The organism is Brachybacterium sp. SW0106-09 (genome assembly GCF_001293905.1).
Lineage (GTDB): Bacteria > Actinomycetota > Actinomycetes > Actinomycetales > Dermabacteraceae > Brachybacterium > Brachybacterium conglomeratum.
Genome location: NZ_BCAK01000004.1, coordinates 56,432 through 171,774, shown reverse-complemented (window position 1 = coordinate 171,774; position 115,343 = coordinate 56,432). Strand labels below are relative to the sequence as shown.

91 protein-coding genes and 1 pseudogene (2 of these 92 running past the window's edge) are annotated in these 115,343 nt (G+C 71.4%); 72 read left to right on the top strand and 20 right to left on the bottom strand.

Translation table 11 applies throughout. The annotated features are described in order from the left end of the window. From infB to truB, 4 genes are all read left to right on the top strand, one after another. Positions 1-1,857 carry part of the coding region annotated (gene infB, locus Y09_RS03495) for a translation initiation factor IF-2 (RefSeq protein WP_053916259.1) on the top strand (this coding region is incomplete at its 5' end). 150 nt of the annotated region lie to the left of the window's left edge, so 1,857 of the 2,007 annotated nt are shown. Positions 1,858-1,922: 65 nt separating this feature from the next. After that, a complete protein-coding gene (locus Y09_RS03490; RefSeq protein ID WP_053916258.1) occupies positions 1,923-3,032 on the top strand; it encodes a TRM11 family methyltransferase in 1,110 nt (369 codons plus the stop codon). Continuing rightward, positions 3,029-3,553 (top strand): 30S ribosome-binding factor RbfA, encoded by a 525-nt coding sequence (gene rbfA, locus Y09_RS03485; RefSeq protein ID WP_053916257.1) that lies wholly within the window; start codon positions 3,029-3,031, stop codon positions 3,551-3,553. Before Y09_RS03490 ends, rbfA begins: the two co-directional genes overlap by 4 nt. After that, positions 3,550-4,497 carry a tRNA pseudouridine(55) synthase TruB gene (gene truB, locus Y09_RS03480; protein WP_053916256.1) on the top strand — a complete coding sequence of 316 codons (948 nt, stop codon included), beginning with the start codon at positions 3,550-3,552 and terminating at the stop codon, positions 4,495-4,497. Before rbfA ends, truB begins: the two co-directional genes overlap by 4 nt. A gap of 115 nt (positions 4,498-4,612) precedes the next feature. Here truB and Y09_RS03475 read toward each other — a convergent pair whose 3' ends face one another. Continuing rightward, positions 4,613-6,148 carry a L,D-transpeptidase family protein gene (locus tag Y09_RS03475; RefSeq protein ID WP_053916255.1) on the bottom strand — a complete coding sequence of 512 codons (1,536 nt, stop codon included), beginning with the start codon at positions 6,146-6,148 and terminating at the stop codon, positions 4,613-4,615. Between the two features lie 352 nt (positions 6,149-6,500). Here Y09_RS03475 and Y09_RS03470 point away from each other — a divergent pair, with 352 nt between their 5' ends. The 6 genes from Y09_RS03470 to Y09_RS03445 all read left to right on the top strand — a co-directional run bounded on the left by Y09_RS03470 (position 6,501) and on the right by Y09_RS03445 (position 13,165). Beyond that, entirely contained in the window at positions 6,501-7,517 is a 1,017-nt protein-coding gene (locus Y09_RS03470; protein WP_053916254.1) for a bifunctional riboflavin kinase/FAD synthetase, read from the top strand. Positions 7,518-7,671: 154 nt separating this feature from the next. Further along, positions 7,672-7,941 (top strand): 30S ribosomal protein S15, encoded by a 270-nt coding sequence (gene rpsO, locus Y09_RS03465; protein ID WP_053916253.1) that lies wholly within the window; start codon positions 7,672-7,674, stop codon positions 7,939-7,941. 184 nt (positions 7,942-8,125) lie between these two features. Continuing rightward, the gene (locus tag Y09_RS03460; protein ID WP_053916264.1) at positions 8,126-10,411 is read left to right on the top strand and encodes a polyribonucleotide nucleotidyltransferase; all 2,286 of its coding nucleotides are present in this window, start codon (positions 8,126-8,128) and stop codon (positions 10,409-10,411) included. A 150-nt stretch (positions 10,412-10,561) separates the two neighbouring features. After that, the gene (locus Y09_RS03455) at positions 10,562-11,893 is read left to right on the top strand and encodes a pitrilysin family protein (protein ID WP_053916252.1); all 1,332 of its coding nucleotides are present in this window, start codon (positions 10,562-10,564) and stop codon (positions 11,891-11,893) included. Between the two features lie 64 nt (positions 11,894-11,957). Further along, on the top strand, positions 11,958-12,743 hold the full coding sequence (dapB, locus tag Y09_RS03450; RefSeq protein WP_053916251.1) for a 4-hydroxy-tetrahydrodipicolinate reductase: 786 nt from the start codon (positions 11,958-11,960) through the stop codon (positions 12,741-12,743). 20 nt (positions 12,744-12,763) lie between these two features. Then, entirely contained in the window at positions 12,764-13,165 is a 402-nt protein-coding gene (locus Y09_RS03445) for a hypothetical protein (RefSeq protein ID WP_053916250.1), read from the top strand. A gap of 85 nt (positions 13,166-13,250) precedes the next feature. Here the strand turns inward: Y09_RS03445 and Y09_RS03440 are convergent, their stop codons facing one another. Together Y09_RS03440 and Y09_RS03435 are read right to left on the bottom strand one after the other, a co-directional pair. After that, positions 13,251-13,565, bottom strand: coding sequence for an AzlD domain-containing protein (locus tag Y09_RS03440; RefSeq protein WP_010551385.1), 315 nt, complete (start codon positions 13,563-13,565; stop codon positions 13,251-13,253). After that, complete coding sequence (locus tag Y09_RS03435) at positions 13,562-14,344, bottom strand: AzlC family ABC transporter permease (protein ID WP_082358607.1); 783 nt, start codon at positions 14,342-14,344, stop codon at positions 13,562-13,564. The genes Y09_RS03440 and Y09_RS03435 overlap by 4 nt, the downstream gene beginning before the upstream one ends. A gap of 74 nt (positions 14,345-14,418) precedes the next feature. Between Y09_RS03435 and Y09_RS03430 the strand changes: the two genes are divergently transcribed. The 11 genes from Y09_RS03430 to Y09_RS03380 all read left to right on the top strand — a co-directional run bounded on the left by Y09_RS03430 (position 14,419) and on the right by Y09_RS03380 (position 28,057). Continuing rightward, complete coding sequence (locus Y09_RS03430; RefSeq protein ID WP_053916248.1) at positions 14,419-15,135, top strand: HAD-IA family hydrolase; 717 nt, start codon at positions 14,419-14,421, stop codon at positions 15,133-15,135. Between the two features lie 164 nt (positions 15,136-15,299). After that, complete coding sequence (gene asnB / locus Y09_RS03425; protein WP_053916247.1) at positions 15,300-18,059, top strand: asparagine synthase (glutamine-hydrolyzing); 2,760 nt, start codon at positions 15,300-15,302, stop codon at positions 18,057-18,059. A gap of 160 nt (positions 18,060-18,219) precedes the next feature. Further along, positions 18,220-19,128: a 4-hydroxy-tetrahydrodipicolinate synthase gene (gene dapA, locus Y09_RS03420; RefSeq protein ID WP_053916246.1), complete on the top strand. Its 909-nt coding sequence runs from the start codon at positions 18,220-18,222 to the stop codon at positions 19,126-19,128. Positions 19,129-19,159: 31 nt separating this feature from the next. Next, positions 19,160-20,854 carry a ribonuclease J gene (locus Y09_RS03415; protein WP_053916245.1) on the top strand — a complete coding sequence of 565 codons (1,695 nt, stop codon included), beginning with the start codon at positions 19,160-19,162 and terminating at the stop codon, positions 20,852-20,854. 268 nt (positions 20,855-21,122) lie between these two features. Beyond that, positions 21,123-23,939, top strand: a complete 2,817-nt coding sequence (locus Y09_RS03410) for a DNA translocase FtsK (RefSeq protein ID WP_053916244.1) — start codon at positions 21,123-21,125, stop codon at positions 23,937-23,939. A 56-nt stretch (positions 23,940-23,995) separates the two neighbouring features. After that, positions 23,996-24,595, top strand: coding sequence for a CDP-diacylglycerol--glycerol-3-phosphate 3-phosphatidyltransferase (pgsA, locus tag Y09_RS03405; protein WP_053916243.1), 600 nt, complete (start codon positions 23,996-23,998; stop codon positions 24,593-24,595). Continuing rightward, positions 24,592-25,098 carry a CinA family protein gene (locus Y09_RS03400; RefSeq protein WP_053916242.1) on the top strand — a complete coding sequence of 169 codons (507 nt, stop codon included), beginning with the start codon at positions 24,592-24,594 and terminating at the stop codon, positions 25,096-25,098. Before pgsA ends, Y09_RS03400 begins: the two co-directional genes overlap by 4 nt. 198 nt (positions 25,099-25,296) lie before the next feature. Then, positions 25,297-25,602: a helix-turn-helix domain-containing protein gene (locus tag Y09_RS03395; RefSeq protein WP_010551394.1), complete on the top strand. Its 306-nt coding sequence runs from the start codon at positions 25,297-25,299 to the stop codon at positions 25,600-25,602. 1 nt (position 25,603) lies between these two features. Next, positions 25,604-25,828, top strand: coding sequence for a DUF3046 domain-containing protein (locus Y09_RS03390; protein WP_053916241.1), 225 nt, complete (start codon positions 25,604-25,606; stop codon positions 25,826-25,828). Positions 25,829-26,170: 342 nt separating this feature from the next. Then, on the top strand, positions 26,171-27,289 hold the full coding sequence (recA, locus tag Y09_RS03385) for a recombinase RecA (RefSeq protein WP_053916240.1): 1,119 nt from the start codon (positions 26,171-26,173) through the stop codon (positions 27,287-27,289). Positions 27,290-27,292: 3 nt separating this feature from the next. Further along, positions 27,293-28,057 carry a regulatory protein RecX gene (locus Y09_RS03380; RefSeq protein ID WP_082358606.1) on the top strand — a complete coding sequence of 255 codons (765 nt, stop codon included), beginning with the start codon at positions 27,293-27,295 and terminating at the stop codon, positions 28,055-28,057. 56 nt (positions 28,058-28,113) lie between these two features. Here the strand turns inward: Y09_RS03380 and Y09_RS03375 are convergent, their stop codons facing one another. The 4 genes from Y09_RS03375 to Y09_RS03360 form a co-directional block, all read right to left on the bottom strand. Next, positions 28,114-28,983, bottom strand: a complete 870-nt coding sequence (locus tag Y09_RS03375) for an amino acid ABC transporter permease (RefSeq protein ID WP_053916239.1) — start codon at positions 28,981-28,983, stop codon at positions 28,114-28,116. Further along, positions 28,980-29,627 carry an amino acid ABC transporter permease gene (locus Y09_RS03370; RefSeq protein ID WP_053916238.1) on the bottom strand — a complete coding sequence of 216 codons (648 nt, stop codon included), beginning with the start codon at positions 29,625-29,627 and terminating at the stop codon, positions 28,980-28,982. The genes Y09_RS03375 and Y09_RS03370 overlap by 4 nt, the downstream gene beginning before the upstream one ends. Positions 29,628-29,812: 185 nt before the next feature. Beyond that, a complete protein-coding gene (locus Y09_RS03365) occupies positions 29,813-30,700 on the bottom strand; it encodes a glutamate ABC transporter substrate-binding protein (RefSeq protein WP_053916237.1) in 888 nt (295 codons plus the stop codon). 118 nt (positions 30,701-30,818) lie between these two features. Next, positions 30,819-31,601 (bottom strand): amino acid ABC transporter ATP-binding protein, encoded by a 783-nt coding sequence (locus Y09_RS03360; RefSeq protein ID WP_053916236.1) that lies wholly within the window; start codon positions 31,599-31,601, stop codon positions 30,819-30,821. Between the two features lie 160 nt (positions 31,602-31,761). On the opposite strand from Y09_RS03360, the gene miaB reads away from it, so the two are divergent. Continuing rightward, positions 31,762-33,327 (top strand): tRNA (N6-isopentenyl adenosine(37)-C2)-methylthiotransferase MiaB, encoded by a 1,566-nt coding sequence (gene miaB / locus Y09_RS03355; protein ID WP_053916235.1) that lies wholly within the window; start codon positions 31,762-31,764, stop codon positions 33,325-33,327. Positions 33,328-33,465: 138 nt separating this feature from the next. Here the strand turns inward: miaB and Y09_RS03350 are convergent, their stop codons facing one another. Beyond that, positions 33,466-33,888 carry a YbjN domain-containing protein gene (locus Y09_RS03350; RefSeq protein ID WP_082358605.1) on the bottom strand — a complete coding sequence of 141 codons (423 nt, stop codon included), beginning with the start codon at positions 33,886-33,888 and terminating at the stop codon, positions 33,466-33,468. Between the two features lie 209 nt (positions 33,889-34,097). Between Y09_RS03350 and miaA the strand changes: the two genes are divergently transcribed. Both miaA and dapF read left to right on the top strand, forming a co-directional pair. Continuing rightward, entirely contained in the window at positions 34,098-35,081 is a 984-nt protein-coding gene (gene miaA / locus Y09_RS03345; protein ID WP_053916234.1) for a tRNA (adenosine(37)-N6)-dimethylallyltransferase MiaA, read from the top strand. A 9-nt stretch (positions 35,082-35,090) separates the two neighbouring features. After that, positions 35,091-35,945: a diaminopimelate epimerase gene (dapF, locus tag Y09_RS03340; protein WP_053916233.1), complete on the top strand. Its 855-nt coding sequence runs from the start codon at positions 35,091-35,093 to the stop codon at positions 35,943-35,945. A 90-nt stretch (positions 35,946-36,035) separates the two neighbouring features. Here dapF and Y09_RS03335 read toward each other — a convergent pair whose 3' ends face one another. Continuing rightward, the gene (locus tag Y09_RS03335; protein ID WP_053916232.1) at positions 36,036-36,650 is read right to left on the bottom strand and encodes a class I SAM-dependent methyltransferase; all 615 of its coding nucleotides are present in this window, start codon (positions 36,648-36,650) and stop codon (positions 36,036-36,038) included. Positions 36,651-36,846: 196 nt separating this feature from the next. Here Y09_RS03335 and hflX point away from each other — a divergent pair, with 196 nt between their 5' ends. Together hflX and Y09_RS03325 are read left to right on the top strand one after the other, a co-directional pair. Beyond that, a complete protein-coding gene (gene hflX, locus Y09_RS03330; protein WP_053916231.1) occupies positions 36,847-38,406 on the top strand; it encodes a GTPase HflX in 1,560 nt (519 codons plus the stop codon). Positions 38,407-38,502: 96 nt separating this feature from the next. Then, the gene (locus Y09_RS03325) at positions 38,503-40,527 is read left to right on the top strand and encodes an ATP-dependent DNA helicase (protein WP_053916230.1); all 2,025 of its coding nucleotides are present in this window, start codon (positions 38,503-38,505) and stop codon (positions 40,525-40,527) included. A 39-nt stretch (positions 40,528-40,566) separates the two neighbouring features. On the opposite strand, the gene lexA is transcribed toward Y09_RS03325, so the two are convergent. Further along, complete coding sequence (gene lexA, locus Y09_RS03320; RefSeq protein WP_053916229.1) at positions 40,567-41,262, bottom strand: transcriptional repressor LexA; 696 nt, start codon at positions 41,260-41,262, stop codon at positions 40,567-40,569. A gap of 170 nt (positions 41,263-41,432) precedes the next feature. Between lexA and Y09_RS03315 the strand changes: the two genes are divergently transcribed. Beyond that, on the top strand, positions 41,433-41,828 hold the full coding sequence (locus Y09_RS03315) for a LysM peptidoglycan-binding domain-containing protein (RefSeq protein ID WP_010551410.1): 396 nt from the start codon (positions 41,433-41,435) through the stop codon (positions 41,826-41,828). Between the two features lie 28 nt (positions 41,829-41,856). After that, on the top strand, positions 41,857-42,345 hold the full coding sequence (gene nrdR / locus Y09_RS03310) for a transcriptional regulator NrdR (protein WP_053916228.1): 489 nt from the start codon (positions 41,857-41,859) through the stop codon (positions 42,343-42,345). Positions 42,346-42,531: 186 nt separating this feature from the next. On the opposite strand, the gene Y09_RS03305 is transcribed toward nrdR, so the two are convergent. Beyond that, positions 42,532-44,799, bottom strand: coding sequence for an ATP-binding domain-containing protein (locus Y09_RS03305; protein ID WP_053916227.1), 2,268 nt, complete (start codon positions 44,797-44,799; stop codon positions 42,532-42,534). 153 nt (positions 44,800-44,952) lie between these two features. Between Y09_RS03305 and Y09_RS03300 the strand changes: the two genes are divergently transcribed. Further along, positions 44,953-45,930 (top strand): proteasome assembly chaperone family protein, encoded by a 978-nt coding sequence (locus Y09_RS03300; RefSeq protein ID WP_010551413.1) that lies wholly within the window; start codon positions 44,953-44,955, stop codon positions 45,928-45,930. A gap of 271 nt (positions 45,931-46,201) precedes the next feature. Further along, positions 46,202-46,405 (top strand): cold-shock protein, encoded by a 204-nt coding sequence (locus Y09_RS03295; RefSeq protein ID WP_010551414.1) that lies wholly within the window; start codon positions 46,202-46,204, stop codon positions 46,403-46,405. A 177-nt stretch (positions 46,406-46,582) separates the two neighbouring features. Here the strand turns inward: Y09_RS03295 and Y09_RS03290 are convergent, their stop codons facing one another. Beyond that, positions 46,583-47,416 (bottom strand): spermidine synthase, encoded by an 834-nt coding sequence (locus Y09_RS03290; RefSeq protein WP_053916226.1) that lies wholly within the window; start codon positions 47,414-47,416, stop codon positions 46,583-46,585. A gap of 212 nt (positions 47,417-47,628) precedes the next feature. Here Y09_RS03290 and Y09_RS03285 point away from each other — a divergent pair, with 212 nt between their 5' ends. The 27 genes from Y09_RS03285 to Y09_RS03155 all read left to right on the top strand — a co-directional run bounded on the left by Y09_RS03285 (position 47,629) and on the right by Y09_RS03155 (position 84,404). Then, positions 47,629-48,120, top strand: a complete 492-nt coding sequence (locus Y09_RS03285; RefSeq protein ID WP_010551416.1) for an SAV_6107 family HEPN domain-containing protein — start codon at positions 47,629-47,631, stop codon at positions 48,118-48,120. 46 nt (positions 48,121-48,166) lie between these two features. Next, positions 48,167-49,432 carry a DNA polymerase IV gene (dinB, locus tag Y09_RS03280; protein WP_053916225.1) on the top strand — a complete coding sequence of 422 codons (1,266 nt, stop codon included), beginning with the start codon at positions 48,167-48,169 and terminating at the stop codon, positions 49,430-49,432. A 139-nt stretch (positions 49,433-49,571) separates the two neighbouring features. Next, on the top strand, positions 49,572-49,979 hold the full coding sequence (locus Y09_RS03275; protein ID WP_010551418.1) for a DUF3040 domain-containing protein: 408 nt from the start codon (positions 49,572-49,574) through the stop codon (positions 49,977-49,979). Between the two features lie 666 nt (positions 49,980-50,645). Further along, a complete protein-coding gene (mraZ, locus tag Y09_RS03270; RefSeq protein ID WP_010551419.1) occupies positions 50,646-51,077 on the top strand; it encodes a division/cell wall cluster transcriptional repressor MraZ in 432 nt (143 codons plus the stop codon). Between the two features lie 186 nt (positions 51,078-51,263). Continuing rightward, entirely contained in the window at positions 51,264-52,262 is a 999-nt protein-coding gene (rsmH, locus tag Y09_RS03265; protein WP_053916224.1) for a 16S rRNA (cytosine(1402)-N(4))-methyltransferase RsmH, read from the top strand. 1 nt (position 52,263) lies between these two features. After that, positions 52,264-52,782, top strand: a complete 519-nt coding sequence (locus Y09_RS03260) for a hypothetical protein (protein ID WP_053916223.1) — start codon at positions 52,264-52,266, stop codon at positions 52,780-52,782. Positions 52,783-52,890: 108 nt separating this feature from the next. Next, the gene (locus Y09_RS03255) at positions 52,891-54,609 is read left to right on the top strand and encodes a penicillin-binding protein 2 (protein ID WP_053916222.1); all 1,719 of its coding nucleotides are present in this window, start codon (positions 52,891-52,893) and stop codon (positions 54,607-54,609) included. A gap of 8 nt (positions 54,610-54,617) precedes the next feature. Then, complete coding sequence (locus tag Y09_RS03250) at positions 54,618-56,210, top strand: UDP-N-acetylmuramoyl-L-alanyl-D-glutamate--2,6-diaminopimelate ligase (protein ID WP_053916221.1); 1,593 nt, start codon at positions 54,618-54,620, stop codon at positions 56,208-56,210. 2 nt (positions 56,211-56,212) lie between these two features. Next, positions 56,213-57,676, top strand: coding sequence for a UDP-N-acetylmuramoyl-tripeptide--D-alanyl-D-alanine ligase (gene murF / locus Y09_RS03245; protein WP_053916220.1), 1,464 nt, complete (start codon positions 56,213-56,215; stop codon positions 57,674-57,676). Continuing rightward, positions 57,673-58,773 (top strand): phospho-N-acetylmuramoyl-pentapeptide-transferase, encoded by a 1,101-nt coding sequence (mraY, locus tag Y09_RS03240; protein WP_053916219.1) that lies wholly within the window; start codon positions 57,673-57,675, stop codon positions 58,771-58,773. Before murF ends, mraY begins: the two co-directional genes overlap by 4 nt. After that, positions 58,770-60,287, top strand: coding sequence for a UDP-N-acetylmuramoyl-L-alanine--D-glutamate ligase (murD, locus tag Y09_RS03235; protein ID WP_053916218.1), 1,518 nt, complete (start codon positions 58,770-58,772; stop codon positions 60,285-60,287). Before mraY ends, murD begins: the two co-directional genes overlap by 4 nt. Beyond that, positions 60,284-61,756 carry a putative lipid II flippase FtsW gene (gene ftsW, locus Y09_RS03230; RefSeq protein WP_053916217.1) on the top strand — a complete coding sequence of 491 codons (1,473 nt, stop codon included), beginning with the start codon at positions 60,284-60,286 and terminating at the stop codon, positions 61,754-61,756. The genes murD and ftsW overlap by 4 nt, the downstream gene beginning before the upstream one ends. Next, complete coding sequence (gene murG, locus Y09_RS03225) at positions 61,753-62,841, top strand: undecaprenyldiphospho-muramoylpentapeptide beta-N-acetylglucosaminyltransferase (RefSeq protein WP_053916216.1); 1,089 nt, start codon at positions 61,753-61,755, stop codon at positions 62,839-62,841. Before ftsW ends, murG begins: the two co-directional genes overlap by 4 nt. Positions 62,842-62,876: 35 nt before the next feature. Beyond that, complete coding sequence (gene murC, locus Y09_RS03220) at positions 62,877-64,385, top strand: UDP-N-acetylmuramate--L-alanine ligase (protein ID WP_053916215.1); 1,509 nt, start codon at positions 62,877-62,879, stop codon at positions 64,383-64,385. A gap of 518 nt (positions 64,386-64,903) precedes the next feature. Continuing rightward, on the top strand, positions 64,904-65,554 hold the full coding sequence (locus tag Y09_RS17755; RefSeq protein WP_234695610.1) for a cell division protein FtsQ/DivIB: 651 nt from the start codon (positions 64,904-64,906) through the stop codon (positions 65,552-65,554). Between the two features lie 297 nt (positions 65,555-65,851). Further along, positions 65,852-67,183 carry a cell division protein FtsZ gene (ftsZ, locus tag Y09_RS03210; protein ID WP_053916213.1) on the top strand — a complete coding sequence of 444 codons (1,332 nt, stop codon included), beginning with the start codon at positions 65,852-65,854 and terminating at the stop codon, positions 67,181-67,183. Next, a complete protein-coding gene (pgeF, locus tag Y09_RS03205) occupies positions 67,180-67,950 on the top strand; it encodes a peptidoglycan editing factor PgeF (protein WP_053916212.1) in 771 nt (256 codons plus the stop codon). The genes ftsZ and pgeF overlap by 4 nt, the downstream gene beginning before the upstream one ends. Before the next feature lie 222 nt (positions 67,951-68,172). Further along, on the top strand, positions 68,173-68,658 hold the full coding sequence (locus Y09_RS03200) for a cell division protein SepF (RefSeq protein ID WP_010551432.1): 486 nt from the start codon (positions 68,173-68,175) through the stop codon (positions 68,656-68,658). 7 nt (positions 68,659-68,665) lie between these two features. Beyond that, positions 68,666-68,956: a YggT family protein gene (locus Y09_RS03195; RefSeq protein WP_053916211.1), complete on the top strand. Its 291-nt coding sequence runs from the start codon at positions 68,666-68,668 to the stop codon at positions 68,954-68,956. A 128-nt stretch (positions 68,957-69,084) separates the two neighbouring features. Beyond that, positions 69,085-69,774, top strand: coding sequence for a DivIVA domain-containing protein (locus Y09_RS03190; protein ID WP_053916210.1), 690 nt, complete (start codon positions 69,085-69,087; stop codon positions 69,772-69,774). After that, complete coding sequence (lspA, locus tag Y09_RS03185) at positions 69,771-70,457, top strand: signal peptidase II (RefSeq protein ID WP_053916209.1); 687 nt, start codon at positions 69,771-69,773, stop codon at positions 70,455-70,457. Before Y09_RS03190 ends, lspA begins: the two co-directional genes overlap by 4 nt. After that, entirely contained in the window at positions 70,454-71,380 is a 927-nt protein-coding gene (locus tag Y09_RS03180) for an RluA family pseudouridine synthase (protein WP_053916208.1), read from the top strand. Before lspA ends, Y09_RS03180 begins: the two co-directional genes overlap by 4 nt. A gap of 97 nt (positions 71,381-71,477) precedes the next feature. After that, positions 71,478-72,212, top strand: a complete 735-nt coding sequence (locus tag Y09_RS03175; protein ID WP_053916207.1) for a hypothetical protein — start codon at positions 71,478-71,480, stop codon at positions 72,210-72,212. A 268-nt stretch (positions 72,213-72,480) separates the two neighbouring features. Then, positions 72,481-76,059, top strand: coding sequence for a DNA polymerase III subunit alpha (gene dnaE / locus Y09_RS03170; protein ID WP_053916206.1), 3,579 nt, complete (start codon positions 72,481-72,483; stop codon positions 76,057-76,059). Positions 76,060-76,083: 24 nt separating this feature from the next. Beyond that, complete coding sequence (locus tag Y09_RS03165) at positions 76,084-76,983, top strand: endonuclease/exonuclease/phosphatase family protein (protein ID WP_053916205.1); 900 nt, start codon at positions 76,084-76,086, stop codon at positions 76,981-76,983. Positions 76,984-76,992: 9 nt separating this feature from the next. Continuing rightward, entirely contained in the window at positions 76,993-78,183 is a 1,191-nt protein-coding gene (locus tag Y09_RS03160) for an acyl-CoA dehydrogenase family protein (RefSeq protein ID WP_053916204.1), read from the top strand. Between the two features lie 86 nt (positions 78,184-78,269). Continuing rightward, positions 78,270-84,404, top strand: a complete 6,135-nt coding sequence (locus tag Y09_RS03155; protein WP_053916203.1) for an Ig-like domain-containing protein — start codon at positions 78,270-78,272, stop codon at positions 84,402-84,404. Positions 84,405-84,497: 93 nt separating this feature from the next. Here Y09_RS03155 and Y09_RS03150 read toward each other — a convergent pair whose 3' ends face one another. The 5 genes from Y09_RS03150 to Y09_RS03130 all read right to left on the bottom strand — a co-directional run bounded on the left by Y09_RS03150 (position 84,498) and on the right by Y09_RS03130 (position 90,534). Next, positions 84,498-85,526, bottom strand: coding sequence for an ATP-dependent 6-phosphofructokinase (locus tag Y09_RS03150; protein ID WP_053916202.1), 1,029 nt, complete (start codon positions 85,524-85,526; stop codon positions 84,498-84,500). A 217-nt stretch (positions 85,527-85,743) separates the two neighbouring features. Beyond that, on the bottom strand, positions 85,744-87,303 hold the full coding sequence (locus Y09_RS03145; RefSeq protein WP_053916201.1) for a flotillin family protein: 1,560 nt from the start codon (positions 87,301-87,303) through the stop codon (positions 85,744-85,746). Positions 87,304-87,411: 108 nt separating this feature from the next. After that, positions 87,412-88,278, bottom strand: a complete 867-nt coding sequence (locus Y09_RS03140) for a carbohydrate ABC transporter permease (RefSeq protein WP_053916200.1) — start codon at positions 88,276-88,278, stop codon at positions 87,412-87,414. Between the two features lie 4 nt (positions 88,279-88,282). After that, positions 88,283-89,197, bottom strand: coding sequence for a carbohydrate ABC transporter permease (locus Y09_RS03135; RefSeq protein ID WP_053916199.1), 915 nt, complete (start codon positions 89,195-89,197; stop codon positions 88,283-88,285). Beyond that, positions 89,197-90,534: an ABC transporter substrate-binding protein gene (locus Y09_RS03130; RefSeq protein ID WP_053916198.1), complete on the bottom strand. Its 1,338-nt coding sequence runs from the start codon at positions 90,532-90,534 to the stop codon at positions 89,197-89,199. Before Y09_RS03130 ends, Y09_RS03135 begins: the two co-directional genes overlap by 1 nt. A 297-nt stretch (positions 90,535-90,831) precedes the next feature. On the opposite strand from Y09_RS03130, the gene Y09_RS03125 reads away from it, so the two are divergent. Beyond that, positions 90,832-92,235 (top strand): MFS transporter, encoded by a 1,404-nt coding sequence (locus tag Y09_RS03125; protein ID WP_053916197.1) that lies wholly within the window; start codon positions 90,832-90,834, stop codon positions 92,233-92,235. 167 nt (positions 92,236-92,402) lie between these two features. On the opposite strand, the gene pgi is transcribed toward Y09_RS03125, so the two are convergent. Beyond that, positions 92,403-94,097: a glucose-6-phosphate isomerase gene (gene pgi / locus Y09_RS03120; RefSeq protein WP_053916196.1), complete on the bottom strand. Its 1,695-nt coding sequence runs from the start codon at positions 94,095-94,097 to the stop codon at positions 92,403-92,405. Between the two features lie 210 nt (positions 94,098-94,307). Between pgi and Y09_RS03115 the strand changes: the two genes are divergently transcribed. From Y09_RS03115 to Y09_RS03085, 7 genes are all read left to right on the top strand, one after another. Continuing rightward, positions 94,308-95,963: an ABC transporter substrate-binding protein gene (locus Y09_RS03115; RefSeq protein ID WP_082358603.1), complete on the top strand. Its 1,656-nt coding sequence runs from the start codon at positions 94,308-94,310 to the stop codon at positions 95,961-95,963. Between the two features lie 122 nt (positions 95,964-96,085). Beyond that, positions 96,086-97,015 (top strand): ABC transporter permease, encoded by a 930-nt coding sequence (locus Y09_RS03110; RefSeq protein ID WP_053916195.1) that lies wholly within the window; start codon positions 96,086-96,088, stop codon positions 97,013-97,015. Next, positions 97,005-97,961 (top strand): ABC transporter permease, encoded by a 957-nt coding sequence (locus Y09_RS03105; RefSeq protein ID WP_053916194.1) that lies wholly within the window; start codon positions 97,005-97,007, stop codon positions 97,959-97,961. Before Y09_RS03110 ends, Y09_RS03105 begins: the two co-directional genes overlap by 11 nt. Further along, on the top strand, positions 97,958-99,853 hold the full coding sequence (locus tag Y09_RS03100; RefSeq protein ID WP_053916193.1) for an ABC transporter ATP-binding protein: 1,896 nt from the start codon (positions 97,958-97,960) through the stop codon (positions 99,851-99,853). Before Y09_RS03105 ends, Y09_RS03100 begins: the two co-directional genes overlap by 4 nt. 289 nt (positions 99,854-100,142) lie before the next feature. Further along, entirely contained in the window at positions 100,143-102,065 is a 1,923-nt protein-coding gene (gene typA / locus Y09_RS03095; RefSeq protein ID WP_053916192.1) for a translational GTPase TypA, read from the top strand. 4 nt (positions 102,066-102,069) lie between these two features. Beyond that, positions 102,070-102,510, top strand: coding sequence for a hypothetical protein (locus Y09_RS03090; RefSeq protein WP_053916191.1), 441 nt, complete (start codon positions 102,070-102,072; stop codon positions 102,508-102,510). 4 nt (positions 102,511-102,514) lie between these two features. Beyond that, complete coding sequence (locus Y09_RS03085) at positions 102,515-103,096, top strand: CDP-alcohol phosphatidyltransferase family protein (RefSeq protein ID WP_010551452.1); 582 nt, start codon at positions 102,515-102,517, stop codon at positions 103,094-103,096. Here the strand turns inward: Y09_RS03085 and Y09_RS03080 are convergent. After that, positions 103,035-103,307 (bottom strand): hypothetical protein, encoded by a 273-nt coding sequence (locus tag Y09_RS03080; protein ID WP_053916190.1) that lies wholly within the window; start codon positions 103,305-103,307, stop codon positions 103,035-103,037. The two genes, Y09_RS03085 and Y09_RS03080, sit on opposite strands and share 62 nt — an antisense overlap. 157 nt (positions 103,308-103,464) lie before the next feature. On the opposite strand from Y09_RS03080, the gene fdxA reads away from it, so the two are divergent. From fdxA to Y09_RS03060, 4 genes and pseudogenes are all read left to right on the top strand, one after another. Next, on the top strand, positions 103,465-103,794 hold the full coding sequence (gene fdxA / locus Y09_RS03075; protein WP_010551454.1) for a ferredoxin: 330 nt from the start codon (positions 103,465-103,467) through the stop codon (positions 103,792-103,794). A 3-nt stretch (positions 103,795-103,797) separates the two neighbouring features. Continuing rightward, positions 103,798-104,973 (top strand): succinyldiaminopimelate transaminase, encoded by a 1,176-nt coding sequence (dapC, locus tag Y09_RS03070; RefSeq protein WP_053916189.1) that lies wholly within the window; start codon positions 103,798-103,800, stop codon positions 104,971-104,973. A 51-nt stretch (positions 104,974-105,024) separates the two neighbouring features. Then, positions 105,025-106,380, top strand: a complete 1,356-nt coding sequence (locus tag Y09_RS03065) for a citrate synthase (RefSeq protein WP_082358602.1) — start codon at positions 105,025-105,027, stop codon at positions 106,378-106,380. Positions 106,381-106,905: 525 nt separating this feature from the next. Further along, positions 106,906-108,254 (top strand): annotated as a pseudogene (locus tag Y09_RS03060) (IS256 family transposase). Positions 108,255-108,784: 530 nt separating this feature from the next. Here the strand turns inward: Y09_RS03060 and Y09_RS16755 are convergent. Beyond that, on the bottom strand, positions 108,785-111,730 hold the full coding sequence (locus Y09_RS16755; protein WP_148639500.1) for an NACHT domain-containing NTPase: 2,946 nt from the start codon (positions 111,728-111,730) through the stop codon (positions 108,785-108,787). Between the two features lie 940 nt (positions 111,731-112,670). Between Y09_RS16755 and Y09_RS03055 the strand changes: the two genes are divergently transcribed. The 3 genes from Y09_RS03055 to pflA all read left to right on the top strand — a co-directional run. Further along, positions 112,671-114,785, top strand: coding sequence for a pyruvate formate lyase family protein (locus Y09_RS03055; protein ID WP_053916188.1), 2,115 nt, complete (start codon positions 112,671-112,673; stop codon positions 114,783-114,785). 110 nt (positions 114,786-114,895) lie between these two features. After that, entirely contained in the window at positions 114,896-115,147 is a 252-nt protein-coding gene (gene grcA2, locus Y09_RS03050; RefSeq protein ID WP_010551458.1) for an autonomous glycyl radical cofactor GrcA2, read from the top strand. A 76-nt stretch (positions 115,148-115,223) separates the two neighbouring features. Next, a protein-coding gene (gene pflA / locus Y09_RS03045) for a pyruvate formate-lyase-activating protein (protein ID WP_053916187.1) crosses the window boundary here: on the top strand, positions 115,224-115,343 show its start. 732 nt of this gene lie beyond the right edge of the window; the window shows 120 of its 852 coding nt (coding positions 1-120); it begins with the start codon at positions 115,224-115,226; the stop codon falls past the right edge of the window.

The following is a 115,343-nucleotide window of genomic DNA, read 5'->3' as shown; positions in this document are numbered from 1 at the left end:
TGGGAGCAGCAGCAGGCTCCCGCACCGGGCGGCGTCTCGCTGCCCCGCGGCAACGGCGCGACCATCCGCATGCGCCGCGGCGCCTCGCTGTCCGATTTCGCCGATCGCATCGACGTCAACCCCGCGTCGCTGATCACGGTGCTCTTCGCGATGGGCGAGATGGCCACGGCCACCCAGTCGCTGGACGAGGACACCTTCGAGCTGCTCGGCAACGAGCTCGGCTACAAGATCGAGATCGTCTCCCCGGAGGACGAGGAGCGCGAGCTGCTCGAGCAGTTCGACATCGACCTCGACGCGGAGCTCGCCGAGGAGGACGAGGCGGACCGCATGCCGCGGCCCCCGGTCGTCACCGTCATGGGTCACGTCGACCACGGCAAGACCCGCCTGCTGGACACCATCCGCAAGGCGAAGGTCGGTGCGGGCGAGGCCGGCGGCATCACCCAGCACATCGGTGCGTACCAGGTGGACGTCGAGCACGAGGGCGCCGAGCGTCAGCTCACCTTCATCGACACCCCGGGCCACGAGGCGTTCACCGCCATGCGTGCACGTGGTGCGGACGTCACCGACATCGCGATCCTCGTGGTCGCGGCGGACGACGGCGTGATGCCCCAGACGATCGAGGCGCTGAACCACGCCCAGGCGGCGAACGTGCCGATCGTGGTCGCGGTCAACAAGATCGACAAGCCCGAGGCGAACCCGGAGAAGATCCGGCAGCAGCTGACCGAGTACAACCTGATCGCCGAGGAGTACGGCGGCGAGACGATGTTCGTCGACGTCTCCGCTCGCGAGAATCTGCACATCGACGACCTGCTGGAGGCGGTGCTGCTCACCGCGGACGCCTCCCTCGAGCTCTCGGCGAACCCCGACAAGGACGCGCGCGGCGTGGCCATCGAGGCGAACCTGGACAAGGGACGCGGCCCGGTCGCCACCGTGCTGGTCCAGCAGGGCACCCTGCGGGTCGGCGACGCGATCGTGTGCGGCATCGGCCACGGCCGAGTGCGCGCCATGCTCGACGAGAACGGCGAGAACGTCACCGAGGCGGGTCCGTCCCGCCCGGTGCAGGTCCTCGGCCTCACCTCGGTGCCCGGCGCCGGTGACTCCTTCCTGGTGGCCCAGGACGAGCGCACCGCCCGTCAGATCGCCGAGAAGCGGGAGGCCGCCAAGCGCGCCGCCTCGCTCTCCAAGGCCCGCAAGCGCATCTCGCTCGAGGACCTCAACAAGCACGTCGCCGACGGCAAGATCGAGACCCTCAACCTCATCCTCAAGGGCGACGCGGCCGGTGCCGTCGAGGCTCTGGAGGAGTCGCTGCTGGGCATCGATGTCGGCGAGGGCGTGGACCTGCGGATCATCGACCGCGGCGTCGGCGCGATCACGATGAACAACATCAACCTCGCCGTCGCCTCGGACGCGGTCATCATCGGCTACAACGTCCGGGCCGAGGGCCTGAACGCGGAGTACGCCGACCGCGAGGGCGTGGAGATCAAGTACTACTCGGTCATCTACAACGCCATCGATGAGGTCGAGCAGGCCCTCAAGGGCATGCTCAAGCCGGAGTACGAGGAGGTCGAGCTCGGCTCGGCGGAGATCCGCGAGATCTTCCGCTCCTCCAAGTTCGGCAACATCGCCGGCTCGATCGTGCGCGGCGGCCTCATCAAGCGCGGTGCCAAGGCCCGCATCACCCGTGGCGGCAAGGTCATCGCGGAGAACATCGAGATCGCCGGTCTGCGACGCTACAAGGACGATGTCACCGAGGTCCGCGAGGGCTACGAGTGCGGCATCAACCTGGGGTCCTTCAACGACCTCCAGCTCGAGGACCTCATCACCACCTACGAGATGCAGGAGAAGCCCCGCAGCTGATCCTGCGACGGTCGGGCACCCCTTCGCCGGGGTGCCCGGCCGCGCCGGCGGGGGAGGAGACCACGATGAGCGAGGTGTCCCTCCTGCTCCGCGCCCCCTCGGCCAATCGCGTCTACGCGCAGGCCGCGGGGGCGCTCTCGCGCGCCGAGGCGCACTGGGTGCTCGGCGCTCATCTCGGCGCGGTGCCCGCCCTGCGGGACCGGGAGGTCGGCGGGATGGCGGGGCTCGAGGTGCGAGGCATGACGGGCGAGCCGCGCTCCGAGGCGCTGCTGGCGATGCTCTCGGGCACCCTCGGCGTGCTCGACGTCCAGCAGGAGGACCCCCAGGACCCGGACCGGCCGCTGCTGCGCCCTCGGCCCCTGCCCGCCGTGCTGCGCCACCCCTCCGACCTCGAGACCACCCTGCGCTACACCGGGAAGACCAACGAGCAGTTCACCGCCCTGCTGGTGAACCTCGCCGCGGCCCTGTCCACCCGTAGCGCCGGGATCCTCGACGGGACCCTCGACCTGCTCGATCCTCTGTGCGGACGCGGCACCACGCTGAACCGGGCGCTGCGCCTCGGGCTCAGCCCCGTCGGCGCGGAGATCGACCGCAAGGACGTGGAGGCCTACCGGACGTTCCTCGGCGCCTGGCTGCGCACCCACCGCTACAAGCACACCCTGGAGACCACCCGCCTCACCGTGCACGGCGAGCAGCTGGGCAGCCGGACCGAGGCGGAGCTCGCCCCCGACAAGCAGACCCTGCGCGCCGACGGAGGGCAGCGCCTGACCCTGCTCGGCTGCGACACCACCCGCCTGGGTGAGGTGCTGCCCGGCGGCTCCGTCGACGCGCTCGTCGGGGACCTGCCCTACGGCGTCCAGCACGGCTCCCGCGCGGGCGGCGCCTGGCAGCGCTCCCCGCTCGAGGTGCTGCGCGAGGCGGCGCCCGGCTGGCGCTCGCTGCTGCGCGACGGCGCCGGGGTCGCGCTCGCGGTCAACCGCCGCACCCTCGACCACGCCGAGGCGAGCGCGGTGCTCGCGGACGCCGGGCTGCGCGTGCTCAGCGCCGACGACGCCTTCCGCCACCGCGTCGACCAGTCCATCGACCGTGACATCCTGCTCGCGGTCCCCTTCGACCATCCCCGCGCCGAGGAGCTCGCCGCTCTCGGCGCCGACCAGGAGGATCCCATCCCATGAACGACAATCCCCGCGCTCTCAAGCTCGCCGACCGCATCAAGGTCATCGTCGCCACCATGCTCGACACCCGGGTCAAGGACCCGCGGCTCGGCTTCGTGACGATCACCGACGTGCGCGTCAGCGGCGACCTCCAGCACGCCACCGTCTTCTACACCGTCTTCGGCACCGACGAGGAGCGCGAGGGCACCGCCGCCGCGCTGCACAGCGCCACCGGCATGCTCCGCCGCGAGGTCGGCCGACAGACCGGCGTGCGCCTGACCCCCACCCTCGAGTTCATCGCCGATGCGGTGCCCGAGAACGCGCGCGTCATCGAGGACCTCCTCAGCGAGGCCCGCGGCCGCGACGCGGAGCTCGCCCGCGCCAAGGAGGGCGCCGCCTACGCCGGCGAGGCCGATCCCTACCGCAAGCCCCGCGACGAGGAGGACGAGGACCTCGAGGACGAGGACCTCGAGGGCGAGGATCTCGACGTCGAGGACCTCGACGACGACGAGGGCACCGCCCCGGGGCACGAGCGGGCGTGACCTCCGCACCCCACGGCATCCTGCTCGTCGACAAGGCCGAGGACCGCACCAGCCACGACGTGGTCGCCCGCGTGCGCTGGCTGCTGGGGACCAAGAAGGTCGGCCACGCCGGCACCCTCGATCCGATGGCCACCGGCCTGCTCGTGCTGGGTGTCGGGCAGGGCACCCGGCTGCTCACCCATCTCGTCGGCCTGGACAAGACCTACCTCGCCACGATCCGGCTGGGCAGCGCCACCACGACCGACGACCGCGAGGGCGAGCCGCTGGGCGAGCGGGTCGATGCCACCGGGATCGAGGATGTCCGTCTCGAGGAGGCCCTCGACGGGCTCCGCGGCGACATCCAGCAGGTCCCCTCGACGGTCAGTGCGATCAAGGTCGACGGGAAGCGCGCCTACGCCCGCGCCCGCGCGGGGGAGGACGTCCAGCTCGCCGCCCGGCCCGTGCGCGTGCCGCGCTTCGAGATCCTCTCCCGCACCGAGCGGGACGGGCATCTCGACCTCGAGGCCGTGGTCGACTGCTCCTCGGGCACCTACGTCCGCGCCCTCGCCCGCGACCTCGGCGCCGCCCTCGGCGTCGGCGGGCACCTGACCGCGCTGCGCCGCACCGCCGTCGGCCCCTTCGCGGTCGAGGACGGGGTGCACGTCCCCGCCCGCGGCGAGGGCGACGACGTGGACCTGCCCCTGCACGGGCTCGGCGAGATCGCCGCGCGCGTGCTGCCGGTCCTGGACGTCGCGGAGGACGAGGCCGCGGCGCTCGGGACGGGGAAGCGGATCCGCTCCGCGCAGGAGCTGCGAGCGCCCTCCCGGCCCCATCCCGCGCACGCCGGCCCGGAGGACGCCCCGGTCGCGGCCCTCGATACGGCTGGCCGCCTGGTGGCCGTCCTGCAGCGCGAGGGACGGGACTGGCACCCCCGGCTCGTCGTGCCCGAGGACACCCGCCGCTGAGCCGCCCGAGGTCGCCGCGGGCGGGACCGCCGCACCGGGGCTCGCAGTGAGAGAGGGCCCCTCCCGTCATCGGGAGGGGCCCTCTCTCACTGCCGTGCGGGGGAGCGGGGACCGCTCAGCGGTGCACCACCGTCTTGGTGCCCATGCTGGCCCAGTCGTACAGCCACTTCGCATCGGAGACCGGCAGGTTGATGCAGCCGTGCGAGCCGGAGTACCCGAAGGAGGAGCGCCACGGCGCGCCGTGGAACCCGTACCCGTGGTGGAAGTACTGCACCCAGGGGACGTCCCGGATGTAGTAGTACTTCGGATGGCCCTCGTCGTAGTACGCCGCGTTGGTCATGTCCTGGCGGTCGTAGCGCAGGTAGATCTCGTAGGTGCCGGTGGGGGTCTCGTTGCCCTCCTTGCCATCGACCATCGAGCGCGGGCCCCAGACGGGGGTGTCGCCGACGTAGGCGGTGACCGTCTTGTTGGTGAGGTCGACGTCGATCCACTTCTCGCCGGTCGGCTCGGCGGCGGGCTCCTCGTCCGTCGACTCCTCGTCCTTCTTCTCGTCGTCCGAGGACTTCTCCTCGTCCTTCTCCTCCTCGTCCTTCGGAGCGTCGACCTTGTCGACCTTCGCCTCGAGCTTCTTGGTCTCGAAGGCGGCCTCCAGGGGAGTGGTGCCCTTCAGCGCGGTGATCAGCTCGTCGGCGACGGCGTCGGTGTTGGTGATCTCCAGGCCGTCCTTCTTCTCGGAGACGACCTTGACGACCTCACCGGCCTCGTCGACCTGCTCGATGCCGTTCTCCGGCTCGACGGCGTCCTTGTCGGCGCGGGTGGCGACCCACTCGCGCACCGCGTCCTCGTCCACCGCGATGGCGAGGTTCTCGCCGGACTCGTCCGGGGTCACGGAGATCCAGTCGCTGCGGCGCTCGGCGGAGACCTCGTGGGTCTCGCCGTCGGCGCCGGAGATCGACATGGGCTGCTCGAGCAGCGAGGAGATCGTGCCGACGACCTCCTCGGCCTCCTCGGTGGTGATCGCGGGGGCGATCTCCTCGATGGGCTGCTCCACGGAGAAGCCCTCGAGGGCGGGGGCCTTGGTCTTCACGGCCTCGACCAGGGTCTGCGGGTCCACGCCCTGGCCGTTGCGGCCGGGCTCGACGTTCCAGGCCTGCGCCTCCTCGTCGAAGACGACCTGCGCATCGACCGGGGTGGTCATGTCCTCGGGGACCAGGCCCTTCGCGAACTCGGCCACGGCGGCCTCGTCCACCTCGACGACGGGCTCGACGCTGTGCTCGCCGGACCAGGTCGAGGAGATGATCGCGGGCAGGGAGTCGTCGCGCTCGAGCGCCGCGGCGGCGGTCGCGGCGGAGTCGACGCTCACGCCGAGGTCCGCCAGCGGCACCTCGAGCTGCTGATCCCCGGCGGTCACCGAGACCTTCACGGACTCGCCGTGCTCGGTCACCAGGGCGGCGATCTCCTCGGGGCTCTTCCCGGAGACGTCCTGGCCGAGCACCATGGTGCCCGGCAGCGCGCGGCCCTCGAACTGCTTGGCGTAGGCCAGTGCCCCGCCGGTGAGGATCACGGCGAGGACGGCGACGATCGCCACGAGGATCAGCGCGACCCGGCGACGGCTGCGGCCCGCCGGGGCCGTATCGGTCACGTTCGTCATGGATCCAGATCCGTTCTCGGCGGCCGTCGTGCCCGCCCTCGGCTCGCGCCGCAGGGCACAGGGGTCCCTCCCCGGCGCCGCCTTCCGTCCGAGAGTAGCGGAGCGTCCCGCGTACTACCACGATGTCCGGTCCGAGGTTCGTCACAGCTCTGCAACAGCCGAGGTCCAGGTCGCGCTCGGGCAGGTAGCCCGGAGTACGCCCCGGGGAGTCGGTGCGGTGGCGACGTCGGATGGCCCCGGCCTGCGAGCGCTACAGTGTCCTCCGGCGAACCCGCCGTCGCAGCCCGCCCGCCGGGGCGGCGGAGCACGGGTGCGCGGACCGCACCCGGCATCGGAAGGACCTGAGCGCGTCGTGACCCGCCTCCCCATCTGGCACTCCGCCCTGGAGGTGCCCGCCGAGCTCGGCGAGACCGCGGTCTCGATCGGGAACTACGACGGCGTCCACCGGGGGCACCGCTTCGTGCTGGACCAGCTGCGCCGCCACGCCGAGGCGCGCTCCCTGAGCCCCGTCGCCCTCACCTTCTGGCCGCATCCGCGCCACGTCATGGGCTCGCCCGAGGCGACGCCGCTGCTGACCGGGCACGAGGACCGCGACCGCCTGCTCCTGCTCGCCGGCCTGCACGGCGTGCTCGACCTCGAGTTCACGCTCGACTTCGCCCAGCACTCCCCGGAGGAGTTCGTGCGGATCTTCCTGGTCGAGGGGCTGCGTGCGAAGTGCGTGGTGCTGGGCGAGGACGCCCTGTTCGGCCGGGCGAACGCTGGGAACATCGACACCATGCGCGAGCTGGGGGAGAAGTACGGCTTCGAGGTCGTCACCGCCCCGGACCTCGGGCCCGAGGGCGCGGGCACCGGCCGGATCTCCTCCTCGGGGATCCGTCGCGACCTCCTCGCCGGCGACGTGCGCGCCGCGAACGAGGCGCTGGGCAGGCTGCACACCGTCACCGACGAGATCCACCACGGCTTCCGCCGCGGGCGCGAGCTCGGCTTCCCCACCGCGAACCTGGGCCCGCGGCCGCAGGGCCTGATCCCCGCCGACGGCGTCTACGCCGGCTATGCGACGGTCACCGCCCAGGACCCCTCGCACGCGGGCGACGAGCCGCTGGCCGGCGCCCCGGCGACGATCTCCATCGGCACCAACCCCACCTTCGAGGCCGACGGCGCGCCCCGCCGCACCGTCGAGGCGTACGTGCTGGGCGACCACGACCTCCATCTCTATGGCGACACCGTGCGCCTGGAGTTCGTCGAGTTCCAGCGCCCCACGCTGAAGTTCGACTCGATCGACGCGCTCGTGGAACAGATGGCCGAGGACGTCGAGGTGACCCGCCGCACTCTCGAGGCGGAGCGCTCCCGGAGCGACCTGGGCTCCTGATATCCTTCCCGAGCCGTCATATCGGCCGCGGAGAGCGATCCCGCCCCCAGCCAATGCCCACCCGCAAGGGTGAGGTGCGCTCGGGGGCCGCTCGTCGGAAGAGCCCGGGGCAGAAGGCCCCGGCGCGCCGCGCAACGACCTGAGGAGAACCAGTATGGCCTTCGATTCCGCCACCAAGCAGGCGATCATCTCGGAGTACGCGACCGGCGAGGGCGACACCGGTTCGCCCGAGGTCCAGACCGCGCTGCTCACCCACCGCATCACCTACCTGACCGAGCACCTCAAGACCCACAAGCACGATCACCACACGCGCCGTGGTCTGCTGCTGCTGGTCGGTCAGCGCAAGCGCCTCCTGAAGTACCTCCAGGAGAACGACATCGAGCGTTACCGTGCGCTGATCAAGCGCCTCGGCATCCGCCGTTGATCCCCTCCGCCGCTCGCCCCCAGGGCGGGCGGCGGTGTCGTATGTCCGCCCCCGACCAGGTTCGGTCCTCGGCAGTGGCCTGCGGATCGGGCGACCGGAGACCCCGGTCGCCCGGACGCCGCGGGCGACTGACGAAGGCCGCACCGGCAGGGGCACCCCTCAACCAAGGAGATCCCCCATGGCCATGGAAGGCCCTGAAATCACCGCCACCACCGCCGTCATCGACAACGGCGCCTACGGTCGTCGCGAGGTCCGCTTCGAGACCGGCCGCCTCGCCCAGCAGGCCGCCGGCGCCGTGTCCGTCTACCTCGACGACGACACCATGGTGTTCTCGGCGACCGCCGTGTCGAACAAGCCGAAGGAGCACTTCGACTTCTTCCCCCTCACCATCGACGTCGAGGAGCGGATGTACGCCGCGGGCCGCATCCCCGGCTCGTTCTTCCGTCGCGAGGGCCGCCCGGGCACCGATGCGATCCTCGCCGCCCGCCTCACCGACCGCCCGCTGCGTCCCGCCTTCGTCAAGGGCCTGCGCAACGAGGTCCAGGTCGTGCTGACCGTCATGGCCTGCAACCCCGAGGACGCCTACGACGTCGTCGGCATCAACGGCGCCTCCGCCTCCACCCAGATCTCCGGTCTGCCCTTCTCGGGCCCGATCGGCGGCGTGCGCATCGCGCTCATGCCCGACGCGCAGGGCGGCGGCCAGTGGGTCGCCTTCCCGACCTTCGCCCAGCTGGACGAGGCCGTCTTCTCGATGGTCGTGGCCGGTCGCATCGTCGATGACGAGGAGGGACAGGGTGATGTGGCGATCATGATGGTCGAGGCCGAGGCCACCGACAACTCCTGGACGCTCATCAAGGAGCAGGGCGCGATCGCCCCGACGGAGTCCGTCGTCGCCGAGGGCCTCGAGGCCGCCAAGGTCTTCATCCGCAGCCTGTGCGTGGCGCAGCAGGAGCTCGCCGCGAAGGCCGCGAAGCCCGTGCGTGAGTTCCCGCTCTTCCTGGACTACCAGGAGGACGCCTACGGCATCGTCGAGGCCGCCGCGACCGAGCGCCTGGCCGAGGTCATGTCCATCGCCGCGAAGACCGAGCGCGAGGAGCGCACCGAGCAGCTGCTCGGTGAGGTCATCGCCGAGCTGTCCGCCGAGGGTGCGCCGCTCGAGGGTCGCGAGTCCGAGGTCTCCGGCGCCTTCCGCGCGCTGACCAAGCAGGTCGTGCGCAAGAAGGTCCTCACCGAGGGCGTCCGCATCGACGGCCGCGGCCTGCGCGACATCCGCGCTCTCTCCGCCGAGGTCGAGGTGCTCCCGCGCGTGCACGGCTCGGCACTGTTCCAGCGCGGCGAGACCCAGATCCTGGGCGTCTCCACGCTGAACATGCTCAAGATGGAGCAGCAGATCGACTCCCTCGGGCCCGTCGACCGCAAGCGCTACATCCACCACTACAACTTCCCGCCGTACTCCACCGGCGAGACCGGCCGCGTCGGCTCCCCGAAGCGCCGCGAGGTGGGCCACGGCATGCTCGCCGAGCGCGCCATCGTCCCGGTGCTGCCCAGCCGCGAGGAGTTCCCCTACGCGATCCGTCAGGTGTCCGAGGCCCTCGGCTCCAACGGCTCGACCTCGATGGGCTCCGTCTGCGCCTCGACCCTCTCGCTGCTGAACGCCGGCGTGCCGCTGCGCGCCCCGGTCGCCGGCATCGCGATGGGCCTGATCTCCGACACGGTGGACGGAGAGACCCGCTACGCGGCCCTCACCGACATCCTCGGGGCCGAGGACGCCTTCGGCGACATGGACTTCAAGGTCGCCGGCACCTCCGAGTTCGTCACCGCCATCCAGCTGGACACCAAGCTCGACGGCCTGCCCGCCTCGGTGCTCACCGGCGCCCTCTCGCAGGCCCACGAGGCGCGTCTGGCGATCCTCTCCGTGCTGGGCGAGGCGATCGACGCGCCCGACGAGATGAGCCCGCACGCCCCGCGCGTGCTCGCGGTGACCATCCCCGTCGACAAGATCGGCGCGGTCATCGGCCCGAAGGGCCAGATGATCAACCAGATCCAGGACGACACCGGCGCCGACATCACCATCGAGGACGACGGCACCGTCTACATCGGCGCGACCGACGGCCCCTCGGCCGAGGCGGCCCGCTCCGCGGTCAACGCCATCGCCAACCCGATGGTCCCCGAGGTCGGCGAGCGCTACCTCGGCACCGTCGTGCGCGTGGTCGACTTCGGCGCCTTCGTCTCGCTCACCCCGGGCAAGGACGGCCTGCTCCACGTCACCCAGCTGCGCAAGCTCAACGGCGGCAAGCGGGTCGAGAACGTCGAGGACGTCGCCAAGGTCGGTCAGAAGATCGAGGTGGAGATCCGCGAGATCGACGCCCGCGGCAAGATCTCCCTCGCCACGATCGAGGACGAGGCCGAGTCCGCCGAGGCTGTCGAGTCGCAGGCATCGGTCGCCGCCGAGGAGACCACCGCCGAGTGATCCTCGTGCAGTGATCCGTCCGCCCGCCCGCAGGGGCCGGCGACAGCAGGAGGGGAGGCGCCCGAGCTCGGGCGCCTCCCCTCCGTGCACTCCGGTTGCCGTGACGAACGGCTCGGCGACCTCCCACCCGCCCCGTGGAACAATCGAGCGATGCCTTCCGACCTCCTGTACGACGATCCTGCCTCCGACGTCATCCTCGACGCCGCGACCGGCGTGCGCCGCAGCATCCTGCCCGGCGGGGTGCGGCTGCTCACCCAGACCGACCGCAGCGTGCGCAGCGCGAGCATCGGGCTGTGGCTGCCCGTCGGCTCCCGCGACGAGGCGCCCGCCCATGCGGGATCGACCCATGTGCTCGAGCACCTGCTGTTCAAGGGCACCCGGCGCCGCAGCGCGATGGACATCGCCACCGCCTTCGACGAGGTGGGCGGCGACTCCAACGCCGTCACCGCCAAGGAGCACACCCTCTACTACGGACGGGTGCGCTCGGCCGACGTGCCGATGGCCGTGGACGTCCTCACCGACATGATCACCGCCTCCGTCCTCGAGCAGGACGCCCTGGCCACCGAGCGCGAGGTCATCCTCGAGGAGCTCGCGATGGCGGAGGACGACCCGAACGACGTCGGCTACGAGACCTTCCTCGCCCAGGTGCTCGGCCCGGACACGGCGCTCGGCCGTCCCGTCGGCGGCACCGCCGCGAGCGTCGAGGCGCTCACCATCGAGGACGTCCGCGCCCACTACCGCGAGCACTACCGGCCGTACAACCTCGTGGTCACCGCCGTCGGCGACATCGACCACGACGAGCTGGCCGGCCTCCTGGCCGCGGGCCTGCGCCGCGGCGGCTGGAGCCTGGTGGAGGGGGCGCTGCCCTCCCGCGGGCGGCGCGCCGCGACCGCCGTGCCGAGCGAGGGGATCGCCGCCGACGTCGCCGCGCTCGCCCCGCACCGTCTCGCCCGCCCCACCGAGCAGAACCACATCTACCTCGGCGGGCAGGGCCTCACCGCGCTCAGCGAGGACCGCCACACCCTCTCGGTGCTCATGTCCGTGCTCGGCGGCGGCATGTCCTCGCGCCTGTTCCAGTCCGTCCGCGAGGAGCGGGGGCTGGCCTACACCGTCTACTCCTTCAGCGCCGGCTACCGCGATGCGGGACTGTTCGGCATGTACGCCGCCTGCCGTCCCGGCCGCACGGGCCAGGTCGTCGAGCTGCTGGCCGAGGAGCTGGGCCGCATGGGCGAAGCGGGCATCGACGAGCTCGAGCTGACCCGGGCGAAGGGTCAGATCACCGGCTCCTTCGCGCTCGGCCTCGAGGACACCAGCTCCCGGATGGGCCGTCTCGGCACGATCGAGCTGGTCCACGGCCGCTACACCAGCGTCGACGAGACCCTCGCCCGCATCGGGAATGTCGACGTCGCCGACGTGCGGGACCTCGCCGCGCGCATGTCCCGCTCGTACAGCACCCGGGTCGAGGTCGGCCCCGAGCGCTGACCCCGCCTCGCGGACCCTCCCCGTTCCCGTCCCTCTCTGCACCGCCACGACCCAAGGAGCCGCCATGACCCCCGCTTCCGCCCGGACCCCGTCCGCCGCACGCCCCACCCGCGTCGCCGTGCTCGGCGCCGCCGGCCGTATGGGCGCCGCCGCCTGCCGCGCCGTCGAGGACGCCGGCGACCTCGAGCTCGTCGCCCGGATCGGCCGCGGCGACGACCTGACCGCCGTGGCCGAGGCCGGGGCCGAGGTCGCGATCGACCTCACCGTCCCCTCCGCGACGGCCGACAACGTCGCCTGGCTGATCGACCACGGCATCCACGCCGTGGTCGGCACCACCGGCTGGAGCGAGGAGTCGCTCGAGGCGCTGCGGGAGCGGCTCGCGGGCGCCGAGGGCGTGGGCGTGCTGATCGCCCCGAACTTCGCGATCGGCGCCGTGCTCGCCATGCGCTTCGCCGAGGTCGCCGCGCGCTACTACGACAGCGCCGAGATCATCGAGATGCACCACGAGAACAAGCTCGACGCTCCCTCCGGCACCGCCCGCCACACCGCCGCCGCGATCGCCCGCGGCAGGGCCGCGGCAGGTCTTGGACCGGTCCCGGACGCCACCGAGAAGGACCCCGACGGCGCCCGCGGCGCGGTCGTCGACGGCATCCACGTCCACGCGGTGCGCCAGCGGGGCCTCGTCGCCCACGAGGTCGTGCAGTTCGGCGGGGTGGGGGAGCAGTTCGTGCTGCGCCACGACTCCTTCGACCGCATCAGCTTCATGCCCGGCGTGCTGCTGGGCGTGCGCGAGGTCGCCTCGCACCCGGGCCTCACCGTGGGCCTGGACGGCTTTATGGACCTCGGCTGAGGCCCGGGACGGGGACCGGGATGCGACAGAAGCTGATGGTCGCAGGGCTCCTTCTGGTCACCGCGGCCTATGCGTGGGGCCTGGGCTGGATCGCCTGGGGCTTCGTGCGCGCCGGCGGAGGGCTCGGGTACGGGCTGGCCATCGGCATCGTGGTGCTGCTGGTGCTGACCGTGTGGGTGACCTGGCGCGAGGTGCTCTTCGGCATGGCCGCCGGCGACCTCTCCGCTCGGTACGAGCCCCCGGCCGACGCCTGGGCGGAGGACCCCCGGGCTGAGTTCGAGGCCGCGCGCACCGCGGTCCAGGACGGCCGCGAGGGGGAGTGGAGCGCCTGGTTCCGGCTCGCCCTGGCCTACGACGCGCTGCGCGACCGCAAGGGGGCGCGCATGGCGACCCGTCGCGCGATCGAGGCCGCGCGCCGCTGACCCGTCGGGCGTCGACGCACCGGGAGCCAGGGCGAGCGCAGTGCCGAGCGGTGTGCCGAGCGGCGCGACGAGCAGGACCCCGGGCTCAGGCCCAGCCGAGCGCCCGCAGCGCGGCCGCGGCCGCGGCGGCGCCGACCACGACCACCAGGAACGGCGCCCGCACCAGGAGCAGCACCACCGCGACGCCCAGCCCGGCGAGCCTCGCGTCCAGCACGACCTCCGTCCCGTCGGCCGCGGTCTGGGTCGCCACCAGCGCCCCCAGCAGCGCGATCGGCAGCAGGCGCGTGATCCGCGCGATCCGGGGGCGCTCGAGCACGTCCTGCGGCGCCTGGTAGCCGATCCATTTCTGCACGAAGGACAGCACCGACGCGGCGATCACCGCGATCCACAGCAGGCTCATCGCCGCTCCTCCTCGTCCGTCGCGGGCTCGTCGTCCGACGCATCGCCCTCGGGCGCGGCGTGCCCCGTCGCCCCGCGACGGGACGGCAGCAGACCGGCCACCACCGCGACCAGCGCCGCGGCGAGCACCGGCAGCCCGGCGGGCAGCACCGGCGTGGTCAGCAGCGCCACGAACGCCGCGGCCACCGCGATCGCGACCGCGTCCCCGCTGCGCAGCCGCGGCCACAGCAGCGCGATGAACGCCCCGGCCGCGGCGGCGTCGAGCCCCCAGGCCGCGGGATCGGCGATGTGCTGACCGGCCAGCGCGCCCGCGAGGGTGAACAGGTTCCAGAAGACGTACACCCACACCCCGGCGGACCAGAACCCCGCCCGACGCTCCGCCTCGGTCGCGCCCGTCGCCGCCAGCGCCGCGGACTCGTCGATCGTCAGCTGCGCGCGGGCCGCCCCCTTCGCCCCGCCGCGCGGCAGGGAGGGGGCGAGGATCAGCCCGTACAGCGTGTTGCGGATCCCCAGCAGCAGCGAGGCGAGCGCCGCGCCGAGGGCGGAGCCGCCCCCGCCGACCACGCCCACGAAGGCGAACTGGCTGCCGCCGGTGAACATCACCGCGGAGAGCACCATCGCCTGCCACACGTCGAGCCCGGAGGCCGTCGCGAGCGCGCCGAAGCTGATCCCGTACAGCCCCGTCGCCAGCCCGATCGAGAAGCCGGTGCGACGGATCGTGCGCAGGGACGCACCAGGGGCGTCGGGGCGCGGCGACGGAGCGGGGGCGGCGGCGGTCATGATGCTCGACACTCTACGATCACCTGCACGGACATCCTCCGCGCGTCCGCCAGGGGATATGAGATTCTGACGGCATGACGGACTCCCAGGATCCCGCTCCCGACACCGCCCTGCCGCTGCGCACCGGCGCCCTCCTGCTGGACATGGACGGGACCCTGATCGACTCGGGCCCCGCCGTCGAGCGGTCCTGGAACACGCTCCTGCGCGAGCTGGGCACCGATCTCCGGTTCGGCCACGCCCATCACGGCATGCCCGCCCGCCGCATCCTCGCCCAGATCCTGCCCGAGGCGAGCGAGGCCGAGCTCGACGCGGCCCACCGCCGCATCGAGGAGCTCGAGATGCAGGACGTGGAGGGGATCGTCGTCCTGCCCGGCACCGAGCGGCTGCTCGCCGAGCTCGACGCCGCCGCCGAGACCCTGGGCCGCGCGAGCTGGACCATCGTCACCTCCTGCACCCGGCCCCTGTTCGAGGCCCGCTGGTCCCGCACCGGGCTGCCCGTGCCCGACGGGCTGGTCACCGCGGACCAGGTCACCCACGGCAAGCCCGATCCGGAGCCGTACCTCCTGGGCGCCGAGCGGGTCGGGGTCGAGCCCTCCCGCACCGTCGTCCTCGAGGACTCCGTCGGCGGGCTCCGCGCCGGGATCGCCGCCGGCGCCCGCACCGTCGCCGTGACGACGACCACCCCCGCCGGGGAGCTGTCCCCGCTCGCGGACGCCCTGGTCACCTCGCTGGACGACCTCGAGGTCCGCGTCGAGGGCGAGGACCTCGTCCTCGCCCGCCGCGGAAGCTGACCGTCGCGCCGCGCCTGCTCCGTCGGCCGCGGCCCCGTTGATACCCTTGGGCGGCCCGACCGGTCCGTCCCGCGCCCTGCGGACGACGTCCCCGACGTCGTCGCCCCACGGCGGCGAGCGCCCGGACCGAGGGCGCAGCCGTCCCCCTCGAAAGGACTCGCCCCATGTGCGGAATCGCCGGCACCTACGGATACGGCGCTGACACCGAGCGGATCGCCCGCCGGATGAGCGGCGCCCTGGCCCACCGCGGTCCCGACGGCGAGGGCCTCTTCGTCGACGGCGAGGCCGGGCTCGCCCACCGGCGCCTGGCCATCATCGACCGCGAGCACGGCGCCCAGCCGATGACCACCGCCGACGGCCGCTACACCATCGTCTACAACGGCGAGACCTACAACTACCTCGAGCTGCGCGCCGAGCTCGAGCAGCTCGGGCACACCTTCCGCACCGACTCGGACACCGAGGTGCTGCTGGAGGCGCACGCCGAGTGGGGCACCGACGCCTACGACCGCTTCAACGGCATGTTCGCCTTCGCGATCCACGACGCGACCACCGGCACCGTCACCCTCGCCCGCGACCACTTCGGCATCAAGCCGCTCTACTACCGCGTGGACCCCGCCTCCGAGGCCGGTGGGGCGCCGAAGGTCGTCTTCGGCTCGGAGATCCGCTCGCTGCTCGCCTCCGGCACCTTCGAGGCCGCGCCGGACGACCGCGCCGTCTACCGCTACCTGAAGTTCCGCGTGCAGGACGACGACTCCCGCACCTTCTTCGCCGGCGTGAACCGCCTGATGTCCGGCGAGGTGCTCGAGATCCGCCCCGACGGCACCGAGGTGCGCTCCTTCACCCGGCTGAAGGAGGAGCTGCGCGAGATCGCCGCGCGCCCCAGCCGTCCCTACGACCAGTCGGTCGTGGACGAGTACCGCGAGCGCTTCCAGGACTCCGTGCGGATGCGCCTGCAATCCGAGGTCCCCGTCGGCACCTCCCTCTCCGGCGGGCTGGACTCCTCCGCCGTCGCCGCCGTGATCGCGCGCCAGCTGCGCGAGCGGCCCGAGGACGAGGGCTACGAGGCGGTCGGCTCCCGCCAGAACACCTTCTCCGCCGTATTCCCGAACTCCTCCAACGACGAGGAGCGCTACGTCGACGCGCTGCTGGACGAGAACCGCGGCCAGATTACGGCCCACAAGATCCACCCGCAGCCCGCGGCGTTCCTCGAGGACCTCCACGACTTCGTGCGCACCCAGGAGGAGCCGATCATCTCGACCGGCCCCTACGCGCAGTACGCCGTGATGCGCGAGGCCAGCCAGCACATCACCGTGCTCCTGGACGGGCAGGGCGCCGACGAGATGATGGCCGGATACAACCCGTACTTCTACGTCTACCTGCGCCAGCTGCGCCGCCAGAAGCGGTTCAAGGAGCTCGCCTCCGAGGTGGTCGGCTCCCGCGACATCCTCCGCAAGCTCGCCCGCACCAAGTTCTCCGGCCGCACCTCCGTGCCGATGGAGGCGCTGCTGAACTCCGGTTTCGTCGCCGAGCACAGCGGCGAGAAGGTCACCTCCGTCCAGGACGACCTCAAGGAGCGCCTGCTCGAGGACACCTTCCGCTCCTCCCTGCCCTCGCTGCTGCGCTACGAGGACAAGAACACGATGCGCTTCAGCATCGAGGGGCGCGTCCCCTTCGTCGACAAGGAGCTGCTGAAGTTCCTGTTCTCCCTCGACGAGTCCGCGATCATCCACGACGGCTGGAACAAGCGGATCCTGCGCGAGGCGATGGACGGGATCCTCCCCGACATGATCTCCAAGCGCCGCAACAAGATCGGCTTCACCACCCCCGAGGGGGAGTGGTTCCGCTCGATCGCGCCGCAGCTGCGGGACGTCTTCGCCTCCGCGTCCTTCGCCTCCCGGCCCTACTTCGACGCGCCGAGCGTGCTCGCGCTGTTCGACGACTACATCGCCCATCCGGAGAACCACGGCACGCTGATGTTCTGGCGCCTGCTGAACGTCGAGCTGTGGATGCGCACCTTCTTCGACGACGCCGAGGGCGCCACCCGCGCGCTCGGCGGCTCGGCCGACGAGGCCGCGCTCGCCGCCGCGCCGGCCCCCGCCGCCGTCGCCGCGGAGCCCGCGGCCGAGGAGGAGGTCGTGCCCAAGAGCGACTACGTCGCCAACGAGGGCAAGCAGCTCGACCTCGTCTCCGAGGTCGACGGCCGCACCTGGCGCCGCCTGCCGCTGCAGACCGCGCTGGTCGCCCGCGGCGACGACGCCGAGCGGATCGCCCGCGAGCGGGTCGAGGCCTTCGCCTCGGCCCTGCCGGGCGGCGTCGTCCCCGACGGCGCGCCCTGGTACTTCGTGATCAGCGAGAAGATCATCGCGATCACGCAGGGCCGCTCCTGGTTCACCTGGGAGATCAGGCCCCGCCGCTCCGCCAAGGTGCTCAGCCGCTTCGTCTCCCGCACCCCGGCCGGCATCGGCCTGGGCGACCCGACCACGATGGAGCTCGCGATCCGCGAGGTGGGGCTCCCGCGCGTCGTGGCCGCCTCCGCCGTCGGCGCCGCGGGCAAGGTCGTCGGCAGGCGCGGCCTGTTCTACGAGGTCGTCGGCGCGAACGTGCGCGCGATCGACGGGCCCACCCCGTACTCCGCCTTCCCCTCGAACGTCTCCGCGAAGCTCCCGCCCAAGGACCCGGACGCGGTCGCCGCGCGGATCTCCGCCGCGATCCGCGGCGCGGACATCCCCGCCGCGCTGCGCGACGGCTTCGTCGGCACGGTCGTGATGGACGCCAATGACATCGGCCGCAACGTGCTGGGCTCGGACGTGCCCACCACGAACGAGGTGCTCGAGGCGACCTTCGCCGACAACCCCCTCGGCCAGGGCCGCCAGCGCACGCCGCTGGCGATCCTCGTCGACCTCGGCGGCGCGGACCGGCGCTGAGGAGGTCGCGGCGGCGGGCCCTCGCCCCGCCGCCGCCCGCCGCGCCGCCGGAGCCCGCCGCGGCACGATGCCGACGGACCCGCCGCGTGCCGGCACGGCACGGGGCACGGCCAGCCCCTGCACTAGGATCCGGGCAGCAGCACTTCCCCTGGAGGAGACCATGAGCAGCACCGACCAGCGCCCTGCGCGACCGTTCGGCGCGGTGGGGACCGCGATGGTCACCCCGCTGAGCGAGGACGGCCACCGCGTCGACCTCGACGCGGCCCAGTCGCTCGCCGCCCACGTCGTCGAGCACGGCCACGACCTCGTCGTCGTCTCCGGCACGACGGGGGAGGCGCCCACCCTCACCGACGTCGAGAAGATCGACCTGGCCCGCGCCGTGGTCGAGGCCGTCGGCGACGAGGCGACCGTGGTCGCCGGTGTCGGCACCTACGACACCGCCCACTCGATCGACCTCGCCCGCGCGCACGCCGAGGTCGGCGTCGACGGGCTGCTCGTGGTCACTCCCTACTACTCCAAGCCCTCCCAGGCCGGGGTCGTCTCGCACACCACCGCGATCGCGGACTCCACCGACCTGCCGGTGATGCTCTACGACATCCCCGGCCGCGCCGGGATCCCGCTGGCGCTGGAGACCCTGCTGCGCCTGGCGGAGAACCCGCGCATCGTCGCGGTGAAGGACGCCAAGGCCGACCTCCAGCAGGCCTCCCTCGTCATGGCGCAGACCGACCTCGTCTACTACTCCGGCGAGGACGCGCTGAACCTGCCCTGGCTGACGCTCGGCGCGGCCGGCATGGTCTCCGTGGTCAGCCAGATCGCCGGCGACATCGAGCGGGAGATGGTCGAGGCGGTGGACCGCTCCGACCTGCCCGCCGCCCTCGAGGCCCATCGCCGGCTCGTGCCCGTGGTCGAGGCGATCATGAACCGCATGCCCGGCGCGGTCGCCGCGAAGGCCGCGCTGCACCTGCAGGGCGTGCTGCCGCACGCCGCGATGCGCGGGCCGCACCTGCCCGCCGACGCCACCCAGCTGCGCGAGCTCTCCGCCGCGCTGGACGCCGCCGGCCTGCTCTGACCCGATCCGCCCGAGTGCCGAGGAGACCCAGATGACCGCCGCCTTCACCGACCGTCTCCCCGCACCGCCCGAGCTCGCCCCGGGCACGCTGCGGATCACGCCGCTGGGCGGCCTCGGCGACGTGGGCCGCAACATGAGCGTCCTCGAGTACGAGGGCCGCCTGCTGATCGTCGACTGCGGGGTGCTCTTCCCCGAGGAGTCCCAGCCCGGGGTGGACCTGATCCTGCCGGACTTCGACATGCTCGAGGACCGGCTCGACGACGTCGCCGCGATCGTGCTCACCCACGGGCACGAGGACCACATCGGCGCCGTGCCCTACCTGCTGCGGCGCAAGCCCGACATCCCGCTGGTGGGCAGCCAGCTGACCCTCGCCTTCATCGAGGCGAAGCTGCGCGAGCACCGCATCCGTCCCTTCACCCTCGCCGTCGCGGAGGGGCAGAGCGAGAGCTTCGGCCCCTTCGACTGCGAGTTCGTGGCCGTGAACCACTCGATTCCCGACGCGCTCGCGGTGCACGTGACCACCCCCGCCGGGACCGTGCTGCACACCGGCGACTTCAAGATGGACCAGCTCCCGCTCGACGGGCGGATCACCGACCTGCGCGCATTCGCCCGCCTCGGCGAGGCCGGGGTGGACCTGTTCATGACCGACTCCACCAACGCCGAGGTCCCCGGCTTCACCGTCGGCGAGCAGGAGATCGGCCCGGTGCTGAAGGGGATCTTCGCCCGCGCGCGGCAGAAGATCGTCGTGGCCTCTTTCTCCAGTCACGTCCACCGCGTCCAGCAGGTGCTCGACGCCGCCGCGGCGCACGGGCGGAAGGTGGCCTTCGTGGGCCGCTCGATGGTGCGGAACATGGGCATCGCCGCCGAGATGGGCTATCTCCGCGTCCCCGAGGACACGCTCGTCGACGCCAGGCGCATCGACTCCCTGCCCGATGAGCAGGTGGTGCTGATGTGCACCGGCAGCCAGGGCGAGCCGATGGCGGCGCTGGGCCGGATCGCGAACCGCGACCACCGCGTCTCCGTCGGCCCCGGCGACGTGGTCATCCTCGCCTCCTCCCTCATCCCCGGCAACGAGAACGCGGTCTTCCGCGTGGTCAACGGGCTGATGGCGCTCGGCGCCGAGGTGGTCCACAAGGGCAGCGCCAAGGTCCACACCTCCGGGCACGCCAGCGAGGGCGAGCTGCTGTACTGCTACAACATCGTGCGGCCGAGGAACGTCATGCCGATCCACGGCGAGGTCCGCCACCTCATCGCCAACGGCCGCATCGCCGAGGCCACCGGCGTGCCGCGCGAGCGCGTGGTCCTCGCCCGCGACGGCCAGGTCGTGGACCTGAAGGACGGGATCGCCCAGGTGGTCGGGGAGATCCCCAACGGCTACGTGTACGTGGACGGCTCGAGCGTCGGCGAGATCTCCGAGGCGGACCTCAAGGACCGCCGCATCCTCGGCGACGAGGGGTTCATCTCCCTGTTCGCGGTCGTGAACTCCGAGACCGGGGCGCTGATCGCGGGACCCGAGATCCACGCCCGCGGCGTCGCCGAGGACGACGCGGTCTTCGACCGGCTCCGGCCCGACATCGTCAAGGCCCTCGAGCAGGCGGTCGCCGACCAGGCCGACCGCCGCGACACCTACCAGCTGCAGCAGGTCATGCGGCGGGTCGTCGGCCGCTACGTCGGCCAGCGGCTGCGCAGGCGTCCCATGATCATCCCGGTGGTCGTCGAGGCCTGAGCCTCCCGCGTCCCGCCGAGCCGGACACGTGCCCGCGGCGTGCGCCGGGGGCGGAACCCCTGTCGGCGGCGTGATCCGCACCCCGCGGGACCGGATCGCGCGGGTCGCCTCCCGGGCCGGGCGGGGGCCGGAATGTACCATCGGGACCATGGCGACACGTACGTCTTCCCCCGCACGTGCGTCGAAAGGCTCGTCCCGCTCCTCGGCCCCCGGCAGCTCCCGGACCCGCGGAGCCGCGGCGAACGACCCCTCGACGCTCCCTCTGCCGGTGCGCGCAGTGCGCTCCGGCTATCTGGCGATCGCCCGCATGGTCGGCGGCATGGTCCGCGGCATCGGGGTGCAGCGCTGGGAGGTCGAGCCCGAGCAGCGTCGCGACGGCTACGCGCTGTTCCTGATGCTCATCGCGGTGCTCGTCGCCGTGGTCGAGTGGTGGCAGTCCAGCGGCCCCGTGCTCGGCGCCGTGCACACCGTGGTCGCCGGCACCTTCGGGATCTCCTCCATGGTGATCCCGCTGCTGGCCGCCGGCTGGTCGCTGCGCATGTTCCGCCGCCCCGACCAGGTGCGCGCCAACACCCGCATCTCGATCGGGATCGCCGTGCTGCTCACCGCGATCTCCGCCATCGCCTCGGTCTCGGCGCGCCTGCCCGCCCCGGCCGACGGCATCGACGCCCTCGCCCGCGGCGGCGGCGTGCTCGGCTATCTCGCGGCCGCGCCGCTCGAGGCGCTGCTGCCGCCGCTGGCCGTCGTGATCATCCACTCCGCCCTGATCGCCTTCGGCATCCTCGTGCTCACCGCGACGCCGGTCGAGTCGATCCCCTCCCGCCTGCGCGGCGTGTACGACGTGATGGTCGGCCGCAGCGAGGAGGAGGACGAGGAGCGCATCGCCTTCGGCCTGCGCCCGCGCCGCGTCGACCCGGCCGTGCACGAGCAGGAGACCGCGGCCCAGCCCGCCGCCCGCACCCGTCGCCGCACCCGCAAGGAGAAGGCGGAGGCCGCGGAGGCCGAGCGGGACCACGAGGCGTTCGGCTACGCCGGCGACGAGGCCTTCGAGCAGGGCGTGGCCGAGGAGGGCCGACCCGGCGGGAAGAAGCCGGGTCGCGCCGGCAAGGGCGCGAAGTCCGCGAAGACCGGTCCCGCGGGCCCCCGACGCGGCGCCCCGGAGGACGCGACCGAGGTCTTCGACGTGGTCGAGGACGAGAACCAGCGCGCCAAGACCTTCCCCACCGGCGACGAGGCGCCCACCGCGGCGCTGCCCGCCAAGGGGGCCCGCGGCGGGGACCGCACCACCCCCGTGCCCGAGAAGAAGGTGCCCGCCGCCGCGGCGGCGGCCCCGGAGAAGACCGAGGACGCCGCGGAGCTGGTGCATCCGCCGATGGGCGACCTGCCCCGCGCGGGCGAGCAGCTCGAGCTCGCCGGCGACGTCGTCTACACCCTCCCGGAGTCCTCCTTCCTGCTCGAGGGCCCCCCGCACAAGTCCCGCTCCGAGGCCAACGACCAGGTGGTCAGGGCGCTCGAGGAGGTCTTCGAGCAGTTCAAGGTCGCCGCCGAGGTGGTGGGCTTCTCCCGCGGCCCGACGGTCACCCGCTACGAGGTCGAGCTCGAGCCCGGCACCAAGGTCGAGAAGGTCACGGCGCTGGACAAGAACATCGCCTACGCGGTCGCGAGCTCGGACGTGCGCATCCTCTCGCCGATCCCCGGCAAGAAGGCGATCGGCATCGAGATCCCCAACACCGACCGCGAGACCGTCGCGCTCGGCGACGTGCTGCGCAGCCAGGTCGCCCGCCGCAACGAGCACCCGCTGGTGATGGGCGTGGGCAAGGACGTCGAGGGCGGCTACGTCGTCGCGAACCTCGCCAAGATGCCCCACCTGCTGGTCGCGGGCGCCACCGGCGCCGGCAAGTCCAGCTTCGTCAACTCGATGATCACCTCGATCCTCATGCGCGCCACCCCGGAGGAGGTGCGGATGGTGCTGGTGGATCCCAAGCGCGTGGAGCTCACCATCTACGAGGGCATCCCGCACCTGATCACCCCGATCATCACCAACCCGAAGAAGGCCGCCGAGGCGCTCGAGTGGGTCGTCAAGGAGATGGACGCCCGCTACGACGACCTCGCCGCCTTCGGGTTCAAGCACATCGACGACTTCAACAAGGCCGTGCGCGCCGGGGAGGTGCAGGTCCCCGCCGGCAGCGAGCGGCGCCTGGCCCCCTACCCGTACCTGCTGGTGGTCGTCGACGAGCTCGCGGACCTCATGATGGTCGCCCCCCGCGACGTCGAGGCCTCGATCCAGCGCATCACCCAGCTCGCCCGTGCCGCGGGGATCCACCTGATCCTCGCCACGCAGCGCCCGAGCGTCGACGTGGTCACCGGCATCATCAAGGCGAACGTGCCCAGCCGGCTCGCCTTCTCGACCTCCTCCCTGCAGGACTCCCGCGTCATCCTCGACACGCCCGGCGCGGAGAAGCTCATCGGCCAGGGCGACGCCCTGTTCCACCCGATGGGCAAGGCGAAGCCGATGCGCGTCCAGGGCGCCTGGGTCAACGAGTCGGAGATCCACAAGGTCGTCGACCACGTCAAGACGCAGATGACGCCGAACTACCGCGAGGACGTCACCGTCGTCGCGGAGAAGAAGCAGATCGACGACGACATCGGCGACGATCTCGAGGTGCTGCTGCAGGCCGCGGAGCTCGTGGTCACCACGCAGTTCGGCTCGACCTCCATGCTGCAGCGCAAGCTGCGCGTCGGCTTCGCGAAGGCGGGCCGGCTGATGGACCTGCTCGAGTCCCGCGAGATCGTCGGCCCCTCCGAGGGATCCAAGGCCCGCGACGTGCTCGTCCACCCCGACGAGCTCGGCACCGCGATCGCCCGCATCCGCGGGGAGGAGGCCCCGAGCGGGGAGGGCGACGAGCCCTACGGCGCCGACCAGGCCGTGGACCTCGAGCCCGAGCCGACCGAGCCCGTCGGCGAGGGGAGTGCCGACCGGTACGGCAGCGACCCGCTCGCCGACGACGGCACCGAGCCCGCCGTCGACTACTACGACGAGGACGACGAGGAGAGCGAGGACGCCTGGAGCCTCACCGGCCGCTGAGCGTCCCGCCCCCGTCCTTCCCTCGTATCCCGTCCCGCCGCACCCCAGGAGCACCGATGACCACGAAGCCCGAGGCCGAGGTCCCGCTGTGGAACATCGCCAACATCCTCACCCTGCTGCGCTGCGTCATGGTGCCGCTGCTGGTGGTGCTCGCGATCCTCTACCCGGACACCGTGCCGGGCCGACTGCTCGTCGCCGCGGTGTTCGTCCTGGCGATGATCACCGACTTCGTCGACGGGCACCTCGCCCGCAGCCGCAACCTGATCACCGACTTCGGCAAGATCATGGACCCGATCGCGGACAAGGCGATCACCGGCGCGGCGCTGATCATGCTCTCCGTGTGGGAGTACGTCCCCTGGTGGATGACCGTGCTGATCCTGGTGCGCGAGATCGGCATCACCGTCATGCGCTTCACCATCCTGAAGTACGGGGCGCTGCCGGCGAACATGGCCGGCAAGGCGAAGACGATGGTGCAGTCCATCGCGATCACCTTTTGCCTCATCCCCTTCGAGCTGTGGTGGTCCCCGGCGCGCTGGATCGGCCTGGCCCTGGTGCTGCTGGCCGTGGTGCTGACCGTGTGGTCCGGCCTGGTGAACCTCAAGGACGGCCTGCGCCTGCGCCGCGAGGCGCTCTCGGCGGGAACCGGGCAGGCGTGAGCGGGACCCCCGCCGCGGTGATCGACGCCGCCGCGGTGATCGACGCGGCACGCGAGCGCGGCTGGTCGCTCGCGACCGCCGAGTCGCTCACGGCCGGCGCGGTCGTGGCCCGACTGGTCGACGTGCCCGGGGCGAGCGATGTCGTCGCCGGGGGAGCGGCCTGCTACTCCTACTCGGCGAAGACCCGAGTGCTCGGCGTGGACGCCGGGCTGCTCGAGCGCACCGGCGCGGTGACCGCGGAGGTCGCCGCCGCGATGGCCGAGGGCGCGCAGCGGCTGTACGACGCCGACCTTGCCGTCTCCACGACCGGAGTGGCCGGCCCCGGCCCCGACGCGCGAGGTGTGCCGGAGGGCACGGTGCACCTCGGGATCGCCCGACGCGGCGGTCCCGCCCGCACCCGTGAGGTCCGTCTCAGCGGCGGGAGAGCCGAGATCCGGGCCCTCGCCGTCCAGGAGGCCCTTGCCGAGCTCGCCGCCGAGCTCGCCGATCCGTCCGAGTCCTGATCAGCCGGGGACGACGCGGTCCTCTCCTCCCCGACGTCCACCGTGCACATCTCCAGCGAACCCTCGGACGTGGCCCACTACACTCTGGGGAACACTCTCGCGGGAGGACGCGTTGGGCTCCATGTGATGACGACGACGTACCGCATCCCAGAGGTGCATGAGAAGTTCATCCAGAGTCAGAGGAAGGGAGGAAGGTCCATGATCCTGTTCCGTCAGGAGCTGGGGGACGTGCTGCGCGATGCGCGCCGTGCCCAGGGCCGCACGCTGCGGCAGGTGTCCTCCGACGCGCGCGTCTCGCTGGGCTATCTCAGCGAGATCGAGCGCGGGCAGAAGGAGGCCTCCAGCGAGCTGCTCGTCTCCGTGACCGACGCCCTCGGTCTCCCGCTGTCCTTCGTGCTGCGCGAGGTCTCCGACCGCATCGCGGTCGCCGAGCGCGTGACGATCCCGGACACCGTCCCCGAGGGCCTCGCCGACGGCACCGCGCCGCTGGTCGGCGCCAGCTGAGGTGCGGCGCAGCGAGTTCGCGGAGCTGGCCGATCACATGTTCGGCCCCGCGCTGGCCCGCACCTACACCCACGACCTCGTGCTCGAGGAGGTCGGCGGCCTGACCGCCGCCGAGGCCCTCGAGCACGGGGTCGCCGTGCGTGCGGTGTGGACCGCGCTGTGCGAGGCGATGGAGGTCCCCGAGTCCGCCCGCTGGGAGATCCCCGTCGAGCAGCGACGACGCTGACATCCAGCTGGGGCCGGCGCCGCCGCCGGTCCGGCCTCGCTCCCGCTCGGAGCGCCGCACCCACTGTGCCCCGCCCCCGGCCGTCGGGACCGTTCGCCGGGCGGTCCCCGGATCACTGCGGAACGCGCGGCGCGACACGCCCGCGACCGACTTGAGTTCGAACGTCTGTTCGGTAGTCTGTGTTCGTCGGTCCCCGGGCATCGTGCCCGCCTCAGCACCTCTCCTCCCCACTGCCCCGTCATCCACAGGGGCTGCGGGGCAGCGGCGAATGTCGGGGTCGGCGCCTACTGTGGCCGCAAGGTCACCACGTCGGCTCACCCGGCCCTCAGGAAGGAACACCCCATGGCTGCATCGAAGTCCGCCACCAAGTCCACCGCGAAGGATCGCGGCTCCTCCCTCGACAACGCCCTCGCCCAGATCGACCGCCAGTTCGGCAAGGGATCGATCATGCGGCTCGGCGACGACACCCGCCCGCCCGTCGAGGTCATCCCCACCGGCTCGGTCGCGCTGGACGCCGCCCTCGGCGTCGGCGGCCTGCCCCGCGGCCGCATCGTCGAGATCTACGGTCCGGAGTCCTCGGGCAAGACCACCGTCGCCCTCCACGCGGTCGCCAACGCGCAGCGCAACGGCGGCATCGCCGCGTTCATCGACGCCGAGCACGCGCTGGACCCCGAGTACGCCAAGAAGCTCGGCGTGGACACCGACGCCCTGCTGGTCTCCCAGCCGGACACCGGCGAGCAGGCTCTCGAGATCACCGACATGCTGATCCGCTCCGGCGCGCTGGACATCGTCGTGGTCGACTCCGTCGCCGCGCTCGTGCCCAAGGCCGAGATCGAGGGTGAGATGGGCGACTCCCACGTCGGCCTCCAGGCCCGTCTCATGTCGCAGGCGCTGCGCAAGCTCACCGGCGCGCTGTCCTCCTCGGGCACCACCGCGATCTTCATCAACCAGCTGCGCGAGAAGATCGGCGTCTTCTTCGGCAGCCCCGAGACCACCACCGGCGGCAAGGCGCTGAAGTTCTACGCCTCGGTCCGCATGGACATCCGCCGCATCGAGACCCTGAAGTCCGGCTCCGACGCCGTCGGCAACCGCACCCGCGTCAAGGTCGTCAAGAACAAGATGGCCCCGCCCTTCAAGCAGGCCGAGTTCGACATCCTCTACGGCGAGGGCATCTCCCGCGAAGGCGGCCTGATCGACCTCGGCGTGGAGCACGGAGTGGTGCGCAAGTCCGGTGCCTGGTTCACCTACGAGGGCGACCAGCTGGGGCAGGGCAAGGAGAACTCGCGCCAGTTCCTCAAGGACAACCCCGATCTCGCGGCGGAGATCGAGGAGAAGATCCTGCGCACCCTCGGGGTCGGGAAGTACGCCGCGGAGCAGGCGGCGCCCGAGACGGAGATCGGGGCCGAGGACGTGCTGGGCGAGGACGAGTTCCTCGACGAGGACGTCCCCGCCACCATCTGAGCGATGACTCCTCGGCATCACCCCGGCGGCGCCGGCGACCAGCAGGTCGTCGGCGCCGCCGGCGTCCCCGCACGGTCCGCGGGCGCGGCCCCGCACGCTGCCCGGTCCGTGCCTCGCTCCCGGGGCTCGAGCTCACCGGAGGGGGAGGCCCCCGCCCGGCGCCCGCACCCTGCGCAGCAGGTGACCGAGCAGCTCGCCGCGCGCACCCGCGAGATCCTCGAGCGGCCCCGTCCCGAGGAGAGCGAGGAGCAGCGCGCCCGCGAGAAGGCGGTCGTGCACGAGTGCCGCTACCTGATGCGTCTGCTGTCCACGCGGCGCCGCTCCGAGGGCGAGATGCGCGGCCGCCTCGCCGAGCGGGAGGTGCCCGCGGACGTCGCCCACGAGGCGATGGCCCGGATCGCCCGCGCCGGCCTGATCGACGACGCCGCCTTCGCCCGCGACTGGGTCCAGCAGCGTCGCTCCCTGCGCGCGCTCGGCGACGAGGCGCTGCGCCGCGAGCTCGAGGCCCGGCGCGTCGACGCCGAGCTGATCGAGGCCGCCCTCTCGGACGGGCAGAGCGACGAGGAGCAGCGCTGCCGCGAGCTGGTCCGCTCCCGCATCGACCACCGCGACCGGGAACGGCTGCGCGAGGAGCGCGACGGCAGCCACCGCCGCCGGCTCTCCCGCCGGCTCGATGCGCTCCTGACCCGCAAGGGCTATCCCGGTGATCTGGCCGTCCACGTGATCGCGGGGGAGCTGCGCGCCGCCGCCGAGGACCCCGCCGCCTGAGCTCGGACGGCGGTCCGAGGCCGGCGTGCCGGGGGCAGTCCATCGCGCTGCCCCGGTCAGGGGATCGGGGGAGTGCCCACCGCCCGGGCCGGGGCGCGACGGGCGAAGCTGCTTCGGCGCTGCACCCACACCGCCAGGCGCGACAGGCTGATGTTCAGCGCGATGTACACCGCCGCGCCCACGGTCAGCAGCGGCAGCAGGTACTGCGCATTGGTCAGCGCGTCCGCCACCCGGCTCACGCTGCGCAGCAGCTCCGCGTAGCCGACGATGTAGCCGAGCGAGGAGTCCTTCACCAGCACCACGCCCTGGGCGATCAGCGAGGGCATCATCATCTGCACCGCCTGCGGCAGCTGGATGTCCCGGTAGGTGAGGAAGGACCCCATCCCCAGGGACTCCGCCGCCTCCGTCTGCCCCTTCGGCAGCGCCGCGATCCCAGCCCGCAGGATCTCCGCGAACACCGCCGCGTTGTAGAGCGTCAGACCGAACACCACCGCGATCAGCTGCGTCGCCCCCGGCAGCACGAGGATCCCGAAGAACATCACCAGCACCACGGGAAGGCCGCGGAGGAACTCCGTCACGGCGACGACGGCCCAGCGCACCGGCGCGAAGGGCGAGGAGCGCAGGGAGACGAGCACGAGCGCGAGCAGCGCCGCGAGCGGCAGCGCGATCGCCGCGGCGATCAGGGTGTTGAGCAGGCCGCGGAACACCGCCTGCCATACATGGCGGGTCTCGTAGCCGGAGAAGTTCGTCGGCACGTCCACGAGCACCAGCCAGCGTTCGTTGAACGCCCCGTTGCGGGCGAGGAGGGCCACGACGCCGCCGATCACCAGGATCAGGACGAGGGCGAGCACGATCGAGATGCGTCGCTCCCGGGCCCTCTCCTCGGGGCCGGCGACGTCGTAGAGCACGGGGCCGCTGCTGCTCATCGGGCGAACGCCACCTTCCGTTCGAGGCGCCCGGCCAGCTGGCCGAGCGGGATGCAGATCACCAGGTAGAACAGGGCCACGCCGAGCAGGATCGCGATCACGTCGGCCGAGTACACGTTGGTCAGGCGCCGGGACATGGCGAACAGCTCGAACACGCCGAAGGCACCGGCCACCGAGGTGTTCTTCACCAGTGCGATGAGCACGCTGATCAGCGGCGGGATGGCGGTGCGGAACGCCTGGGGGAGCACCACGATCAGGAGGTTCTGCCGGAACGACATCCCCAGCGAGCGCGCCGCCTCCGCCTGGCCCACCGCCACGGAGTTGATGCCCGAGCGCACCGCCTCCGCCACGAAGGCCGAGGTGTAGCAGGTCAGAGCGATCGTCGCGGCGGTGCGGTAGTCGAAGGCGAAGCCGATCGACGGGGTGACGAAGACGAAGAAGAAGAAGACGATCGTCAGCGGAGTGTTGCGCAGGAACTCCGTGTACGCGGTGGCGGCCAGACGCAGGGGGCGGTACGGGGAGACCCGCAGTCCGGCCACGACCGTGCCGAGCACGAGGGAGAGCAGGCCGGAGACCAGCGCGAGCGACAGCGTCGTGCTGAACGCGGTCCACAGCATCTCGCGCTCGATGACGAACGTTCCCATGGAGGCTCCTGGCGGGGATGTCGGTGCGCGCGGGGAGTCGGCGCGGTGCTCGGGGCGGGGCGGGGCCCCGGCGGGTGCGGTGCTCTCGGGCGAGGCCGGAGGAGACCGGACCCCGCCGGGCGGGATGCGGCGAGGTGGAGCGGACGGACCGGGGCGCGGGCCGGGCGGGCCCGCGCCTCCGGGGATCAGTACCGGTCGACGGCGGGCGGATCCGGGGTGGGCAGCACCGCCCCGGCGGTTCCTTCCCAGGCCTCCGCCCAGGTGCCGTCCTCGTAGGCGGCCTCGAGGGTGTCGTTGAGGAAGGTGCGGAAGTCGTCGTCGCCCTTGGCCAGGCCCACCCCGTAGGGCTCTTCGGTGAAGGTCTCGCCGTCGTTCACGAGCTTGAGGTTGTCCGGATCGGACTCCACGAAGCCCGCGAGGATGACGTTGTCGGTGGTGACCACGTCGACCTGGCCGTTGATGAGGGCGGTGACGCAGTTGGAGTAGGTGTCGAAGTTGACCAGCTCCGCGTCGGGGTGGTTGTCGAGGATGTACTGCGCCGGGGTGGAGCCCTCGACCGAGGCGACCTTCTTCCCGGCCAGGGAGTCCTCGCCGGTGATGTCCTCGTTGTCCACCAGCACCATCAGCGCCTGACCGGCGACGTAGTAGGGCCCGGCGAAGTCGATGACCTCCTTGCGGGTGTCGTTGATGGTGTAGGTCGCGACCACCAGGTCCACCTGCCCGTTCTCGATGAACGGCTCGCGGTTGGCGGAGACGGTCTCGACCCACTCGATGTTCCCCGCCTCGATGCCGAGCGCGCCGGCGAGGATCTTCCCGATCTCGACGTCGAAGCCGACGGGCTCGCCATCGGGTCCGGCCAGGCCGAACAGGGGCTGGTCGAACTTGGTGCCGATCGTGATCTTCCCGGCCTCGGCGAGGGCGGCCATGGTCGAGCCCTCGGCGAAGGAGGAGGCGTCGACCTCGGCGGCTTCGGGCTCGCCCCCTCCGGTGCCGCCGCAGGCGGCGAGGCCGAGGGCCGTGGCGGCCCCGACGGATCCGGTGAGGAAGAGACGACGGTTCAGGGGGCTGGCCATGATGTTCTCCTTGCGTCGGGTGCTGCGGGATCGGGGACGGACGGCGGCGGTGCCGTCCGTGTCGGAGCGGTCGGGAGGAGCGGCGGGGCGGATCTCGGGAGCGACGGCGGGACCGCGCTCAGTGGTGGAGGATCTTGCCGAGGAAGTCCTTCGCGCGGTCGGTCTCGGGGGAGGAGAAGAACGCCTCGGGCTCGCGCACCTCGACGATGCGGCCGGAGTCCATGAACACCACCCGGTCCGCGGTGCGGTGGGCGAAGCCCATCTCATGGGTCACCACGATCATCGTCATCCCCTCCTTGGCGAGGTCGGTCATCACCTCGATGACCTCGCTGATCATCTCGGGGTCCAGCGCGGAGGTCGGCTCGTCGAAGAGCATCACCTTGGGCTTCATGGCCAGCGAGCGTGCGATCGCGACGCGCTGCTGCTGGCCGCCGGAGAGCTGGGCGGGGAGCTTGTCGGCCTGATCGGCGACCCCCACCCGCTCCAGCAGCGCCATGGCCTCCTTCTCGGCCTGCGCCCGCGGGACGCCCTTGACCTTGATCGGGGCGACGCTCACGTTCTGCAGCACGGTCTTGTGGGCGAAGAGGTTGAAGGACTGGAACACCATCCCCACCTCGGAGCGCAGCGCGGCGAGGCCCTTGCCGGAGGTGGGCAGCACGGTCCCGTCGATCCGGATCTCACCCTCGTCGATCGTCTCGAGCCGGTTGATGGTGCGGCACAGGGTCGACTTGCCCGAGCCGGAGGGCCCCAGCACCACCACGACCTCGCCCGCGGCGACCTCGAGATCGATGTCCTTGAGCACGTGCAGGTCCCCGAAGTGCTTCTGCACCCCGGAGAGCTGGACGAGGGGCCGTGGCGCGGCGTCGTCGCCGCTCACGGGACCGGGCGTGGCGTGTGTCATACCGGAACGCTAGGGCACCATCCCGCATCCCCCGAGCGGCGAGGGCCCACCGTCATGATCTTGTGACCTTGGCCGGAGGGGCGGGACGCGCCGATGGGGGAGGGATCACCCCGTCCGCGGCAGGGGCCGAGCGCGCGTCGCGCCGTACCCTGGATCCACTATGTCTCTCACCGCCCCCGCCCCGCAGCGCGGCACCTACCAGGTGCGCACCTTCGGCTGCCAGATGAACGTGCACGACTCCGAGCGCCTCACCGGCATGCTCGAGGACTCCGGCTACAGCGCCGCGCCGAAGGACGCCGATCCGCGCCGCGGCGAGGTCGACGTGATCGTGTTCAACACCTGCGCGGTCCGGGAGAACGCGGACAACAAGCTCTACGGCACCCTCGGCGGGCTCCGCCCCGGCAAGGACGCGAACCCGGGGATGCAGATCGCCGTCGGCGGCTGCCTCGCGCAGAAGGACCGCGCCGCGATCGTCGAGCGCGCCCCGTGGGTCGACGTCGTCTTCGGCACACACAACATCGGCTCGCTGCCGGTGCTGCTGGACCGCGCCCGCCACAACGCCGAGGCGCAGGTCGAGATCCTCGAGTCCCTGGACGTCTTCCCCTCGACGCTGCCCACCCGGCGCGAGTCCGCCTACGCGGCGTGGGTGTCGATCTCCGTGGGCTGCAACAACACGTGCACCTTCTGCATCGTCCCCTCTCTGCGCGGCAAGGAGAAGGACCGCCGCCCCGGCGACGTCCTCGCCGAGGTGCGCGACGTGGTCGACTCCGGCGCGATCGAGGTGACGCTGCTGGGCCAGAACGTGAACTCCTACGGCGGGGAGTTCGGGGACCGGGGCGCCTTCGCGAAGCTGCTGCGGGCCTGCGGCGACGTCGAGGGGCTGGAGCGCGTGCGCTTCACCTCCCCGCACCCTGCGATGTTCACCGACGACGTCATCGACGCGATGGCCGAGACGGACAACGTCATGCCCCAGCTGCACATGCCGCTGCAGTCCGGCTCCGACGACGTGCTGCGCCGCATGAAGCGCTCCTACCGCTCCAAGAAGTTCCTCGGCATCCTGGACCGGGTCCGGGAGCGGATCCCCGAGGCCGCGATCACCACCGACATCATCGTCGGCTTCCCCGGCGAGACCGAGGACGACTTCCAGCGCACCCTCGAGGTGGTCGAGGCCTCCCGCTTCTCCAGCGCCTTCACCTTCCAGTACTCCATCCGTCCCGGCACCCCCGCGGCGACCATGGAGGACCAGGTCCCCAAGGAGGTCGTGCAGGAGCGGTTCGAGCGGCTCGTCGCCCTCCAGGACCGCATCGCCCACGAGGAGAACCTCGCGCAGGAGGGCCGCAGCGTCGAGATCCTCGTCGCCGAGGGCGAGGGGGATCGCGACGCCGAGACCCGCCGCCTCTCCGGCCGCGCCCGTGACCACCGCCTGGTGCACTTCTCCCTGCCGGCGGACCTGCCCGAGGCGCAGCGGCCCCGCCCCGGCGACCTGGTCACCGCCACGGTCACCCATGCCGCGCCGCACTACCTCATCGCCGACAGCGCCCTCGAGGCGGGCGCGCCCCTGCGCGCGGGGGACCCGCGCTTCTCGGTGCGCCGCACCCGCTCCGGCGACGCCTGGGAGGCGGGCGTGCAGGGCCTGGACGCGGGCGGCTCCTGCGGCACCGGCCACGGGGGAGCGGCGCCGGCCGGACCGGTCACCCTCGGGATGCCGAGCCTGCGCCGCGGCTGAGCCGTCGGCGGGAGGCCCCGCCGTCGGCCGCGGCCGACGCCCGACCTGCCCGTCGGTCGCGGCCTGCGCACGCGGACGAGCCGGGGCCCTCGCGAGCGATCGCGAGGGCCCCGGCTCGTGCTGCGCAGGAGGCGGACCTCAGGTGTCGAGGTCGTCGAGCTCGGCGCCGAGGCGCTCCTCCAGACTGTGGAAGAAGGCGATCACGGTGCTGAGCCCGCACTTGATCGCGCTGTCGATCTGGGAGTCGAGGGCGCCGGCGCGGAAGTCCGCGGCCAGTTCGCCGTACACGCCGAGGAGACCCTCGGACTCGCGGCGCACGTAGACCTTCGGCCAGATGCGGTTCATGTTCCACTCGTTGCAGAGCTTGACCATCTCGACCTTGCGCGAGACGTCCACCGAATGGCTCCAGCGGCCGCGGGTCTGCAGCACGCCGAGATCCTCTCCGGTGAGCATGAACTGGAAGCGGTAGTCGTCGAAGCGTGCGCGGACGATCTCCGCGTGCTCATCGTCCTCGACGAAGGCATAGCCATGGCGGGTGAGGCTCTCCTCGAGCCTCGCCATGGTCACAGGGGCCAGACCAGTGGCCGAGTCCGTCCTGACAGGGGACTCGTTCGGTGCAGTCACTTCCCACCTCGGGCGTTGGACGTAGGGCCTGGCAGGCGTGTCCGTGCCAGGATCGCCGATCACCCTACTCCCTCCACCGGGGAACAGGGCAGGGCCCGTGCCCCGGGGAGCCCGGTGACACCTCCCACACGACTACAGTGCGGGCTGTGGAGCACAGCGCGCAGGACCCCGCCCCCGCCTCGGCGGACACTCCGCTGATCGCCGTGGTGGGCGCGACCGCGACGGGGAAGTCGGACCTCGCGATCGCCCTGGCCCGGCAGCTCGACGGCGAGGTGATCAACGCCGACGCCCTCCAGCTGTACCGCGGCATGGACATCGGCACCGCGAAGGTCACCCCCGAGGAGCGCGCCGGGGTGCCCCATCACCTGCTGGACGTCCTCGAGGTCACCGAGGAGGCCAGCGTCTCCGCCTATCAGCGCGACGCGCGCGAGGCCATCGCCGCGATCCGGTCCCGGGGCAGGACCCCGATCCTGGTCGGCGGCTCCGGGCTGTACGTGCGCGCCGTGCTCGACGACATCGAGTTCCCGCCCACCGACGCCGCCCTGCGCGAGCGCCTCGAGCAGCGCATCGCGCAAGAGGGGACGGAGGTGCTGCACCGCGAGCTCGCCGCGAGCGACCCCGAGGCCGCCGGGATCATCGGCCCCCGCGACGCGCGCCGGATCGTGCGCGCCCTCGAGGTCGGCGCCCTCACCGGGCGACCCTTCACCGCCTTCCTGCCCCGCCCCCTGTACGCCGACGCCTCCACCGTGCAGATCGGGCTGCGCCGCGACCGCGCCCTGCTCCACGAGCGGATCGCCGCGCGCGTGGACCTCATGGTCGAGGCCGGCCTGCTCGAGGAGATCCGCGCGCTGCGGGAGAAGGGACTGGACCGCGGACTCACCGCACGCCGGGCGATCGGCTACGAGCAGGGACTGGCCGTGCTCGACGGCACCCTCGAGTGCGCCCAGGCGATCCAGGACACCGTCACCGGCACCCGCCGACTGGTCCGCAAGCAGGACACCTGGTTCCGCCGCGATGCGCGGGTGCACTGGCTCGACGCGGACGAGCACGCGGACGGCGCCCCCCTCCTCACGCGGGCGCTCGCCGTCCTCGAGGCGCAGGACACAGCGGCCGGCGACGCCCGGCCGTAGGCTTCCGCCATGAGCGCACCCCTCGACTTCACCAAGGGCCACGGCACCGAGAACGACTTCGTGATCCTCGACGACCCCGACGGCCGGCTCGAGCTGGACGCCGCCCGCGTCGCCGCGCTCGCCGACCGTCGTGCCGGGATCGGCGGCGACGGCGTGATCCGCGCCGTCCGCTCCCGCGCCGCCGGGATCGACGCCCCTGCCGACGCCCCCGAATGGTTCATGGACTACCGCAACGCCGACGGCTCGATCGCGGAGATGTGCGGCAACGGGGTCCGTGTCCTGGCCGCGCACCTCCAGCGCGCCGGGCACGTGCGCGAGGACCGCTTCGCGATCCTCACCCGCGCCGGCGTGCGCGCCGTCGAGATCCTCGAGCGGCCGACGGGCCCCGGGGCGCCCTGGCAGGTGCGCGTCGGCATGGGCGCTTCCCGCACGCTCCCGGAGGCGCGCGCGGTCGAGATCGCCGGGCTGCGCCTGGACGCGACCGACGTCGACATGGGCAACCCCCACGCGGTCGCCTTCCTGCCCGCGGACGTGGACCTCGACGGCCTCGACCTCTCACGCCGACCCGCCCTGGACCCGGAGCCCGCGGAGGGGGCGAACATCGAGCTGGTCAGCGAGCGCGGTCCGCACCACGTCGCGATGCGCGTCCACGAGCGCGGGGTGGGGGAGACCCGCTCCTGCGGCACCGGCGTCGCCGCCGTCGCGGTCGCCGCGGCGCTGCGCGCCGGGGACGAATCCCGCACGCCGTGGACGGTGGACGTGCCCGGAGGGCGGCTCGAGGTGGGCTGGACCGAGGAGGGGGAGGTCACGCTCAGCGGCCCCGCCCAGCTGGTCGCCGACGGGACGACCCTGCTGAGCGCCTGAGCGGCTGAGCGCCGGCGGACCGGCCGTCTGAGCGGCTGAGCTCTGGTCGCCGGAGCGCGACGGCGGAGCGGGTGCGCTGCCGCCGCCCCGTCAGCTCTCGGGAGCGATCTCCAGCACCCGGAAGCCCTTCGCGCTCGCCGCCTTGCCGACCTCCCGCGCGGGCAGCAGCTCGCCGAGCCAGCGCGCGAGCGGGTCGGCGCCGAGGTTCTTCCCCACCACCAGCGCGGCGGTGCCCGTCGGCTGCAGACGCGCCGTCCACTCGCGCAGGAGCTCGTGCAGCGCCGGCTTCCCGATGCGGATCGGCGGGTTCGACCACAGGGTGTCCACGGCGAGATCCCCGGGGATCTCCTCCGGCGCGAGAACCCGCAGGTTCTCCACGCCCGCGCGGCGCGCGTTCTCGGCGGTGAGCTCGCGGGCGCGCTCGCTGACGTCCACCGCCCACACCTCGACCCCGGGATGCAGCAGCGCCGCCGTCAGGGCGATCGGCCCCCAGCCGCAGCCGAGGTCCACGAGCGTCCCGCCCTCCGGGGGCTCCGCGACCTCGTCGAGCCGGTCCAGCAGCACCGCCGTCGCCTTGTCGAGCCCGTGCCCGCTGAACACGGCGGAGGAGGAGACGAGCTCCAGGTCCCTCCCCGCCAGACGCACGGGGAGCGGGAATCGACGGTCCGGGGCGGAGGGGTTCGCGGTGAAGTAGTGCTCGTCCACCCCCGCAGGATACGGAGCCCCGGCCCTTCACGGCGACGCACGGCGCGGCTCGTGCCCTGATACTGGGCGTCCCTGAGCACAGGGGCGTGATCCGACCGTGATCCGGCTCCGCCCAGCGCAAAATCCCTCGACCCGGCCGACGGGACGTGGGATTCTGGGACGACCCCTTCACCCGACCCAGAGGAGTGCCCCGATCGTGCCCATCGCCTTCCATCCCGAACCCGATTCCGACCTCGACGTCGACGGGACCAGCACGGGAAGGACCGGGGCCGTCGAGCACTCGCCCGCAGCGGAGGACCCCGCACCCGTCGGCCCCCGTCGCGACCCGCTCACCGAGCGGATCCTCTCCCGCGGCGACGCCTCCGTCCAGGCCACCACCTTCTCCTCGGAGGCCGACGGCGAGCAGTACGACCTCGCCGACCGCCAGGCGCTGCGCCGCGTCGCCGGGCTCTCCACCGAGCTCGAGGACGTCTCCGAGGTCGAGTACCGCCAGCTGCGCCTGGAGCGCGTGGTCCTCGCGGGCCTGTACACCAGCGGCAACGCCGACGAGGCCGAGACGAGCCTGCGCGAGCTCGCCGCGCTCGCCGAGACCGCCGGCTCCGAGGTGCTCGACGGGATCCTCCAGCGCCGTGCCCACCCCGACCCCGCGACCTTCCTGGGCAAGGGCAAGGCCGCCGAGCTCGCTGACATCGTCGCCGAGTCCGGGGCGGACACCGTGATCGCCGACGGCGAGCTCGCTCCAGGCCAGCGCCGCGCCCTTGAGGACATCGTCAAGGTCAAGGTCATCGACCGCACCGCCCTGATCCTGGACATCTTCGCCCAGCACGCGAAGTCCAGGGAGGGCAAGGCCCAGGTCGAGCTCGCCCAGCTCGAGTACCTCCTGCCGCGTCTGCGCGGCTGGGGCGAGTCCATGTCCCGTCAGGCCGGCGGCCAGGTGGGCGGCGCCGGGGCCGGTATGGGCTCTCGCGGCCCGGGCGAGACGAAGATCGAGCTGGACCGCCGTCGCATCCGTGACCGGATGGCGAAGCTGCGCCGCGAGATCCGGCTCATGGCCCCCGGACGCGAGGCGCAGCGCGCCGACCGTCGCCGCCACCAGGTGCCGGCCGTCGCGATCGCCGGCTACACCAACGCCGGGAAGTCCTCCCTGCTGAACCGGCTCACCGGCGCCGGGGTGCTGGTCGAGAACGCGCTGTTCGCGACCCTGGACCCGACCGTCCGCCGCGCCACCACCCCGGACGGGCGCGAGTTCACCTTCGCCGACACCGTCGGCTTCGTGCGCCACCTGCCCACGCAGCTGGTCGAGGCGTTCCGCTCGACGCTCGAGGAGGTGGGCGACTCGGACCTGCTCCTGCACGTCGTGGACGCCTCCCATCCCGACCCCGAGGGGCAGGTCACCGCGGTCCGCACCGTGCTCGGCGAGATCGAGGGCTTCGACGTCCCCGAGATCGTCGTGCTGAACAAGGCCGATCTCGCCGCGCCCGAGACCATCGCGCGCCTGCGCAGCCAGGTCGAGGTCAGCGCCGTGGTCTCCGCCCGCACGGTGGAGGGGATCGAGGAGCTGCGCGAGCTGATCGCCGAGCGCCTGCCCCGCCCCGCGGTCGAGGTCGACGTGGTCGTGCCGTACTCCCGCGGCGACCTCGTCTCGCGAGCCCACACCACCGGGGAGGTCCTCGCCGAGGAGCACCTCATGGAGGGCACCCGCGTGCACGCGCTCGTGGACGAGACCCTCGCCGCGGAGATGCGCACCTCGTCCTGAGGCCGCGGTGCCGCGGGGGTCCCGCAGCGGCGGGAGATCGGGCACACCGGGGTGCGCCTCGGCGGGTCCCGGTGCCCGCGCGGATACGCTGATCCGATGACCTCCGCACCCGAGCATCCCGTCGCCCCGGCGGCGGCCGACGTCCCGCTGTCGGACCTGATGGATGCCGCGGTCTCCGCCGTCGGGGGCTCGCCCCGCCCCGGCCAGCAGACGATGGCGGAGGCGGTCGACCTGGCGATGTCCGGCGGCCGGCACCTCCTGGTCCAGGCGGGCACCGGCACCGGCAAATCGCTGGGCTATCTGGTGCCCGCGATGCGGCACGCGCTCGTCACCGGGCGCCCCGTGGTCATCTCCACGGCGACGATCGCGCTGCAGACCCAGATCGTGCGCAAGGACCTGCCGCGACTCGTCGAGGCGCTCGCCCCGCACCTGCCGCGCACCCCCACCTTCGCGCTGCTCAAGGGGCGCGCGAACTATCTGTGCAAGCACAAGATCGCCGGCGGCTACCCGGTCGACATCGAGCCCGGCGCCCTGTTCTCCGAGGCGTCCTCGGACCCCTCCCGCACCGGCGGCGAGAAGCTCGGCACCCAGGTCAAGCGCCTGCGGGAATGGGCGGAGGAGACCGACACCGGGGACCGGGACTCGCTCGAGGACGCCGTCTCGGACCGTGCCTGGCGTCAGGTGTCCGTCACCGGGAACCAGTGCATCGGCACCTCCTGCCCGATGATCCAGGACTGCTTCGCCGAGCGCAGCCGCGAGGTCGCGCGCGAGGTGGACGTGGTCGTGACGAACCATGCGCTGCTCGCGATCGACTCCTTCGACCGCCACGGCATCATCCCCGAGCACGACGTCGTCGTCTTCGACGAGGCCCACGACCTCACCGCCCGGGTCACCAGCGCCGTCACCGAGGTCCTCAACCCCGGCATGCTGCGCGGCGCGGTGCGGGACCTGCGCGGCCTCGGCGTCGCGGCGACCGCGCTGGACGATGCGGGGGAGGAGCTGCGCGCCGCGCTCGAGCTCGCCCCCGACGGGCGCGTGCTCGGAGACCTGCCCGATCAGCTCGCCGATGCCGTCGGCCACGTCCGCGTCGAGGCGCGCACCGCCCACTCGGACGCGAAGGACGCCGGCGACGACTCCTCCGCCGGGGCGCGCAAGACGGTGCGGGCGAACCTGCAGGAGATCATCGACGTGTGCGAGCGCCTGAGCGACCCGGGCGAGGACGACGTCGTCTCCGTCTCCCGCGGGCAGGCGACCGGTCGGGCCTCGCTGCAGGTCGCGCCGCTGAGCGTGGCCGCGGCGATGCGCGGTGCGATCCTCGAGGACCGCACCGCGGTGCTGACCTCCGCGACGCTCGCCCTCGGCGGCCGCTTCGAGCCGGCCGCCGGGGAGGTGGGCCTCGCCCGCCGCGGACGGGTCGCCGAGGCCGAGGTCCCCGCCGCCGAGGACTCCGGGGCCTGGGCGGGCATCGACGTGGGCAGCCCCTTCGACTACCGCCGCCAGGGCATCCTCTACACCGCCCGCCACCTCCCGCAGCCGGGCCGCGACGGCCCCTCCCCGGCGATGCTGGACCACCTCACCGAGCTGGTGGAGGCCTCGCGCGGGGGAGCGCTGTGCCTGTTCTCCTCGCGCCGCGGCGCGGAGATCGCCGCCGAGCACGTCCGTGCACGGCTGGACCTGACCGTCGCGGTGCAGGGCGAGGACTCCATGGCGAACCTCGTGCGCACCTTCCGGGAGGACGAGGACGCGAGCCTGTTCGGCACGCTCACGCTGTGGCAGGGCGTGGACGTCTCCGGCCGCTCGCTGCGCCTGGTCACCATCGACCGGATCCCGTTCCCCCGCCCGGACGACCCGCTGATGTCGGCCCGGCAGGAGCGGATCGCCCAGCACGGCGGCAACGGCTTCATGGCCGTCGCCGGCCAGCACGCCGCGCTGCTGCTGGCCCAGGGGGCGGGGCGGCTGATCCGGCGCGAGACGGATCGCGGGATGGTCGCCGTGCTCGATCCGCGGCTGTCGACCGCGCGGTACGGCTCGTTCCTGCGCGAGTCGATGCCGCCGCTGTGGCCGACGGCCGACCCCGAGGTCGCCCTCGGCGCGCTCCGGAGGCTCGCCGCGGATTCCTGAGGCACGCCGCGGGCTCCTGAGGCTCGCGAGCCCGGGGGCTCAGACGGAGCGCAGCACCGCGACGACCTTGCCGAGGATCTCGGCGTGGTCGCCGAGGATCGGGGCGAAGGCCGGGTTGTGAGGCATCAGCCACACGTGGTCGTCGCGCTGCACGAAGGTCTTCACCGTCGCCTCGCCGTCGATCATCGCCGCGACGATCTCGCCCTTCTCCGCGGTGCTCTGCGAGCGGACCACCACCCAGTCCCCGTCGCAGATCGCGGCATCGATCATCGAGTCGCCGACCACCTGCAGCAGGAAGAGGTCCCCGCCGCCGACCAGGCGCTCGGGAAGGGTGAAGACGTCCTCCACCTGCTCCTCGGCGGTGATCGGGATGCCGGCGGCGATCCGTCCCACCAGCGGGACGTTCACCGAGCTGCCGCCGGGCTCGATCTCGACGGGCGGGGCGGGGGCGTCGTCGACCTCCGGCATCACGACCTCCATCGCGCGCGGACGCTTGGGGTCGCGGCGCAGGAAGCCCTTGCGCTCGAGGGTCTGCAGCTGGTGGGCGACGGAGGACGAGGAGGTCAGGCCCACGGCATCGCCGATCTCGCGCATCGACGGCGGGTAGCCGCGCGCGGCGACGGCCTCGTTGATCGTCTCCAGCACGAGGCGCTGGCGGCGCGTCAGGCCGGCCGTGCGCTCGTCGGCCGGCCCCTCGCCGCGGGCCCGGGTCGGCTTGGGGGTGCTCGGCGTCATCGTGCGGCCTCCTGGCGTCGTCTGTCGGACCCATCGGGTTCCGTTGTCCTCGTGGCCCAGCGTAGGGCGGCGCGCGGCGGATGCCAAACATGTGTTCGATGTTCCTCTTGCGTGTCGCGAGCGCCGCGGGCTACAGTCGCACAGAGATTCGATCGAACAGGAGTTCGGAGATGCGTACCCATACCGCCACGGTCCTTCCCTTCCCGCGGCAGGACGAGCAGGCCTGCGAGGCCGTCGCTCGACCGCGTGTTCGACTCGAGCCGACCCGCCGCGGCCGGCGCCTCCTCACGGGCGTCGCCTTCCTGCTCGGCCTCGCGGTCGCCGCGATCGCCCTCCTCGCGCTCGACCTCCCCGCCGCCCTCGCCGGCACCGAGTCCGCCCAGCCCGCCGTGATCACGGTCGAGGCGGGCGACACCCTCTGGGACTACGCCGCCGAGCACGCCCCCGAGGGGATGGACGAGGCCGAGTTCGTCGACGAGGTCCGCAGCCTCAACCATCTGCCCACGGGCCGGATCACCGCCGGTCAGCAGCTCGAGCTGCCCGTGCTGGAGGATGCCTCGCGCTGAGCGGGGGTCGTGCCGGTACCCTGAGCGGATGCACTGTCCGTTCTGCCGCCACCCCGATTCGCGCGTCGTCGACTCGCGCACGTCCGACGACGGCGCGACGATCCGGCGCCGCCGCCAGTGCCCAAGCTGCTCGCGACGCTTCTCCACCTCGGAGACCGCCTCGCTGTCGGTCCTCAAGCGGTCCGGGGTGAGCGAGCCTTTCAGCCGGGCGAAGGTCATCTCCGGCGTCCGCAAGGCCTGCCAGGGCCGTCCGGTCAGCGACGACCAGCTCGCCCTGCTCGCCCAGCGGGTGGAGGAGACCATCCGGCTCAGCGGGCAGGCGGAGATCGACGCCCCTCAGGTGGGCCTGTCGATCCTGCAGCCGCTCCAGGAACTGGACCTCGTGGCCTACCTGCGCTTCGCGAGCGTCTACCAGGACTTCGACTCCCTCGACGACTTCGAGGCCGCGATCGCGCGGCTGCGCGCCGAGGGCTCCCAGGTGCAGGGGGCGACCTCCGGGGGCGGCGCGACGGGCTGAGCGCCGCCCGCCGTCTGCACGGATCCGGAGAGATTCCTGGACATGGTGCAGGAGGGGGTCGGACTGTGCTTAAGATATTCCTCGTGCACCGACGAGGTGCACACCAGATCGGCGGTCGTGGAGGGGAAGCCACGGCCGCCGATCGCCGTCCCGGGACCCTGAGGTCCCGGGGCGTCGGCGGAGGGTTCAGCCCGCCATGCCGGCCGGGAGCTCCCGGGAGTGGACCACTCCGAGATGCTGCGTGGAGCGCGACATCGCGACGTAGAGGTCGCCCGCGCCGTGCGCGTCGATCAGCTCCGCCGGCTCCACGATCACCACGATGTCGAACTCCAGGCCCTTCGCGTCCTGCGCCGTCATCACGGCGACCTCGTCGTCGACGCCCGCCGAGCCGATGCCGACCGACGGCACGGACTCGAGGGTGTCGATCGCGGCGGCGAGATCGCGGAGGCGCTCGGCCGCGGCGATGACGGCGATCCGTCCCGGGAGGCGATCGTGCACGCGGCGCACCGCCTCGGCGCTGCGCGCGGTGAGCTCGGCGGGGGAGACCTGCTCGAGCAGCGGGTCCTCCTCGCCGTCCCGGACCGAGCTGACCTCGGTGACCGGCAGTGAGTGGGCCTGGGCCATCGCGACCGCGCGGTCCATGATCCGGCGCGGGGTGCGGTAGTTGACGGTCAGGTGCTCCACCTGGAGCCGGTCCTGGATGTAGGGGGACAGCGCCGCGGTCCAGGAATCGGTGCCGCCGGCGGAGGAGGTCTGCGCGACGTCGCCCACCACGGTGAAGGACTTGGTGGGGGCGCGGCGCATGAGCGCCCGCCAGCTCATCGGGGAGTGCTCCTGCGCCTCGTCGACCACGACGTGGCCGTAGGTCCAGGAGCGCTCGGAGGAGGCGCGCTCGGCGAGGGTGCGGCCGTCGCGGATCTGCCCGACCTGATCGGCGAGGTCCTCCGCCCGGACGATGCCGGAGGTGTCGATGTTCTCGATGACCTTGCGGGCGTACTCCACGTCCGCTCGGCGTCGCTCGGCGTCGTCCCTGGCCTTCGCCTCGGCCGGGGCGGCGTCCTCGCCGAGGAGCTCTGCCACCTCGTCCAGCAGCGGCACGTCCTCGACCGTCCAGGGGGAGTCCTTGGGGCGCACCAGCAGGTCGACCCGACCGGCGAGGGAGCGGGGCGCCGCTGCCCGCAGGCGGTCGGGACGTGCGAACAGGATCCGCAGGAAGCCCTGTGGGGTGTAGGGGAGCCAGGCCAGGTTCAGCTGCCGCTTCACCTCGGGGTCGTGGCGGAGGTCGGAGAGCAGGTCCGGTCGGTCCTCCGGCACGATCGTGGAGCCCTGCGCGACGAGCGCGCGCTCGTACGCCTCGACCAGGCGGTCCATCGCCGCGCGGACGAACACGGCGCGGGCCGCGTTGTGGGGCTTGTGCGTGGCGCGGGCCTCGCGCCGGGCGGTGCGGAGCATGTCCCGGGTGAGCACGAGCGGCGTGCCGTCGATCCGCAGCCTCACGTCCTTCTCGGGGACCGCCTGTCGCTGCTTGACCGCGCGGGAGAGCAGCTCCGCCATCGCGGCATCGCCCTTGACGCGCGCCACGTCGTCGGCGTCGTGGGAGAACGTCTCGACCCCGGGGAACATCTCCCCCGGCGTCATCATCACCACGCCGGACTCGCCGAGGCTGGGCAGGACGCGTTCGATGTAGCGCAGGAACCCGGGAGTGGGCGCCATGATCAGCACGCCCGTGTGCTCGAGCCGTCGGCGGTGGGTGTACAGGAGGTAGGCGGCGCGGTGCAGGGCCACGGCGGTCTTGCCGGTGCCCGGTCCGCCCTGGACCACGAGCACGCCGCGGTTCTCGGAGCGGATGATCCGGTCCTGCTCGGCCTGGATGGTCGCGACGATGTCGCCCATCCGGCCGGTGCGCGTGCCGGAGACGGCGGCGAGCAGCGCCCCCTCGCCCTGGAGTACCACGTCGTGGTCCCCGTCCTCGAGCACGCTCTGGTCCAGCACGTCGTCCTCGAGACCGACGACGGTGCGGCCGCGGCTGATCAGGTGCCGGCGCAGGCGCACGTCGAGGCGCTCGGTGCTGGTCGCGCGGTAGAAGGCGGCGGCGGCCGGGGCGCGCCAGTCCACCAGCAGCTGTTCGCGCTCGGGGGTGAACAGGCCGATACGTCCGATGTAGTGGCGTGCGGCGTCGTCCATGTCCAGGCGTCCGAAGACGACGCTGCGGGACACGGAGCGCAGCAGGGCGAGGCGGTCCTCGTAGAGGGCCATGAAGGAGTCGCGCTCGGAGCGGTTCTGGTGGGTCGAGGCCTGCTGCGACCCCTGGATCCGGTCGAGGTTCCGCTCGACGTGGGTGATCAGCTCGTCGACCCGGGCGTAGAGGAGATCGGCGTACTCCTGCTCCCGGGCGATCTCCCGAGCGACCTGCTCCTCGGCCTCCCGAGCGACCTGCTCCTCGGTCCCGTCCACTGGTCTGCCCCCTCCGGTCGCTGCTCCACCTGCCGCGCCCTCCCGGGCGGACCCGGGGTCGGCGAGGCACGGTGGTCCATTATGGTGGACCCGCCTGGATGCGTGTGCCATCAGGTCACCGACATCTCCACGGCAGCGAGGGAGGAGAGCCCGATGCGCGATCCCCGAGATCTGTACCGCTTCGAGTCGACCGAGGTCCTCGAGGCCGTGCCCCGTTCCGGACTCACCCTCGTCCACGCCCTGCCCGGCATGGTCGACGCCGGCAACGCCTGCCGCATCGCCGCCGACTACCTCCGCGACGAGCTGCGCCACCTGCGCCTGGTCTCCTTCGAGACCGACGAGCTGCTGGACTACCGCGGCTCCCGCCCCCAGGCCACCTTCGACGGCACCTCCTTCTCCGAGGTCGCGATCCCGGAGATCACCCTCTGGCTGATGTACGACGAGAGCGACCGACCCTTCCTCTTCCTCGACGGTCCGGAGCCGGACCTGCAGTGGAAGCGGCTCGCCGAGGCGCTCATCGACCTCGTGGAGTACTTCGAGGTCGAGCGGGTGGTGGGCATGCAGGCCGTGCCGATGGCGGTCCCGCACACCCGGCCGATCGGCCTGTTCGCGCACGCCAACGATCCCTCGCTGCTGGGCCGGCCCGGCACGCGCCCCACGCCGGCGCCGGGCACCGACACCTCCGAGGGGGAGGAGGGCTCCTCCGAGCTCGTGATCCCCGCCGCCTTCAGCTCCCTGCTCGAGAACCGGCTGGGGAGGGCCGGGCATCCGGCGATGGGCTACGCCGCCCAGATCCCGCACTACCTCACCCGCACCGACTTCCCCGCCGGCGCTCTCGCGCTGCTGCGTCGGGTGAGCGAGGCCGCCGAGCTCGACCTCCCGCTCGTGCACCTCGGCGACCTCACCGATGCCGCGACCGTCGCGCTGCAGGGCACCCTCGCCCAGAACGGCGAGGTCCACCAGATCGTCAGCGCCCTCGAGGAGCAGTACGACGCGATGAGCGAGGGGGAGGACCGCTCCCCGCTGGCGACCACGCTGGACCTGCCCACGGCCGAGGAGATCGGGGAGCACTTCGAGCGCTTCCTCGCGGACCACGAGGAGGACCCGGGCGACGGGACGCGGGACGGCTGAGCCCCCTGGGCCGACGCGAGGGAGCCGTCGATCACAGTTCGTTATGTCTTCGTGACCAGGTGTTCGCCATCGACGTGTGAAGCGGGCCACGGTCGTGTCAGAATGGTCGCGTTGCGGTGATGCAGTTCCAGCAGGACAGTCCGTTGACGGTGCCTCCGGCACAGCAGTACGGCACGCACCATTGCGCCACCCGCTCCGGCGGGGGACGGCTTCACGCGGCACCGCGATCGCGTCGTGCGATCGATGATGGACGACACAGAAGGTGACAGGTATGGCACAGGGCTCGGTCAAGTGGTTCAACGCCGAAAAGGGCTACGGATTCATCGAGATCGACGGAGGCGGCGCAGACGTCTTCGTGCATCACAGCAAGATCGACATGGACGGCTACCGCGCCCTCGACGAGGGTCAGCGTGTGGAGTTCGAGGTCAGCCAGGGGGACAAGGGCCCGCAGGCCGAGCAGGTCCGCCCGCTCTGACCACGGAACTCCCGTGAACCGACGGACCGGGCAGGAGCATCGCGCTCCTGCCCGGTCCGTCGTCCTCGGGGGATGATCCGCACGTCCGACGGCGCGGTCGACGGCGCAGCGCCGCGCAGGCCCCCGCAGCGTGCAGCCCTCGCGGTGCGGCCTCGCGCCGGGGCCTGCGCCGACGGGTCAGTCGCCGCCCAGCACCGTCCCGGCCCGGGCCAGGGCGAGCACCCGGTCCTGCCGGGCGAGCCGCACCGAGACCGCGTCCGAGCGCAGCGCCCGGTCGATGCCGTCGGGCAGCGGTCGCTGGGAGGCCAGGAGCACGCAGTTCCCGCGGCGCTTGCCGGTCAGATGCGCCGGCTCGGCGATGACGCCGACGTGCGAGAAGACGGCCGAGAGCGTCGCGACCTCGTCGGCCAGCAGCCGCGTCCCGGGCGGTGCGGCGCAGTTGGCGAGATAGAGGCCCCCGGGGCGCAGCACCCGCGCCCCATCGCGGACCGCCGCGAGCCCGATCAGCTCGGGCGGGGTGACCGAGCCGGCGAAGACGTCCCTGACCAGCACGTCGAAGCGATCCTCACGCCAGTCCGCGAGGGCAGTGCGCGCATCGTCGACCCGCAGCCGCAGCCGGGGCGAGCGCGGCAGGTCGAACCACTCCCGCACCCGCTCGGCCAGCAGCGCGTCGAGCTCCACCACGATCTGCCGTGCACGGGGGTGGCGGGACGCGACGGCGCGGGGGAGGGAGCAGCCGCCGCCTCCGAGATGGGCGAGCTGGGCGGCGCGCTCCTCGTCGGACTCCTCGAGATGGAGGTCGATCACCTGCAGCATCCAGCGCATGTACTCGAACACCAGGTGCTCCGGATCGGGATGCAGGTGCGAGGAGGGGACGCCGTTGACGTCCAGCAGCACCGAGCCGTCGGTCTCGACCGTGAGCCGCGCGGTGCCGGTGGAGATGGGGATCGCCGTGTCCAGCGGGCCGAGGCTGTCGAAGGGGGCGCGCGGGGCGCGATCACGGCGGGGCATCGCACCACTCTAGGAGACGCCGCCGCGGAGGTCCGTGCGGCCCACCTCTCCTCCCCAGCCCCCGCCCGTCCCCATCCAGGCCGTCGCGGGCGTCGTCCGTCACACCCTCCGCCTAGCGTTCAGGGCACGAGGTCGGGACGAGACCGGCCGGCACCGGACACCCCGCCCGACGGGCGGCACCGACGACAGCACCGAGCAGGAGGAGGAGCGCGATGGGCACCACCACGGCACGCAGCGGAGGGCGGCACCCCGAGACGGTCCTGCGCTCGGACGCCCGCTCCCTGAGGCTGCTCCTCGCCCGGCTCGATCAGGACCAGGCCGATCTCGAGCGCGCGCGGCAGCTGCTCCAGCAGGGACGGGAGCTCGCCCCCGTCGACCCTCGCGAGGCCTTCGAGCTCGTGCACCGCGCCGCGCTCCGCGGCGCCGGGGTGCTCGTCGCCCGCGCGAACCGCGAGCGCCGGCGGGCGCTGCCGCTGAACGTGTGGACCGCGCTGGAGCGGCTGGGAGGGGAGGAGGCCCGGCGTGCGGAGACGCTCGGCCCCCTGGTCGCCGAGCGCACCCGGCTGGACCGGGACGCCTCGGCGCTGCCGGAGCCCGAGCTGCTCGCCCAGCACCTGGAGGGGACCGCGGCCCATCTCGACCGCGTCGCCGAGAAGCTCCTCGAGGGCCTGCCCGTCCCGCTTGCGGAGCTGTCCGAGGGCTGAGCGTCCCCGCGCCCGCCCCGGTACAGTCCTCGGCGAGGGGGTGGCGATGGGAACGGGTGCGCGCACAGTCCGCACGGCGGACGGACCGGAGGAGATCCCCGGGATCCTCCACCTGGACATGGACGCCTTCTTCGCCTCCATCGAGGTGCGCGACGATCCGTCGCTGCGCGGCCTGCCCGTCGTCGTCGGAGGCGCCGGCGCTCGGGGAGTCGTCGCCGCGGCGAGCTATCCCGCCCGCGCCCGCGGCATCCGCTCGGCGATGCCCATGGCGAGCGCCCGCCGCCTCGCCCCCGACCTCGTGATCGTCCCTCCCCGGATCGCGCACTACCGCGAGGTCTCCTCCCAGGTCATGGAGATCCTCGGGGACGTGGTGGCGAACATCGAGCAGATCAGCGTCGACGAGGCCTTCCTCGACGTGCGCGGTGCGCGCCGGCTCTTCGGCGAGCCCGTCGAGATCGCCGACCTGCTGCGGCGACGCATCCGTGAGGAGCTCGCGCTGCCCAGCTCGGTGGGCGGCTCGGTCTCCCGGGCCGTCGCGAAGATCGCCTCCGCCCGGGCGAAGCCCGACGGGATGCTGATCGTCCCCGCCGACCGGACGGCCGAGTTCCTCGCCCCCCTGCCCGTCGGCGCGATCTCCGGCGTCGGCCCGAAGGCCCAGGCGGCCCTCGAACGGCTCGGCGTGCGCACCATCGGACAGCTGCGGGAGGTCCCCACCAGCACCCTCGCCCGTGCGCTCGGCCCGCGCACCCCCGAGATCCTCGCGCTCGCCGACGGCAGCGACCGCACCGGGCTCGGCCACCGCACGACGGACCGGTCGCTCGGCACGGAGCGGACCTGGGACGAGGACCTCACCGACCCCGCTGAGGTGCGGCGGCGCATCACGATGATGGCCGACGAGGTCTCCCGGCAGCTGCGCCGCTCGGGCTTCGTCTCCCGCACCGTCGTGCTCAAGCTCCGCGCCCCCGACGGCACGACGCTCTCCCGCTCCTCCACCTTCGACCAGCCCACCGCGAGCGGCGAACGACTGAGGGAGCACGTGGTCGCGCTCTGGGAGAGGGAGCGCCCGACGATGCGCAGGGTGCGACTCGCCGGGGTCCGCGCGACCCAGCTCGAGCCCGCCGCCGGGGTGTCCCTGCAGTCGGAGCTCAGCGCGAGGCCGGCCGGCTGGACCGATCTGGAGGCCGCGATGGACCGTGCCCGCGACCGCTTCGGCAGCGCGAGCCTGGGCAGGGGGTCCACCCTCGAGCCGGGGCGTGCCGAGGCACCGCCGACGGAGTCGCCCGCGCCGGGGGAGTCTTCGGCGGGACGGTGAGCGGAGGCGCCTCGCACAGATGGTTCCCATAACTCAGGAAGACGCTCTAAACTGGATGAACCGCCGACGGGGCTGTTGGCCTCCGGCGGGTGCACCGGGCGCCGCAGGGCGCGAGAGGACGGGGACAAGGAGCGGGACCATGCCGCTGTCTGAACACGAGCAGAAGATGCTCGACGAGATGGAGCGTCAGCTCTTCGCCGACGATCCGCGTCTCGCACGTGCCTTCGCGCCCAAGGCGCCGCCGCGACGCAACGGTCGCCGCATCCTGATCGGCCTCGGAGCCGTCGTGCTGGGCCTCGCCCTGCTCGTCCTGGCCGTGGCCCTTCCCGCGATCTGGCTCGGCGTGATCGCCTTCATCGGCATGGTGGCCGGTGCGGTCTACGCCATCACCGGCCCCAGCGGCACCTCCTCCGGCACCGGCAGCTCGGGAGGCGGTCCCGGCGGCGGCCAGGGGCCGACGGCTCCCGGCACCGGCGACGGCGGCAGCTTCATGCGCAAGATGGAGGAGCGCTGGGAGAAGCGCGCGGGGGACGACCCGCGCCTCTGACGGTCCGGCTCCGGGCCGCGGTCGCCCCGCCCCTCCGCACCGTCCTGCGGCACCCCACGGTCCGCCCCTGATCCCCCGAAGCCCCGGCTCCTCGAGCCGGGGCTTCGTCGTTCCCGGGATCGGCGCCGCCGCCGCTCCGTCGACCGCGCGGACGGTCCCCACCTCGCTACACAGCCCTGTCGCGAGGTGCCCCGGCTGACCGCCCGGTCGGCCCCCACCTCGCTCCACCGCGCTGTCGCGGTGAGACCCGGCCCGGCCGCCCGGTCGATCCCCACCCTGCTCCCCGGCGCTCCCGCGGCCCCGTCCCCACCCGGTTCCCGGCGACTCCCCACATCGCTCCACCGGCGTCCTCCATCTCCCTCCACCCGGGGTCCCGGGGCGCCCGCCCCGAAGGCTTCGACTCGCTGACCTGGGCAGATGTCGTGGGGCGGCGGGGGAGGGGCGCGCTGTCGGCCAGGATCCGGCGCCCTGCAGCGCCCTCGCACCACGCCCGGACGCGAGATTCCCCCCACCTCGCTCCACCCTCCTGACCTGCAGTGACCCAACGCTCGTGCTCCGAATTCCCCGTTCCTGTGGCCATGGGTGGGGAGTAGTGGGGTAAAGTGGAGCGTGTTGGGAGGAGATGGAGATCTGATCGCGAGTCACGGCGACTGAAGGAGGCTGCGGATGTTCCTCGGCACCTTCACGCCCAAGCTCGACGAGAAGAGCCGACTGATCTTCCCGGCCAAGTTCCGCGACGAGCTCGCCTCGGGACTGGTCATGACTCGTGGACAGGAGCACTGCATCGCCGTGTACCCGCTCATGGAGTTCCGCCAGAAGCTCGAGGAGGCCCGTCGGGCGCCCACGACCGACCGACGCACCCGCGACTACCTGCGAGTGCTGATGTCCGGTGCGGAGGACGTCATCCCGGACAAGCAGGGCCGCATCACCATCCCGAGCCATCTGCGCACCTACGCGGGGCTGGATCGGGAGTGCGCCGTCATCGGCGCGCTCGACCGCCTCGAGATCTGGTCGCTCCCGGCCTGGGAGACCTACCTCGAGCAGAAGGAGGAGGGCTTCGCCGAGACCTCCGAGGAGGTGATCCCCGGCCTGTTCTGAGCCCGGCCACGAGGACATCCGTCCTGTGAGACCTCTCGTCGTTCCCGCCCCGACGCAACTTCCCCGGTGGCGGGTCGGGAACGACGGGGAATCTGACAGGACGGCAGCGCCCAGGGGGCGCCGGCCGGCATCCGGACCGAGACCGCAGCACATCGCACGAGAGCACGACCCGAGGGGAGGGGCGAGATGGACGACACCACGCACGGCGACCTGCCGGCCGAGCAGAGGCACCTTCCGGTCCTGCTCGAGACCTCGGTCCAGCTGCTCGCCCCGGCGCTGCAGGAGCCGGGGTCGGTCCACATCGACGCGACCCTCGGCATGGGCGGCCACGCCGCCGCCGTGCTGCACGCCGCCCCGAAGGCCCGGCTGGTCGGCATCGACCGCGACCCGCAGGCGCTCGCGCTGGCCCGGGAGCGCCTGGACCGCGAGGGCGTCGGCGACCGCGCCACCCTGGTCCACGCCACCTACGACGAGATCCCAGGCGTCCTCGCCGAGCTCGAGCTGCCCGGCGCCCAAGGCGTGATGATGGACCTGGGGCTCTCCAGCTTCCAGATCGACACCGCGGAGCGAGGCTTCTCCTACTCCGTCGATGCGCCGCTGGACATGCGCATGGACGCCACCTCCGACGGCCCCACCGCCGCGGACCTGCTGCGCGAGCTGCCCGAGGCCGAGATCGCCCGCATCCTCCACGACCTCGGCGACGAGCGCTTCGCCCGCCGGATCGCCCGCCGCATCGTCGAGCAGCGCGAGACCGCGCCGCTGGTCCGCTCCGGCGAGCTCGTCGACCTGCTGGAGAAGGCGATCCCCGCTGCCTCGAAGGCCAGCGGGGGCCACCCCGCCAAGCGCACCTTCCAGGCCCTGCGCATCGCCGTCAACGAGGAGCTCGAGATCCTCGCCTCCGCGATCGAGGCGGCGCTGGACTGCCTCCACGTCGGCGGCCGCATCGTCGTGGAGTCCTACCACTCCGGCGAGGACCGTCTCGTCAAGACGGCCTTCACCCGCCGCACCCGTTCCTCGGCCCCGCCCGGACTCCCGGTCGAGCTCGAGGAGCACCGACCCACCTTCACCCCGCTCGTCCGCGGCGCGCTCCAGGCCGACGAGGACGAACGGAGTGGCAATACCCGTGCCGCGTCCGTCCGACTGCGAGCATTGACCCGTACCCGTTCCGCCGAGAGAGCACACTGAGATGGCCAGCACGTCCGCCGTTCATGCGCCCGCGATCCGCCCTGCTCGCGGAGCGCGCACCGCCCAGACCTCCCGGCCCCGCCTCACCGTCGTCTCCACGCCGAAGACGGGCGGCAGCTTGATGCCGTTCGCGCTGCTGTGCACGCTCATCGTCACCGCGACGCTCGCCGCGCTGCTGTTCATGAACATCCAGATGTCCGACGCGAGCTACGAGATCACCCGGCTCCAGGGCCAGTCGCAGCGGCTGACCGAGGAGAGCCAGGGCCTCCAGGAGACCAACGAGCGCCTCGGCACCCCGCAGGAGCTCGAGCGCCAGGCGCGCGAGATCGGGATGGTCCCGGTGTCGGATCCGGCATATATCGACCTCGACACGGGCCGGATCATCGGTGAGACGGCCCCGGCGGAGCAGACTGAGGGGACGCCGGAGCTGGCGGACGTTCCCGCCGAGGTGGCGGTCCCGCCGGCGCAGATCTACGACGAGCCCACCGAGTACCACGGCATGGGCAACGAAGGGGCCTGACTCATGTCGCCATCGCGCAGAAACGGCCGGTCCAGCACCTCCCGCTCCGCGGGAGGTGCTGGTCGTCCACGCCCCGGAGGCGGCGCGATCCGGCTCCCGCGGGCCCGCGTGGGGGACCCCTCCACCCGTCATCGCCTCCTGATCAGTCTGGTCCTGGTCGCCGTGCTCGCCCTCTCCGGCCGCCTGGTCTGGGTGCAGGGCCTGGACGCGAGCGCCCGGGCCGAGGAGGCGATCGCCCAGCGCACCGTCACCCGGTCGATCCCCGCGCTGCGCGGCGACATCACCGACCGCGACGGCACCGTGCTGGCCAGCTCCGTGCAGCGCTACGACCTCTGGGTCAACCAGACCCAGGTCGACGACTACCTCGCGAACTCGAAGACCGCCGAGGTCACCGGGGTGGAGGCCGCGGCGCAGGAGCTCGCGCCGGTGCTCGGCTGGAGCGTGAGCGAGACCGAGGAGGCGCTGACCGGCGAGGCCGGGTTCGCCTACCTCCGCAAGAACGTGGAGCCCGCCGTGCGGGACGCCGCGGTCGCCCTGGGCATCCCCGGCATCGGAGCCGACCCGGTCGCGGACCGGATCTACCCCGCCGGCTCCGTGGCGGGCAACGTGCTCGGGTTCGTCGGCGCCGACGGCACGGCCCTGGCCGGCACCGAGCTCTCCTTCGACGACGAGCTCGCCGGCACCGACGGTAAGACCACCTACGAGCGCGGCGCCCAGGGGCAGATCATCCCCACCGGCAAGCAGGAGACGACCCCCGCCGTCGACGGCAGCGACGTGGTGCTCACCCTGGACCGCGACCTGCAGTGGAAGGCGCAGCAGGTCGTCGCCAGCTCCGTCGAGCAGTGGGGCGCCACCGGCGGCAGCGCCGTGGCCTACAACGCCCGCACCGGCGAGGTGCTGGCCCTGGCGGAGTCCCCGACCTACGATCCGAACTCGCCGGGCGACGCCGATGCCGAGGACCTCGGCAACCGCGCGATCTCGAGCGTCTTCGAGCCGGGCTCCACCGGCAAGCTCTTCACGATCGCCGCCGCGATCGAGGAGGGCACCGTCACCCCCGAGTCCCAGTACGACGTCCCCTACGAGAAGTACTTCGAGGGCGAGCGCATCAAGGACTCCCACAGCCACCCCGACCAGCGGCTCACCCTCGCCGGCGTGCTGAAGAACAGCTCCAACGTCGGCACCGTGCAGATCTCCGAGACGCTCACCCCCGAGGTGCGCCACGACTACCTCCTCGCCTTCGGGCTGGGGGAGAAGACCGGCGTGGAGCTGCCCGGCGAGTCCGCCGGCATCGTCCACCCTGCCTCGGACTGGACCGGCCGCACCCGCTACACCACCTCCTTCGGCCAGGGCTACAGCGTCAACGCCCTCCAGATGGTCTCCGCCGTCGGCACCTTCGCCAACGACGGCGTGCGCGTCCAGCCCTCGCTGATCTCCGGCGTCAAGGAGGCCGACGGCTCGGTGCGCCCCCTCGGCGAGCCCGAGAGCACCCGTGTCGTCTCGAGCGAGACCGCGGCCACCATGCAGGCGCTGATGGACAACGCCGTGGACGACGAGACCTCGAGCGCCGCGGTGAGCGGCTACGCGGTCGCCGGCAAGACCGGCACCGCCCAGGTCCCCGACGGCACCTACACCGCTTCCTTCATCGGCTTCGCCCCCGCGGACGACCCCGAGATCGTCATCGGCGTCTTCCTCTTCGGCCTGGACACCTTCATCTCGGGCTCCAAGGCCGCCGCCCCCGCCTTCTCCGAGCTGACCACCTTCACGCTCCAGAACCAGGGCATCGCCCCGACGGGCGTGCCCGCCCGTCAGCTCGAGAACGAGTGGTGAGGACACCCATGAGCGAGACCCCTGTGCCCCAGCACGAGCCTGCCCGCCCGCGCCGCCCCCGCGGCGCGAGCGTCGCCGAGCTCGCCTCCGCCCTGGGCGTCGCGCCGCACGACCCCGGTGATGACGCCCTGCGCCTGACCGGAGTCACCCTCGACTCCCGCTCCGTGGAGCCCGGAGATCTGTGGAGCGCGCTGCCCGGCCAGGTCACCCACGGCGCCCGGTTCGCCGCCCAGGCCGTCGAGCGGGGCGCCGCCCTCGCCCTGACCGACGAGGACGGCAGCGAGCTCTGCGCCGATGCGGGCCTGCCCGCCCTCGTCGTCCCCGACCCCCGTGCCGCCACCGCGACCGCCGCCGCCCTGGTCCAGGGCCGGCCCGCGGAGCGCCTCGCGACCGTCGGCGTGACCGGCACCAACGGCAAGACCTCGATCACCACCGCGATCACCCGCACCCTGCTCGCCCTCGGCGTCCCCGCCGGGGTGATCGGCACGAGCGGCACCAGCTACCGCGACGCCCGCGGCGCGGACCACACGGTGGCGACCGTGCGCACCACCCCCGAGGCGCCCGAGCTGCACGGCATCCTCGCCCGCATGGCTGAGGACGAGGTCGCCGTCGCCTCGATGGAGGTCTCCAGTCACGCGCTCGTCCTCCACCGCGCCGACGAGGTGGTCTTCGACGTCGCCTGCTTCACCAACCTCACCCAGGACCACCTCGACTTCCACGGCACGATGGAGGAGTACTACAGGGCCAAGCGCCTGCTGTTCACCCCCGAGCACGCCCGGCGCGGGATCGTCTGCGTGGACGACGAGTGGGGCCGCCGCCTCGCCCGCGAGGCGACGATCCCCGTCACCACCTACGCGACCCTGCCCGGCGTCGAGGCGGACCATCGCGCCGTCGCCGCGCACTCCGAGGGCTACGGCAGCACCGTCACCGTGCACGGCCCCGAGGGGGAGCGCACCCTGCACGCCGCGCTGCCCGGCCGTCACTACGTCGCCAACACCCTCGCCGCCGAGCTGCTGCTCGCCGCGATCGGGCGCTCCGGCCCGGAGGTCGTGGAGGCCCTCGCGACCGAGGGCACCGTCCCCGGCCGGATGGAGCTCGTCGCCGACGACGGGGTGCGCGGGATCGTGGACTACTCCCACACCGCCGACGCCCTCGAACAGGCCCTGACCACCCTGCGCGCCGTGCCCGGCACGCGCCGCCTCGTGGTCGTCATGGGCGCCGGCGGCGACCGCGACCGCACCAAGCGGCCCCGGATGGGCGAGGTCGCCGCCCGCCTTGCCGACGTGGTCATCGTCACGGACGACAACCCCCGCACCGAGGACCCCGCGAGCATCCGCGACGAGGTCCTCGCGGGCATCCCCGAGGACACGAACGCGCAGGTCCACGAGGTGGATGGGCGCGGCGCCGCGATCGAGCTGGCCGCCTCCCTGGCCGACGTGTCCGACACCATCCTGGTGGCGGGCAAGGGAGCCGAGACGGGCCAGCAGATCGGGGGTATCGTCCATCCGTTCGACGACCGCCTCCGGCTGCGCGACGCGCTGCACACGGCACGGTCGACGCCCCGACGGGTCGATGCCGACGACATGGACGAAGGACGCTGAGCATGCTCCAGATCACGACACGGGAGATCGCCGAGATCACCGGCGGGACCCTCGTGGGCGGCGCGACCGGTGACGAGACCGTCACCGGCACCGCACGCATCGACTCCCGCGAGGCGGCACCCGGCGACCTGTTCGCAGCCTTCCCCGGCGAGCACGTCGACGGCCACGACTACCTCGAGGCCGCCCGCACCGCCGGCGCCGCCGCCGCGCTCGTCACCGAGGACCGCGGCGTGCCCGCCGTCCAGGTCGCCGACGTGCGCACCGCCCTGTCCGATCTCGCCCGCGCCCAGCTCGAGCGCGCCCGCACCGAGAACCCCGAGCTCGTCGTCCTCGCCGTCACCGGCAGCGCCGGCAAGACCGGCACCAAGGACCTGCTCGGCACGATCCTCACCCCCGCCGGGGAGACCATCGCCCCCGCCGGCACGTTCAACAACGAGCTCGGCCTGCCGCTGACCGTGCTGCGCCTGACCACGTCCACCCGCTTCCTCGTGCTGGAGATGGGTGCGCGCGGCATCGGCCACATCGCCCAGCTCACCGCCATCGCACGCCCCGACATCTCGCTCGTCCTGAACGTCGGCTCCGCCCATCTCGGCGAGTTCGGCAGCGTCGAGGCGATCGCGACGGCCAAGGGCGAGCTGGTCGAGGCGCTCGCCCCCGGAGGCCGCGCGATCCTGAACGTCGAGGACCGGCTCGTCGCCGGGATGGCCGAGCGCTCCGCCGCCCCGGTCCTCACCTGGGGCTTCCACGAGGGGACGGTGCGCGGCACCGACCTCACCCTGGACGACCGCGCCCGCATCGGCTTCGACCTCGTCGTCCCCGACGGGCTGACCGCCCTCGACGGCACCTCGATCCCCTCCGGCACCTTCCCCGTCCGCCCCGACCTGCTCGGCGAGCACCAGGCCGCGAACGTGCTGGCGGCCCTCACCGGGGCGCTGGCCGCGGGCGTCGACCCCGCGGCGGCGGCCGCCTCGCTCGAGGGGGCGACGCTCGCCTCCGGCCATCGCATGGAGGTCCTCGAGGCGGGCGGCGCGCTCGTCATCAACGACGCCTACAACGCCAACCCCGACTCGATGAGGCACGCGCTGAAGACCCTCGCGCACCTCGGCCGCACCCGCCGCACCATCGCGGTGCTCGGCGAGATGCTCGAGCTCGGCCCGGATGCGGCACTGCTGCACGACGAGATCGGCCGCCTGGCGGTGCGGCTGAACATCTCCCAGCTCTACGTCGTCGGCGACGGCGCGGCACCGATCCATCACGGGGCGAGCCTCGAGGGCAGCTTCGGCGGTGAGTCCGAGTACGTCGACACCGTGGACGAGGCGCTCGCTGTGCTAGAACGGACCGTGCGTCCCGGTGACGCGGTGCTGCTGAAGTCCTCCCGCGACGCGGGCCTGCGCTGGCTCGCCCAGCCGCTCGTGGAGGCGCTCGACCGGCACGCCGGGACCGACCAGACGGGAGACGATGCATGATCGCGATCATCATCGCGGGGGCGCTCGCCCTGGCCATGTCCATCTTCGGGACGCCGCTGTTCATCAAGGTGCTCGAGCGCCGCGGCTACGGACAGTTCGTCCGCGACGACGGCCCCACCTCCCACGCGACCAAGCGCGGCACGCCCACCATGGGCGGCGTCGCGATCATCCTGGCGGTGGTCCTGGCCTACTTCCTCACCCACCTCGTGCTGTGGACCTCGCCGAGCGTCTCCGTGGTGCTGGTGCTCTTCCTGATGGTGGGCCTCGGCGTCGTCGGCTTCCTCGACGACTACCTCAAGATCTCCCAGCAGGACTCCACGGGCCTGCGCCCCCGCTACAAGCTGGTGGGCCAGTTCCTGGTCGCTACCGGCTTCGCCGTGATGGCGCTGCTGTTCCCCGACGAGAACGGCAACGCTCCCGCCTCCACGCACATCTCCTTCGTCCGCGACATCCCCTGGCTCGACCTCGCCTTCCTCGGCTCGGTCGTCGGCTTCCTGCTGTTCGCGGTCTGGGCGAACTTCCTGGTCGCCGCCTGGTCCAACGGCGTGAACCTCACCGACGGCCTCGACGGCCTCGCCAGCGGCGCGACCATCCTGTTCACCGCCGCCTACCTGATCATCAGCTTCTGGCAGTGGCGGCAGGTGTGCAGCGTCGACCTCGACGCCGGGGGACTGGTGCACTGCTACGACACCCGCGACCCGCTGGACATCGCGGTGCTGTGCGCGGCGATCATCGGCGCCTGCGTCGGCTTCCTGTGGTGGAACACCTCGCCCGCGAAGATCTTCATGGGCGACACCGGCTCCCTCGCCCTCGGCGGCGCGATCGCCGGCCTGACCATCGTCACCCGCACCGAGATCCTCGGCGCGATCATCGGCGGCCTCTTCGTGGTCATCTCCCTGTCCGTGATCATCCAGGTGACGAGCTTCAAGCTGACCGGCAAGCGCGTGTTCCGGATGGCGCCCCTGCAGCACCACTTCGAGCTCAAGGGCTGGAACGAGGTCACCATCGTGGTCCGCTTCTGGATCGTCGCCGGGATCCTCGCCGGCGTGGGCCTGGGCCTGTTCTACCTCGACGCCCTGCCGAGGCTCGCCTCATGACCGCCCCGGCGGGCGGCGCCCCCTCCCTCCCCGCCGAGGAGCGCCCCTGGCCGGGGATGGACGTGGCCGGGCTGCGGATCCTCGTCACCGGCTTCGGCGTCTCCGGCTACGCGATCGCCGACCAGACCATGCAGCGCGGCGCCCGCGTGCTCGTCGTCGACGGGGCGGACACCCCCGAGATCCGCGAGCGCGCCCGGATCCTCGAGGTGCTCGGGGCGGAGTTCCGCCTCGGCACCGAGCACACCCGCGCCCTGCCCGAGGACCGCGAGATCGACCTCGTCGTCACCTCGCCCGGCTGGCGCCCCGACCAGCCCCTGCTCGCCGCCGCGGCCGCCCGCGGCATCCCCGTGTGGAGCGAGGTCGAGCTCGCCCGCCGCATGCAGGCCGCCGACGGCCCCGCCTGGCTCGGCATCACCGGCACCAACGGCAAGACCACGACCGTCACCATGCTCGAGTCGATCCTGCGCGCCGCGGGCCTGCGCGCCGTCGCCTGCGGGAACGTGGGACTGCCCGTGATCGAGGCGGCCCTGGACCCCGAGGGCTTCGACGTGCTCGCGCTGGAGCTGTCCAGCTTCCAGCTGCACTGGACCGAGCACCTGGACTGCGAGGCCGCGGTGGTGCTGAACGTGAGCGCCGACCACCTCGACTGGCACGGCGGCGCCGAGGAGTACGCCCGCGCCAAGGGACGCATCTTCGAGGGCGTCCGCACCGCCTGCGTCTACAACACCGCCGATGAGACCACCCTGCACCTGGTCGAGGAGGCGGACGTCGTCGAGGGCGCCCGCGCCGTCGGCATCTCGCTGGGCGCCCCGGGCCTGTCCGAGCTCGGGATCATCGACGGCATCCTCGTCGACCGCGCCTTCCACCCCGAGCGCCGCAGCTCCGCCGCCGAGCTCGCCACCCTCGCCGACCTCGCGCACCTGGGTCCCCAGGGCGCCGGCCCGCACGTGCTCCTGGACGCCCTCGCCGCGGCCGCGCTCGCCCGCGCGCACGGCGTCCCGGCCCATGCCGTCCGCGACGGGCTGCGCGCCTACCGCATGGGCGCCCATCGCGCCCAGCACCTCGCCACCGTCGACGGCATCGGCTTCGTCGACGACACCAAGGCCACCAACCCCGCCGCCGCCGCGGCCTCCCTCCAGGCGGCCGAGCGCGTGGTCTGGATCGCCGGCGGCGACGTCAAGGGCGCCGATCTCGGCCCGCTCGTCGCCGCCGCCGCGGACCGTCTGGTCGGCGTCGTGCTGCTGGGCCTGGACCCCGTGCCCTTCAGCGAGGCGCTCAGCCGACACGCCCCCGAGGTCCCCGTCCGGCGCATCGATCCGGGCGAGACTGACGACGTCGCCGCGCGCACCCGGCTGATGGAGGACGCGGTGCAGGCCGCCCGCTCCCTCGCCGCCGCAGGGGACGTGGTGCTGCTGGCCCCGGCCGCCGCCTCCATCGACCAGTTCCGTGACTACGCGGAACGGGGGGATCTGTTCGCCGCGGCCGTGACCCGACTGCCAGGAGAGCACGCATGACGATGGAGGACACCCGGCGCGACGCACGTCGCAGCACCGACTCCCGCGCGTCCGCCTCCGGCACCCGTCCCGCGGACCGCTCCACCTCCGTCGTCCGCCCCGACGAGGACCAGCCCCTGGGGAACATCTCCGGCCGCGTCCGCGAGGGCGTCGGCAGCTGGCTGCGCTCGCCGGCGCTGGACTTCTACGCCCTGATCGTCGTCGGCGCGATGCTGGTCGGCATCGGCCTGGTGATGGTGCTGTCGTCCTCCGCGGTCCTGAACATCTCCCGCGGCAACTCCGGCTACGCCGGCCTGGTCCGCCAGGGGACCTTCGCCGGGATGGGGCTCGTGCTGCTGATCATCGCCGCGATGCTGCCTCCGGGCTTCTACCGGCGCGCCGCCTGGCCGCTGCTGGGCCTCGGACTGATGCTGCAGTGCCTCGTCTTCGTCCCAGGACTGGGCGTGGCGGTGGACGGCAACCAGAACTGGATCATGATCGGCGGTCAGACGCTGCAGCCCTCGGAGTTCCTCAAGCTCGCGCTCGCCGTGTGGCTCGGGGCCCTGCTGTCGATCAAACGACCGCTGCTCCACCGACCCGCGCATCTGCTGTTCCCGCTGGCGCCCGGCGCCCTCCTGGCACTCGGTCTCGTGATGCTCGGGCAAGACCTCGGGACCATGATGATCATGGCCATGCTGGTCGCCGGAGCGATGTGGGTGGCCGGCATCCCGCGCCGGTGGTTCGCCCTCGCCGGCGCCGCAGGGGTCATCGGCATCATCTTCCTCACGGTCACCAGCGCCAACCGCATGGCTCGCATCACGAACTGGATCCTCGGGATCTGCGAGGGCGACTCCTGCTATCAGTCGGACCAGGGCCTGATGGGCCTGGCCGAGGGCGGCTGGTGGGGCGTCGGGCTCGGGGAGTCGCGGCAGAAGTGGGGACGTCTACCCGCCGCCCAGGACGACTACATCTTCGCGATCATCGGCGAGGAGCTCGGCCTGATCGGCACCCTCGGCGTGCTCGCGCTGTTCACCGTGCTCGCCCTGATCATGTTCCGCATGATCACCCGGCTCGAGGATCACTTCATGCAGATCACCGTCGCCGGCATCAGCGCCTGGCTGCTCGGCCAGGCCGTCGTGAACATGATGGTGGTCACCGGTCTGCTGCCCGTGATCGGCGTGCCCCTGCCGTTCATCTCCTCGGGCGGCTCGGCCCTGCTCGCCTCGATGACCGCGCTCGGCCTGCTGCTCTCCTTCGCCCGGCGCGAGCCCGGCGCGCAGGAGGCGATCAGCGCCCGCTTCGGTTCGGTGCGCCGCTCCGTCAGCGTCCAGCCCGCCCCGCGCGACAGCGCCCCCGCCGCCCGCCCCGCGAAGGCCGGACGCCGTGGGAAGGCCGGTCGCGCCGCGAAGGCCGGGCGCTCCTCGCGCTCTGGACGCTCCGCCTCGCGCCGCCGCCGCGGCGCCTCCAGCCCCTCCCGGAGGACCCGATGACCCCCACCCCGCCCCGCATCCTCCTGGCCGGCGGCGGCAGCGCCGGACACGTCTCCCCGCTGCTGGCCACCGCCGCGCAGATCCGCCGCCGCAGCCCCGAGTCCGAGATCATCGTGCTCGGCACCGCCCAGGGGCTCGAGACGGACCTCGTCCCCGCCGCCGGGCTCGAGCTCGTCACCATCGAGAAGGTCCCCTTCCCGCGCCGTCCGAACGGGGCGGCGCTGCGCTTCCCCGGGCGCTTCGCCGGCACGCTGAAGGCCGTGCGCGCCCTTCTGCGCGAGCGACGGATCGACGTGGTCGCCGGCTACGGCGGCTACGTCTGCCCGCCCGCCTATCTCGCCGCGGCCGCCCAGCGCCTGCCCGTCGTGATCCACGAGGCGAACCGTCGCCCGGGGCTCGCCAACCGCCTCGGCGCCCGCCGCGCCGCCGCCGTGCTCACCGCCTTCGAGGGCTCCACCCTCCCCGGTGCCCGCCGCATCGGCATGCCCATGCGCGAGGGGATCGCCCATCTCGACCGCGCCGCCCGCCGCGCGGAGGCCGTCGCCGGCTACGGGCTGGACCCGTCCCGCCCCGTGCTACTGGCCACCGGCGGGTCCCTCGGCGCCCAGCGTCTGAACGCCGCCGTCGGCGAGGCCGCCGAGGCCTTCACCGCCGCCGGCGCGCAGATCCTCCACGTCACCGGCCGCGGCAAGGCCGCCGGCCTCGCCGAGAGGGACGGCTACCGGGTGCTGGAGTACGTCTCCGCCATGGAGGACGCCTATGCGGCCTCCGACCTCGCCCTCACCCGCTCGGGCGCCGGCACCGTCAGCGAGCTGACGGCCGTCGGGCTGCCCGCCGTGCTGGTCCCGCTCCCGATCGGCAACGGCGAGCAGGCGCTGAACGGGGAGGAGGTCGTCGCCGCCGGCGGCGCGCTGATGGTCCCCGACGCCGAGCTCGACGCGCAGCACCTGCGCAGCGAGGTGCTGCCGCTGCTGCTGGACGACCAGCGGCGCGGCGCGATGGCCGAGGCCGCCCGCGCCTTCGGCATCACGGACGCGGCCGAGGTGATGGCCGACGTCGTGATCGGCGTCGCACGCCGAGCCTGACCCGGCAGCGCCGAGCGCCCGGATACCGTGACCCCATGACTCCCGCCTCCCCTCACGGCCCCGCACCCCGCACGATCCTGCGCCCCGGCGACGTGATCACCCGGCCGGACTGGCCGGCGGGGGAGAGCATCCGCTCGGCGCACGTGGTGCGGATCGGCGGCGCCGGCATGAGCGCCGTGGCGCGGCTCGCCCTCGAGGCCGGGCTCGCCGTGAGCGGGTCGGACTCGCAGGACGGCCAGTTCATCGCCCCGCTGCGCGAGGCCGGCGCCCGGATCGGGATCGGCTTCGACGCCGCGCTGCTCGCCGAGGACTGCGACCTCGTCATCGTCTCGACCGCCGTGCGCGCCGACAACCCCGAGGTCGCCGCCGCCCAGGAGCGCGGCATCCCGGTGATCCACCGCGCCGCGGCGCTCGCGGGCCTGCTCGGGGAGCGGGACCTGATCGCCGTCGCCGGCACCCACGGCAAGACCACCACCACCGGCATGGCCGTCGCCGCGCTGCGCGGCGCCGGGCAGGACCCGGCCTGGGCTCTCGGCGCGGCCGTGCCCGATCTGGGCCGCAACGCCGGCTTCGGGGAGCAGCCCGGCGGCAGCGGCCCGGACAGCCCCGCCGTCGTGGAGGCCGACGAGTCCGACGGCTCCTTCCTCGCCTTCGCCCCGCGCTCGATCGTCGTCACCAACCTCGAGCCCGACCACCTCGACTTCCACGGCGACGCCGAGACCCTGACCGCCGCCTTCGACGCGCTCGTGGACCGGCTGCGACCGGGCGGCACCCTCGTCGTCTGCGAGGACGACCCCGGCGCCGCCGCCCTCGGCGAGAGGGCCCGGGCCCGGGGCGTCGCCGTCCAGGGCTACGGCACCGCGGAGGGCATCGCGTGGACGCTGCGCGCCGAGCGCAGCGGGGCCCGCGGCGCCGAGGTCGAGATCGAGGGCCCCGCCGGCCCGTTGACCCTGTCCCTCGCCGTCACCGGCCACCACAACGTCCTCAACGCCGTCGGCGCCCTCGCCGCGACCGCCGCCGCGGACCCGTCCCTGGACCCCGCCCGCCTCGCCGCGGGCCTGGGCACCTTCACCGGCGCCTCCCGCCGCTTCGACGTGGCGGGCACCGCCGGGGGAGTGACCGTCGTGGACGACTACGCCCACCACCCCCGCGAGGTCGCCGCGACCCTGGACGCCGCCCGCGGGATCGTCGAGGCGCAGGAGACGCCGGGCCGCGTCCTCGCCGTCTTCCAGCCCCACCTCTTCTCCCGCACCCGCGACTTCGCCGCGGACTTCGCCGCCGCGCTCGAGGCCGCGGACCTCGCCTGGGTGATGCCCGTCTACGCCGCCCGCGAGGACCCCGACCCCGCCACCACCGCCCGTACCATCACCGGCCACGCCGGCGAGGCCGTGGTCCCCCTCGACGCCGACGCGCAGGTCCTCGACCTGGTCCCGGCCGCGGCCCGCCCCGGCGACCTGCTGCTGATGCTGGGCGCCGGCGACATCGTCGAGACGACCCCGGCGCTGCTCGCCGCGCTCGAGGCGGACTCCCGGGACCGCGCCTGATGGCACGCCGCCCCACCACGCCCCGACCGCGCCCCGGCACGGTCCGCCCGACGCCGCCCGCGGAGCGCCCCGAGCAGTCCGCCGAGCGGCGCCCCGCCCGCGAGGCCAGTCCCCGCCCCACGGGAGGGGCCGGCTCCGGCGGGGGCCCGTCGCGGACCGCGCGGTCGGGCCGCACCCCGCAGCCCGGGCGCACCCCGCAGTCGGGCCGGGCCGCGTCGACCGGCCGGAGCGCCGCTCCGGCGCCCTCGGCCCGCAGCGCGCACTCGGCCCCCTCGGCTCACTCGGCTCACTCGGCCCCCTCGGCCTCCTCGCCGTCCCCGGCGCCGGGCGCAGGCCGGGGCCGGAGCCGCAGCCTGGGTCGACCCGCTGTCGAGCCCGAGGCGCCGCTCGCCCCGCCTCGCACCCAGGAGGAGGAGTCGGGAGGCGGCCGGGTCGTCCAGGCTGCGGACCGCTTCCGCGAGCTCGTCGCGGGACGCCCGTGGCGCCGGCGTCGGCGCGCGATCATCGCCGGCACCCTCGTGACGCTGCTCGTGCTCGTCGCCGCCCTCGCCGCCGCCGTGATGCTCCCGGCCCTGCAGGTCCGCGACATCACCGTCGAGGGGACCGGGTACGTCGCCGAGGAGGACGTGCGCGAGGCCGTCGCCTCCCACACCGGCGACAGCGTGCTGCTGCTCCCCGTCGACGAGATCGCCGGCCGGGCCGCCGAGGTGCCGGGCGTCGCCTCCGCCGAGGTCGACCGGGCCTGGCCCGACGGCATGACCGTCACCGTCACCGAGGCCGCCCCGGTCGCCCAGCTCACCCGCGCCGACGGCAGCACCGCCGTGGTCGACGCCGCGGGGGAGGAGCTCCCGGCCGCGGCCGCCGAGGGCGCGACCCTGGTGCCGATGACCGTCCAGGGCGGCGCCGCCGACCCCGAGGGCGCGGCCGCGACCATGAGCGAGGTGCTCGCCTCCCTGCCCGATCCGCTGCGCGGCGCGGTCCGGGAGGTCTCCGCCTCCAGCACCAGCGACGTCACCCTCGTCCTCACCCTCGAGGACGGCGGCACGAAGACGGTCGTCTGGGGCGATGCGCACGATGCGGAGCTCAAGGCCGAGGTGGTGCAGGCGCTGCTGGGCCGGCCCGGCACGACCATCGACGTCTCCTCCCCGGTCGCACCCGTCACCCGCTGACCTCCTCCGCTGCGACGCCGGCCCCCGTGCGCCGGGAGCGGGACGGGGACGGGCGGGCGGACACCCCGCAGTCCGACGGATCGGGCGGACCGGACGGTGACATTGGCCCGGCTCGCGCCCGACACGCGCCCTCGGTGTTTGCGTGCGCGTGCACTCCTCCTTAGCGTCGAGAGAAAGGAGAGGCGCCCCGAAGTCCGAACCTCAAGTAGAGGTCAAGGGTTGAGGAGCGGTCGCGACCAGGCGCGATCCAGGCGCTTCTCCAGGAAGACCAACAAGAGCCAAGAGCAAGGACCAAACGTGGCCGGAACCCAGATCTCCCTCGCAGTCATCAAGGTCGTCGGCGTCGGCGGCGGAGGTGTCAACGCCGTCAACCGCATGATCGAGTCCGGGCTCAAGGGCGTCGAGTTCATCGCGATCAACACCGACGCCCAGGCGCTCCTCATGTCCGACGCCGACGTCAAGCTCGACGTCGGCAAGGAGATCACCCGTGGTCTCGGCGCCGGCGCCGACCCCGAGGTGGGCAAGAAGGCCGCCGAGGACCACGCCGAGGAGATCGAGGAGGTCCTGCGCGGGGCCGACATGGTCTTCGTGACCGCCGGCGAAGGCGGCGGCACCGGCACGGGCGGCGCGCCCGTCGTCGCGAAGATCGCCCGCAGCCTCGGCGCCCTGACCATCGGCGTGGTCACCCGCCCCTTCACCTTCGAGGGCCGCCGCCGCTCGACCCAGGCCGAGTCCGGCATCGCCGCGCTCCAGGCCGAGGTCGACACCCTCATCGTGATCCCCAACGACCGCCTGCTCTCCATCGCGGACAAGCAGGTCTCGATGCTCGACGCCTTCAAGAGCGCGGACCAGGTTCTGCTCTCCGGCGTCCAGGGCATCACGGACCTGATCACCACCCCGGGCCTGATCAACCTCGACTTCGCGGACGTGAAGTCCGTGATGCAGGGCGCGGGCAGCGCCCTGATGGGCATCGGCTCCGCCCGCGGCGACGACCGCGCGCTGCAGGCCGCGGAGCTCGCGGTCTCCAGCCCGCTGCTCGAGGCCTCGATCGACGGCGCCTACGGCGTGCTGCTCTCCATCCAGGGCGGCAGCGACCTGGGCCTGTACGAGGTCTCCGAGGCCGCGCGCCTCGTCCAGGAGGCCGCGCACCCGGATGCGAACATCATCTTCGGCTCCGTCATCGACGACGCCCTCGGCGACGAGGTCCGCGTGACCGTGATCGCCGCAGGCTTCGAGGGCGGCGGTCCCCAGCCGCGCCAGGACCTCACCCCGCAGCAGCGCCCCGCCGCCCGCACCGAGCAGCCCGCCCAGCGCCCTGCGGTGCAGCAGCGGCCCGCCGTGCAGCAGCGTCCCGCCTCCTCCGAGCAGCGCCCCGGCCAGGGCACCGGCGCGACCGCCGCCTCCCCGGGCGCCTGGGGCCTGCCGCAGCAGGCCTTCTCCCCGTCGCGGCCCAGCGCCCCCGAGCCCGAGACCGAGGCGCTGGACGCCGCTGACGTCGAGGACGCGGGCCAGCAGCAGAACGTCGCCCCGCAGCCGGCGCCCCGGGCCCCCGAGCCCACCCGCCCGCCGCACATCGAGGAGCCCCCGGCGGACGACGACGACCTCGACCTGCCGTCCTTCCTGAAGTGACGAGCCCCCTCAGGGCACGGGCCCCGCGGATCCGCGGGGCCCGTGCCCTGTTCACGGGCCGTGCCGGAGGGGTCAGCACGGGCGAGCACGCCGCCCTCAACCTCGCCCGCCACGTCGGCGACGACGCACAGGCTGTCGAGGAGAACCGGTCGCGGGTGGTCGCGGAGATCGGCGCACCGCTGGTCTTCGTCGAGCAGGTCCACTCCGCCGATGTGCTCGTGCTGCCCGCACTGGACGCCGGGCCCGGGCACGGACCGGGGCCCGCGGGGGAGCCGGGACCCGTCGTGCGCGCCGACGCGATCGTCACCGACCGCACCGACGTGGCGCTCGCGATCATGGTCGCCGACTGCCTGCCCGTGCTGCTCTCCGACCCGGTCGCCGGGGTCGTCGCCGTCGCCCACGCAGGCCGCCGCGGCCTGCTGGACGGCGTGCTCGAGGCGACACTCTCAGACATGGCCGCCCTCGGCGCCCGCCCCGCGGACGTGACCGCGAGCATCGGCCCGTCGATCTGCGGCGCCTGCTACGAGGTGCCGGAGCAGATGCGAGAGGACGCCGCGGCCCTTCTGCCCGCGACCGCCTCGAGCACGAGCTGGGGGACCCCGGCGCTGGACCTGCGGGCGGGAGCGGTCTCCGTGCTGCAGGACGCCGGCGTCCCTGCCGAGGCGATCGACGCCGACCATCCCTGCACCCTCGAGGACGAGCGCTTCTTCTCCTACCGCCGCAGCGCCGCTACCGGCCGCTTCGCCGGGGTGCTGCGCAGGGACTGAGCCGGCCCCGGGGGATCCCGGCCGGGCTCCGCCGCCCCGCCCGGGACCCGGACGGCCCGCACGACACGACGTGCACGTCACGCCGCGACACGCGCACGACACGCCGACGACGTCCCTGTCGTGTCGAATCGCCTGCTGTACTTTCGAGTCAACGGGCTCCCGCGCACTCCCCGTGCTTCCCTGGGGCCCAGGTCAGCGCGAACAACGACTGGGAGATCTGCGATGGGAACCTGGCGCAACGCCATGGTCGCACTCGGCCTCGCCAACGAGGTCGACGACGAGTACTACGAGGACGAGCGGTACCGCGAGGAGCAGCCTGCTCCGTCCCGCCGCACCGAGCGGGCGCCCGAGCCCACCATCGAACGGGAGGCCCAGGTGACCCCGATCCGTCAGCACTCGAACGTGGTCGCGATGGCCCCGGCAGTGGAGGAGTCGATGCAGCGCATCACCACGATCCATCCGCGGTCGTACAACGACGCCAAGGCGATCGGCGAGTCCTTCCGTGACGGCGTGCCGGTGATCATGAACCTCTCGGACATGCAGGACGGCGACGCCAAGCGCATGGTCGACTTCTCCGCCGGCCTCGTCTTCGGCCTGCGCGGCACGATCGAGCGCGTCACCTCCAAGGTGTTCCTGCTGTCGCCGGAGTTCGTCCAGGTCGACGGGGACTCCTCGGCCGACGAGGGCAGCTTCTACAACCAGAGCTGAGCATCCCGTGCAGCTCGTCGCCGGGATCCTCTATCTCGCAGTCCTGCTCTATCTGCTCCTGCTCCTGGCGCGCCTGGTGCTCGAGTGGATCCAGGGCTATGCCCGCGAGTTCCGCCCCTCGGGACTGGTGCTGGTGCTCTTCGAGGTGGTCTTCACGCTGACGGACCCCCCGGTCAAGCTCTTGCGCCGTCTGATCCCCCCGGTGCGGCTCGGTGCGGTGAGCCTGGACCTGTCCCTGATGATCCTCCTGATCGTGGGTTGGATCGTGCTGCGCGTCCTCGCAGGCCTCGCGGCCTGATCACGACCCGGCGATGTGAGGTGCGCGATTCTCCCGGCCCCGATGCAGGGGTCAGCCGCCGATCCGCTAGGCTGTCCGCACCGCGCCTCACCGCGCAAACCGACTCACGAATGACGAAAAGGTGACCCATGGCTCTGATGCCCGAAGACCTGATGAATCAGCGGTTCACCCCGGTCCGGTTCTCCGAGGGTTACGACATGGACGAGGTCGACAACTTCCTCGACAACGAGGTCGAACCCCGCCTGAAGGAACTGATCTCCGAGAACGAGCGCCTGAAGAAGGAGCTCGAGGAGGCGCACAACCGCATCGCTGAGCTCGAGTCCGGTGCTCCTGCCGCGGCCGCCGGCCCGGCCGTCGAGGCCGAGGACCAGGACGACGAGCCCCTCGTCTCCGAGGTGCCCGACTCCGCCGCCGATGAGACCGCCCCGCAGGCCGTCGTCGCCGACGAGGAGCCCTCGGCCGCGGCCGAGGAGCCCGTCCCCGCCTCTGTGCAGACCCCGGACCAGTCCGCTGCCGGCATCATCGCCCTGGCCAACCGCCTGCACGACGAGCACGTCAAGAACGGCGAGGACGAGCGCGACCGGCTCATCACCGAGGCGAATGAGGAGCACAAGCGCATCGTCGGCGAGGCCGAGGAGAAGTCCCGCACCACGCTGGCCGAGCTCGAGACGAAGAAGGCCGAGCTCGACAAGACCATCGAGGGCCTGCGCAACTTCGAGCGCGACTACCGCAACCGTCTGCGCAACTACCTGGAGAACCAGCTGCGCGAGCTCGACACGAGCGAGACGCAGGACAAGCAGGCGAACTTCGGTCTGTGAGCACTCCTGACCCCGCGTCGACGAGCGCCGGCCCGCAGAGGTCCGGCGCTCGTCGCCGTCTGAGCCGCCCCGCCGTCCTCGCCGTCGTCGGCCTGCTCGCGGTCGTGCTCCTGGTCGCGGACCAGGTGACGAAGAACTGGGCGGTGGCGACCCTCCCCGAGCTCGACCCCCAGCCCTTCCTCGGCGAGGTGCTGCAGCTGACCCTGCTGTACAACACCGGCGCGGCCTGGGGGATGGGCGCGGAGATCACCCCGGTGGTCACCTGCCTGCAGATCGCGATCGTGATCGGCGTGATCGCCTTCGCGGTCCGCTCGGTCCGCTCGCCCTGGTACGCGCTGGCCCTCGGTCTGATCATGGGCGGCGCGCTCGGCAACATCCACGACCGCCTGCTGCGGGCCCCCGGCCCCTTCCACGGCGCGGTCGTCGACTTCCTCGAGCTGCCGAACTGGCCCGTCTTCAACGTCGCCGACATGGCCGTGGTGGGCGGGGCGATCCTGGTGATCGTGCTGGGGCTGTTCGGCCTCGACGCCGATCCCGCCCGCGCCGCGCAGGAGCAGGCCGAGGCCGAGCAGGAGCAGGCCCGCGCCGAGCAGAAGCAGGCCGGCGCCGAGCAGGAGCAGGCCCGTTCCGCCGAGCCGTCGACGGGAGACCCGGCGGAGGATTCTCCGGAGGCGGAGAAGTGAGCGCCTCCCGCACCCTGATGGTCCCCGACGGCCTCGCCGGGGAGCGCGTGGACGTGGGCATCTCCCGCATGCTGGGCCTGTCCCGCACCCGCGCCGCCGACCTCGTCTTGGCCGGGCACGTCCTGGTCGACGGCCAGGTCCCCGCCCGCTCCACCCGTCTCGAGCCCGGCGCGGTGGTGGACGTCGAGCTGCCGGACGAGAAGCCGGCCGTCGAGGTCCGGCCCCAGATCGCCGAGGGCATGAGCCTCATCCACCAGGACGACGACATCGTCGTGATCGACAAGCCCGTGGGCGTCGCTGCGCATCCGAGCGCCGGCTGGTCCGGGCCGACGGTGCTGGGCCATCTCGCCGCCGCCGGCGTCTCGATCCGCACCAGCGGCGACCCCGAGCGGCAGGGGATCGTCTCCCGTCTGGACGTCGGGACCAGCGGGCTCATGGTCGTCGCCCGCACCGAGCGCGCCTACACCACGCTGAAGGACGCCTTCCGCGCCCGCGAGGTGGGGAAGGTGTACCACGCGGTGTGCCAGGGGGCGCCCGATCAGCCCTCCGGCACGATCGACGCGCCCATCGGCCGCTCGCCGAGCCACGACTACAAGTTCGCGGTGCGCGAGGACGGCAAGCACTCGGTCACCCACTACGAGACCCTCGAGGAGCTGCGCGGCGCGACCCTGCTGCGTGTGGGCCTGGAGACCGGCCGCACCCACCAGATCCGCGTGCACATGGCCGCGCTGCGACATCCCCTGGTCGGCGACCCGCTCTACGGCGCGGACCCGACCCTGGCGACGAAGGTGGGCCTGGTGCGGCAGTGGCTGCACGCGATGGAGCTCACCTTCGTCCATCCCGTCAGCGGGCGCGAGGTCACCTACGCCTCCACCTACCCGGACGACCTCCAGCAGGCGCTCGAGCGGCTCAGGGAGCGCTGAGCAGGGCGGGGCGTGGCGCACAGCTCTGGTGTCGCCCCGCGCGTTGCCCGGGTGTCGGCGTCACCGGCATCGGCCATGCAGGGGTTACCGTCGAGCCATGACCGACGAGCAGACCTCCGGAGCGCTGACCCCCACCCGGGATGCCGCCCTGTCCCGCCCCGACTTCCCCGTCGCCCGCGTCGCGCGCCGCCTGGGCCTCGACCCCGAGGGTGCCGAGCTCGCGCTGCGCGACGACGAGCGGGTGCGTGCCGCGCTCGCACGCTCCGTCGAGGAGTTCCTCGCCGCCGATGACGACCGCCGCGCCGGACGGCCCCCGAGCTCCGAGCTCGCCCTGGACCCCGACTTCCCGACCGGCGTGGGCATGGCGCTCGTCGGCGCCGCGGTGCTGTGGGAGGCGCGGGATCTGGTGCCGAAGGTCGCGCTGCGCGTGGCGAAGGACCACTACGAGGACGGGGCCGACGAGCTCGCCGCGAGCTACGTCGCCCTCGTCCAGGAGTCGGTCGAGCCGGGGGAGCGCAGCGACGACGACGCCCTCGCCTGGGCGGCGCAGTCCCTGCTCGTCTCGGTGCTGCAGCGCTCCGGGGACCCGGCCCGCGCCGACGAGATCGCCCGCGACCTCGCCGCCCATGCGATCCCGATCGACCTGTGGCGCGACGACGACCCGACCCTGCCGGACGACTCCCTGGCCTGGCACGGCGGCGCCTTCGTGGGCGGGATCCCGCCGCGCCGCGACGAGCGACGCCTCAGCTTCGAGGACGTCCACGACTACATGAACACGCTCATGGCGGACATGCAGCGCGAGCAGGCGGCGGAGGACGACGGCCGGGGCTGAGCACGCCGGGCGCGCGGAAGCGTCCCCGCCCGTGCCCTGACCCCTCGCCGAATGAACGGGGCGCCCTCCTCACGGGCAGCGTGAACTGCGACGTCCATCCTGCGCACCCACGCCGAGGTCGCGGACCCGCGCCGAGGATCCGGCTGAGCAGCGCCCTTCAACGCCCCGGTGCGCCGGCGGATTCCCGACACGCCGGACGCGCCGGGGTGACCTCTCCGACCCCCGCCTGAGCGCTCGCCCGTCGGCCCTCGCGGCTACGCTGGTGGGCATGGCTTCTGCGGGTTCCGATGACTTCGTCCATCTCCACGTCCACACCGACTACTCGCTGCTGGACGGCGCCGCGAAGATCGACAAGCTGGTCGCCGAGACGGTGAACCAGGGCCAGCAGGCGGTGGCGATCACCGACCACGGCTATCTCTTCGGCGCCTACGAGTTCTACAAGGCCGCGACCGACGCCGGGGTCAAGCCCATCGTCGGCATCGAGGCCTATGTGACTCCCGGGACGAGTCGTCATGACCGCACCCGCGTGCAGTGGGGCACCAAGGAGCAGCAGGCGGCGGGCGACGACGTCTCCGCCCGCGGCGCCTACACCCACATGACCCTGCTGTCGAAGTCGACCGAGGGCATGCACAACCTCTTCCGCCTCGGCTCGGCCGCGTCCCTCGACGGGCAGATGGGCAAGTGGCCGCGGATGGACCGCGAGATCCTCTCGAAGTACGCGCCGGGCCTGATCGCCACCTCCGGCTGTCCCTCCGGCGAGGTGCAGACCCGCCTGCGGCTGGGACAGTTCGACGAGGCCGTGAAGGCCGCCGGCGAGTTCCAGGACATGTTCGGCAGGGACAGCTACTTCATCGAGCTGATGGACCACGGGCTCGACATCGAGAAGCGCGTGACCAAGGACCTGCTCGAGGTCGCCAAGGCCGTCGGTGCGCCGCTGGTGGCGACCAACGACCTCCATTACGTCACCGAGCAGGACGCCACCATCCAGGACGTGCTGCTGTGCATCAACTCCGGCTCGCGCCTGAACGACCCCGACCGCTTCAAGTTCGGCGGCTCCGGCTACTTCCTGAAGTCCGCCCAGCAGATGCGGGAGCTGTTCCGTGAGTTCCCCGAGGCCTGCGACAACACGCTGCGCATCGCCGAGATGTGCGACGTCTCCTTCACCACCACGAACGAGGGCGCGAACTACATGCCCCACTTCCCCACCCCGGGCGGGGAGGACGAGGAGTCGTGGTTCGTCAAGCAGGTCCAGGACGGGCTCGAGTACCGCTACCCCTCCGGCATCCCCGACGAGGTCCAGAAGCGCGCCGACTACGAGGTCGGGATCATCCTCCAGATGGGCTTCCCCGGCTACTTCCTGGTCGTCTCCGACTACATCAAGTGGGCCAAGGAGCAGGGGATCCGCGTCGGCCCCGGCCGTGGCTCCGGCGCAGGCTCCATGGTCGCCTACGCCATGCGCATCACCGACCTCGACCCGATCGAGCACGGCCTGCTCTTCGAGCGGTTCCTGAACCCGGACCGCGTCTCCATGCCCGACTTCGACGTCGACTTCGATGATCGCCGCCGCGGCGAGGTCATCGAGTACGTCGAGCAGAAGTACGGCGACGACAAGGTCTCCCAGGTCGTCACCTACGGCGTCATGAAGACGAAGAACTCCATCAAGGACGCCGCCCGCGTGCTCGACTACCCCTTCGCGATGGGGGACAAGATCACCAAGGCGCTGCCGCCGGCGGTGATGGGCAAGGACATCCCGATCAACGGGATCTTCGACCCCGAGAACAAGCGCTACGCGGAGGCGACCGAGTTCCGCCGCATGCACGACGAGGACCCCGACGTCCAGAAGGTCGTCGAGATCGCCAAGGGCGTGGAGGGCCTGACCCGCGGCTGGGGCGTGCACGCCTGCGCGGTCATCATGTCCAGCCACACCCTCACCGACATCATCCCGATGATGCGCCGCCCCTCCGACGGTCAGATCATCACCCAGTTCGAGTACCCGACCTGCGAGACGCTCGGCCTGCTGAAGATGGACTTCCTGGGGCTGCGGAACCTCACCGTCCTCTCCGACGCGGTGGAGAACATGTCCCGCAACGGGAAGACCCCGCCGGACCTGGAGACCCTGCCCTTCGACGACCCGGCGACCTACGACCTGCTCCAGCGCGGCGACACCCTCGGGGTGTTCCAGCTCGACGGCTCCGGCATGCGCACCCTGCTGCGGCAGATGAAGCCCGACCAGTTCGGGGACATCACCGCCGTCTCGGCGCTGTACCGTCCGGGCCCGATGGGCATGGGCTCGCACACCAACTACGCGCTGCGCAAGAACGGCCTGCAGGAGATCACGCCGATCCACCCCGAGCTCGAGGAGCCGCTCTCGGAGATCCTCGACGAGACCTACGGCGTGCTCGTCTACCAGGAGCAGGTGATGCAGACGGCGCAGAAGGTCGCCGGCTACTCGCTCGGCGAGGCGGACATCCTCCGCCGCGCCATGGGCAAGAAGAAGAAGGCGGAGCTGGACAAGCAGTACGTCTCCTTCGAGGCGGGCATGAAGGACAACGGCTACTCCGACGCCGCCGTGCAGGCGCTGTGGGAGACGCTGCTGCCCTTCGCGGACTACGCCTTCAACAAGTCCCACTCCGCCGCCTACGGCGTGGTCTCGTACTGGACCGCCTACCTCAAGGCGAACCACCCCACCGAGTACATGGCCGCGCTGCTGACCTCCACCCAGGAGAACCGCGACCGACTCGGCCTCTACCTCGGCGACTGCCGCCACCGCGGCATCACCGTGCTGCCCCCGGACGTCAACGAGTCCGACCTGTACTTCTCCGCCGTCGGCGACGACATCCGCTTCGGCCTCTCCGCGATCCGCAACGTCGGCGCGAACGTGGTCGAGGAGATCATCCGCACCCGCGAGGAGAAGGGCGCCTTCACCTCCTTCACGGACTTCCTGGACAAGGTCCCGCTGTCGGTGTGCAACAAGCGCACCATCGAGTCGCTGATCAAGGGCGGCGCCTTCGACTCCCTCGGCCACAACCGCCGCTCCCTCGTGCTGATCCACGAGGACGCCGTCGACTCGGTCGTCGACGTCAAGCGCAAGGAGGCCCAGGGCCAGTACGACCTCTTCGCCGATGTCTTCGGCGGCGCGGGCGGCGGCGAGGGCGCGGACGCGATGGCCTCCGGCTCCGCCGCGACGCTGACCATCCCGGACCTGCCCGAGTGGGACCGCAAGGAGCTGCTCGCCTTCGAGCGCAACATGCTGGGCCTGTACGTCTCGGACCATCCCCTGTACGGGCTCGAGCACGTCATCGCCCAGAACTCTTCCACCTCCATCAGCTCGCTGGCCGACGAGGGCGCCGTCAAGGACGGCGAGATGGTCACGATCGCGGGGCTGATCACCACCCTGCAGCGCAAGACCACCAAGAAGGGCGACATGTGGGCGATCGCCACGGTCGAGGACCTCGAGGGCTCGATCGACTGCCTGATGTTCCCCTCGACCTACATGACCGTCGCCTCCGAGCTCGCCGAGGACCTCGTCGTCTCGATGAAGGGCCGGGTCGACACCTCTAAGGGCATGCCCGAGCTGCGGGTCATGGAGATGACGATCCCGGAGACCGGGGGAGGGGTCGACGGGCCCGTCACCATCGCCCTGCCCGCCCTGCGCGCCACCGAGAAGGTGGTCGGCGACCTCCGCGGCGTGCTCGAGGACAACCCCGGCTCCTCCGAGGTGCGGGTCAAGCTCCAGGAGCCCGGCCGCACGACCCTGATGCAGCTGGACAAGCGCCTCGCGGTCACCCCGTCGGCCGCGCTGTACGCCTCGCTGAAGGCCCTGCTGGGCCCGGGATGCCTCTCCTGAGCACGGCAGCGCGAGGGTGACGGCGTGAGCACGCCGTCCGTGCGGCGCGGCGCCGGGGACGGTCCACGGCGGCCCGCGTCCTGGCGCATCGCGACCTTCAACATCCGCCACTGCCTGGGCCGCGACGGACGGGTGGACCTCGCCCGCACTGCCCGGACGATCGCCGCGCTGCAGGTCGACGCGATCGGCCTGCAGGAGGTGGACGTCGCCTACGGGCCCCGCTCGGGGCACGAGGACCAGGCCTCCCGGCTCGCGGAGCTGCTGGGCTGGGAGGTCGCCTTCGGGGCCGCGCTCGACCTGCCGCCCCTCCGGCCCGACGGCCCGCGCCGCCGCTACGGGGTCGCGCTGCTCACCCCGCATGCGCTCACGGGCCCCGTGATGCACGCCCTTCCCGCGCACCCGAGCGCCCCTGCGCGGCACGAGCCTCGCGGGGTGCTGCACGCGCAGGTGACCCGCGGCGGCGATGCGCTCGACCTGCTGGTCACCCATCTGGACAACGACCTGCCCCAGCACCGCACCGCGGAGGTGCTCGGCATCCTCCGCCGCGCCGAGGGGATCACCGGACCGGCCGTGCTGCTCGGCGACCTCAACGCCGCCCCGCACCGCCCCGAGCTCGCACCGCTCGCCGCCGCCGGCTGGCGGGAGGCGGCCGACGCGCTGCGCGGACCCGGGCGCGGCCTGCGGGAACTGGCCGTGCTCTCCGCGCTGACGGGCCCCCGCGCGCGCCCGACCCACCCGGCGCGCGTCCCCGTGCGCCGCATCGACTCGCTGTGGGTGCGCGGCGCGGTGGACGTGCTGGACCTCGCCACCGGTCCGCTCACCGACTCCGACCACCGCCCCGTCGTGGCGACGCTGCGCGCCCGGACCGCCCCGCACGACCACGGACCCGGCCCGGAGCCCCGCACCGTGTGGGACCTGGACTAGCGTGGACCCATGAGCGTCATCGCCGAGGAGCTGCTGCCCGACTCCCTGCTGGAGACCTTCCGCGAGCGCGCGGTGGTCCACGACCGGGAGAACACCTTCCCCGAGCAGGACCTCGCCGACCTGCGCGAGCGCGGATACCTGCGCCTGCTGGTCCCCCGCGAGCTCGGCGGACTCGGGGGCAGCCTGCTGGAGGCCGCGCGCGTCCAGCGCCGCCTGGCCGGCGCCGCCCCCGCCACCGCCCTGTCGATGAACATGCACCTCGTCGTCACCGGCGCCGCGCTGCACGCCCACCGCCTCGGCGCGGAGCCCGTGCGCACCATCCTCGAGGACGCCGCCGCGGAGAAGCTGTTCGCCTTCGGGATCTCCGAGGCGGGCAACGACGCGATGCTCTTCGACTCCGCCACCCGCGCCGTCCCCGACGGCGACGGCTTCCACCTCACCGGCACCAAGATCTTCACCTCCCTCGCCCCCGTCTGGGACCGCCTGGTCGTGCACGGCCGGGTCGCCGTCGCGCGCGAGGACGACCCCCGGCTCGTGTTCGGGGTGATCGAGCGCGACGAGCACGTCGAGACCCTCGACGACTGGGACACCCACGGCATGCGCCCCTCCCAGTCCCGCACGACGCGTCTGGACGGCGCGGCCGTCACGGCGGAGCGGGTGCTGACCACCACCCCCGTCGGCCCCAACACCGACCCCTTCGTGATGGGGATCTTCGGCGCCTTCGAGCTGCTGATCGCCTCGGTGTACACCGGGGTCGCGCAGCGCGCCGTGGAGGTGGGCAGCTCGATCGCGACCACCCGCCGCAACGCCACCAAGGGCATCGTCCACGCCGACGACCCCGACATCCGCTGGCGCCTCGCCGACGCCGCGATCCGCCTCGACGGCGCGGTGCTGCAGGCCGAGAAGGTCCTCGCCGACCTCGACGCGCTCGGCACCGGGGAGAGCGGCCCGGGCACGAGCGACCACGGGCCGCGCTGGTTCCTGCACTTCTCCGGGGTGAAGTCCCGCGCCACCGAGGCCGCGATCGCCGCGGTCGACCAGGCGCTGCGCGCCAGCGGCGGCGCCCAGTACTTCCGCCGCAGCGAGCTCGAGCGCCTCTCCCGCGACGTGCGCGCCGGGCTCTACCACCCCTCCGACGAGGAGTCCGTCCACGCCTCCTACGCCAAGGCGCTGCTGGGCGAGATCGGCTCCCCGCGCTGACCGTGCGACGGCTATGATCAGGCCGTCGCAGCCGATGCTCGGGGGAGAGCGGGGGAGACTGCGGCCAGGGGAAGGGGAGCACCGCAGTGAGCCGGTCGACGACGGCGCCCGCGCGCCGACGGGGCACCACGATCTCCACCGCCGTGATCGCGCTCCTCGCGCTCGTGCTCACCGCCTTCGCGCTGCGCCACCCCGGCCAGGAGTCCTCCCAGATCGAGGTGTCCGACGGCGGCGTGTGGGTCAGCCACCGCGGCGACGGGATGATCGGGAGGATGAACGTCGACGCGGGCGAGCTCGACGCGCGCCTGAGCATCGTCGGCGACGAGCTCGAGATCCTGCAGTCCGGGTACACCGTGATGACGGTCGGCGGCCGCGGCTACACCATGATCAACACCGCCTCGATCGTCCGCGGCGGCACCATCGAGCTCCCGCCCGAGACCGAGGTCGCGCTCGGCGGGGACCGCATCGCGATCGCCGCGCCCGACGGACGGGTCTGGATCCTCACCCCCGAGCAGGCGGCGGCCTTCACCACCTCCGCGGTCGAGCCCGTCCACACCACCGACGGCGGGGCGCCGCAGATCGCGGTCACCGACGCCGGGACCGTGCTCGTCCTCGACGGCGACCAGCTGCTGCGCTTCCCCCGCACCCTCGACACCTCCTCCCCGCGCCAGGAGGACCCCCTCACCGTCGGCGGCCTGACCGGAGCCGGGGACGAGGTCGCCCTCAGCGCCGTCGGCGAGGAGCCGGTGGTGCTGGACCGCGAGAAGCGCCAGCTGCGCCTCGGCACCCGCCTGCGCGCCGTCGACCTCACCGAGGCCGGGGTCTCCGACGCCGCCGGGATCGAGTTCCAGGCCCCAGGCCCGGAGAGCGACCGACTCGCCGTCGCGACCGAGGACGTGCTGCTGGAGGTCCCGCTCGGCCGGGGCGAGATCGTGGAGCATCCCGCCGGCGGCACCGGCACCCCCGCCGTCCCGGTCCGGGCCGGCTCCTGCACCTACGGCGCCTGGAACGGCTCCCTGCGCTACGCCCGGATCTGCGACGGCGCGGAGCCCGTGCTCGAGGCGGTCCCCGAGGCGGACGCCGGCGCGGAGCTCGTGCTGCGCGAGAACCACGACCTCGTCGTCCTGGACGACGCGAGCGGCTCCGCCTCCTGGACGATCCAGAAGGACATGGCCCTGGTCGACGACTGGGTCATCACCCAGGACATCCAGCAGGACGAGAAGGAGGTCGAGGAGGAGACGGTCACCACCACGATCACCGACGTCGAGGAGGAGCGGGACCAGGAGAACCGTCCGCCCGTCGCCAACGACGACGAGCACGGGGTGCGCCCCGGCGCGAACGTCGTCCTGCCCGTGACCCGCAACGACACCGACCCCGACGGAGACGTGCTGCTCGCCGACGTCAAGGGCGCCCAGCCCGAGGCCGGGACCGTCACCCCGATCCGCGGCGGCACCCAGCTGCAGGTCGCCGTCGACGAGGACGCGAGCGGCACCTCCACCTTCACCTACGAGGTCTCCGACGGACGCGGCGGCACCGACACCGCGACCGTGACCCTCACCGTGCACGCCCCCGGGGAGAACACCGCCCCCGAACCCGCCGACCAGGCCATCACCAGGGTCCAGGTGCTCTCGGGGGAGTCGGTGACGCTGAACGTGCTGCCCTACTGGGAGGACCCCGAGGGCGACGCCTTCTACCTCGCCGACGCCGCCATCGCCCCCGAGGACCTGGTCACCTTCCGCCCCGACGGCACCGTCACCGTCGACGACGCCGGGCTCGTCACCGGCCCCAAGCAGGTCGCGCTCACCTTCCGCGACGAGCACGGCGCCGCCTCCGAGCACGTGCTCGAGGTCGAGGCGGTCACCGACCCCGACCTCGCACCGATCACCACCACCGACCATCTCAGGGTCGTCACCGGCCGCACCGGCACCGTGAAGCCCCTGGTCAACGACATCAACCCGGCGGGCGGTCAGCTCGAGCTGACCCACGTCGAGGAGGTCGAAGGGCTCGAGATCGAGGCCGATCCGGTCACCGGCACCGTCCGCGCGAGCGGTGAGGTCGGCACCTACTACCTGCAGTACACCGCCTCCGCCACCTCGGCCAGCTCCACCGGGCTGCTGCGCATCGACGTGGTCGACCCGGCCGAGGAGTCGCTGCTCCCGGTGCCCGTCGACGACATGGCGCTGGCCACCACCGGCGGGGACGTGCTCGTGGACCCGCTGGAGAACGACGTGGACCCCACCGGGGGCGTGCTCGTGCTCGGCTCGGTGCAGGTCCCGGACGGCAGCGGGCTGAAGGCCACCGTCGTCGGCCACCACCTCCTGCGCGTCGAGGCGTCCCCGGATGCCGAGGTGGGGGCGGAGCCGATCCCGCTGAGCTACGAGGTCGCGAACTCCGCCGGCAGCACCACCGGCACGGTGCGCGTGATGCTCGCCCGCACCGACACCCAGTTCGCGAACCCCGTCGGCGCCCGCGACGACGGGATCGTGCGCGCCGGGGACATGGTCATGCTCGACGTGCTGGACAACGACCTCTCTCCCACCGGCTCCGATCTGTCGCTCGGCGAGATCACCGACACGGCCGGCCTCGAGGGGCTCGGACAGGTCGAGCGGCACGACCAGCAGATCCGCTTCACCGCCGACCCGTCGGCGCGCGGCGAGGCGACCTTCACCTACGAGGTGCTCGATGCGACCGGCCGCAGCGGCGCCGCCCGCGTCACCGTGCGGATCGTGCCCGCCGACGCCCCGAACACCGCGCCGCGCCCCGAGTCCCTCACCGCCCGCGCCGTCGCCGGCACCTCGGTGCGGATCCCCGTGCCCACCTCCGGGATCGACCCCGACGGCGACTCGGTGATGCTCATGGGCGCCTCCGAGCCCGCGCCCGAGCTGGGCAGGATCGTCAGCGCCCACGGCACCTGGATCGAGTACCTGCCCGACGAGGGCGCCGTGGGCACCGACCGCTTCCGCTACCAGGTGATGGACCCCTCCGGCGCCGTCGGCACCGCCGAGGTGCTCGTCGGCGTCGCCGCCCCCACCGACCGGAACCAGCCGCCCTACGCGGTCGACGACCAGGTCGACGTGCGTCCCGAGCGCGAGATCGAGGTGCCCGTCCTCGAGAACGACTCCGATCCGGAGAGCGACGAGCTCTCCCTCGTGCCGGACAGCATCGAGCCGACCACCGGCATCGAGGTGCTGCCCCCGGACGAGCACCGCTCCGCGCATCGGATCACCGCCGTCGCCCCCGCCGAGCCCGGCACCCACACGATCCTGCACCGGATCACCGACGGGCAGCTCGCCAGCGCCGCGACCCTCACCGTGCGCGTGGACCCGAACGCCCCGCTGCTCGAGCCGATCGCGACCGACGACCACGTCGACCCCGCGGACGTGCTGGACCCCGACCGCGGGCCGATCCGCGTGGACCTCCTGGCCAACGACCGCGATCCCGACGGCAGCGTCGCCGACCTCGAGGTCAGCCTCGACACCGCGGCCGAGGGCGCGAGCCTCGACGGCCGGATCCTCACCCTCACCCCCGGCGAGGAGCAGCAGCGCCTGCGCTACACGATCACCGACCTCGACGGCCAGACCTCGAGCGGCTACGTGTGGGTGCCCGGCACCTCCCGCATCGCGCCCGTCTGGGCGGGGGAGCCGCTCGAGGTCGTCGCCGGCGGCGAGAAGAGCATCGACCTCACCGACCCCCAGGCCGTGCGGGTGCGTCCCGGCGCGGACGGCGCCCGCATCGTGGATCCCTCGACCGTCGCCGCCGGGCACACCGACGGCACCGATCTCGTGGTCGACGAGACCACGCTGCTGTACCGTCCTGCCGCCGACTTCGTCGGCCGGGACGCGATCTCCCTCGAGGTCTCCGACGGCCCGGCCGGGGACGCCACCGCCGCGACCGGGACGATGTCGATCCCGGTGCAGGTGCTGCCCGGGGACACGAACCTCCCGCCCACCCTGCGCGGCTCGGTGCTCGAGGTCGAGGTAGGCGGGTCGGCGACCACGGTCGACCTGGCCACCGCCGCGGAGGACCCCGACGGCGACCCGCTCGACTTCGCGCTGGGCGAGGCGGAGCTGCCCGAGGGCGTCACCGCGGAGATCGTCGACGGCCGACTCGCCGTCACCGCGAGCGCGGACGCGACCCTCGGGGCGAGCGCCGAGCAGCCGATGACCGTCACCGACGGCGAGACGGAGCCGGTCGACGCGAGCTTCCAGGTGATCGTCGTCGGCAGCACCCGCCCCCTCGCCACGGCGGTGATGGACGTCGTCGAGATCGACGCGGGCCGCACCGAGGAGCTGCCCGTGCTCGAGAACGACTCCAACCCCTTCCCCGGCGAGCCGCTCGAGCTCGTCTCCGCGCAGCTCACGAACGGCAGCGGGAGCGTCGACGTGGCCGGCGACAGGGTGGTCCTCACCCCGGACGCGGACTTCGCCGGCGTGCTCAGCGCCTCCTACACGGTCGAGGACCGCACCGGCGACCCGGCCCGTCGCGCCGTCGGGGAGATCCGCGCGACCGTGCGCGGGAAGCCCGAGGCCCCCTCCGCGCCGCGGATCGGTGAGGTCGGCGACGGCAGCGTGGAGCTGGTGTTCACCGCCGGGGACGACAACGGCGCCCCGATCACCGGGTACACCGTCACCTCCGCGAGCGGACCGGCCGTCAGCCAGGAATGCGCCTCGACCTCCTGCACCCTCACCGGGCTCGCCAACGGCACCGAGTACCGCTTCCAGGTCGTGGCGACCAACGACGTCGGCGACTCCCCGGCCTCGGCCCCCTCGGCCGTCGCCCGACCCGACGTGCGCCCCGAGGCGCCGGCCGCCCCCTCGGTCACCCGCGGCGACGGACAGCTGGGCGTCTCCTGGTCCGCGCCGGAGAACCGCGGCTCCGCCCTGCAGAGCTACGAGCTGGAGATGCAGGCCGGCGGGCAGACGCAGTCCCGCACCGTCGAGGCCGCCACCACCGAGCTGGTCTGGGAGGGGCTCGCCAACGGCACCGACCACCGCTTCCGGGTGCGGGCCTCGAACCTCGCCGAGGAGCCCTCGGAATGGTCGGGATGGTCCTCGCCCGAGCACCCGGCCGGGCCGCCGACGGCCCTGGACGGCAAGGTCACCGCCGAGCGCACCAACGACCGTCTCGGCGGCGGCGTGCGCGTGAGCTGGCCCGCCGCGAGCGACGCCGTCGCGAACGGCGAGCCGATCACCTCCTACCTCATCACCGGCACCGGCGGGGTCAGCGCGAGCGTCGACGGCGGGACCACCTCCCACGTGCTGCGCGGCCTCGACCCTGACACCAGCTACTCCTTCACGATCACGGCGGAGAACTCGGTGGGCCGCGGCCCGGCGTCGGCAGCCTCGAACACCGTCGTGCCCTGGGCCGTGCCCGAGGCGCCCACGGGAGTGAAGGCCTCCCTGCCCGACGCCGCCACGGGCACGGGCCCGAACGGCCGCGCGACGGTGAGCTGGTCGCCCGCGGCCGGCAACGGCACCGCGGTGAAGGACTACGTGGTCCGCTGGAGCGGCGGCTCGAGGACGGTGCCGGCCGGCACCACCTCGGTCACCGTCGACGGGCTCGCCAACGGCACCGCCCACCGCTTCACCGTCCAGGCGCGCAACCGCTTCGAGGGCGGGGAGAGCGCACTGTCGACCGCCTCGAACTCGGTGACGCCGTACACCGTCCCGGACCCGCCGCGGCTCTCCGCCGACAACTCGGGCTTCATCTGCCACTCGCTGGACGACTGCCGGATCAAGCTCGACGCGATGGCGCCCGCCGACGCTGGCGGGACCGGCTTCAAGCACCTCGTCCTCTCGCCGCAGGGCTTCACCTGCAATCGCCTCACCAAGACCGGCGACGGCAGCAGCACCTGCGACGTGGCCCCGGAGACGACGTACACCGTGACCGCCTACGCGGAGAACGACAAGGGGCTGCGCAGCGCCACGACGACCTACCGCTTCACCACCCCGCCGATGTGGAACGACACCTCCCTCCCGCCGATCGAGCTCGACGTGGTGGCGACGAGCACCGGGACCGAGTCCTACCGGGTCACGCCGAAGGCCGGCGCGTTCAAGGCCGTGGACTACGAGTGGCGCACCTATGCCTCCTACGAGTGGCGCTCCGCCGGCGGCACCGGGCCCTTCGAGATCTCGACGGACCGTCCCGAGGGTGACAAGTTCTACGTCCGCGGCGTCGACGCCGACGGGAACTACAGCCAGTTCGTCACCATCGGCGGCTGAGCGCGCTCGCCGGCCGGCCCCGGCCTGCGGCCGCCTCCGACCGATGGTCGGCCGTCCCCGACCGGCGGTCGATGGGCTCCGACGCGCGGCGGCTCAGCCGAAGAGCACCTCGGCCTCGTGCCAGCGCGACTCCGGCACCGTCTTCAGGCTGTCGATCGCGTCGGTCAGCGGCACGTCGACGATGTCGGTGCCCCGCAGCGCGACCATCCGTCCGAAGCCGCCGCCGTGTACCAGGTCGACCGCCGCGGTGCCCAGGCGGGTGGCGAGCACCCGGTCGTAGCCGGTCGGCTCGCCGCCGCGCTGGATGTGCCCCAGCACCGTCGCCCGCGACTCGATGCCCAGGCGCTCCTCGATCAGCGGCGCGAGCGCCGCGGCGACCCCGCCGAAGCGCGGCCGGCCGAACTCGTCGAGGTCGTAGTCCATGAAGCCCTCGGGCGCATCGGAGGGCACGAAACCCTCGGCGACCACCACCAGCGGGGCGCGACCGCGGTCGTGGGCCGCCTGCACGTAGCCGCAGATCTCCTCGATGCTCAGCGGGAACTCGGGCAGGCAGATCACGTGCGCGCCTGCGGCCATGCCCGAGTGCAGCGCGATCCACCCCACCGAGCGGCCCATCACCTCCGCCACCATGCAGCGGTGGTGGGAGTCGCCCGTCATCCGCAGGCGGTCCAGCGACTCGGTCGCGATCTCGACCGCTGTGTGGAAGCCGAAGGTGTAGTCGGTCGCGTCGAGGTCGTTGTCGACCGTCTTGGGGACGCCGACCACCGGCACCCCCGCCTCGAAAAGACGGTTCGCGGTGAACAGCGTGCCGTCGCCGCCGATCGCGATGATCGCGTCGACCTCCTGCTCGTCCATGTGGCGCCGGACGATCTCGGCGCCGTCGGCCCCGTCGTGGAAGGGGTTGGAGCGGGAGGTGCCCAGGATCGTGCCGCCGATCCGGCCGATGCCGCGCACGCGACGGCGGGGGAGGGTCATCCAGTCCTCCTCGATCACGCCGCGCCAGCCGTCGCGATAGCCGATGAACTCGTCCTCGAAGAGGCGATCGCCCTTGATCACCGCTCCGCGGATCACCGCGTTCAGGCCGGGGCAGTCGCCGCCGGAGGTCAGGATTCCGATCTTCATGACGGGCTGGCTCTCTTCTCTCGGGCGTCCGGGCGGAGCCGCCCCTCGGCGTGCTCCGCCTCCACCCTAGACGGCCCGGGGGCTCCCGTCCGGGTCCTCGGTCCTCGGATCGTCGCAGGTGAACGACGGATGGACGGTGTCCTGACGGGGGATGACGCAGCGGCGCCCCGCCTCCTCCGCAGAGGGGACGGGGCGCCGCTGACGCGGGGGAGAGGCTTCAGGCCTCGCCCTCCTCGTCGTCGTCGGCCGTGGGGTCCGCGGTGGGGAAGATCCCCGCGCCACGGGTCTGCTCGGACTGCTCGCGCACCGCGCGACCGCCCTCGGCGGCCCGCTGGAGCGTGTCCTGGAAGTCCACGCCGGTGGTGGACTTGACCATGTCGAGCACCTGGGCGAGGCCCACGGAGATGTTCTGCCCGATCTTCGCCTCGCCGTCGGTGGAGAACACCGAGAGGTTGGAGATGTTCGAGTACGGGGAGGCGAGCTCGCCGGCGACCTCCGGCAGCACCTCGAGCACCTGGGCCAGGACCGCGGCGTCGTTGAACTGCTTGTACGCTTCGGCGCGGGCACGGGTGGTCTCCGCCTCGGCGTCGCCCTTGGCGCGGATCGCCGCGGCCTCGGCCTCGCCCTTGGCGCGCAGCGAGTCGGCCTCGGCCTGGCCCTCGAGCCGGACCGCCTCGGCGTCCTTCGAGCGGCGCTGCAGCTCGACCTCGGCCTCGGCCCGACCGCGGGCCTCGATCGCGTGCGCCTCGGCGTCCGCGGTGACCTTGCGGGACTCGGCGCGGTTGCGCTCGTCGGTCAGCTGCGCCTCGGAGTCCGCGACGCGGGCGTACTTCTTGGAGTCCGCGTCCTGCTGCTCGGCGTAGCGCTTTGCCTCGGCCGGCTTGTGGACCTCGGCGATGAGCTGCTTCTCGCGCAGGTCGTTGTTGCGGACCGCGATGAGCTCTTCCTGCTCGATGATCTTCTGCTGCTGCGCGGCGCGGGCGAGGGGACCGGCGGCGTCGGCGACGGCCTGACGCGCATCGGTCTCCTCCTTGATCTCCGCGTTGCGGATGTCGAAGGCCTGCTTCGACTCCGCCTCCTGCTGGAGGTTGAGGTTCTTCGCCTGGGTCGACTCGCGGTTCGCATCCGACTCGGCGATCGCGGCGCGCTTGGCGACCAGCGCCGCCTCGGGACGGCCCCAGTCGCGCAGGTAGGAGCCGTCGTCCTCGATGGCCGAGATCTGGAAGGTGTCGATCACCAGGCCCTGGTTGTTCATCGAGTGCTCGGCCTCGGCCTGCACCTGCGAGGCGAAGGAGGCGCGGTCGCGGATGATCTGCTCCACCGTCAGCGTGCCGACGACGGCGCGCAGGGTGCCCGAGAGGATCTCCTGGGTGTAGTGGTCGATCTGCTGCTGCTGATCGAGGAAGCGCTGCGAGGCCTTGCGGACGTCCTCGACGTTGCCGCCCACCTTCACCTGCGCCACCCCGCGCAAACGGAGGAAGATGCCGTTCATCGAGTAGCCCTCGACCTCGACCGGGATCTGGCGCGAGGACAGGCTGAGCACGAAGGCGCGGTCCACGATCGGACGCACGATCGCGCGCCCGCCGATCACGACCCGGGCGCTGCCGGACTCCAGGTCGATGTCCCCGGTGGGGCTCGCCTTCGCGTTGCGGCCGGTGATGATCAGGGCCTCGTTCGGTGCGGCGATGCGGTAGCTGCGCAGCAGCACCAGCAGCAGGATGAGCAGGACGACCACCACGACGACGACGCCGCCGATGATCGGTATCAAGGCTTCCATGGGTTCCCCTCGGTCAGTTCAGGCATGCCGTCGATGATTCTTCCATCGACGGCCGCCGACCGGGAGGCCGATTCGGCACCGGAGCCCCGCTCGTGACCGGCGGTGCCGTCACTTCATGCCGGTCGCGGCGATGCCCTGGACGATCTGGCGCTGGAACACCAGGAAGCAGATCAGCACCGGGACGAGCGAGACCACGGAGATCGCGAGCACCAGGTTGAAGGGCACGACCTCCTGGCTCGCGAAGCGCTGCAGCGCCACGGGCAGGGTGCGGGTGCGCTCGTTGGTGACCACCAGCGGCCAGAGGAAGTCGTTCCACCGCCACAGCACCGAGAAGATCGCCAGCACCGCGAGCGCGGGACGGCACAGCGGCAGCACCACCCGCCAGAAGATCCCGAACTCCCGCGCCCCGTCCATGCGCGCGGAGTCGATCAGCTCGTCGGGGATGGTGAGCATGTACTGGCGCAGCAGGAACACCCCCGTCGGCGTCGCGATCGCCGGGAGGATCACGCCCCACAGCGAGTTCGTCAGGCCGAGCGCCGCGGTGACCTGGTAGACGGGGATCAGGATGACCTGCAACGGCACCATGATCGTGGCGAGCGTGAGGAGGAACAGCACCTCCCGGCCGCGGAAGTTGTAGCGGGCCAGGGCGTAGGCCGCCATTGCGTTGATCGCAAGGGTCAGCAGCGTCGCGACCACCACGACGATCACCGAGTTGGTGAGATAGCGCAGCACGTCGAAGCCGGTCAGCGCCTCCACGTAGTTCTGCGGCATCCACTGCTCGGGAAGCAGCGTCGGCGGCCGACGGGACAGCTCGGTGGGGCTCTTGAAGGAGCCCAGCACCGTCCACACCAGCGGGACCAGCACCAGCAGCGCGAGGGCGGTCAGGTTCACGGTGCGCACTACGTCCCGCGGACGCACCCGGGTGCGGGAGGTCGAGGTCCAGGTGGTGGGCCTGTTCGCAGCAGGAAGGGTCATGGCCTCACACCGCCTCCGCGCGTCGGCCCACGAGCCAGTTCAGCAGCGTGAACGCCATGACGATCGCGAACAGCACCACCGAGCCCGCCGCGGCCATCCCGTACTGCATCTGGGGGCCGAAGGCGTTGTCGTAGACATACTGCACCAGCAGCGTCGTCGCCCCCACGGGCCCTCCGCCGGTGAGGTTGTAGATGACGTCGAAGGACTGGAAGCCGTGGATCGTGGACAGGATCAGCACCACCATCGTGGTCGGGGCGAGCATCGGCAGGGTGATGTGCCGGAACTGGTGCAGCGGCGAGGCGCCGTCCAGGCTCGCCGCCTCGTAGAGGTTCGGGTCGATCGACTGCAGCCCCGCCAGCAGGATCATCGTGTAGAAGCCGACGTTCACCCACAGGCTCACCGCCACCACGCTCACCATCGCGAGGGTCGGGTCCACCAGCCACGGCACGGCCGGGATCCCTAGCGCGCCGAGCGCGGCGTTGACCAGGCCGCCGTTGCGCTCGAGCAGCCACCGCCACACGATGCCGACGACCACCGGGCTCAGCAGCACCGGCAGGAAGAACACCGAGCGGAAGAACGCCCTGCCCACCCGCTGCGCGTTCAGCTGCACGGAGAGCACCACCGAGATCGCGACCGACAGCGCCACGAAGGCGAGGACGAACACGAGCGTCGCCCCCATCGACTGGAAGAAGTCGTCGTCGGCGAAGATCCGCCGGTAGTTGCCCAGCCCGGCCCATTCGAAGGTGCGGCCGTTTCGGGAGCTGTACAGCGAGATGTTCAGGCCGCTGAAGGCCGGGTAGATCGTGAACAGCCCGAAGATCACCATGTTCGGCAGCAGGAACAGGTAGGGCGCGGCGCGCAGGGACCACGGCACCCGTCGGCGACGACGGCTGCCGACGGGTGCGGTGGCGGAGCTCATCAGGCCTGCTCCACGATCGCGTCGATCGAGGCGCGCAGGTCCTCCATCGCGGTGGCGAGGTCCTTGTTCCCGGAGACGACCTCCGCGAACTCGGCCACGAACTCCTGCGCGGCGGCGTCGAAGTTCGCGTCGTAGCAGGCCGCGTACGCCTCGGTCGGGGTCTCGGCGAGGTCGTCGACGAAGATGCCCATCTCCTCGTTCCGCACCGGGTACTCGACCCCGGACTCGGTGAGGTCCGCGCGCGTGGGCATGAAGGCGGAGGCGGAGATGAAGGACTTCTGAGACTCGGTCGAGTTCATGAACTCCAGGAAGGTCGCCGCGAGCTGGTTCTCGGGCCCCTCGGCGAAGCCGACCATGAACTTCCCGCCCGGGAAGCCGCCGCCCACGACCTGCGTGGGGTTGGGCATCGTCGCCCAGCCGAACTCCGCGTCCTCGTCGAACTGCGCGACCTGCCAGTTGCCGGAGAGGTACACGGGCACCTGCTGGGCGAGGAACACCTCGTTGGCGCCCTGGTACTTCGTGCCCGAGTCGAGCCAGAAGTCTCTGGGGGAGGTGCCGGCCTCGATCATGTCCACCAGCGGCTGCAGCGCGGTGGCCGCGGCGGCCACGTCCAGGGAGCTGCTGCTGTCCTGGACCAGGTAGGTGCCGCCCTGGGACAGGATCGTGGAGAGCCGGTGGCCAGACTTGTCCATCGCGAAGGCGAACTCGGTGCCGGTGGCCTCCTGCACCTGGGTGGCGAGGTCCACCATCTCCTCCCAGGTCCAGGACTCCGGCAGCGCGACCCCGGCCTGCTCGAACAGGTCGGTGTTCACGAAGGGGCCGTTCTGGGTGAGGTCGGAGGCGATCGCGTGGATTCTCCCGTCCGCGTCGGCCATCCCCACCTGCACTCCCTCGGTGAACTGCTCGAGGTAGTCGGCGCCGAGATAGTCGTCCAGGAGCAACAGGTCCCCGGCGAAGGGCGCGGTCGCGGCGACGCGCGCGACGTCCGGCGCCTGCCCGCCGGACAGCCGTGCCTGGAGGGTGGTGGTGATGTCGGCGAAGGGCACGATCTCGAGCTCGACGGTGACGTCGTACTCCTGTTCGAAGGCGGCGATGAGGTCGCGGGTAGCCTGCTCATCAGGACCGTCGGTGAAGTAGAGGTAGCTGACGGACTTGCCGGCGAGAGCGGCGGTGTCCTGCTCGGCGACGGGCTCGCCCTCGCCACCGCCGTCACCGTCTCCGGAGCCCCCGGGGTTGCAGGCGGCGAGGGCGGTGGCGGCGATCGCCGCAGTCCCTCCGAGGGTGACGGTACGGCGGGTGGGGGTGAGGCGCGAACGGGAGACGGTACGGCGTGACATGCGCGGTCCTCCTCGACAGCTATGTGGTCCCTCCGCGGAGGGCAGGGGACGCGACGGTGCGGCCCCTGCCCACATGGTCAGCGCAATTCCGCAGCAGCGGAGTGGGGTCGCGGCGATTCGTCCGCATCGTTGCGGGACCGTGACCAGGTCCGGCGGGGGAAAGCGCTCCTCCGTGGGACGGAGTGGACAGTCGGAGACATTCGGGTGAACGGCAGGGGCGCTCGCCGGCGCCGCCACGATCTCAGGATCCGGCCCGAGGGTCCGCATGGTGGACCTCCGGGTCTAGGGTCGCCCCTCGTGAACACCGTCCCCGCCCCGACCTCCTCCACCGCTCCGCCGCCGACCGCCCCGGCCAACACCCGCGGCCGGGTCATCACGGCCTCGATGGTGGGCACCACCATCGAGTTCTTCGACTTCTACGCCTACGCGACCGCCGCCTCGCTCGTGTTCCCGGCGCTGTTCTTCCCCACGCAGACCCCGGCGAACCAGCTGCTGAGCTCCTTCGCGGTGTTCGGCGTCGCCTTCGTCGCGAGGCCGCTGGGCTCGCTGATCTTCGGCCACTACGGCGACCGCGTGGGCCGCAAGGCCACGCTCGTGGCGAGCCTGCTGGTGATGGGCATCGCCACCTTCCTCATCGGCGTGCTGCCCACCGCCTCGACCCCGGGCTTCTCGTTCATCGCCCCCGCGATCCTGGTGCTGCTGCGCTTCTGCCAGGGCATCGGACTGGGCGGCGAGTGGTCCGGCGCCGCGCTGCTGGCGACCGAGAACGCCCCGCCCGGCAAGCGCGCCCTGTACGGCACCTTCCCGCAGCTCGGCGCGCCCGTCGGCTTCATCCTCTCGAACCTGCTGTTCGTGCTGCTGAGCGTGCAGCTCTCACCGGAGCAGTTCATGGCCTGGGGCTGGCGCGTGCCCTTCCTGCTCTCCTCGGTCCTGGTGGTCGTGGGGCTGTGGGTGCGGCTGAAGCTGATGGAGTCCCCGGCCTTCCAGAAGGTGCTGGACGAGCAGCGGGTCGCCTCCGTGCCGATCGCGCGCGTGTTCCGCACCGCGTGGAAGCCGCTCGTGCTCGCGACCCTCGCGATGGTCGCCACCTACGTGCTCTTCTACCTCATGACCGCCTTCCTCATGGTGGTCGGCACCACCGCGGCCGACGAGGCCTCCGCCCGCGCCGCCGCGGAGACGGCCGGCAAGGACTTCAACGCCGCGACCTTCGTGCCCGGCCTCGGCTACGAGCGCACCGACTTCCTCACCATGCTCATCATCGGCGTGGTCTTCTTCGGGATCTTCACCGTCGTCTCCGGTCCGCTCGCGGACCGGCTGGGGCGCAAGCGGCTCCTGCTCGCCGTGACCGCCGGGATCGGCGTGTTCGGGCTCGTCCTGGACCCGCTCATGCACGCCGGCACGGCCGGGGTGATGGCCGCGCTGATCCTCGGCTTCACCCTCATGGGCATGACGTTCGGGCCGATGGCCGCGTTCCTGCCGGAGATGTTCAAGGCCGACGTGCGCTACACCGGCAGCGCCGTCAGCTACAACATGGCCTCGGTGATCGGGGCGGCGCCTGCGCCGTACGCGATGATCTGGCTGTGGCAGCAGCAGGGCGGCTCCCTGCTGCTGGTCGGCTCCTATCTCGCGGTCGCCGCGGTGGTCACGCTCGGCGCGCTCGGCGTCGGCGGCGAGACGAAGGACGTGGACTACCTGGCCTGATCGACGTGCTGCGAGGGACGAGCGGCAGGAGATCGGGCGGGAGGGTGCTGCCTGATCAGACGGAGGGCACCAGCAGAAAGGGGACGTGAGCGGCACGGCGGAGCGCTGAGCTCCGCGGCGTGCCTCTCACGTCCCCTTTCTGCAGGCGCAGGAGCGGAGGGTGCTGATCAGCCCTTGCGGTGCTCGCGGTAGTAGCGGATCAGACCCGAGGTCGAGGCGTCCTCCGCGGAGATCTTCTCCTCGTCGCCGGCGACGGCGCCGGCGAGGTCCTTCGCCAGCTGCTTGCCGAGCTCCACGCCCCACTGGTCGAAGGAGTTGATGCCCCACACGACGCCCTGCACGAAGGTGATGTGCTCGTACAGCGCGATCAGCTGGCCCAGCACCGACGGGGTCAGCTTCGGGGCCATGATCGAGGTGGTGGGCCGGTCCCCGGAGAACTCGCGGGCGGCGACGAGCGCGCCCTCGGTCCCCTCGGCGCGGACCTCCTCGGCGGTCTTGCCGAAGGCGAGCGCCTTGGTCTGGGCGAAGAAGTTCGCCAGGAACAGCTCGTGGACGTCCTGCCCCCCGTCGACCAGCGCGTGGTCCGGGGTGGCGAAGGCGATGAAGTCCGCCGGGATCACGCGGGTGCCCTGGTGGATCAGCTGGTAGAAGGCGTGCTGGCCGTTGGTGCCGGGCTCGCCCCAGAAGACCTCGCCGGTCTCGGTGGTCGCCAGCGAGCCGTCCCAGCGCACGCCCTTGCCGTTGGACTCCATGGTGAGCTGCTGGAGGTAGGCCGGGAAGCGGTGGAGGTACTGGGAGTAGGGGAGGACCGCATGGGTCTCCGCCTCCAGGAAGTTCACGTTCCAGATGTTCAGCAGGCCCATCAGCAGCGGCACGTTCTGCTCCGCGGGCGCGGTGGCGAAGTGCTCGTCCATCGCGTGGAAGCCGGCCAGGAACTCCTCGAACACGTCCGGGCCCAGCACGGTGGCGAGCACGGTGCCGATCGCGGAGTCGACGCTGTAGCGGCCGCCCACCCAGTTCCAGAAGCCGAAGGCGTTCCGGGGATCGATCCCGAACTCCTCGACCTTGTCCAGCGCGGTGGAGACGGCCACGAAGTGCTTCGCGACGGCCTCCTTCTCCTGCTCGGCGGTCAGGCCCGCGCTCTCGCGCAGCCCCTCCAGCAGCCAGCTGCGCACCAGGCGCGCGTTGGTGAGGGTCTCCAGGGTGGTGAAGGTCTTCGAGGCGACGATGACGAGCGTCGTCTCGGGGTCGAGGCCGCGCGTGGTCTCGAACGCGTCGGTGGGATCGATGTTGGACAGGAAGCGGGCCTCGAGGCCGTCCTGGGCGAGGGGCTTCAGCGCCTCGTACACCATGACGGGGCCGAGGTCGCTGCCGCCGATGCCGATGTTCACGACGGTCTCGATGCGCTTGCCGGTCACGCCGGTCCACTCGCCGGAGCGGACCTTCTCGGCGAACTCGTAGACGCGGTGGAGCGTGCCGCGCACGTCCTCGTCGATGTTCTGCCCGTCCACGGCCAGGGCGGGGGAGGAGCCGGCGGGGCGGCGCAGCGCGGTGTGCAGCACGGCGCGGTCCTCGGTGGTGTTGATGTGGGCGCCGGCGTACATCGCGTCGCGACGCTCCTCGACCCCGACCTCGCGGGCCAGCTTCAGCAGCAGGCTCATGGTCTCGGGGGTCAGGAGGTTCTTCGACAGGTCGACGTGGAGGTCGGCGGCGTCGTGCGTGAAGCGGGCGGCGCGCTCGGGATCCTCGGCGAACCATTCGCGCAGGGAGCCCTCGAGCGCGAGGTCGTGCGCCTCGAGCTCGGCCCAGGCCTCGGTCGTGGTGGGGTCGACAGGAGCAGTGGTGGGATCGGAAGAAGTCATACGGCCATTCAACACCCAGGCACGCTCGGAGGGGACTTCCTGCCACGGGTTCCGCCCCTGGTCCGCCCCGGGTCCGCTCATGGTTGAAAAATCGCCGAGACCGAAGCGTTACCGACAGATGGAATGCAGTTGACATCGGAGGGTGCACACTAGGTGCCGTACCGCACAACGATGGTGCGGTGCACGACCACGAGCCATCCAGGAGAACCCATGGCCATCTCGCGCCGATCCATGATGCTGGGCACCGCCGCCGGAGGCGCGGCCGCCCTCACCCTCGCCGCCTGCGGCGGAGACGAAGGCGGCGCCGGAGCCGGCGGCAGCGATGCCGGCGGCGGCACCGGAGAGCCGATCTACGCGAACACCACCGAGCCCGAGAACCCCCTGCTGCCCGCCAACACCGGCGAGGTCGGCGGCGGCCGCATCATCACGATGATCTTCGCGGGCCTGGTCTACTACAAGGCCGACGGCAGCATCGAGAACGACATCGCCGAGTCGATCGAGTCCGAGGACAACCAGAACTGGACCATCAAGATCCGTTCGGGCCTCACCTACTCCGACGGCTCCACCCCGATCACCGCGCAGGACTTCGTCGACTCCTGGAACTACGGCGCGAACGCCGCCAACGCCCAGATCGGCCAGTACTTCTTCGAGCCCTTCGAGGGCTACGAGGAGCTCTCCGCCGAGGGCGTCGCCGCCGATGCGACCCTCTCCGGCCTCGAGGTCGTCGACGAGACCACCTTCACCGCGCGCCTGGTCACCCCGCAGTCGGACTTCCCGACCCGCCTGGGCTACTCGGCCTACATGCCGATGCCGCCCTCGGCCTTCGACGACATGGAGGCCTACGGCGAGGCGCCGCTGGCGAACGGCCCCTACAAGCTCGAGACCTGGACCCACGACCAGGAGCTGGTGCTGGTCCCCAACGAGTCCTACGACGGTCCCCGCACCCCGAAGAACTCCGGCATCAACTTCACGGTCTACCAGGACCCGGAGACGATGTACCTCGACCTGCAGTCGGACAACGTCGACGTCGTCGACCAGCTGCCCGGCTCGGCGCTCGCGACCTTCGAGAGCGACCTCGGCGAGCGGGCCGTCAACGCCCCCGGCGCTGTGTTCCAGTCGATCACCCTGCCCGGCTACGACCCGAACTTCGAGGGCGAGGCCGGAGCGATCCGTCGCAAGGCGCTCTCGCGCGCGATCGACCGCAAGTCGATCTGCGACAACCTCTTCTTCGGCACCCGCACCCCGGCCACGGACTTCGTCTCCCCGGTGATCCCCGGCGGCGGCGCGACCGACATCCCCGGCGCCGAGGTGCTCGAGTACGACGAGGCCGAGGCGAAGAAGCTGTGGGACGAGGCCGAGGCGATCACCCCGTTCAAGGGCCCGCTCACCCTCGCCTACAACGCCGACGGTCCGCACGCGGACTGGGTCGAGGCGGTCTGCAACTCGCTCGCGAACGTCCTCGGCATCGAGGCGAAGCCCACGCCGTTCCCGGCCTTCGGCGAGATGCGCGAGCAGATCCGCGCCCGTGACCTCATGGGCACCTGGCGCTCCGGCTGGCAGGCGGACTACCCCTCGGCCTACAACTTCCTCGGCCCGCTCTACGGCTCCTCCGCGGCCGACGGCAACGGCTCCAACGACGGCGACTACAAGAACCCCGAGTTCGACCAGCTCCTGGCCGACGGCCTCGCCGCCGAGACCGAGGAGGACGCCATCAAGATCTGGAAGGAGGCGGAGGCCCTGATCATGCGGGACCTCCCCGTCCTCCCGCTCTGGTACCAGAACACCATCGGCGGCTACTCGACGCTCGTCTCCGACGTCGAGTACGGCTGGGACACCGTGCCGCTGTACCACAACATCACCAAGTGATCTGCTGATCTCCCCGTGACAGCGGGAACCGGCTGCGTCCGGTTCCCGCTGTTCCACGCCCGGCGCCCGGCCGGGCCGTTCCACCGGGCCGCGAGGCCCCTCCTCCATCGAAAGGGAACGACGTGCTCTGGTACATCGGGCGGCGACTGCTGCAGATGATCCCCGTCTTCCTCGGCGCCACCCTGATCGTCTACCTGCTGGCGTTCTACACCTCCGGCGACCCGATCCTCACCCTGGCCGGTGACAAGCCGATCTCCCCGGCGGTCGAGCAGCGGCTGCGCGAGCAGTACAACCTCGACCAGCCTGTCCTCGTGCAGTGGCTGCTCTACCTCAAGAGCGTGCTGACCTTCGACCTGGGCGTCGGCTTCAACGGCCGCCCCCTGTGGGACCAGATCGCCGCGGCCTTCCCGACCACGTTCCGCCTCGCGATCATCGCCGTGGTCGTCGAGACGATCTTCGGCGTCGCCGCCGGCGTGATCTCGGGCCTGCGCAAGGGCAAGCTGATCGACACCACGCTGCTGATGCTCTCGCTGCTGCTGATCGCCACGCCCACCTTCGTGCTGGGCTTCCTGGCGCAGTTCGTCTTCGGCCTGCAGCTGGGGATCGCCCCGATCAACGTGGGCCGCGACCCGTCCTGGCAGAACCTGCTGCTGCCCGGCATCGTGCTCGGCGGCGTCTCCTTCGCCTACGTGCTGCGCCTGACCCGCACCTCGATCGCGGAGACGGCGGGCGCCGACCACGTGCGCACCGCGACCGCGAAGGGCCTCTCCCGCGGCGGCGTGGTCTCCAAGCACGTCCTGCGCAACTCCCTGATCCCCGTGGTCACCTTCATCGGCGCGGACCTGGGCGCCCTGATGGGCGGCGCGATCGTCACCGAGCGCGTCTTCAACGTCCCGGGCATCGGCACGCTGCTGTTCAACTCGATCAACGCGGGCGAGGCCCCGATGATCGTGTCGCTGGTGACGCTGCTGGTGATCATCTTCCTGCTCTCCAACCTCGTCGTGGACCTGCTCTACGGCGTGCTCGACCCGAGGATCCGCTATGCGAAGTGATGCTCAGAACTCCCGCCGCCCCCGCACGGAGCACTGGGTCGCGCCGCTCGCGGAGACCCCGCTGCAGGAGGTCGACGCGGTCGACACGACCGGCACCCCGCGCTCGCTGTGGGCCGAGGCCGGGCGCAGCCTGGTCCGCAACCCCGTGTTCGTGATCTCCGCGCTGCTGATCCTGTTCGTGCTCTTCGTCGCCGCGTTCCCGCAGGTGTTCACCTCGCAGGACCCGGGCTTCGGCGATCTCGGCCGCGCGAACCAGCCGCCCGGTCCCGAGCACCCCTTCGGCACCTCCCGCCAGGGCTACGACATCATGGCCCGCACCTTCTGGGGTGCTCGCACCTCGGTGATCATCGGCTTCTTCGCCATGGTCGGCTCGACGCTCATCGGCGGCACGGTCGGCGCGCTCGCCGGCTACATCGGCGGCTGGTTCGACGAGGTCATCTCCCGCGTCACCGACATCTTCTTCGCGGTGCCGATGATCCTCGGCGCGATCGTGGTCGCGACCCGCGTGGGCGAGATGAGCATGTGGACCGTGATCGTGGTGCTGAGCATCTTCGGCTGGACCAACGTCGCCCGCATCATGCGCGGCGCCGTGATCTCCACGAAGAGCCAGGACTACGTCACCTCCTCGGTCGCGCTCGGCGCCTCGAGCGGCACCGTGCTGCTGAAGCACGTGATCCCCAACGCGATCGCCCCGGTGATCGTCACCGCGACCGTCAACCTCGGCGTGTTCATCGTCGCCGAGGCGACGCTGTCCTTCCTCGGCGTGGGCCTGCCCACCTCCGCCGTCTCCTGGGGCGGGGACATCTCCGACGCCCGTGACGCGCTGCGCACGCAGCCGTCCATGCTGTTCTACCCGTCCCTGGCGCTGGCGATCACCGTGCTGAGCTTCATCATGCTCGGCGACGCGGTGCGCGACGCGCTGGACCCGAAGGCGAGGAAGCGATGACCACGACCTCCGTGAACCCCACCCCGTCCGCCTCCCCGCCCGGCTCCGCGCAGCCGCTGCTGGAGATCAAGGACCTCGAGATCACGTTCACCACCTCGAGCGGACCGGTCAAGGGCGTGCGCAATGCGAACCTTGAGGTGTACCCCGGGGAGACCGTCGCGATCGTGGGCGAGTCCGGCTCGGGCAAGTCCACGACCGCCATGGCGATCGCGCACCTGCTGGCCAAGAACGGCTCGATCACCGGCGGCCAGATCCACTTCGAGGGCCGCGACATCACCCACGTCTCCGAGAAGGAGATCCGGGTGCTGCGCGGCGACCAGGTGGGCCTGGTCCCGCAGGACCCGATGAGCAACCTCAACCCCATGTGGAAGGTCGGTGCCCAGATCCGCGAGACCCTCGCGGCCAACGGCGTCGCCAAGGGCGCCGAGGCGAGGAAGCGCACCGTCCAGCTGCTCGAGGAGGCGGGGCTCTCCGACGCGGAGCGCCGCGCCGAGCAGTTCCCGCACGAGTTCTCCGGCGGCATGAAGCAGCGCGCCCTGATCGCGATGGGCCTGGCCGCCCGGCCGAAGCTGCTGGTGGCCGACGAGCCCACCAGCGCGCTGGACGTCACCGTCCAGCAGCAGATCCTCGACCACCTCGACCACCTCACCGGTGAGCTCGGCGTGGCGGTGCTGCTGATCACCCACGACCTGGGTCTGGCCGCCGAGCGCGCCCAGCACCTGGTGGTGATGTACAAGGGTCAGGTCGTCGAGTCCGGTCCTGCGCTGCAGCTGCTGCAGGACCCGCAGCACCCGTACACCAAGCGGCTCATCAGCGCCGCGCCGTCGCTCGCCTCGCGGCGCCTGGTCTCCTCCTCCCAGCGGGCGGAGAGCCGGGAGCAGGCGCAGGAGAACGCGCCGGTGCACGCCGAGGACCGCCTCACCTCCCCGGCGCCGGTGTCCGATACGATGGCGCCCGAGTTCGGCTACGCCGAGCCGGACGCCGACGCGGTGATCGAGGTGCAGAGCCTGACGAAGTCCTTCCCGATCCGCGGGAAGGTGCCGTGGAGGTCGACCCCGTTCCTCGCGGTCGACGACGTCTCCTTCGCGCTGCGCCGCGGCACCACCACGGCGATCGTGGGGGAGTCCGGCTCGGGCAAGTCCACCGTCGCCCAGATGGTGCTGAAGCTGCTCGAGCCCACCTCGGGCCGGGTGCTCTTCGAGGGGGAGGACGTGGCGGACCTGCGGGGCGGCCGGCTGAAGGCGCTGCGCCGTCGCGTGCAGCCGATCTTCCAGAACCCCTACGGCACCCTCGACCCGATGTACTCGATCTTCCGCACGATCGAGGAGCCGATGCGCCTGCACGGCATCGGGGATCCGAAGAGCCGCGAGGCGAAGGTCCGCGACCTGCTGGACAAGGTCGCGCTGCCCGCGGCGATGATGCGTCGCTATCCCAACGAGCTCTCGGGCGGCCAGCGCCAGCGCGTCGCAATCGCCCGCGCGCTCGCGCTGGACCCCGAGGTCGTGATCTGCGACGAGGCCGTCTCGGCGCTGGACGTGCTGGTCCAGGCCCAGGTGCTCGAGCTGCTCAACGATCTGCAGGCCGAGCTGGGGCTGAGCTACCTGTTCATCACCCACGACCTCGCCGTGGTGCGGCAGATCGCGGATCACACCCTCGTGATGGAGAAGGGGAAGGTCGTCGAGCAGGGCACCACCGACGACGTCTTCCACGCCCCGCAGCAGGACTACACCAAGCGCCTGCTCGCCGCGATCCCCGGCGGCTCCATCCCGCTGGCGGGCTCGGAGACGATCGACGTCGAGGCCCCGGAGGGCCTGGCCGACGAGACCGGCGGCGAGGGCGACGGCGGCCCGGACGACATCATCGATCCCTTCACCCAGGCCGGGCACGTCTGAGCCGGTGACCGGGGACCGATGACGTCGGACCGATGACAGGGGCGAGGCCCGCGCGGAGAGGATCCGTGCGGGCCTCGCTCTCGTCGACCCGAGAGGTGACGCCTCGCCTCGGCCCTCCCCGCCGCGCTCCTCGCCGGGAACAGCGCGTCGAAGCTCTCATCCCCGCACCCGTCGCGGAGCGCCCCGGCCCGATAGACTCGGCGCGGCCCTGGAGCGGGTCGCACCCGCCGTGCGACCGGGCGCTGCTCGGTCCACGCCCCGCCGCGCTATCTGAATCGAGCACCTGCGTATGACCATCCAGCACCGCACCGACCTGCGAAACGTCGCCATCGTCGCCCACGTGGACCACGGCAAGACCACCCTGGTCGACGCCATGCTCACCCAGGGCGGAGCCTTCGGCGAGCGTGACAAGCACGACGAGCGGGCGATGGACTCCGGCGAGCTCGAGCGCGAGAAGGGCATCACGATCCTCGCCAAGAACACGGCGATCCGCTACGTCGGCCCCTCGGCCGCGGCGGTCGGCGAGCCCGACGGCATCACCATCAACGTCATCGACACCCCCGGCCACGCCGACTTCGGCGGAGAGGTCGAGCGCGGTCTGTCGATGGTCGACGGCGTCGTGCTGCTGGTGGACTCCTCCGAGGGCCCGCTGCCGCAGACCCGCTTCGTGCTGCGCAAGGCGCTGGCCGCGAAGCTGCCCGTGATCCTCGTGGTCAACAAGGTCGACCGTCCCGACGCACGCATCGACGAGGTCGTCGGCGAGGCCACCGACCTGCTGCTGGGCCTGGCCTCCGACCTCGCCGAGGAGATCGACGACATCGACCTCGACGCGGTCCTGGACGTGCCGGTCGTCTACGCCTCCGGCAAGGCGGGCCGCGCCTCCACCACCCAGCCCGCCGACGGCACCCTCCCCGAGGAGGAGACCGTCGAGCCGCTGTTCAAGACCATCCTCGAGTCGATCCCGGCCCCGAGCTACGACGACGAGGTGCCGCTGCAGGCCCACGTCACCAACCTCGACGCCTCCCCGTTCCTGGGCCGTCTCGCGCTGCTGCGCATCAAGAACGGCGAGCTCACCAAGGGCCAGCAGGTCGCCTGGTGCACCCAGGACGGCACCACGAAGACGGTGAAGATCACCGAGCTGCTGGAGACCAAGGGCCTCTCCCGCGAGCCGATGACCCGCGCCGCCCGCCCGGGCGACATCGTCGCCGTCGCCGGCATCCCGGAAATCATGATCGGCGAGACCCTCGCCGACGTGAACGATCCGCGCCCGCTGCCGCTGATCACCATCGACGACCCCGCGATCTCGATGACCATCGGCATCAACACCTCCCCGCTCGCGGGCAAGAACGGCAAGGGCCACAAGCTCACCGCCCGCCAGGTGAAGGACCGCCTGGACTCCGAGCTGGTCGGCAACGTGTCCCTGAAGGTGCTGCCCACCGAGCGCCCCGACGCCTGGGAGGTGCAGGGCCGCGGCGAGCTGGCCCTGTCGATCCTGGTCGAGCAGATGCGCCGCGAGGGCTTCGAGCTCACCGTCGGCAAGCCCAAGGTGCTCACCCGCGAGATCGACGGGAAGGTCCACGAGCCGGTCGAGCGGATGACGATCGACGTGCCCGACGAGTACCTCGGCACCGTCACCCAGCTGATGGCCTCGCGCAAGGGCCGCATGGAGACCATGAGCAACCACGGCTCCGGCTGGGTGCGCATGGAGTTCGTCGTCCCCGCCCGCGGCCTGATCGGCTTCCGCACCCGGTTCATGACCGAGACCCGCGGCAACGGCATCGCCTCCTCCTACGCCGACGGCCACGAGCCGTGGATGGGCGAGATCGAGTTCCGCGCGACCGGCTCGCTGGTCGCCGACCGCGCCGGGAACGTGACCCCCTTCGCGATGATCAACCTCCAGGAGCGCGGCTCCTTCTTCGTCGAGCCGACCTCGGAGGTCTACGCCGGTCAGGTCGTGGGGGAGAACTCCCGCAACGAGGACATGGACGTGAACATCACCAAGGAGAAGAAGCTGACGAACATGCGCGCCGCGTCGTCGGACTCCTTCGAGAACCTGGTGCCGCCGCGGAAGCTGACCCTCGAGGAGTCCCTCGAGTTCACCGGCGAGGACGAGTGCGTGGAGGTCACCCCGGAGATCGTGCGCATCCGCAAGGTGATCCTGGATGCGAACGAGCGCCGTCGCGCCCAGTCCAAGGCGAAGTCCGGGAAGTGACGCGGTGACCAGCACGCAGCAGAGGCCGACGGCGGTCGACACGACCTCCCTCGCCGCCCGGCTCGGCCAGGCCGCGATGGCGATCGTGCTCGCGATCGTCTCGGTGCTGCTGCTGGTCACCACCCACCGGTTCGAGCTGACCGTGCTCGGCGCCGACCTCCCGGCCGGGCTCCTGTTCGGCGCCGTCTTCCAGGCCGTGGTGTGCCTGTTCCTGTGGTCCGCGACGGGGACCCGCTTCCCGCTCCTGGTGCTCGGCTCGCTGTGGGGCCTGCTGGCCGGGCCCTTCCTCGGCGAGGGGGCGGGGGGCGGCGTGCTCCTGCCCGCCGTGATCGCGGACCAGGCGCAGTACTCCGGCTGGATCGTCCAGGGCATCGGGATCCTGATCCCCTTCGCCCTCGCCCTGGTGATCACGGTGGCGGGACGCGGCCGGTCCCGGGCACGCTGAGACCATGAGCGCCGCCGACCGCCCCGACTGGGCGACGATCCCGAACCTCGTCACCCTCGTCCGCCTCGCGCTGCTGCTGCCGGTGTGCCTGCGCCTGGCGGACGGGCCGGACACCCTCGGCGTGGTGCTGCTGCTCGTCTGGGCCTCGACCGACTGGATCGACGGGATGCTCGCCCGCGCCCTGGACCAGACCAGCCGCACCGGCCAGATCATGGACCCGATCGCGGACCGGCTGGGCCTCGTCGCGATCGTGCTGACCCTGGCCCTCGCCGACCTGCTGCCCTGGGCGGCGCTCGCCGTGATCGTCGTCGTCGACGCGGCGATGGCCGTCCTCGCCACGCGCGCCGCGCTCGGCGGGCGGATCTCCGTCTCCTGGCTCGGCAAGATCCGCACCTTCGTGCTGATGGCCTCGGTGTTCCTGCTGGTCGCCGTCGCCGCGTGGGCACCTTCGCTGGTGCCGGCCGCGCAGGCGCTGGTGTGGGTCGGGGCCGTGCTGCACGTCGGCTCCGGCGTGGACTACATCGTCAGGGCGCGGCGGGCCCCTGCCGCCGCGCCGGCGGAGGCGGGACCTCCTTCGCGGCGATGACCAGGGCCCGCGGCACGCGCACCTCGCCGCGCCGTGTCATCACCTGCACCACCGCCTCGTCGACCAGCGTGATCGTGCCCAGCGCATCGGTCATCGACTCGCCGTGCGGGGAGCGCTCGCGGTCGATCGCATAGCGCAGCACCACCCGTCGCCCCTCGGCGAGGAAGGGCGCCCAGCCGGCGCGGACCCGGTGACCCTCGTGCATCGTCATCCGGGCAGGCTAACCCCGGGCCCGTCGGCCCGGCACGGGGGCCGGCGCAGGCAGGCTGTGCATCCTGTCACCTCCTGCTCCGGCACGTCCCGGCGGTGCTCCCGGGCGGGGCCGGGATGAGATGATGGAGGGCGCCCCGGACGGAAGGAAGCTGCACATGACGTACGTCATCGCCCTGCCCTGCGTCGACGTGAAGGATCGTGCCTGCGTCGACGAGTGCCCCGTGGACTGCATCTACGAGGGCAACCGGATGCTGTACATCCAGCCCGACGAGTGCGTGGACTGCGGCGCGTGCGAGCCCGTCTGCCCCGTCGAGGCGATCTTCTACGAGGACGACACCCCCGACGAGTGGGCCGACTACTACAAGGCCAACGTCGAGTTCTTCGACGAGCTCGGCGCACCGGGCGGCGCGGCGAAGATGGGCGTGATCGACAAGGACCACCCGCTCGTCGAGGCCCTGCCCCCGCAAGAGAACCCCCTGGCCTGAGCCGTGGCGCCGACGCACTCCGCCGCCCGCCCCGTCCCGCGCGAGGGCCTCGCCGCGCGCTTGCCCGCCTTCCCCTGGGACGCGATCGTGCCCGCCCGCGAGCGGGCCGCGCAGCACCCGGACGGGCTCGTCGACCTCTCCGTCGGCACCCCCGTGGACCCGACGCCCGCCACCGTGCAACGGGCGCTGGCCGACGCGGCCGACAGCCCCGGCTACCCGACCACGGTCGGCACCCCTGCCCTGCGCGAGGCGCTGGTGGACTTCGTCCGCCGCCACCGTGCGGCCCCCGCCGCGCTGGGGGTCGACGCGGTGCTGCCCACCGTCGGCTCGAAGGAGCTCGTCGCGCACCTGCCCTTCCAGCTGGGCCTCGGCGCGGGCGATGCGATCGCCTTCCCGCACATCGCCTATCCGACCTACGACATGGGCGCCCGCTTCGTCGGCGCGAGGCCGCTGCCGGTGGACATGGCGCGCCTGGCCGCCGAGGGCGACGCCGCGCTGCCGGACCCGTCCTCCGCCAGCAGGATCCGGCTGCTGTGGCTGAACTCCCCCTCGAACCCGACCGGCGAGGTGCTGGATGTCGACCAGCTCGCCGCGCTGCTGGCCTGGGCGCGCGAGCGCGGGATCGTCGTCGCCTCCGACGAGTGCTACGCGCTGCTGCCCTGGACCGTGGACGAGGTCCCCTCGATCCTGGACCCGCGGGTGAACGGCGGCTCCCTCGAGGGTCTGCTGTGCGTGTACTCCCTGTCCAAGCAGTCCAACCTCGCCGGCTACCGCGCGGCCTTCGTCGCCGGGGACCCGTCGCTCGTGGCCGAGCTCGTCGCGGTGCGCAAGCAGGCCGGGATGATGCTGCCCGGCCCCGTCCAGGCGGCCTTCGCCGCAGCGCTCGCCGATGACGTCGCCCCCGCCGCGCAGCGGGAGGTCTACCGGGCCCGCCGCGCGCAGCTCGCCCCCGCGCTCGAGTCCGCGGGCGGCACGATCCACGGCTCGCAGGCGGGCCTGTACCTGTGGACCACCTTCGACGAGGACTCGATGGCCACGGTCGATCGCCTCGCAGACCTCGGTGTGCTGGTCGCACCAGGGATGTTCTATGGTGAGGGGGGAGCGCGGTTCGTGCGCGTCGCCCTCACCGCGACCGACGAGCGGATCGCCGCCGCCGCCCAGCGCCTCGAGCGCTCCTGACACCTCCGGCCCCGCGCCGGGACCGATCCGACCACGCACAACGGAGAGCCCATGGATCACGCCACGACGTCTGCCCACCTCACCCTCGGGGAGAAGTCCCTCGATCTTCCGGTCGTCCCTGCCGTGGAGGGCAACTCCGGCATCACGATCGGTCCGCTCCGCAAGGAGACCGGCCAGGTCACCTACGATCCCGGCTTCATGAACACCGCGAACGCGAAGTCCTCGATCACCTACATCGACGGCGACGAGGGCATCCTGCGCTACCGCGGATACCCCATCGAGCAGCTCGCGGAGAAGTCCAGCTACCTCGAGGTGGCCTACCTCCTGATCAACGGCGAGCTGCCCACCAAGGGCCAGCTCGACAACTTCGAGGCCCAGGTCGAGCGCCGCACCCTGCTCGACGAGCGCTTCAAGCACCTCTTCGACGGCTACCCGCGCGACGCCCACCCGATGGCGGTGCTGCAGGCCGGGGTGTCGGGCCTGTCGACCTTCTACCAGGACTCCCTGGACCCCTTCGACGAGGAGCAGGTGCGGATCTCCTCCGTGCGCCTGCTGGCGAAGATGCCGACGATGGCCGCCTACGCGCACCGCATCGCGCAGGGCCACGCGCTGCTCTACCCCGACAACCGCCTCTCCCTCATCGAGAACTTCCTGCGCCTGACCTTCGGCTTCCCGGTCGAGGAGTTCATCGCGGACCCGGTGATCGTGCGCGCGATGGAGCAGCTGCTGATCCTCCACGCCGACCACGAGCAGAACTGCTCCACCTCCGCGGTGCGCCTGGTCGGCTCCGCGCAGGCGAACCTGTTCACCTCGATCTCCGCCGGCATCGGCGCCCTCTCCGGCCCCGCGCACGGCGGCGCGAACGCCGCCGTGATGGAGATGCTCGACGAGATCCAGGCCCGCGACATGGATCCCCGCGACTTCATGGAGAAGGTGAAGAACAAGGAGGACGGGATCCGCCTGATGGGCTTCGGCCACCGGGTGTACAAGAACTACGATCCCCGCGCCCGCATCGTCAAGAAGATCGCCGACGACGTCCTCGAGCGCCTCGGCGTGCAGGACGAGCGGCTCGAGCTCGCGATGAAGCTCGAGGAGATCGCGCTGAAGGACGACTACTTCGTCGAGCGCAAGCTCTACCCGAACGTCGACTTCTACACCGGCATCATCTACAAGGCCATCGGCTTCCCCACCGAGATGTTCACGGTGCTCTTCGCCATCGGCCGCCTTCCGGGCTGGATCGCCCAGTGGCAGGAGATGATCCACGACCCGGAGACGAAGATCGGCCGCCCGCGCCAGATCTACACCGGCGAGGCCGAGCGCCCGTACACCGCGATGCAGGACCGCACCGGCACCAGCGAGCTGCGCCTCGCGGATCTGAAGGCGGAGATGGACAAGCAGCGCAGCTGAGCGGTCGGGAGAGTCTTAGCGGATTGCACTGGGCCCAGTTGGAGTGTCAACAATCACTGATCGGTGATTGCTGAGGCTGTGCCTTCTTGGAGGCCTTACGACTCCTGATGGTTATGCGGTTGTCAATAGGTCACGTAGTGGCTCGGCTGGGGGTATCCCAGTCGAGTGCCCTGCGGGGGCCGCCGTTGAGCTAGCGGGCGATATGTTCGAGATCCTCTGGCCCGTAGGGTGGCAAATTGGTGCTCTGGGGGAGCTAATTGCGAAGGAGCCCGTTGGTGTTCTCGCAGCTGCTTCGTTACCTGGATGAGTGCGGGTCGAAGAAGAACACTGGGACGCCGGTAAATATGCTGACCGGCTTCTGGCCAGCAAGCTCGGTGCCCGGATCTTAGGACAGTGACACCCGCAGATGCGCGCAGGGTGCCTATCAGAGCGGTGAGTACGTCCCAGAGTTCCTCGGCCGTGTGTCCGCCGAAGGGGCGTGTCAGAAGGTCTGTGTAAGCCGTACCGAGAGGAACGGTAAGAATCATGACCGTGACCGACGAGAAGACGCCGGGTGGGCCTTCGAGCCAGGACCTGGTCGAGCAGTTGAAGGCCGCCGGGCAGCTGGATGCGTTGTTCGAGCAGATCGACGCCGGCGAGGTGGAGCTGACCGGGGATGGCGGGTTCGTACCCGCGCTGGTCAAGGCCGCGCTGGAGCGAGGTCTGCAGGCGGAGCTGAGTAGCCATCTCGGCTACGAGAAGGGCTCCGAGGGCGCATCGAAGCACGCCAACTCGCGTAACGGGACGACGCCGAAGACGGTTCGGTCCGAGGTCGGGCCGATCGCGTTGGACGTCCCCAGGGACCGTGCAGGCTCGTTCACACCTCGCCTGGTCCCGAAGGGCCAGCGGCGCCTGGGCGGGCTCGATGACATGATCATCAGCCTCTATGCGGGCGGGATGACGATCCGGGACATCCAGCACCACCTGGCGTCCACGCTCGGCACGGACCTGTCGCACGAGACGATCTCGAACGTCACCGACGCCGTGCTCGAGGAGGTCGCCGCGTGGCAGGCGAGGCCGCTGGAGGAGTTCTATCCCGTCCTCTACCTCGACGCGATCCGGATCAAGATCCGGGAGAACAGCCAGGTCATCAACCGTGCCGCCTATATCGCGGTCGGCGTGGACCTCGACGGGATCAAGCACGTGCTGGGGACCTGGGTCCAGGACACCGAGGGGTCGGCGTTCTGGGCCCACGTCTGCGCTGACCTCGCCAATCGCGGAGTGCGAGACGCGCTGATCGTGTGCTGCGACGGGCTGAAGGGTCTGCCGGAGGCGGTCGTGGCGACGTGGCCGGACTTGATGGTCCAGACCTGCGTGGTCCACCTGATCCGGGCCGCGACGCGGTTCGTGGCCTACCAGGACCGCAAGAAGGTCGCCGCCGCGCTGAAGCCGATCTACATAGCCGCGAGCGAGGACGCGGCCTGGAAGGCGCTGGTCGAGTTCGAGACCTCGCCCCCGAAGCAGAAGTACCCCTCGACCGCGATGACCTGGAAGAACTCGCGGGATCGGTTCGTGCCGTTCCTCCAGTTCCCGCCGATGCTGAGGAAGGTCATCTACACGACCAACGCGATCGAGTCGCTGAACTACCAGCTGCGGAAGGTCACGAAGAACCGCGGACACTTCCCCTCGACGGACGCGGCCGCGAAGCTGCTCTGGCTCGCGATCTGCAACATCGAGGACAAGCGCGCCGCCGATCGCGCCCGCGACCGCGGCAAGCCCGCGAACGAGCGGAAGGCCAGGGCCGGCTCGTCGAGGGCCAGGTCGTCACGAACTGGAAGCAGGCCCTCGCCCAGCTCGCCGCGGACTACCCCGACCGGATCACCCCCTACCTGTGAACACCCCGCTTACACAGACAAATTGACAGGCCCCCTCTGTCCCCAGTCCCGCGCTGCGCGAATGTCGACGCCGATGCGGTCACTAGCCTCGCACCGACGCATCCCGTAATCACCCAACATGTCATACTTAACACTCCTTCGAAGTGGACCTCGCCAGTCTTTCCGCGCCCGTAGTTTCCCTCCTTTCGTGCAAACCCGTATGCCTCCTTCCGGCTCACGCAGAATTCTTGAGCGAAGGCTGAGGTGCTTCATCCAACGCTGTCGAGCGCTTCAAGAATAAGTTTCCTTCAACTTCTCGAACGACACGATTCCCGAAGCATCCTGAAGAAGATCGTACGACTGGAAGTACTCGAATCTACGCGACCCTACTCGGCCCTTCCATGCTCGACTCAAGCCGCAAGACCTTCGCCCATCGCAACCGCTCTGCCTGTTTCTACGAAAAATTTCCTCACGGAAACCTCGACTTCAATTAGGCCACATCTCCGTCCTGAGATCGGCCACTAAGTAGTCTCGCCTGACACTTTCGCCGACTACGCAATACAATTCCGCGTACCGGCCATCCATTTCGTCATGAACTCTACTTCCGATGGGCTAAGCGGGGAAGAAAAAAACATGGGTGGCGTCCCTCCGGAGGAACGCGCGCGAGTGGCCGATATAAACGGGTTCGAAGAGCCAGGCCATTCTGCCCTCCTACTGGATGCGACATCAATCTCGAATCGAATCATAGTCAATGCTGCGACCACCCAGTACCTGCCACGATTATTGAGCAACTCATTGAAATCGATCGACGAATCGACCGCCCCCCCATTCTCGTCCCGAGGAAAGATGAGAGACGAACTCGGTCGAATGGCCTCGTTGTGTTTGTTGATAAAGTCACCGGCCGGCAGGTTGGTGACATTCAGAATATTTAGATCTGATATTGCATCGAGTCGCTGGAGAGTCTCCGACACGTGATTCTCGCTCCACGTACGATGATGAGGAGGCGTGAAAATGACTCGGAGGATCTGATCAGACAAAGGAATGACGAAGAAATGGAGAAGGGGTTCCGGTAGCATTTGGAACAACCCTCGAATTAGGTGGCCACCGCCAGCAGCCCGCGAGAGCACCTCCTCGAAGTTCGCTAGACGTAGCTCCTGCAGGCTTAGAAGGTGGATCGCTTCGCATTCTGGCGTCTTGATTGAAGAGACATTGTCTCTAATAACCGATTCGCTCCACCTCTGCCAGGACATTGCGTGCTTGGAACTCCATTGTTCCGAATTGAACTTGAAATAGGACACAGCAATGCTCCGACCAAGTTTCCGCGCGGCTTCGTCGTCCGAGCTGAGCAAACATTCAACTTCCGTACGCAAATCTCTTTCACTATACTCAAGCAGATCATGATGAATATTCTGAAGCGCATCGAGGGCTTCAGTTACGAGCGGGTCTGAGGGATTCTCATGCAATTGCCGCAGAAGATTTGCAACTGACTTCTGAATGAATAGCTTGGAGACATCTGGCGACGCTGGTGAGAACGATAAACATCTCCCTACGAATGCAAGAATGTTCAGTTGATTAATGAGCTTGCGCCTTCGGCCGTCTCTTAGTAATCGAAGTAGTACTCGAGTTGCTCCGTCTCGTGTCTTTTCGTGGACGATTTGTACAGATAGCTGACCTACAACATCCCATTCGGCTTTAGAGATGTGCTTCAACAGAACGGACGCAACCTCCTCAGGCGAGTCGGAATTCCGCGTGAGTTCGTGTGCGGCAAAGTACTCCAAGAATGTACGGTGTGCGAACTTGAAAATAGCTTCCCCAGTCGGAGTCGTTCCTGCCTCGCCGAATACCCACGCACGCCCCTTACAAAAGCTGATAAATTCTTTTGCCGCTTCCAAAGCTTCGCCTTGTGTGCGATACTTTCCAGAGAGAAAATCAGTTGACTCTCTAATTAATTCTCTCTCTGTGACACCTTCGATCGCTTCTGGGCTTCTGTACATCCAGTAGGCAAGGTGCCTTAGGGCGTCGTCCACGTGAGCGGAGGCGCGGAAATCCACGATAATAGCTCGACTTCGATCCCAACGATTGTAAAGAAGTTCAGCACATTTTTCAAGTACTCGAAGCCTATTCTCTGGAATGTAGTTCTGGCCTCTGTAGATCATGCAAATCAGCGATAGCATCAGTGGATTACGCCGCAGATCTGGCACCTGATTACTCTCAGAGAGGAAGGTATCCGCGACAGTTTCAACGTCGCTTCCCGGAAATGCACCGGCAAATGTAAACCACTTGCGGGAGTACTCTGCAACTTGAGATTCGCTGAATCCGCCAATGATGTGTGTTGTGAAAAACTGAGGGTCCAGCCTAGCCTCGGGGTACCCAACGATGCGCGAAGTAGCCAACACCCTTGAAAGGGGATACCGGCTGCTAAATAGCTCAACTCTTTCGCTTATGGTTCTTCGCAAAGAAGAGTCGAGCAGCTCGTCTAGCCCGTCGAAAATGACGAACGCCTCACCAGTGAGTAGCAGGGACTCTACTGCGCCTACTGGGGCTGGACATTGATATTGCGTCTCCAGTTGTGATGTTATGTAGGCGAGGATGCTCCGATCAAGGTTAGTCTCACGTGCAAAATCCCGCAAAGTGACTATGAACGGTATTCTTGAGCTTTCCTTCGCAAGCAGGGTCGTGATGGCCGCCGTCATTGTTGATTTTCCGCCGCCGGGGTCGCCAAGTAGGACCGTTCGGTCTATCGTGTTTACATAGTCTGCTACCCGGACTGTCCGATAGCTTCCATCTTCGGATTGAGAGATCTCAGGCGCGACATAGATGTCCTCGATTGGCACTTTTTGCCTGTCGTCGATATTTGGTGGATAAATATGACCGTGAGCAGCAACTAGTTGATCTCGATAGTTCTCGATCCATTCTTGATGTTCGCTTGGTAGTACCTCGTGCTTATATTTGCGCACGTGCTCCAGGTGGCGTTTTGAGGCATTAGCGGTCTCTATAAGTAACCTTAGTTGCCCGGCATCCCTGAGTGACTGAAAAGCATCTGGGTCGCCTGCACGAATACGCTCTACAGCCTGTTCACACAAGAAATCTAGCTCGTCGACCAGCAGGTCCGTAGTCTTACGAGAGTCCTTGGAGTCCGGCAAATGAAGTGCTTCGACAAGCAGTATATAGAATTGCTCACGCACTGTCGAGATGTATATAGGATCAATGCCGGTAATCCGGTGTGCGAGTATCTCTCCGATTATTCCTTGCGCCCTCGGGCCCGCCAGAACATGTTTCAGTTGTGAGATTGATAGATCGGATGGCAACGATTCTACAGTCGAGAGCCCTGAGACCCTCTCAGATATTACGGAAGTGTCAAAAGTGGAGGCAAGGTCAAGATCTTTGAGTACCGTGCCGTTTCGGCGCCGATTGACGGTTCTCTTGATTCTACTTCCAGCGATTTCAAATGCGGGCTTAATTGCTGAAGCTAATAGCGGGGAGAGTAGGGTGTCCACGATGGCTCCGTCGCGACTCGATCCGTTGATGATGTCACGAGGGTACCTGTGAAGCCTTGCGTGGGAGCCAGGTTCGGTGAAGTGGCGCGTGCTGACTGGGCGTTGCGGCGTGACCTCCGATGGTGCATGCGTGCTGCGAGCATCAAAGTTCGTCCTGTGGTCGCTCAGGGGTGCCGGAGACGGCGTCGCTGACGACGGCGCGCGGTCCCGGTGGTCGCGTATGATGTAGTTTTTGTTTCGTCGCAGCTGGTTTAATAGAGTGCCGCTATTTGTCGAGGCTGACGTACGCCGGGTGAGTAGAAGTCTGCTGGCGGAGCTGTTTCGGCGGCCTTTAAGTGTTAGTCGCTCAATCTGTCGGGAGCCCTTATATGGCGAGTGTTGAGACTGGCTGTTTATTTAAGTCGAGTGAACTATGTAGTACAGTTTCCTGCATTGGATGTTGTGTTCCCGGTGTCGCCCTCCATGGTAGCCCACGGGAAAAATACTCGTGTCGGTAGTACTGGGGTCTAAGTGCGAACCATTTGACATCTAGGTGGAAACGTTAGTTTGTGGCTGGCTCACTTCGGTCAAGATTTGTGGTATCCAAGAACTAGCCAGTTGCGCCTCGCGGAGCTGAATGTGGAGATGGACAAGCAGCGCAGCTGAGCGCTCCGGGCGGCCCGTCGGCCTCCGCTCCATGGACCTGCGAGGGCCCGTGCGATCACCTATCGCACGGGTCCTCTGCCGTGCCCGGCCCGGCCCTCCGCCGTGCCCGGAGGCGGAGCTCTGACCTGCGCGGCCGGGACCTCCGTCCCGGCCGGCCGAGGCATGCCCCGTCCGGCAGCCGGGCCCCGCGCGGCCGGGGACCTTCGACCCCGGTCAGGGGCCTCGGCGGTGCCTAGCGTGGAGTCATCCACGAAGGGACCCGCGCCGGGGGTCCGCGCCGCGAACAGGAGCCGTCATGAGCACCGCGACCACCGACCGTCCCGCCGCCGAGACCGCCCCGGGCGACGCCTGGGCGGGGTTCGCCCCCGGCCCGTGGCAGGAGACGATCGACGTGCGCGACTTCATCCTGCGCAACTACACCCCCTACTCGGGCGACGCCTCCTTCCTCGCCGGCCCCACCGAGAAGACACTCCGGCTCTGGGATCACCTCGAGCGCACCTACCTCTCGGAGGAGCGCAGGCGGCGCGTCTACGACGTCGACACCGAGACCCCCGCCGACATCGACGCCTTCCCCGCCGGGTACATCAGCGAGGATGACGACGTGATCGTCGGCCTCCAGACCGACGTGCCGCTCAAGCGCGCCATGATGCCCAGCGGCGGCTGGCGCATGGTCGAGACTGCGATCCGGGAGGCGGGCAAGGAGCCCGATCCGCGGATCAAGGAGATCTTCACCAAGCACCGCAAGACCCACAACGACGGCGTCTTCGACATCTACACCCCGCGGATCCGCGCCGCCCGCTCCAGCCACATCATCACCGGCCTGCCCGACGCCTACGGCCGCGGCCGCATCATCGGCGACTACCGCCGCCTCGCCCTCTACGGCGCGGACTTCCTGATCGCGGAGAAGAAGGCCGCGAAGGACGCCGTCGCGGGTCACGGCTTCTCCGAGCACTGGGCCCGTTACCGCGAGGAGCACGCCGAGCAGATCAAGGCGCTCGCGAAGCTGGTGCGGCTCGGCGAGATCTACGGCCTGGACCTGCGCCGCCCCGCGGCGACCGCCCAGGAGGCCGTGCAGTGGACCTACATGGCCTATCTCGCCTCGGTGAAGAGCCAGGACGGCGCCGCGATGTCCATCGGCCGCCTCTCGGGCTTCCTGGACGTGTACATCCAGCGGGATCTCACCGCCGGCACCCTCACCGAGTCCGAGGCGCAGGAGATCATCGACGCGCTCGTGATCAAGCTGCGCATCGTCCGCTTCCTGCGCACCGTCGACTACGACCAGATCTTCTCCGGCGACCCCTACTGGGCGACCTGGTCCGATGCCGGCTTCGCCGAGGACGGCCGGCCACTGGTCACGAAGACGTCCTTCCGCCTGCTGCAGACCCTGCGGAACCTCGGCCCCGCCCCGGAGCCGAACATCACCATCTTCTGGGACCCGTCCCTTCCTGAGGGCTACAAGGAGTTCTGCTCCGCGATCTCGATCGAGACCTCCTCGATCCAGTACGAGTCCGACGCGCAGATCCGTGAACGCTGGGGCGACGACGCCGCGATCGCCTGCTGCGTCTCCCCGATGCGGGTCGGCAAGCAGATGCAGTTCTTCGGCGCCCGCGTCAACGCCGGCAAGGCGCTGCTCTACGCGATCAACGGCGGCCGCGACGAGGTCACCGGGAAGCAGGTCACCGAGCCCGGGCTGCACACCCCGATCACGGGCGAGGGCCCGCTGGACTACGACGAGGTCTGGCAGCGCTACGAGGAGATGCTCGACTGGGTGGTGGGCACCTACGTCGAGGCGCTGAACATCATCCACTACAGCCACGACCGCTACGCCTACGAGTCGATCGAGATGGCGCTGCACGACAGCAAGATCGTGCGCACCATGGGCTGCGGCATCGCTGGCCTGTCGATCGTCGCGGACTCCCTCTCCGCGATCCGCTACGCGACGGTCACCCCGGTGCGGGACGAGACGGGCCTGGTCGTCGACTACGTGACCGAGGGGGAGTTCCCTCGGTACGGCAACGACGACGACCGCGCCGACGACATCGCGGCGACGATCGTGCACACCGTGATGCAGAAGATCAAGGCGATCCCGATGTACCGCGACGCGATCCCGACCCAGTCGGTCCTGACGATCACCTCGAACGTCGTCTACGGAAAGGCGACCGGCTCCTTCCCCTCCGGGCACCGGGCAGGCACCCCGTTCTCGCCGGGCGCGAACCCTGAGAACGGCGCCGACACCCACGGCATGGTCGCCTCGATGCTCTCGGTCGGGAAGCTCGACTACGAGGACGCCCTGGACGGCATCTCGCTGACCAACACGATCACCCCGCAGGGGCTCGGCCGCACCAAGGACGAGCAGGTGACGAACCTGGTCGGCATCCTCGACGCCGGCTTCATGATCGACGACGAGTGAGCCCCGCACCGGCCGACCGACGCGCCCCATCGGCCGGCCGGCACCCGGCGGCCCCGCCGGACCAGCCCATCCACCCCCGAACCTGCACCGCACACCCCGAGGAGAACCCCATGACCACCCCCACCTTCGACCAGCGCCTCGCCTCCATGAAGGCGAGCCGGGCCGCGAACAACGCCGAGACCGGCCTGTTCCACGCCAACATCAACGTGCTGAACAAGGACACCCTCGTCGACGCGATGGAGAACCCGGAGGACTACCCGAACCTCACCGTGCGCGTCTCCGGCTACGCGGTGAACTTCGTCAAGCTCACCCGCGAGCAGCAGCTCGACGTCCTGGACCGCACATTCCACCAGGGCGCCTGAGCGGCGCGCGGGCGCATCCGGCGCACAGAGCACACAGAACAGACAGAGCACAGCGAGCACGGGGACGAGAGCGCAGATGACGCAGAGCATCGACCTGCTGGGCCGGCCCGCCCGGAACCGGCGGGCCGGCGCGGGGATCGACGGGATGGCCGAGGCGGAGCTGGACCGCAGCGGCCGCCTCGCCGCGATCCGGGAG

Excerpts from the sequence above, each read along its gene's own strand:
- Y09_RS03490 (WP_053916258.1), top strand. The coding sequence starts at position 1,923 with ATGAGCGAGGTGTCCCTCCTGCTCCGCGCCCCCTCGGCCAATCGCGTC.
- rbfA (WP_053916257.1), top strand. The coding sequence starts at position 3,029 with ATGAACGACAATCCCCGCGCTCTCAAGCTCGCCGACCGCATCAAGGTC.
- Y09_RS03475 (WP_053916255.1), bottom strand. The coding sequence starts at position 6,148 with ATGACGAACGTGACCGATACGGCCCCGGCGGGCCGCAGCCGTCGCCGG.
- rpsO (WP_053916253.1), top strand. The coding sequence starts at position 7,672 with ATGGCCTTCGATTCCGCCACCAAGCAGGCGATCATCTCGGAGTACGCG.
- Y09_RS03460 (WP_053916264.1), top strand. The coding sequence starts at position 8,126 with ATGGAAGGCCCTGAAATCACCGCCACCACCGCCGTCATCGACAACGGC.
- Y09_RS03455 (WP_053916252.1), top strand. The coding sequence starts at position 10,562 with ATGCCTTCCGACCTCCTGTACGACGATCCTGCCTCCGACGTCATCCTC.
- dapB (WP_053916251.1), top strand. The coding sequence starts at position 11,958 with ATGACCCCCGCTTCCGCCCGGACCCCGTCCGCCGCACGCCCCACCCGC.
- Y09_RS03445 (WP_053916250.1), top strand. The coding sequence starts at position 12,764 with ATGCGACAGAAGCTGATGGTCGCAGGGCTCCTTCTGGTCACCGCGGCC.
- Y09_RS03440 (WP_010551385.1), bottom strand. The coding sequence starts at position 13,565 with ATGAGCCTGCTGTGGATCGCGGTGATCGCCGCGTCGGTGCTGTCCTTC.
- Y09_RS03435 (WP_082358607.1), bottom strand. The coding sequence starts at position 14,344 with ATGACCGCCGCCGCCCCCGCTCCGTCGCCGCGCCCCGACGCCCCTGGT.
- Y09_RS03430 (WP_053916248.1), top strand. The coding sequence starts at position 14,419 with ATGACGGACTCCCAGGATCCCGCTCCCGACACCGCCCTGCCGCTGCGC.
- asnB (WP_053916247.1), top strand. The coding sequence starts at position 15,300 with ATGTGCGGAATCGCCGGCACCTACGGATACGGCGCTGACACCGAGCGG.
- dapA (WP_053916246.1), top strand. The coding sequence starts at position 18,220 with ATGAGCAGCACCGACCAGCGCCCTGCGCGACCGTTCGGCGCGGTGGGG.
- Y09_RS03415 (WP_053916245.1), top strand. The coding sequence starts at position 19,160 with ATGACCGCCGCCTTCACCGACCGTCTCCCCGCACCGCCCGAGCTCGCC.
- pgsA (WP_053916243.1), top strand. The coding sequence starts at position 23,996 with ATGACCACGAAGCCCGAGGCCGAGGTCCCGCTGTGGAACATCGCCAAC.
- Y09_RS03395 (WP_010551394.1), top strand. The coding sequence starts at position 25,297 with ATGATCCTGTTCCGTCAGGAGCTGGGGGACGTGCTGCGCGATGCGCGC.
- recA (WP_053916240.1), top strand. The coding sequence starts at position 26,171 with ATGGCTGCATCGAAGTCCGCCACCAAGTCCACCGCGAAGGATCGCGGC.
- Y09_RS03380 (WP_082358606.1), top strand. The coding sequence starts at position 27,293 with ATGACTCCTCGGCATCACCCCGGCGGCGCCGGCGACCAGCAGGTCGTC.
- Y09_RS03375 (WP_053916239.1), bottom strand. The coding sequence starts at position 28,983 with ATGAGCAGCAGCGGCCCCGTGCTCTACGACGTCGCCGGCCCCGAGGAG.
- Y09_RS03370 (WP_053916238.1), bottom strand. The coding sequence starts at position 29,627 with ATGGGAACGTTCGTCATCGAGCGCGAGATGCTGTGGACCGCGTTCAGC.
- Y09_RS03365 (WP_053916237.1), bottom strand. The coding sequence starts at position 30,700 with ATGGCCAGCCCCCTGAACCGTCGTCTCTTCCTCACCGGATCCGTCGGG.
- Y09_RS03360 (WP_053916236.1), bottom strand. The coding sequence starts at position 31,601 with ATGACACACGCCACGCCCGGTCCCGTGAGCGGCGACGACGCCGCGCCA.
- miaB (WP_053916235.1), top strand. The coding sequence starts at position 31,762 with ATGTCTCTCACCGCCCCCGCCCCGCAGCGCGGCACCTACCAGGTGCGC.
- Y09_RS03350 (WP_082358605.1), bottom strand. The coding sequence starts at position 33,888 with ATGGCGAGGCTCGAGGAGAGCCTCACCCGCCATGGCTATGCCTTCGTC.
- dapF (WP_053916233.1), top strand. The coding sequence starts at position 35,091 with ATGAGCGCACCCCTCGACTTCACCAAGGGCCACGGCACCGAGAACGAC.
- Y09_RS03325 (WP_053916230.1), top strand. The coding sequence starts at position 38,503 with ATGACCTCCGCACCCGAGCATCCCGTCGCCCCGGCGGCGGCCGACGTC.
- lexA (WP_053916229.1), bottom strand. The coding sequence starts at position 41,262 with ATGACGCCGAGCACCCCCAAGCCGACCCGGGCCCGCGGCGAGGGGCCG.
- Y09_RS03315 (WP_010551410.1), top strand. The coding sequence starts at position 41,433 with ATGCGTACCCATACCGCCACGGTCCTTCCCTTCCCGCGGCAGGACGAG.
- nrdR (WP_053916228.1), top strand. The coding sequence starts at position 41,857 with ATGCACTGTCCGTTCTGCCGCCACCCCGATTCGCGCGTCGTCGACTCG.
- Y09_RS03300 (WP_010551413.1), top strand. The coding sequence starts at position 44,953 with ATGCGCGATCCCCGAGATCTGTACCGCTTCGAGTCGACCGAGGTCCTC.
- Y09_RS03295 (WP_010551414.1), top strand. The coding sequence starts at position 46,202 with ATGGCACAGGGCTCGGTCAAGTGGTTCAACGCCGAAAAGGGCTACGGA.
- Y09_RS03290 (WP_053916226.1), bottom strand. The coding sequence starts at position 47,416 with ATGCCCCGCCGTGATCGCGCCCCGCGCGCCCCCTTCGACAGCCTCGGC.
- Y09_RS03285 (WP_010551416.1), top strand. The coding sequence starts at position 47,629 with ATGGGCACCACCACGGCACGCAGCGGAGGGCGGCACCCCGAGACGGTC.
- dinB (WP_053916225.1), top strand. The coding sequence starts at position 48,167 with ATGGGAACGGGTGCGCGCACAGTCCGCACGGCGGACGGACCGGAGGAG.
- Y09_RS03275 (WP_010551418.1), top strand. The coding sequence starts at position 49,572 with ATGCCGCTGTCTGAACACGAGCAGAAGATGCTCGACGAGATGGAGCGT.
- mraZ (WP_010551419.1), top strand. The coding sequence starts at position 50,646 with ATGTTCCTCGGCACCTTCACGCCCAAGCTCGACGAGAAGAGCCGACTG.
- rsmH (WP_053916224.1), top strand. The coding sequence starts at position 51,264 with ATGGACGACACCACGCACGGCGACCTGCCGGCCGAGCAGAGGCACCTT.
- Y09_RS03260 (WP_053916223.1), top strand. The coding sequence starts at position 52,264 with ATGGCCAGCACGTCCGCCGTTCATGCGCCCGCGATCCGCCCTGCTCGC.
- Y09_RS03250 (WP_053916221.1), top strand. The coding sequence starts at position 54,618 with ATGAGCGAGACCCCTGTGCCCCAGCACGAGCCTGCCCGCCCGCGCCGC.
- murF (WP_053916220.1), top strand. The coding sequence starts at position 56,213 with ATGCTCCAGATCACGACACGGGAGATCGCCGAGATCACCGGCGGGACC.
- mraY (WP_053916219.1), top strand. The coding sequence starts at position 57,673 with ATGATCGCGATCATCATCGCGGGGGCGCTCGCCCTGGCCATGTCCATC.
- murD (WP_053916218.1), top strand. The coding sequence starts at position 58,770 with ATGACCGCCCCGGCGGGCGGCGCCCCCTCCCTCCCCGCCGAGGAGCGC.
- ftsW (WP_053916217.1), top strand. The coding sequence starts at position 60,284 with ATGACGATGGAGGACACCCGGCGCGACGCACGTCGCAGCACCGACTCC.
- murG (WP_053916216.1), top strand. The coding sequence starts at position 61,753 with ATGACCCCCACCCCGCCCCGCATCCTCCTGGCCGGCGGCGGCAGCGCC.
- murC (WP_053916215.1), top strand. The coding sequence starts at position 62,877 with ATGACTCCCGCCTCCCCTCACGGCCCCGCACCCCGCACGATCCTGCGC.
- Y09_RS03200 (WP_010551432.1), top strand. The coding sequence starts at position 68,173 with ATGGGAACCTGGCGCAACGCCATGGTCGCACTCGGCCTCGCCAACGAG.
- Y09_RS03190 (WP_053916210.1), top strand. The coding sequence starts at position 69,085 with ATGGCTCTGATGCCCGAAGACCTGATGAATCAGCGGTTCACCCCGGTC.
- Y09_RS03175 (WP_053916207.1), top strand. The coding sequence starts at position 71,478 with ATGACCGACGAGCAGACCTCCGGAGCGCTGACCCCCACCCGGGATGCC.
- dnaE (WP_053916206.1), top strand. The coding sequence starts at position 72,481 with ATGGCTTCTGCGGGTTCCGATGACTTCGTCCATCTCCACGTCCACACC.
- Y09_RS03160 (WP_053916204.1), top strand. The coding sequence starts at position 76,993 with ATGAGCGTCATCGCCGAGGAGCTGCTGCCCGACTCCCTGCTGGAGACC.
- Y09_RS03150 (WP_053916202.1), bottom strand. The coding sequence starts at position 85,526 with ATGAAGATCGGAATCCTGACCTCCGGCGGCGACTGCCCCGGCCTGAAC.
- Y09_RS03145 (WP_053916201.1), bottom strand. The coding sequence starts at position 87,303 with ATGGAAGCCTTGATACCGATCATCGGCGGCGTCGTCGTCGTGGTGGTC.
- Y09_RS03140 (WP_053916200.1), bottom strand. The coding sequence starts at position 88,278 with ATGACCCTTCCTGCTGCGAACAGGCCCACCACCTGGACCTCGACCTCC.
- Y09_RS03135 (WP_053916199.1), bottom strand. The coding sequence starts at position 89,197 with ATGAGCTCCGCCACCGCACCCGTCGGCAGCCGTCGTCGCCGACGGGTG.
- Y09_RS03130 (WP_053916198.1), bottom strand. The coding sequence starts at position 90,534 with ATGTCACGCCGTACCGTCTCCCGTTCGCGCCTCACCCCCACCCGCCGT.
- pgi (WP_053916196.1), bottom strand. The coding sequence starts at position 94,097 with ATGACTTCTTCCGATCCCACCACTGCTCCTGTCGACCCCACCACGACC.
- Y09_RS03115 (WP_082358603.1), top strand. The coding sequence starts at position 94,308 with ATGGCCATCTCGCGCCGATCCATGATGCTGGGCACCGCCGCCGGAGGC.
- Y09_RS03105 (WP_053916194.1), top strand. The coding sequence starts at position 97,005 with ATGCGAAGTGATGCTCAGAACTCCCGCCGCCCCCGCACGGAGCACTGG.
- Y09_RS03100 (WP_053916193.1), top strand. The coding sequence starts at position 97,958 with ATGACCACGACCTCCGTGAACCCCACCCCGTCCGCCTCCCCGCCCGGC.
- typA (WP_053916192.1), top strand. The coding sequence starts at position 100,143 with ATGACCATCCAGCACCGCACCGACCTGCGAAACGTCGCCATCGTCGCC.
- Y09_RS03085 (WP_010551452.1), top strand. The coding sequence starts at position 102,515 with ATGAGCGCCGCCGACCGCCCCGACTGGGCGACGATCCCGAACCTCGTC.
- Y09_RS03080 (WP_053916190.1), bottom strand. The coding sequence starts at position 103,307 with ATGACGATGCACGAGGGTCACCGGGTCCGCGCCGGCTGGGCGCCCTTC.
- fdxA (WP_010551454.1), top strand. The coding sequence starts at position 103,465 with ATGACGTACGTCATCGCCCTGCCCTGCGTCGACGTGAAGGATCGTGCC.
- Y09_RS03065 (WP_082358602.1), top strand. The coding sequence starts at position 105,025 with ATGGATCACGCCACGACGTCTGCCCACCTCACCCTCGGGGAGAAGTCC.
- Y09_RS03055 (WP_053916188.1), top strand. The coding sequence starts at position 112,671 with ATGAGCACCGCGACCACCGACCGTCCCGCCGCCGAGACCGCCCCGGGC.
- grcA2 (WP_010551458.1), top strand. The coding sequence starts at position 114,896 with ATGACCACCCCCACCTTCGACCAGCGCCTCGCCTCCATGAAGGCGAGC.